The sequence below is a fragment of the Pseudoalteromonas sp. APC 3893 genome, from assembly GCF_030408095.1.
Taxonomy (GTDB): Bacteria; Pseudomonadota; Gammaproteobacteria; order Enterobacterales; family Alteromonadaceae; genus Pseudoalteromonas.
On sequence record NZ_JASDCD010000008.1, the window covers coordinates 57,672 to 173,014 of the forward strand.

At 39.5% G+C, this 115,343-nt stretch carries 97 protein-coding genes, 1 tRNA gene and 1 pseudogene (1 of these 99 only partly in view); 94 read left to right on the plus strand and 5 right to left on the minus strand.

Going from position 1 to position 115,343, the window contains the following annotated elements; translation table 11 throughout:
- The 10 genes from QMA12_RS11515 to QMA12_RS11560 form a co-directional block, all read left to right on the plus strand.
- On the plus strand, positions 1–994 hold the end of the coding sequence (locus QMA12_RS11515) for an ABC transporter permease subunit (RefSeq protein ID WP_087533357.1). Its footprint begins 1,241 nt before the window's first position; the window shows 994 of its 2,235 coding nt (coding positions 1,242–2,235); its start codon lies off the left edge, out of view; the stop codon is at positions 992–994.
- Between the two features lie 15 nt (positions 995–1,009).
- The gene (gene pstA / locus QMA12_RS11520; RefSeq protein WP_087533356.1) at positions 1,010–2,659 is read left to right on the plus strand and encodes a phosphate ABC transporter permease PstA; all 1,650 of its coding nucleotides are present in this window, start codon (positions 1,010–1,012) and stop codon (positions 2,657–2,659) included.
- Positions 2,660–2,678: 19 nt separating this feature from the next.
- Positions 2,679–3,506, plus strand: a complete 828-nt coding sequence (gene pstB / locus QMA12_RS11525; protein ID WP_290210317.1) for a phosphate ABC transporter ATP-binding protein PstB — start codon at positions 2,679–2,681, stop codon at positions 3,504–3,506.
- A gap of 54 nt (positions 3,507–3,560) precedes the next feature.
- Positions 3,561–4,262: a phosphate signaling complex protein PhoU gene (gene phoU / locus QMA12_RS11530; protein ID WP_087533354.1), complete on the plus strand. Its 702-nt coding sequence runs from the start codon at positions 3,561–3,563 to the stop codon at positions 4,260–4,262.
- Between the two features lie 171 nt (positions 4,263–4,433).
- Complete coding sequence (locus tag QMA12_RS11535) at positions 4,434–5,111, plus strand: TIGR00153 family protein (RefSeq protein WP_087533353.1); 678 nt, start codon at positions 4,434–4,436, stop codon at positions 5,109–5,111.
- 39 nt (positions 5,112–5,150) lie between these two features.
- Positions 5,151–6,419, plus strand: a complete 1,269-nt coding sequence (locus tag QMA12_RS11540; protein WP_087533352.1) for an inorganic phosphate transporter — start codon at positions 5,151–5,153, stop codon at positions 6,417–6,419.
- A 92-nt stretch (positions 6,420–6,511) separates the two neighbouring features.
- Positions 6,512–7,432, plus strand: a complete 921-nt coding sequence (locus QMA12_RS11545; RefSeq protein WP_087533351.1) for a hydrogen peroxide-inducible genes activator — start codon at positions 6,512–6,514, stop codon at positions 7,430–7,432.
- A gap of 112 nt (positions 7,433–7,544) precedes the next feature.
- Positions 7,545–8,087 carry an RNA polymerase sigma factor gene (locus QMA12_RS11550; RefSeq protein ID WP_087533350.1) on the plus strand — a complete coding sequence of 181 codons (543 nt, stop codon included), beginning with the start codon at positions 7,545–7,547 and terminating at the stop codon, positions 8,085–8,087.
- Positions 8,080–8,670, plus strand: coding sequence for a hypothetical protein (locus QMA12_RS11555; RefSeq protein ID WP_087533349.1), 591 nt, complete (start codon positions 8,080–8,082; stop codon positions 8,668–8,670). The genes QMA12_RS11550 and QMA12_RS11555 overlap by 8 nt, the downstream gene beginning before the upstream one ends.
- A 12-nt stretch (positions 8,671–8,682) precedes the next feature.
- The gene (locus QMA12_RS11560) at positions 8,683–9,594 is read left to right on the plus strand and encodes a hypothetical protein (RefSeq protein WP_087533348.1); all 912 of its coding nucleotides are present in this window, start codon (positions 8,683–8,685) and stop codon (positions 9,592–9,594) included.
- A 42-nt stretch (positions 9,595–9,636) separates the two neighbouring features.
- Here QMA12_RS11560 and QMA12_RS11565 read toward each other — a convergent pair whose 3' ends face one another.
- Positions 9,637–9,861 carry a hypothetical protein gene (locus QMA12_RS11565; RefSeq protein WP_087533347.1) on the minus strand — a complete coding sequence of 75 codons (225 nt, stop codon included), beginning with the start codon at positions 9,859–9,861 and terminating at the stop codon, positions 9,637–9,639.
- Positions 9,862–10,073: 212 nt separating this feature from the next.
- Complete coding sequence (locus QMA12_RS11570; RefSeq protein ID WP_087533346.1) at positions 10,074–12,590, minus strand: EAL domain-containing protein; 2,517 nt, start codon at positions 12,588–12,590, stop codon at positions 10,074–10,076.
- A 167-nt stretch (positions 12,591–12,757) separates the two neighbouring features.
- Between QMA12_RS11570 and queA the strand changes: the two genes are divergently transcribed.
- The 8 genes from queA to QMA12_RS11610 all read left to right on the plus strand — a co-directional run bounded on the left by queA (position 12,758) and on the right by QMA12_RS11610 (position 21,806).
- A complete protein-coding gene (gene queA, locus QMA12_RS11575) occupies positions 12,758–13,789 on the plus strand; it encodes a tRNA preQ1(34) S-adenosylmethionine ribosyltransferase-isomerase QueA (RefSeq protein ID WP_087533345.1) in 1,032 nt (343 codons plus the stop codon).
- A 186-nt stretch (positions 13,790–13,975) separates the two neighbouring features.
- Positions 13,976–15,103, plus strand: coding sequence for a tRNA guanosine(34) transglycosylase Tgt (gene tgt, locus QMA12_RS11580; protein WP_087533344.1), 1,128 nt, complete (start codon positions 13,976–13,978; stop codon positions 15,101–15,103).
- Between the two features lie 28 nt (positions 15,104–15,131).
- Positions 15,132–15,470 (plus strand): preprotein translocase subunit YajC, encoded by a 339-nt coding sequence (gene yajC / locus QMA12_RS11585; protein ID WP_087533343.1) that lies wholly within the window; start codon positions 15,132–15,134, stop codon positions 15,468–15,470.
- Between the two features lie 22 nt (positions 15,471–15,492).
- Positions 15,493–17,352 carry a protein translocase subunit SecD gene (secD, locus tag QMA12_RS11590; protein ID WP_290210318.1) on the plus strand — a complete coding sequence of 620 codons (1,860 nt, stop codon included), beginning with the start codon at positions 15,493–15,495 and terminating at the stop codon, positions 17,350–17,352.
- Between the two features lie 9 nt (positions 17,353–17,361).
- Positions 17,362–18,309 carry a protein translocase subunit SecF gene (secF, locus tag QMA12_RS11595; RefSeq protein ID WP_087533341.1) on the plus strand — a complete coding sequence of 316 codons (948 nt, stop codon included), beginning with the start codon at positions 17,362–17,364 and terminating at the stop codon, positions 18,307–18,309.
- 226 nt (positions 18,310–18,535) lie between these two features.
- Positions 18,536–19,066, plus strand: a complete 531-nt coding sequence (locus QMA12_RS11600) for a hypothetical protein (protein ID WP_290210319.1) — start codon at positions 18,536–18,538, stop codon at positions 19,064–19,066.
- Positions 19,067–19,134: 68 nt separating this feature from the next.
- A complete protein-coding gene (locus QMA12_RS11605) occupies positions 19,135–20,922 on the plus strand; it encodes a bifunctional diguanylate cyclase/phosphodiesterase (protein WP_290210320.1) in 1,788 nt (595 codons plus the stop codon).
- Positions 20,923–20,993: 71 nt separating this feature from the next.
- Entirely contained in the window at positions 20,994–21,806 is an 813-nt protein-coding gene (locus tag QMA12_RS11610) for a transporter substrate-binding domain-containing protein (protein WP_087533338.1), read from the plus strand.
- A 116-nt stretch (positions 21,807–21,922) separates the two neighbouring features.
- Here QMA12_RS11610 and uvrA read toward each other — a convergent pair whose 3' ends face one another.
- The gene (uvrA, locus tag QMA12_RS11615) at positions 21,923–24,742 is read right to left on the minus strand and encodes an excinuclease ABC subunit UvrA (RefSeq protein WP_290210321.1); all 2,820 of its coding nucleotides are present in this window, start codon (positions 24,740–24,742) and stop codon (positions 21,923–21,925) included.
- Between the two features lie 165 nt (positions 24,743–24,907).
- On the opposite strand from uvrA, the gene QMA12_RS11620 reads away from it, so the two are divergent.
- The 5 genes from QMA12_RS11620 (at position 24,908) to QMA12_RS11640 (ending at position 30,349) form a co-directional block, all read left to right on the plus strand.
- Positions 24,908–26,275 carry an MFS transporter gene (locus tag QMA12_RS11620; RefSeq protein ID WP_290210322.1) on the plus strand — a complete coding sequence of 456 codons (1,368 nt, stop codon included), beginning with the start codon at positions 24,908–24,910 and terminating at the stop codon, positions 26,273–26,275.
- 20 nt (positions 26,276–26,295) lie between these two features.
- The gene (gene ssb, locus QMA12_RS11625) at positions 26,296–27,027 is read left to right on the plus strand and encodes a single-stranded DNA-binding protein (RefSeq protein ID WP_290210323.1); all 732 of its coding nucleotides are present in this window, start codon (positions 26,296–26,298) and stop codon (positions 27,025–27,027) included.
- Between the two features lie 252 nt (positions 27,028–27,279).
- Positions 27,280–27,996 (plus strand): arsenical resistance protein ArsH, encoded by a 717-nt coding sequence (arsH, locus tag QMA12_RS11630; protein WP_087533334.1) that lies wholly within the window; start codon positions 27,280–27,282, stop codon positions 27,994–27,996.
- Positions 27,997–28,014: 18 nt separating this feature from the next.
- Complete coding sequence (locus QMA12_RS11635) at positions 28,015–28,440, plus strand: arsenate reductase family protein (RefSeq protein WP_087533333.1); 426 nt, start codon at positions 28,015–28,017, stop codon at positions 28,438–28,440.
- Positions 28,441–28,624: 184 nt separating this feature from the next.
- A complete protein-coding gene (locus QMA12_RS11640) occupies positions 28,625–30,349 on the plus strand; it encodes an EAL domain-containing protein (RefSeq protein WP_140394332.1) in 1,725 nt (574 codons plus the stop codon).
- An 81-nt stretch (positions 30,350–30,430) separates the two neighbouring features.
- Here QMA12_RS11640 and QMA12_RS11645 read toward each other — a convergent pair whose 3' ends face one another.
- Entirely contained in the window at positions 30,431–31,339 is a 909-nt protein-coding gene (locus QMA12_RS11645; RefSeq protein WP_087533331.1) for a pyridoxal-phosphate dependent enzyme, read from the minus strand.
- Positions 31,340–31,425: 86 nt separating this feature from the next.
- On the opposite strand from QMA12_RS11645, the gene QMA12_RS11650 reads away from it, so the two are divergent.
- The 36 genes from QMA12_RS11650 (at position 31,426) to nagP (ending at position 73,037) form a co-directional block, all read left to right on the plus strand.
- On the plus strand, positions 31,426–32,367 hold the full coding sequence (locus QMA12_RS11650; protein WP_087533330.1) for an MSHA biogenesis protein MshI: 942 nt from the start codon (positions 31,426–31,428) through the stop codon (positions 32,365–32,367).
- A complete protein-coding gene (locus QMA12_RS11655; protein WP_087533329.1) occupies positions 32,357–32,956 on the plus strand; it encodes a PilN domain-containing protein in 600 nt (199 codons plus the stop codon). The genes QMA12_RS11650 and QMA12_RS11655 overlap by 11 nt, the downstream gene beginning before the upstream one ends.
- Complete coding sequence (gene gspM / locus QMA12_RS11660; protein ID WP_087533328.1) at positions 32,953–33,636, plus strand: type II secretion system protein GspM; 684 nt, start codon at positions 32,953–32,955, stop codon at positions 33,634–33,636. Before QMA12_RS11655 ends, gspM begins: the two co-directional genes overlap by 4 nt.
- The gene (locus QMA12_RS11665) at positions 33,614–33,934 is read left to right on the plus strand and encodes an agglutinin biogenesis protein MshK (RefSeq protein WP_087533327.1); all 321 of its coding nucleotides are present in this window, start codon (positions 33,614–33,616) and stop codon (positions 33,932–33,934) included. The genes gspM and QMA12_RS11665 overlap by 23 nt, the downstream gene beginning before the upstream one ends.
- Positions 33,918–35,585: a pilus (MSHA type) biogenesis protein MshL gene (gene mshL / locus QMA12_RS11670; protein ID WP_087533326.1), complete on the plus strand. Its 1,668-nt coding sequence runs from the start codon at positions 33,918–33,920 to the stop codon at positions 35,583–35,585. Before QMA12_RS11665 ends, mshL begins: the two co-directional genes overlap by 17 nt.
- Before the next feature lie 2 nt (positions 35,586–35,587).
- A complete protein-coding gene (locus QMA12_RS11675) occupies positions 35,588–36,490 on the plus strand; it encodes an AAA family ATPase (RefSeq protein WP_087533325.1) in 903 nt (300 codons plus the stop codon).
- Entirely contained in the window at positions 36,487–37,557 is a 1,071-nt protein-coding gene (locus QMA12_RS11680) for a hypothetical protein (RefSeq protein ID WP_087533324.1), read from the plus strand. The genes QMA12_RS11675 and QMA12_RS11680 overlap by 4 nt, the downstream gene beginning before the upstream one ends.
- The gene (locus QMA12_RS11685) at positions 37,554–39,281 is read left to right on the plus strand and encodes a GspE/PulE family protein (RefSeq protein ID WP_087533323.1); all 1,728 of its coding nucleotides are present in this window, start codon (positions 37,554–37,556) and stop codon (positions 39,279–39,281) included. Before QMA12_RS11680 ends, QMA12_RS11685 begins: the two co-directional genes overlap by 4 nt.
- Positions 39,268–40,491, plus strand: a complete 1,224-nt coding sequence (locus QMA12_RS11690) for a type II secretion system F family protein (RefSeq protein ID WP_087533322.1) — start codon at positions 39,268–39,270, stop codon at positions 40,489–40,491. The genes QMA12_RS11685 and QMA12_RS11690 overlap by 14 nt, the downstream gene beginning before the upstream one ends.
- A 2-nt stretch (positions 40,492–40,493) precedes the next feature.
- Complete coding sequence (locus QMA12_RS11695) at positions 40,494–41,087, plus strand: prepilin-type N-terminal cleavage/methylation domain-containing protein (RefSeq protein WP_087533321.1); 594 nt, start codon at positions 40,494–40,496, stop codon at positions 41,085–41,087.
- 22 nt (positions 41,088–41,109) lie between these two features.
- Positions 41,110–41,643 carry a prepilin-type N-terminal cleavage/methylation domain-containing protein gene (locus tag QMA12_RS11700; RefSeq protein WP_087533320.1) on the plus strand — a complete coding sequence of 178 codons (534 nt, stop codon included), beginning with the start codon at positions 41,110–41,112 and terminating at the stop codon, positions 41,641–41,643.
- A 10-nt stretch (positions 41,644–41,653) separates the two neighbouring features.
- On the plus strand, positions 41,654–42,145 hold the full coding sequence (locus QMA12_RS11705) for a prepilin-type N-terminal cleavage/methylation domain-containing protein (protein WP_087533379.1): 492 nt from the start codon (positions 41,654–41,656) through the stop codon (positions 42,143–42,145).
- Positions 42,132–42,668, plus strand: coding sequence for a prepilin-type N-terminal cleavage/methylation domain-containing protein (locus QMA12_RS11710; protein ID WP_087533319.1), 537 nt, complete (start codon positions 42,132–42,134; stop codon positions 42,666–42,668). The genes QMA12_RS11705 and QMA12_RS11710 overlap by 14 nt, the downstream gene beginning before the upstream one ends.
- The gene (locus QMA12_RS11715) at positions 42,668–43,498 is read left to right on the plus strand and encodes a type II secretion system protein (protein WP_087533318.1); all 831 of its coding nucleotides are present in this window, start codon (positions 42,668–42,670) and stop codon (positions 43,496–43,498) included. Before QMA12_RS11710 ends, QMA12_RS11715 begins: the two co-directional genes overlap by 1 nt.
- On the plus strand, positions 43,488–43,982 hold the full coding sequence (locus tag QMA12_RS11720) for an agglutinin biogenesis protein MshP (RefSeq protein ID WP_087533317.1): 495 nt from the start codon (positions 43,488–43,490) through the stop codon (positions 43,980–43,982). The genes QMA12_RS11715 and QMA12_RS11720 overlap by 11 nt, the downstream gene beginning before the upstream one ends.
- Positions 43,979–47,725 carry an H-type lectin domain-containing protein gene (locus QMA12_RS11725; RefSeq protein WP_290210324.1) on the plus strand — a complete coding sequence of 1,249 codons (3,747 nt, stop codon included), beginning with the start codon at positions 43,979–43,981 and terminating at the stop codon, positions 47,723–47,725. Before QMA12_RS11720 ends, QMA12_RS11725 begins: the two co-directional genes overlap by 4 nt.
- 127 nt (positions 47,726–47,852) lie before the next feature.
- Entirely contained in the window at positions 47,853–49,862 is a 2,010-nt protein-coding gene (locus QMA12_RS11730; protein ID WP_087533315.1) for a formylglycine-generating enzyme family protein, read from the plus strand.
- Positions 49,863–49,998: 136 nt separating this feature from the next.
- Entirely contained in the window at positions 49,999–51,042 is a 1,044-nt protein-coding gene (locus QMA12_RS11735) for a rod shape-determining protein (protein WP_016709506.1), read from the plus strand.
- On the plus strand, positions 51,042–51,884 hold the full coding sequence (gene mreC / locus QMA12_RS11740) for a rod shape-determining protein MreC (protein WP_176372557.1): 843 nt from the start codon (positions 51,042–51,044) through the stop codon (positions 51,882–51,884). The genes QMA12_RS11735 and mreC overlap by 1 nt, the downstream gene beginning before the upstream one ends.
- Complete coding sequence (mreD, locus tag QMA12_RS11745) at positions 51,877–52,356, plus strand: rod shape-determining protein MreD (RefSeq protein ID WP_087533314.1); 480 nt, start codon at positions 51,877–51,879, stop codon at positions 52,354–52,356. Before mreC ends, mreD begins: the two co-directional genes overlap by 8 nt.
- Positions 52,356–52,916 (plus strand): Maf family protein, encoded by a 561-nt coding sequence (locus QMA12_RS11750; RefSeq protein ID WP_290210325.1) that lies wholly within the window; start codon positions 52,356–52,358, stop codon positions 52,914–52,916. The genes mreD and QMA12_RS11750 overlap by 1 nt, the downstream gene beginning before the upstream one ends.
- Before the next feature lie 9 nt (positions 52,917–52,925).
- Entirely contained in the window at positions 52,926–54,398 is a 1,473-nt protein-coding gene (gene rng / locus QMA12_RS11755; RefSeq protein ID WP_087533312.1) for a ribonuclease G, read from the plus strand.
- On the plus strand, positions 54,398–58,264 hold the full coding sequence (locus tag QMA12_RS11760; protein WP_290210326.1) for a YhdP family protein: 3,867 nt from the start codon (positions 54,398–54,400) through the stop codon (positions 58,262–58,264). Before rng ends, QMA12_RS11760 begins: the two co-directional genes overlap by 1 nt.
- Positions 58,261–59,094, plus strand: coding sequence for a carbon-nitrogen hydrolase family protein (locus tag QMA12_RS11765; protein ID WP_290210327.1), 834 nt, complete (start codon positions 58,261–58,263; stop codon positions 59,092–59,094). The genes QMA12_RS11760 and QMA12_RS11765 overlap by 4 nt, the downstream gene beginning before the upstream one ends.
- Positions 59,091–60,530 carry a metalloprotease TldD gene (gene tldD / locus QMA12_RS11770; protein WP_290210328.1) on the plus strand — a complete coding sequence of 480 codons (1,440 nt, stop codon included), beginning with the start codon at positions 59,091–59,093 and terminating at the stop codon, positions 60,528–60,530. Before QMA12_RS11765 ends, tldD begins: the two co-directional genes overlap by 4 nt.
- A 99-nt stretch (positions 60,531–60,629) precedes the next feature.
- A complete protein-coding gene (gene trmJ, locus QMA12_RS11775) occupies positions 60,630–61,352 on the plus strand; it encodes a tRNA (cytosine(32)/uridine(32)-2'-O)-methyltransferase TrmJ (RefSeq protein ID WP_087533308.1) in 723 nt (240 codons plus the stop codon).
- A gap of 299 nt (positions 61,353–61,651) precedes the next feature.
- Complete coding sequence (gene iscR / locus QMA12_RS11780; protein ID WP_290210329.1) at positions 61,652–62,143, plus strand: Fe-S cluster assembly transcriptional regulator IscR; 492 nt, start codon at positions 61,652–61,654, stop codon at positions 62,141–62,143.
- A gap of 22 nt (positions 62,144–62,165) precedes the next feature.
- Positions 62,166–63,383: an IscS subfamily cysteine desulfurase gene (locus tag QMA12_RS11785; RefSeq protein ID WP_087533306.1), complete on the plus strand. Its 1,218-nt coding sequence runs from the start codon at positions 62,166–62,168 to the stop codon at positions 63,381–63,383.
- Between the two features lie 40 nt (positions 63,384–63,423).
- Complete coding sequence (iscU, locus tag QMA12_RS11790; protein WP_087533305.1) at positions 63,424–63,807, plus strand: Fe-S cluster assembly scaffold IscU; 384 nt, start codon at positions 63,424–63,426, stop codon at positions 63,805–63,807.
- Positions 63,808–63,816: 9 nt separating this feature from the next.
- Complete coding sequence (gene iscA / locus QMA12_RS11795; protein ID WP_058560437.1) at positions 63,817–64,140, plus strand: iron-sulfur cluster assembly protein IscA; 324 nt, start codon at positions 63,817–63,819, stop codon at positions 64,138–64,140.
- Positions 64,141–64,215: 75 nt separating this feature from the next.
- A complete protein-coding gene (hscB, locus tag QMA12_RS11800; protein ID WP_290210330.1) occupies positions 64,216–64,743 on the plus strand; it encodes a co-chaperone HscB in 528 nt (175 codons plus the stop codon).
- A 49-nt stretch (positions 64,744–64,792) separates the two neighbouring features.
- A complete protein-coding gene (gene hscA / locus QMA12_RS11805; RefSeq protein WP_290210331.1) occupies positions 64,793–66,655 on the plus strand; it encodes a Fe-S protein assembly chaperone HscA in 1,863 nt (620 codons plus the stop codon).
- A 10-nt stretch (positions 66,656–66,665) separates the two neighbouring features.
- Positions 66,666–67,004 (plus strand): ISC system 2Fe-2S type ferredoxin, encoded by a 339-nt coding sequence (fdx, locus tag QMA12_RS11810; RefSeq protein WP_087533302.1) that lies wholly within the window; start codon positions 66,666–66,668, stop codon positions 67,002–67,004.
- A gap of 205 nt (positions 67,005–67,209) precedes the next feature.
- Positions 67,210–68,637, plus strand: coding sequence for an NAD-dependent succinate-semialdehyde dehydrogenase (locus tag QMA12_RS11815; protein ID WP_290210332.1), 1,428 nt, complete (start codon positions 67,210–67,212; stop codon positions 68,635–68,637).
- 216 nt (positions 68,638–68,853) lie between these two features.
- Positions 68,854–71,502, plus strand: coding sequence for a family 20 glycosylhydrolase (locus tag QMA12_RS11820; protein ID WP_290210333.1), 2,649 nt, complete (start codon positions 68,854–68,856; stop codon positions 71,500–71,502).
- A gap of 245 nt (positions 71,503–71,747) precedes the next feature.
- Positions 71,748–73,037, plus strand: a complete 1,290-nt coding sequence (gene nagP, locus QMA12_RS11825; RefSeq protein WP_290210350.1) for an N-acetylglucosamine MFS transporter NagP — start codon at positions 71,748–71,750, stop codon at positions 73,035–73,037.
- 434 nt (positions 73,038–73,471) lie between these two features.
- On the opposite strand, the gene QMA12_RS11830 is transcribed toward nagP, so the two are convergent.
- Positions 73,472–73,547, minus strand: a tRNA-His gene (locus QMA12_RS11830).
- A 281-nt stretch (positions 73,548–73,828) separates the two neighbouring features.
- Between QMA12_RS11830 and QMA12_RS11835 the strand changes: the two genes are divergently transcribed.
- The 35 genes and pseudogenes from QMA12_RS11835 to QMA12_RS12005 all read left to right on the plus strand — a co-directional run bounded on the left by QMA12_RS11835 (position 73,829) and on the right by QMA12_RS12005 (position 114,785).
- Positions 73,829–74,647, plus strand: a complete 819-nt coding sequence (locus tag QMA12_RS11835) for a mechanosensitive ion channel domain-containing protein (protein WP_087533298.1) — start codon at positions 73,829–73,831, stop codon at positions 74,645–74,647.
- An 87-nt stretch (positions 74,648–74,734) separates the two neighbouring features.
- The gene (locus QMA12_RS11840) at positions 74,735–75,505 is read left to right on the plus strand and encodes a DUF481 domain-containing protein (RefSeq protein ID WP_290210334.1); all 771 of its coding nucleotides are present in this window, start codon (positions 74,735–74,737) and stop codon (positions 75,503–75,505) included.
- A gap of 146 nt (positions 75,506–75,651) precedes the next feature.
- The gene (locus tag QMA12_RS11845) at positions 75,652–78,309 is read left to right on the plus strand and encodes an SLBB domain-containing protein (RefSeq protein WP_290210335.1); all 2,658 of its coding nucleotides are present in this window, start codon (positions 75,652–75,654) and stop codon (positions 78,307–78,309) included.
- A 17-nt stretch (positions 78,310–78,326) separates the two neighbouring features.
- Entirely contained in the window at positions 78,327–79,226 is a 900-nt protein-coding gene (locus tag QMA12_RS11850; protein ID WP_290210336.1) for a GNVR domain-containing protein, read from the plus strand.
- 18 nt (positions 79,227–79,244) lie between these two features.
- Positions 79,245–80,306: a UDP-N-acetylglucosamine--undecaprenyl-phosphate N-acetylglucosaminephosphotransferase gene (gene wecA / locus QMA12_RS11855; RefSeq protein ID WP_290210337.1), complete on the plus strand. Its 1,062-nt coding sequence runs from the start codon at positions 79,245–79,247 to the stop codon at positions 80,304–80,306.
- Entirely contained in the window at positions 80,307–81,494 is a 1,188-nt protein-coding gene (locus QMA12_RS11860) for a UDP-N-acetylglucosamine 4,6-dehydratase (RefSeq protein ID WP_290210338.1), read from the plus strand. It abuts the gene before it with no gap.
- A gap of 14 nt (positions 81,495–81,508) precedes the next feature.
- Positions 81,509–82,663: a LegC family aminotransferase gene (locus tag QMA12_RS11865; RefSeq protein WP_290210339.1), complete on the plus strand. Its 1,155-nt coding sequence runs from the start codon at positions 81,509–81,511 to the stop codon at positions 82,661–82,663.
- A gap of 4 nt (positions 82,664–82,667) precedes the next feature.
- Positions 82,668–83,816 (plus strand): UDP-N-acetylglucosamine 2-epimerase, encoded by a 1,149-nt coding sequence (gene neuC, locus QMA12_RS11870; RefSeq protein ID WP_290210340.1) that lies wholly within the window; start codon positions 82,668–82,670, stop codon positions 83,814–83,816.
- 7 nt (positions 83,817–83,823) lie between these two features.
- On the plus strand, positions 83,824–84,894 hold the full coding sequence (gene neuB, locus QMA12_RS11875) for an N-acetylneuraminate synthase (RefSeq protein ID WP_290210341.1): 1,071 nt from the start codon (positions 83,824–83,826) through the stop codon (positions 84,892–84,894).
- On the plus strand, positions 84,887–85,537 hold the full coding sequence (locus QMA12_RS11880) for a NeuD/PglB/VioB family sugar acetyltransferase (protein ID WP_290210342.1): 651 nt from the start codon (positions 84,887–84,889) through the stop codon (positions 85,535–85,537). The genes neuB and QMA12_RS11880 overlap by 8 nt, the downstream gene beginning before the upstream one ends.
- Positions 85,534–86,589: a nucleotidyltransferase family protein gene (locus QMA12_RS11885; RefSeq protein ID WP_290210343.1), complete on the plus strand. Its 1,056-nt coding sequence runs from the start codon at positions 85,534–85,536 to the stop codon at positions 86,587–86,589. The genes QMA12_RS11880 and QMA12_RS11885 overlap by 4 nt, the downstream gene beginning before the upstream one ends.
- Positions 86,586–87,278 (plus strand): acylneuraminate cytidylyltransferase family protein, encoded by a 693-nt coding sequence (locus QMA12_RS11890; protein ID WP_290210344.1) that lies wholly within the window; start codon positions 86,586–86,588, stop codon positions 87,276–87,278. The genes QMA12_RS11885 and QMA12_RS11890 overlap by 4 nt, the downstream gene beginning before the upstream one ends.
- Positions 87,279–87,281: 3 nt before the next feature.
- Entirely contained in the window at positions 87,282–88,484 is a 1,203-nt protein-coding gene (locus tag QMA12_RS11895; RefSeq protein ID WP_290210345.1) for a hypothetical protein, read from the plus strand.
- Positions 88,477–89,712: an oligosaccharide flippase family protein gene (locus QMA12_RS11900; RefSeq protein ID WP_290210346.1), complete on the plus strand. Its 1,236-nt coding sequence runs from the start codon at positions 88,477–88,479 to the stop codon at positions 89,710–89,712. Before QMA12_RS11895 ends, QMA12_RS11900 begins: the two co-directional genes overlap by 8 nt.
- Positions 89,705–90,742, plus strand: a complete 1,038-nt coding sequence (locus QMA12_RS11905; protein WP_290210347.1) for a glycosyltransferase family 52 — start codon at positions 89,705–89,707, stop codon at positions 90,740–90,742. Before QMA12_RS11900 ends, QMA12_RS11905 begins: the two co-directional genes overlap by 8 nt.
- Before the next feature lie 34 nt (positions 90,743–90,776).
- Positions 90,777–91,457 carry a WecB/TagA/CpsF family glycosyltransferase gene (locus tag QMA12_RS11910; RefSeq protein WP_290210348.1) on the plus strand — a complete coding sequence of 227 codons (681 nt, stop codon included), beginning with the start codon at positions 90,777–90,779 and terminating at the stop codon, positions 91,455–91,457.
- 112 nt (positions 91,458–91,569) lie between these two features.
- On the plus strand, positions 91,570–92,058 hold the full coding sequence (gene rfaH / locus QMA12_RS11915) for a transcription/translation regulatory transformer protein RfaH (protein ID WP_290210349.1): 489 nt from the start codon (positions 91,570–91,572) through the stop codon (positions 92,056–92,058).
- A 1,893-nt stretch (positions 92,059–93,951) separates the two neighbouring features.
- Entirely contained in the window at positions 93,952–94,296 is a 345-nt protein-coding gene (locus QMA12_RS11920) for a four helix bundle protein (RefSeq protein WP_290211342.1), read from the plus strand.
- A gap of 301 nt (positions 94,297–94,597) precedes the next feature.
- The gene (locus QMA12_RS11925; RefSeq protein WP_290211343.1) at positions 94,598–95,716 is read left to right on the plus strand and encodes a polysaccharide export protein; all 1,119 of its coding nucleotides are present in this window, start codon (positions 94,598–94,600) and stop codon (positions 95,714–95,716) included.
- Positions 95,717–95,725: 9 nt separating this feature from the next.
- Complete coding sequence (locus tag QMA12_RS11930; protein WP_290211344.1) at positions 95,726–96,160, plus strand: low molecular weight protein-tyrosine-phosphatase; 435 nt, start codon at positions 95,726–95,728, stop codon at positions 96,158–96,160.
- Positions 96,161–96,174: 14 nt separating this feature from the next.
- Positions 96,175–98,415, plus strand: coding sequence for a polysaccharide biosynthesis tyrosine autokinase (locus QMA12_RS11935; RefSeq protein ID WP_290211345.1), 2,241 nt, complete (start codon positions 96,175–96,177; stop codon positions 98,413–98,415).
- A gap of 590 nt (positions 98,416–99,005) precedes the next feature.
- On the plus strand, positions 99,006–100,316 hold the full coding sequence (locus QMA12_RS11940) for a flippase (RefSeq protein ID WP_290211346.1): 1,311 nt from the start codon (positions 99,006–99,008) through the stop codon (positions 100,314–100,316).
- Complete coding sequence (locus QMA12_RS11945) at positions 100,313–101,383, plus strand: nitroreductase family protein (RefSeq protein ID WP_290211347.1); 1,071 nt, start codon at positions 100,313–100,315, stop codon at positions 101,381–101,383. The genes QMA12_RS11940 and QMA12_RS11945 overlap by 4 nt, the downstream gene beginning before the upstream one ends.
- Positions 101,383–102,516 (plus strand): polysaccharide pyruvyl transferase family protein, encoded by a 1,134-nt coding sequence (locus tag QMA12_RS11950; RefSeq protein WP_290211362.1) that lies wholly within the window; start codon positions 101,383–101,385, stop codon positions 102,514–102,516. The genes QMA12_RS11945 and QMA12_RS11950 overlap by 1 nt, the downstream gene beginning before the upstream one ends.
- A 79-nt stretch (positions 102,517–102,595) precedes the next feature.
- On the plus strand, positions 102,596–103,381 hold the full coding sequence (locus QMA12_RS11955; RefSeq protein WP_290211348.1) for a glycosyltransferase family 2 protein: 786 nt from the start codon (positions 102,596–102,598) through the stop codon (positions 103,379–103,381).
- A gap of 6 nt (positions 103,382–103,387) precedes the next feature.
- A complete protein-coding gene (locus QMA12_RS11960) occupies positions 103,388–104,170 on the plus strand; it encodes a glycosyltransferase (RefSeq protein WP_290211349.1) in 783 nt (260 codons plus the stop codon).
- 1,127 nt (positions 104,171–105,297) lie between these two features.
- Positions 105,298–106,341, plus strand: coding sequence for a polysaccharide biosynthesis protein (locus QMA12_RS11965; RefSeq protein WP_290211351.1), 1,044 nt, complete (start codon positions 105,298–105,300; stop codon positions 106,339–106,341).
- Entirely contained in the window at positions 106,342–107,451 is a 1,110-nt protein-coding gene (locus QMA12_RS11970; RefSeq protein WP_290211352.1) for an NAD-dependent epimerase/dehydratase family protein, read from the plus strand.
- A 36-nt stretch (positions 107,452–107,487) separates the two neighbouring features.
- Positions 107,488–108,618, plus strand: a complete 1,131-nt coding sequence (gene wecB, locus QMA12_RS11975; protein ID WP_290211353.1) for a UDP-N-acetylglucosamine 2-epimerase (non-hydrolyzing) — start codon at positions 107,488–107,490, stop codon at positions 108,616–108,618.
- Complete coding sequence (locus QMA12_RS11980; RefSeq protein WP_290211354.1) at positions 108,603–109,826, plus strand: glycosyltransferase family 4 protein; 1,224 nt, start codon at positions 108,603–108,605, stop codon at positions 109,824–109,826. The genes wecB and QMA12_RS11980 overlap by 16 nt, the downstream gene beginning before the upstream one ends.
- On the plus strand, positions 109,823–110,758 hold the full coding sequence (locus tag QMA12_RS11985) for an SDR family oxidoreductase (RefSeq protein WP_290211355.1): 936 nt from the start codon (positions 109,823–109,825) through the stop codon (positions 110,756–110,758). The genes QMA12_RS11980 and QMA12_RS11985 overlap by 4 nt, the downstream gene beginning before the upstream one ends.
- A 15-nt stretch (positions 110,759–110,773) precedes the next feature.
- The gene (locus QMA12_RS11990) at positions 110,774–111,322 is read left to right on the plus strand and encodes a sugar transferase (RefSeq protein WP_290211356.1); all 549 of its coding nucleotides are present in this window, start codon (positions 110,774–110,776) and stop codon (positions 111,320–111,322) included.
- Positions 111,323–111,451: 129 nt separating this feature from the next.
- Positions 111,452–111,799, plus strand: coding sequence for a four helix bundle protein (locus QMA12_RS11995; RefSeq protein WP_290211357.1), 348 nt, complete (start codon positions 111,452–111,454; stop codon positions 111,797–111,799).
- Positions 111,800–111,996: 197 nt separating this feature from the next.
- Positions 111,997–113,946, plus strand: a pseudogene (locus tag QMA12_RS12000) (nucleoside-diphosphate sugar epimerase/dehydratase).
- 461 nt (positions 113,947–114,407) lie between these two features.
- Positions 114,408–114,785 (plus strand): GxxExxY protein, encoded by a 378-nt coding sequence (locus QMA12_RS12005; protein WP_290211358.1) that lies wholly within the window; start codon positions 114,408–114,410, stop codon positions 114,783–114,785.
- Positions 114,786–115,343 lie beyond the last annotated feature (558 nt).

A 115,343-nucleotide genomic window follows, 5' to 3' on the forward strand; every position in this document is an offset into this window, starting at 1 on the left:
AGGTTACCCTGAGCCAGGTTATATTTGGCAGTCAACCTCAGCCAGTGACGACTTTGAATCAAAATTCTCATTAGTGCCGATTTCATTCGGTACAATCAAAGCAGCTATGTATGCCATGTTGTTCGCTGTGCCGATTGCATTGTCAGCAGCAATTTATACTGCTTACTTTATGTCTGGTTCATTACGTAAGGTGGTTAAGCCAACAGTTGAAATCATGGAAGCATTACCAACAGTTATACTTGGTTTCTTAGCGGGTTTATGGCTTGCACCATTAATTGAAGAGCACCTACCTGCTATTGTCGGTTTGTTGGTTATGCTGCCATTGGGTATTTTAGGTACCGCTTACGGCTGGACTAAATTACCTTCGAGCATCCGTCATCGTATTCCTGAAGGCTCACATTCAATTTTATTAATCCCAGTGGTATTACTTATCGGTTGGCTAGCTTTTGCCATGAGTGGTGCAATTGAATTGTGGGTGTTTGATGGCAATGTACGTCAGTACTTAACCAATGAGCTTGGTATGACCTTTGACCAACGTAACTCATTGGTTGTGGGTATTGCAATGGGCTTTGCCGTTATCCCAACTATTTTCTCAATAGCAGAAGATGCGGTATTTAGCGTGCCAAAACATCTTTCGAATGGTTCGTTAGCTTTAGGTGCAACGCAATGGCAAACCTTAGTGAGTGTGGTGCTACTAACAGCCAGCCCAGGTATTTTCTCTGCTGTAATGATGGGCTTAGGTCGTGCGGTAGGTGAAACCATGATTGTACTTATGGCAACGGGTAATACGCCAATTATGGATTGGAGTATTTTCCAAGGTATGCGTACATTAGCCGCAAACATTGCAGTAGAAATGCCAGAGTCTGAAGTGGGTAGTTCTCACTATCGCATCTTGTTCTTAGCAGCATTTGTATTATTCATATTCACCTTTATTTTCAACACAGTAGCTGAGTTTGTTCGTCAGCAGCTGCGTGATAAATACAGCTCAATGTAAGTGGAGAGACACGACATGGTAAAGCAGTGGTTTAAGTCAGGTTCTCCTTGGATATGGATGACAGGTGGTGCAGTAAGTATCAGCTTAATCTCTGTATTAGGGTTATTAGCAATGATTGCTTGGAAAGGTTTAAGCTTTTTCTGGCCATCAGAAGTTGCGCAGTTTGAGTTAGATGGCTCAGTTGCAAAGCAAACTGTTATTGGTGAAATTTATGACCGTGAAATGGTGCCAAAGTCTCGCTTAGAGGCGATGGGTATTGATTTGTCAGGCTTTGACAAAGAGCATTTAGAGCGTTTATTGATTAAAACTGGTAACCGTGAATACGTTGATTTAGATTTTCGTTGGATTTTAGAAACAGACATAAAATCAAAATCTATGCCTGCGGACTTAGCAGTATTCGAACGTAGTAAAAACGGTAACTTCTACGGTTATGTTGAACAGGTGATAAAAGACGGGCAAGTCATCACTAATAATAAAACAGAGCTATTAGAAGAGCTTGTAGAACGCGCTGTTGAGTTAAACGAAGAAGCGCTTGATTTACAAAATGGTGATATTGGTCATATAAACTACGAGTTAGAGCGTATTCGTTTAAGAGAGAAATCTTATTTACTTGATGATGCATTAACAGACGAACGCGTGGCAGAGTTAGCACAAGAAAGGGCTGAACTTCGTGCTGAATATCTCGTGTTAGAGAAACAGTTGTTCGCATTACGTAATCAAGCAAAGCGTGACCAAGTCATGGTTAAAGATATGCGTGGTGAAGTGGTAACGATCCCGCTGTACCAAGTACTCGATTTTTGGCAACCAAATGATATGGGCTTCTTTGCAAAGCTAGGCCATTATTTTGTGCAATTGGGTAAGTTTGTTGCTGATGATCCTCGTGAAGCAAATACTGAGGGTGGGGTATTCCCCGCAATCTTTGGTACTGTTTTCATGGTAATGCTGATGGCGGTGATTGTGACTCCATTTGGTGTTATTGCCGCGATTTACCTTCATGAATACGCGTCTAAAAATGCCGTCACAAAAATGATTCGAATCGCGGTAATCAATTTAGCGGGTGTACCTTCGATTGTTTATGGTGTATTTGGTTTAGGTTTCTTTGTATACATGCTCGGTGGTAGCTTAGACCAATTGTTCTACCCTGAAGCGGCGCCAAGTCCTGTATTTGGTACCCCCGGTGTAATGTGGTCTGCATTAACCTTAGCTATTTTAACCTTACCGGTTGTTATTGTTTCAACGGAAGAAGGTTTATCACGTATTCCAAGTACCGTTCGTCATGGTTCGTTAGCTCTCGGAGCAACTAAAGCTGAGACGTTGTGGCGTATCATAGTGCCAATGGCAAGCCCAGCCATTATGACAGGTTTAATATTAGCCGTTGCTCGCGCAGCGGGTGAAGTAGCACCATTAATGTTGGTCGGTGTAGTTAAAATGGCACCTACATTACCACTTGATGGAAACTTCCCATATTTTCACTTAGATAGAAAGTTTATGCACTTAGGTTTTCATATATATGACGTAGGCTTCCAAAGCCCTAACGTTGAAGCGGCTCGTCCGCTAGTATACGCCACAGCATTCTTGTTAGTATCGGTGATTATTACATTGAATATCACAGCAATCGGCATACGTAATCATTTACGTGAAAAATTCAGATCGCTTGAGCATTAATTAGTAAAGGTAAAAAGACATGATTACAGTCGCTCCACAAGTTAACCAGTCAGGCAGTAGCTTGAAATTGGACTTAGAAAATTTAGCCTCTGAGCAAACGGCACTCGAGATCAAAGACTTAGATCTTTACTATGGTGATAAGCAAGCGCTAAGCTCAGTGAATATGAAAATCCCTAAAGGCCAAGTAACTGCCTTTATCGGGCCATCAGGTTGTGGTAAATCAACACTATTACGTTGTATTAACCGCATGAATGACTTAGTTGATATTTGTCGTATAGATGGTGAAATACTGCTACACGGACAAAATATATACGATAAAAGCGTTGACGTTGCAGCCCTTCGTCGTAATGTTGGTATGGTGTTTCAGCGTCCAAACCCATTTCCTAAATCAATTTACGAAAATGTGGTTTATGGCCTACGCTTACAAGGGATCAAAGAAAAACGTAAGCTAGATGAAGTTGTAGAGCAGTCACTTCGTGGTGCTGCATTATGGGATGAAGTTAAAGACAGACTTCATGACAGTGCATTTGGTTTATCAGGCGGTCAGCAACAACGTTTAGTGATTGCCCGTTCAATCGCGATTGAACCAGAAGTTTTGTTACTGGATGAACCAACGTCTGCACTTGATCCTATCTCTACGTTAGTTATTGAAGAATTGATAAACGATTTAAAAAATAAGTTTACCGTTGTGATTGTTACTCATAACATGCAACAAGCAGCACGTGTATCTGATCAAACAGCATTTATGTACATGGGTGAGTTAATTGAGTACGCAGATACCAATACTCTATTTACTACACCGAGCAAAAAGAAAACTGAAGACTATATTACAGGTCGTTACGGTTAAGGTAATTGCTACCGATTTTGCAGTGTTATTACGAATTTGATAAGAAGGTAAACAATGGAACACAATATTAATAAGCATATCTCAGGTCGCTTTAATCAAGAGCTTGAGAACGTACGTAACCATGTTTTAAGCATGGGAGGCTTAGTTGAGCAGCAGCTCAATAGTGCGCTAGATGCTGTCAGTAATGGTGATGCGGAGCTTGCGCGCAAAGTACGAGAAAATGATTATAAAGTAAACGCAATGGAAGTGAACATCGACGATGAGTGCACACGCATTATTGCTCGTCGTCAGCCTGCTGCGAGCGATTTACGTTTAGTCGTTGCGATAGCTAAAACCATTGCCGATCTTGAGCGGATTGGTGATGAAGCTGAACGTATTGCTAAAGTTGCGTTAGATTCGTTTACCAAAGATCAGCAAGATTTATTAGTGAACATTGAAAACATGGGGCGTCAGGTATCTAAAATGCTGCATGATGTATTAGATGCATTTGCGCGTATGGATGTACAGAAAGCATTTGAAGTTCACAAAGAAGATGCCAAGGTTGACCGTGAATATGAAGCGATCACACGTCAAATTATGACCTATATGATGGAAGACCCACGTTCAATCCCAAAAATTATGGATTTAGTGTGGTCTGTTCGTTCATTAGAGCGTATTGGCGATCGTTGTCAGAATATTGCTGAATACATCATCTATTTTGTTAACGGTAAAGATATTCGTCATACATCTCAAGAAGATATAGAAAAGTCATTATAAAAATGACTTTGATAATTTATTATTGAAAGCGGCTTTAGGTCGCTTTTTCTATGAGTGCTGTTATTAATATTGTATTCAGGGCGCAGTGAAGTAATAAAAAGCGTTCACAATCGTTGTGAATGCTGTAAAATTCACGCCGCAAAGCATACTAATTTGATTTAAGGGTCAGTTATGCCTACAAACGCATTTTTAGGGGTATTCGCAAAATCTCCTATCAAGCCAATGGAAGATCACATCAAAAAGGTACATCAAGCAAGTAAAGCTTTGATCCCTTTTTTCAATCACGTATTTAAAGAAGAATGGGCTCAAGCAGAAGAGATTCGCTTGAACATTCGCAATTTAGAGCGTGAAGCCGACGATATGAAACGAAATATACGTTTACAACTACCGCGTGGCTTATTCATGCCGGTAGAACGTACAGATCTGCTCGAACTCGTCACCCAACAAGATAAAATTGCTAATAAAGCAAAAGACATTGCTGGTCGTGTAATTGGTCGTGAGATGACCATCCCTAAAGAGATTCAAACTGATTTCTTAGCCTATCTAACTCGTTGTGTTGATGCAACTAAACAAGCATCCAATGCGATTAATGAGTTAGATGAGTTACTAGAGACCGGTTTTAAAGGTCGTGAAGTGACCTTAGTAGAGAAAATGCTAGTTGAATTGGATGCAATAGAACAAGACACGGATGATATGCAAATCAAAATTCGTCGCCAATTACGCGTCGTTGAAGATGATCTAAACCCAGTTGATGTAATGTTTTTATATAAAATCATTGAATGGGTTGGCGAGCTTGCTGATATTGCAGAGCGCGTAGGTTCACGTCTTGAGCTGATGTTAGCTCGTTAATTTACACTCAGTTCAATAACGAAAGATTAAGGTTACACAATGGATATCATTGCATCTTATGGCACGGTATTAATTTTAATTGCCGCAGCAGTCGGTTTTTTTATGGCTTATGGTATTGGCGCGAATGACGTTGCTAATGCTATGGGTACCTCAGTAGGTTCAAAAGCGTTAACTATCAAGCAAGCTATTTTTATTGCGATGATTTTTGAGTTTGCTGGGGCCTATCTCGCAGGCGGCGAGGTAACATCGACGATTCGTAAAGGTATTATCGATTCAACTCCATTCTTGGATATTCCAGAATTGATGGTGCTGGGTATGATCTCTGCTCTTTTTGCAGCAGGTAGTTGGCTACTTATTGCATCATTTTTAGGCTGGCCTGTTTCAACAACTCACTCAATCATTGGTGCAATTATTGGCTTTGCTCTTGTTGCAGTAGGCAGTGAAGCCATTCAATGGGGTAAAGTTGCAGGTATCGTAGGTAGTTGGATTGTCACCCCTGCTATCTCGGGCTTTATCGCTTACCTCATCTTTATGAGTGCGCAAAAACTGATTTTTGATACCGAAGCTCCACTTAAAAACGCTAAACGCTTTGTGCCTGTATATATGGGTCTAGCCGGTTTTATTATGTCTTTAGTGACTATTAAAAAAGGCTTAAAGCATATTGGTATTAATTTAGGTGCGGTTGAAGGTTATGCGTTTGCTATCGGTATTGCTGTAATCGTTGGTATTATTGGTAAAATTGCTATCTCTCGCTTAAAGATAGACCCACAAGCGGATAAAAAAATGCAGTTCAACAATGTTGAAAAAGTATTTGCTATCTTAATGGTATTAACCGCTTGTTGTATGGCATTTGCCCATGGTTCAAATGATGTAGCCAATGCAATTGGACCACTAGCTGCTGTTGTTAATATCGTTGAAAATAACGGTGAGATTGCTAAAAAAGCGGCCCTAGCTTGGTGGATATTACCATTAGGCGGCATCGGTATTGTGGCAGGCCTTGCTATTTTAGGTAAAAAAGTAATCAAAACTATTGGTGAAGGCATTACGCATTTAACGCCTAGCCGTGGTTTTGCTGCGGAACTTGCAGCAGCATCGACTGTTGTTATTGCATCAGGTACGGGCTTGCCTATCTCTACTACACAAACCTTAGTTGGTGCTGTGTTAGGTGTGGGTATGGCCCGTGGTATAGCTGCACTTAATATGGGTGTAGTAAGAAACATTGTGGTTTCTTGGGTAATAACATTGCCAGTTGGTGCAGGTCTTGCTATTGTTATTTTCTACATATTAAGAATTGCGTTCGGAGTCTAATTCCCGCAGCTTTTAAGTAGCACAGACTTTTAGCTTGAAAAGATCTCAATGCCCTAGGTATTGGGGTCTTTTTATTTGTAGGTAACAAAGTAATGACTAATTTACCCAGTATTAAACAGCTGCAATATTTATTGGCTGTGCATCAGCATCAACACTTTGGCCGTGCCGCCAGTGCTTGTTTTATCGGTCAGTCAACGTTAAGTAGTGCAATTCAAACTCTAGAAGAAACACTCGGTTGCCAGTTAATTGAGCGTGAAAATCGCAGCCTAATGTTTACTGCTATTGGCGAAGAAGTTGCTGAACGTGCCCGTAAAATCATTGACGATACACTAAGCGTTAAAGAGCTGACTAAAAGTCATTTAAACCCATTAAGTGGTAAATTAACGTTAGGGGTAATACCTACCATAGCAAGCTTTATAGCTGCGCCTTTATACCATTTTTGCCAGCAAAACTTTATCGAATTAGAACTGATACTGGTCGAAGATACCAGTGATCAGTTGCTAGATAAGTTAGAGCATGGCCATATAGATTTAGCACTACTTGCCTTACCCTATGATACCGATAAGTTTCATACCCAAGTATTGGCTCAAGATCATTTTAGTTTAGTGCATCACTCAGATTACAAACCAGCCGCAGGTATTGAAGACTTTAATTTATTACCAGATGCGAGTGTATTTTTATTAGAGCGTGAACATTGCATGACAGGGCACGCACTAAGCGCTTGTCATTTAAATCGTTCAAGTTGTATTAATCCCTTTGAAGCGGCAAGCCTGCATACGTTACTAAGCATGGTTGAACATCAGCTCGGCGTAACATTCCTACCACAAATGGCGATCAATGCAGGGATTCTTGCCAATAAAAATATGCTTGCAACACCATCAAAGGGTGATGCATACCGCGATATTGGAATATTGTGGCGTAAAACGACCGGTCGAATTCGAGATTTTAGATTGTTTAGCCAAGCGCTCGAGGAGTTTTTAAATAAGCAATGTCAAATGGGCAATGCCTCCTAGCCACAAATACTGAAAAAGCTCAATTTATTTGAGCTTTTTTGATCTCATTTCAAACTATTTATTTTCTCCCCTCGACTAATCTAATAAGTAAGTTAATTAAAAATTGAGAATTGTGTTTTTTCAATCACTAGAAACATTAATCGCAAAGGCACAACAAGGTAATAAACGTGCATGGCTTAAGCTGGTTAAACAGCATGAGAGCCAAGTTTATAACTATTGTTTGCGGATGCTGAGCAACCCTGATGATGCAATGGACTTAATGCAGGAAGTGTTTATTTCTGTGTACAAAAGTTTGCCAAAATTTCGCGGTGAATCAAGTTTTAACACCTGGGTATTTCAAATAGTGCACCGGCGTAGTGTTGAGTATTATCGGCGCCGTAAGCAGTTTCAGAGCCTTAATGAAGTGCCTGAACAGGTGTGTGAGCATAGCGAACTAGAGAATAATCAGTTAGTGCAAGTTGAGCATCAACAATTAAAAATAATGTTAAATAACTTACCGTGGGAGCAGCGTTTAGTGGTCGAGTTAAAGTTTTTTCAGCATTGCACTTTCGAAGAGATAGCTGAGCAGCTCGATATTTCCATAAATACCGCCAAGTCACGGTTATATAGTGCATTAGGCAAATTAAAAGTTCATTTGGAGGCCGTTGATGGCTAATTTAGAGTCGCTTTTTGAGCAATGGTTAGAAGGCAATGTTTTGAATGCTGCGCAATTACAGCAGCTTGAAAATGATCCTGAATATAGTGCGCTGATGAGCCAAGCACAAGTCTGGCAGCAGCATAGTAATGAATATAAAACGGTGCCAGTGCCACAGTGGGATCGCCAGTCGACCATGCTACAGTTCGCTTCTGTAAGCGTATTTAGTATGGCTGGGGTATGGGCTGTTGCGGCATCAGTTGTGGTTTGTTCGTTAATTTTTTTAGTGATGCCAAAACAACAGGCGCCAGAATTACTGAATCAGGTCGCTAAACAAACACAGTTATTAGAATCACAGCAAAAGCAAATAGACCAGTTACAGAAAGTTATAACTGCACAAAATGAGTTACAACAGCAACATATGTATCAACTAGCAAAAGAGGCAATAGCTACCGGACGGGTTGAGCGCCAGGAAGATCTTAATAATTTACTGACTTATTTCAAAACGCAGCGTGCTCAAGATCAAGCTTATCTACGGATGCAGTTAAACGATTTAGCCGAACAAGTTCAAGAGCAGCCATTGGCAGCTATCGCAAAAAATTAGGAGTAAATGAATATGAATAATAAACTGATTAGCGGCGTTATTATTGCCATGCTAGGTTGTACGAGTAGCAAGTTATTTGCACAAAGTCCGGATGATTTAGCTGCCATACAGCGAGAAGTTGGCATTATGGAGAACATTCTTAGCGCAGCATTAAAACAAGATACCGATAAAGCTGTGCGTGCTATAAAAGCTCATTATCTTGTTAAGCAAGGTGTTGTTTTTGAATTAGACATTAGAAGTTCGAACCGTTGGCAAAGTTTTTTTAGTAGCGTACCTAATGCGCCATTACCTCCTCTGCCTGAGATTGATTTTTCTGAAGTGAATATTGAGTTTATTAGCGACCATGCCCAAGCAATAAGCGAACATGCTGTTGAGTCATCCCGTAAAGCTTATCAACAAGCTATGGAAGTAATGAGAGAAGGGGCTGAACAAGTAAGAGAAGCAGCAGAACAAGAGCGTGATATAAGTCGTGAACTACGCGATTTAGAGCGTGAAAAGCGTGATCTTGAGTTTGCTAGCCGCCATGATAATAGCGCAGAAGCAAAAGAGTTAGCGCAACGCAAAAAGAGCCTTGAAAAAGAAATTGCAGCACTTGAAAAACAACAAGTAAAGCTCACTAAACAGCAACAGAAACTGCGTCAAGATATAACTGAAAAACAAGCAGAGCATGCCAAACAGCAAGCCGTAGAGCAACAAAAATTGCTCACCCAGGTTAATAACAGCATCAGTTTAACTTTGTGTGACTATGGCAGTGGGTTGCGTAACTTACCTAATGATGAGCATGTAAGTTTTGTGCTCAATGGTTTGGCTGATAACAGAAAAAGTATGATCAAAGTATTTAATAAGGCGGATATAAAAAAGTGTGTAATGGGCGATATTAAAGCTAATGACTTAGCCCTTAAAGCCATTAGCTATGAGTTCTAATACAACTTATTAAGAACGATCCCTGACCAACAAAGCAGCCTGTCATAAAGGCTGCTTTTCATTGTGTTCTTCATACTCAAACTGCTTATTGAATGGAGTAATATCCGGTAAAAACAATAAATACACCCATACCACTAGATTAAAGTAGGGTACTAAGCCTAGGCAAGTAAATGTAGTAACAGGGTAGCCTTTTAAACAAGCATAGCGGTAGCACTGATAAGTTATCCCTAAATTTACCAATAGCAGTAGTACGATCAATTGCGTCATAATTTAACTCCTTAAATTCGACAATACCACTAACAAAATGTTAATTGCTCAGTAGTATGTTCTAGCTAATTAGTGATGTCATGTGAATTTTTGTTTATCACAGTAAAAACAAGACATTTAACAACATCGTGTACAAAGTATAGATGAGTTACAGCTATATGGAAGTAAAAAATACGCAGAATTACGCAAGAAAGTATGTTTTTTGAGCTAGGTTATTGTTCGTAAAAAGTTTTGTTTTGAGATATTTTTTCAAGCTCATTTTTTATTTTTTCTACCGGTACAGGGCGTGAAATAAAGTAGCCTTGTCCGTAATCAACACCAATTTCTTTTAGTGCTAAAAATATCTCTTCATTTTCAACATATTCCGCTACAGAGCGCTTATCTAAAGAGCGGCTAATATCATTAATCGCTTTTACTAAGGCCAAATCGATAGGGTCATTAAGCATATCCCGAACAAACGAGCCATCAATTTTTACATGTTGCGCAGGGAGTTGTTTTAGATAATTAAAGGTGCTAAAGCCTGTACCAAAATCGTCAATTGAAAAGTGGCAGCCAAGACGGTTTAGTTTTTCAATCATGGCTCTTGTTGCAGCTAAATTGTTTATACTGGCAGATTCAGTTATTTCAAAAATCACCCGAGTTGCCGGTAAATTGAACTTCTCAAGGGTTGATTCAATATGGGGTAGTAACCGCTCATCTAAAAATGATTGAGCAGATAAGTTAATCGCAATTTGATTGAGCTCTGGATTAGCTGCGATAGCTGCAACAGCATTACGAATTACACATTGATCCATTAAGTAGGTGTCATTGAGTAATTCAAGAGAAGGTATAAATTGGTTTGGATATATCAATTCACCATCAAGCTTTAATCTCAGAAGTGTTTCAAAGTAGGCGACTTCACCTTTTTTGAAGTCCCAGATAGGTTGATAATGCAGTTCAACTTGATCCTGCTGAAGGGCTTGGCGGATGCTGTGGCCCCACTCTAGGCCAGCTTGTAATGTATTATGGCTGGCGTCGTCTTTAGAATAGCAATGAACCAAATTACGGCCTAAATTTTTGGCAATATATAAGGCGATATCAGCTTGCTTTAAACACTCACTCGGGTCGTGATTGGCTGCTGTTATTTGTGTTAAACCAATAGAGCAGCTAATTGAATAAATTTGTTCTTCCGATTTGAATTGATGGCCTTCAATTGCCATGCAGATGCTTTCAGCTACCAAATGAGCGTCTAACAAGTTTATGTTTTTTAAGATAACCGCAAACTCATCACCACCAATTCTACAAACAAGGTGTTCATCACTAATATTGGCTGTAAACAACTGAGCGACTTCTTTTAAAACAATATCACCTTGTTGATGGCCTTTGCTATCGTTGATAATTTTAAAGTGGTCTAAATCAATGTAAATCAGTGCATGTTCTACATCAGCAAAGGTATTGCTTGTTTGGCAAATACGATTTAATTGTTGATCAAAGTAATATCGGTTATGCAAGCCGGTTAAAGTGTCATGCAAAGCTAGGTGGCGTAATTGTAGCTCTGCTTGTTTACGCTCATGAATGTTATCAATGGTTGCAGTGATAGTAGTAGCGCTACTGCTATTTTTTATTAGTTGTAAGCGACACTCAACCCATATTGCACGGCCATCCTTATGGATGATCTGAATTTCAACTTTTTGTTGTTCTATACCATCTTGTAGTATCGTGCTGATTGTACTTAACAATTTTACTTTGCATTCATCAACACAAAAATCAGTGAGTGATTTAGTTAAAGTATGTTTTATGCCAAAGCCACTGAGTGACTCCCAAGCCGGATTAATAAAGCGGATAAGCCCTTGTTGATCGAACTCAAGCACGACGGTATTTAAGTGTAATAAAATACGCTGGTGCGCAGAAAACAGTTCTTTATAGCGGCTTTGGCTTTGACTTAATTGTTCAACCTTCTGTGCAAACTCAGCGTAACTTACCATAAAATCTTCACGGCGCGCGGCATGGTCGCACACTTTGCTCAAAAAAGACTGTTCGTAAGGGGCGCGTATAAAATCGGTAACACCAGAAAGAAGCAATTGCTCTGTGTAATCAGCATCATTCGTTTCAATAATGGTTACAATCGCTTGCTTAGAATTGTGTTGCAATATCTCTTTGACTAGCTCATTGGCAGGTCCTGCAAGATCTGCAGTTGCATCCAGCAACACAATAGAAAAGTCTTGCTGTAAATAAGTTGCTAATGCTTGTTTGTTGGTTGTAGCGCGATTACAAGCAAAATTTAGCGCCAAGGTTTGCTCAATTTCAGCCGCTTTGTCATCGTCAACTTCTACTAACAGTAAGTTTAAGCGACTACTCTTTTCTAAGTGTGTGGACAGTACATTGGCTAACACTTGTGGCAGCATATCTTGGCGTTCAAACGGCAGCACAGCATCAATACCATAACTACGGGCTGTTGTTTCAGCTATACGTTCACAATAAATAGGAGGAGTAAGTAGAATGGGCGTATTCTTTTTAGTTTTTAACAGCCCAGAGCGTATCATCCGAGAAAAGCGCCAGCCATCAATTTTACCCACATCGAGGCCAGTGATTACAACATCAACAGCTTGATGTTTTAAAATCTCTAACGCTTGTTGCGTGTCGCTAACTTCAATGAAAGTGAATACATTTAGTTTAGTAAGAGTTGACCTAATAGTCTGACGCTCAGTCACACTGGCGTTTAAAATCAGCAACTTTAGCTGCTTAGCCATGAAGTCATTACCTCTTATTAACCCATGCTTAATTCAATAGATTAGGATAATGCCATTTGTTCCTAATCACAAGCAAACATTCTGGCTATTTTATAACTGAGTTAGTTGAGCAAAGCGGCTGATACAGTTAAACTTGGCGCGACTTTTTTGATCTGGATATATTTAATATGCGCGTTGCTGACTTTAGCTTTGATCTCCCTGATGAATTGATTGCTCGTTTTCCAAAAGAGGATAGAACAAGCAGTCGTTTACTTACTTTAGATGGCCCATCAGGTGCACTTGAACACAAAGTATTTAGCGATATTTTAGCGCTAGTGAACGAAAATGATTTACTGGTCTTTAACAATACCAAAGTAATTCCAGCGCGTATGTATGGGCAAAAAGAGTCTGGCGGTAAAGTTGAAGTGTTAGTTGAACGTGTACTTGATGAGCACAGAGTACTTGCTCATGTGCGTGCAAGTAAATCACCCAAGGAGGGCACCACGCTGACACTTGAAGGTAAAGCGAAAGCAACCATGATTGGCCGCCAAGGGGAGTTGTTTGAACTAGAATTCACCGATAGCCAAAATGTATTAGAGATTTTAAACGATATTGGCCACATGCCACTACCGCCTTACATCGACCGCCCAGATACAGACGATGACCGTAAGCGTTACCAAACAGTGTATGGCGAAAAGCCTGGTGCAGTAGCTGCGCCCACAGCAGGACTCCATTTTGACGATATTTTAATGGCCGCGCTAAAAGAGAAAGGCGTTAACATGGCCTTTGTTACGTTACACGTAGGAGCAGGAACTTTTCAACCTGTACGTGTTGACTCTGTAGATGATCACATTATGCACTCGGAATACATTGAAGTGCCTGATGAAGTGGTTGCTTTGGTGGCTAAAGCAAAAGCAAATGGTGGACGAGTAATTGCAGTAGGTACCACGTCGGTTCGTTCTTTAGAATCTGCCGCAAAGATTCACGGCGGTGAACTCGCCAGTTACTTTGGTGATACTGATATCTTTATTTATCCGGGCTATCAGTTCAACGTAGTTGATGCCATGGTTACTAATTTTCACTTATCTGAATCAACACTTATTATGTTAGTGAGTGCTTTTTCTGGGCAAGATAACATCATGAGTGCGTATCAAACAGCGATAGAACAAAAGTACCGCTTTTTTAGTTATGGTGATGCAATGTTTTTGACCCGTAAGTAAATAAGACTCAGATGTAAGTAAAACCCTAGCTAAATGCTGGGGTTTTTTACTTTTAATCTGGGCTTTTATCCCAATTAATAGTAATGCCATAGTAACTAATGGTAGAATCGAGCGGTTAAATTATAGCTTGTTGGTGTTATTCACCGGCATCAGTAGTTGGACTGTTTTTCCGACATTGAGGACGATATGAAATTTGAATTAGACCGTACTGACGGTAAAGCGCGCCGCGGCCGCTTGATTTTTGACCGAGGTGTTGTAGAAACACCTGCATTTATGCCTGTTGGTACTTACGGTACTGTTAAAGGCATGACCCCAGATGAAGTTAAAGATACTGGCGCACAAATTTGCTTAGGGAATACCTTTCACCTAATGCTGCGCCCTGGTACTGAGATCATCAAACAGCATGGTGATTTACACGACTTTATGAACTGGGATCGTCCTATCCTAACTGATTCAGGCGGCTTCCAAGTGTTTAGTCTTGGTGCAATGCGTAAAATTTCTGAAGAAGGTGTATTGTTTAGCTCGCCAGTTAATGGTGAAAAAATCATGCTTTCTCCTGAAAAAGCGATGCAAGTACAGCGCGATTTAGGCTCAGACATCGTGATGATTTTTGACGAATGTACGCCATACCCAGCCACTGAAAAAGAAGCAAAAGATTCAATGGAGCTATCACTTCGTTGGGCTAAGCGTTCGAAAGAAGGCCATGGTGATAATCCATCAGCTTTATTTGGTATTATTCAAGGTGGTATGTACCCTGAGCTTCGCGCACAGTCGCAGCAAGGCCTTGAAGAAATAGGCTTTGATGGCTACGCGTTAGGTGGTTTATCTGTAGGTGAGCCAAAAAATGAGATGATCAACATTTTGGATCACTGCGCATATAAAATGCCAGAGAACAAACCACGTTACTTAATGGGCGTAGGTAAACCTGAAGACTTAGTTGAAGCGGTACGTCGTGGTATTGATATGTTTGACTGTGTTATGCCAACGCGAAATGCGCGTAATGGTCATTTATTTGTGACTGGCGGCATTGTTAAAATCCGTAACGCAGTACATAAGACAGACACTGGCCCACTTGATCCTGAGTGTGATTGTCATACATGTAAAAACTATTCTCGTGCATACTTACATCATCTTGATAAATGTAATGAAATTTTAGGTGCGCGACTAAACACAATCCATAACTTACGTTATTATCAGCGTGTGATGGAAGGCCTACGTAACGCAATAAGCGAAGGCAAATTAGATGAATTTGTTAATGATTTTTATGCTCGCCGTGGCCAAGAAGTGCCAGAGCTGGCAGATATAAACGATTAAATTTTATAAAAATTAAAGAGGAAGTGTTATGAGTTTATTTATTTCAAATGCCCACGCAAGTGCGGCTGGTGCAGCCCCAGCAGGTGGTGGTTACGAAATGCTAATCATGTTAGCTATTTTTGGTTTAGTGTTTTACTTTTTGATCTACCGCCCACAAGCTAAGCGTGTAAAAGAGCACAAAAGCTTAATGAGCTCGATGGCAAAAGGTGATGAGGTACTGACCCAAGGTGGTTTAGTGGGCAAAATTGTAAAAATCGCCGAAGACAAAGACTTCATCGTTATTGCATTAAACGATCAAACTGAAGTGACGGTACAAAAATCTGCGATTTCTGCAGTACTGCCTAAAGGCACAATGAAGTCGCTATAATTAGAATAATAAGGACAGGCACGTGTTAAACAAGTTTCCATTATGGAAGTATTTACTTGTTATCGCTGTGATAGCTATCGGCCTTTTATATGCTTCACCAAACCTGTATGGCCGCGATCCGGCCATACAGGTTTCTGGCGCAAAAGGTGCTGATGTTGAACTCAGTGTACTAGATACAGTAAATGGCATCCTCAAAGATAACAACGTAACAGTGAAATCTACAAAACTTGAAAGTGGACAAATTTTAGTTCGTTTCAAAAACGTAGAAGAGCAACTTAAAGCGCAAGATTTACTGCGTAATTCATTGGGCGAAGATTACATCTCAGCCATTAATATGGCCCCGGCGCAACCTCATTGGCTGAAGAGCCTTGGTGGTAATCCAATGAAGTTGGGCTTGGATTTAAGTGGCGGTGTTCACTTCACGATGGAAATCGACATGGTGACAGCCGTTGATAACGCGCTGGAACAGATGGAGCAAGACTATAAAAGTGACCTACGTGGTGAAAAGCTTCGTTATCGCTCAATTCGCCGTGTCGCTAATAGCGAACGTATGCGAGTTGAAATGCGCAGCGAAGAAGATAAAGATGCCGCTGAACGTTTTCTTCAGTCTCGCTACCCGTTACATACTTTCATAGATGACAGCTCAAACGATAACGCCTTTTATGCCAATCTTAGCGATTTAAAGCTTAAAGAAATTCGCGATTACGCTATCAAGCAAAACGAAACTATTATTCGTAACCGTATCAACCAAATTGGTGTTGCAGAGCCAAACGTACAGCGCCAAGGTGCTGAGCGTATTATCGTGCAATTACCTGGTGTACAAGATACAGCTCGCGCGAAAGAAATCCTCGGTGCAACAGCAACTCTTGAGTTTCGTGAAGTAGACGAAAATGCCGATCCAACAGCGGCAGCACAAGGGCGTATTCCTGCTGGCACAGAAATGATCATGAGCCGTGACGGTTACCCTGTAGTGCTTAAAAAGCGCATCATTCTTGAAGGTAGCCACATTACAGGTGCACAATCAGGTGCCGATGAATATCAACGTCCGCAAGTGAGTATTAGCCTTGATAGCAAAGGTGGCGCTAAAATGAATGCGTTCACTAAGCGTGCCATTGGTAAACGTATGGCAACGGTATTTATCGAATATAAGCCATCAGGTAAAAAAGATGCTAACGGTAAAGCGCTTCCACCAATTAAGGTTGAAGAAGTTATTAACGTCGCTACAATTCAGGCTCGCCTTGACCGATCATTTCGTATAACTGGGATTGATAACCCAGCTGAAGCCCATAACTTAAGCTTACTACTTCGTGCAGGTGCACTTGTTGCGCCAATTCAAATTGTTGAAGAGCGTACTGTAGGTCCAAGCTTAGGACAAGAAAATATCGAAGCGGGTATGACTGCCGTTGCTCTTGGCTTCTTATTTGTACTGATATTTATGCTAGTTTATTACAAAGGTTTTGGCATGGTGGCAAACATTGCGCTTGCAGCTAACTTAGTATTGATCATTGGTGTGATGTCGTTAATTCCAGGCGCTACACTAACGCTACCAGGTATTGCCGGTATTGTATTAACCGTCGGTATGGCAGTTGATGCCAATGTACTTATCTTTGAGCGTATTCGTGAAGAACTTGCTGATGGACGTAGTCCGCAACAAGCAGTTCATCATGGTTACGACAGTGCATTTAGTACTATTTTTGATGCAAATGTTACGACTTTAATTGCAGCTATTATCTTATTTGCTGTGGGTACCGGTCCAATTGCAGGCTTTGCCGTAACATTAGCGATTGGTATTTTGACTTCAATGTTTACAGCCATTGTTGGCACGCGTGCCGTGATCAACTTATTTATCGGTGGTAAACGTGTCGATAAGCTGTCAATTTAAGGAGCGATGATGCAAATTTTAAAATTAGGCGGCAGAACGTTAAAGTTCATGTCGTTACGAAAAGTTGCAATGGGTATCTCAACGCTACTTATTTTAGCTTCATTAGCTTCTATTTTTGTAAAGGGCTTAAACTTTGGTTTGGACTTTACTGGTGGTACGGCCGTTGAAGTAGGTTTTTCACAGCCAGCGGACTTAAAAAAAGTGCGTGCGGTCCTGGCTGAAAACAACTTTGCTGACGCATCGGTACAGTTATTTGGTTCTAGCCAAGAGATATTAGTGCGTTTAGCACCGCGTGGCGATGACGTAAAAGCTGAAGTAATTGGTAATCAAGTAATTGCAGCATTAAAACAAGCTGATGACAGTGTAGTAATGCGCCGTATTGAGTTTGTTGGCCCAAGTGTCGGTGAAGACTTAAAAGAGCAGGGTGGCCTAGCCATGTTAACTGCACTTATCTGTATCTTGATTTACGTTGCATTTCGTTTTGAGTGGCGTTTTGCCTTAGGTGCGGTTTCGGCACTTATGCATGACGTTATTATTACTTTAGGCTTGTTCTCAGTACTTGGTTTGGAGTTTGATTTAACCATTCTTGCTGCAATACTTGCAGTAATAGGCTATTCACTTAACGATACCATTGTTGTATCTGACCGTATTCGTGAGAACTTTCGTAAAGTTCGTATTGACGACACGATAGAGATTATCGATATCTCGCTTACGCAAACACTTAACCGTACATTGGTTACATCAATCACCACTATTTTGGTATTGATTGCACTATTTGTATGGGGCGGACAAACAATTCATGGCTTTGCCACTGCATTATTGTTTGGTGTTTTTATTGGTACGTATTCATCAATATATGTTGCCAGTGCGGTAGCCATTGCTATGGGTGTGAGTAAAGAAGACTTAATCCCTGAAGTGATTGAAAAAGAAGGTGCCGATTTAGATCCAATGCCTTAGATGTTGCTCTAAACAGCAGAACTAAATGTACTTTTAAAAACCGCTCTTTGAGCGGTTTTTTTATTGCAGGAACAAGCTTCAGCCGTAACTGTCTTTAAGCTTAGGGTTATGTGTAAAGCTTATCGGCGCTAAAGCGCTCTCCTACGAATTTAATTATTGCTGTTTCTAGAACGTGATTTTTCATATAATAAGCATTATTCTTCGTTTTCATACAAGTTACCACTTTATGCTTAAGTCACTTCTTCTCACCAGCCTTTTAATCATGCTTAGTGCATGTGGTGACAATACTGAATCTACACACTCTGAACAACTCGATGAGCCAGTGCAATTAACCTTACTTGAGCAATATCGTAATCAAGCAGTATATGTATTAGATATTATTAATATCAATAATGATGCGAATAAATTACAAAAAGAATCAGCGAAACTAGTGACACTGTCGCAATCATTATTGAAAGATCTCACTGTTGAGGTTCCGCAATGTACGAACTATTTAGTTAGCCTAAATGCTGCTGCCGCGGACATGACGAGTTTACCAGTTGAAAAAATTGCAAGTGATTACCTACGTGGTAAAAAGTTACCTAGCTTCGAACAACCCATTTGCTATCACATTAAAGAGCTACTTGTTCATGGAGCTATGGTGCAAGCTATTGCTGATAAAGGGCTTAACAACAGCGTAGAATATAAAACGGCTGAGCTTGATATGATTGAAGCCATAGCTCACTTTGAGCAAGTTGAAGCTGAGCTGGCGGATTAGACATATAACTGTCATACTTAGTTGCTACTTTAACCGCCTCTTAATAATAACTGTCGGTTTGGTGCTAGGTGAGTATTCAGCGAATTACATTAGAAAAAATATTACACAACAGTAATATAACAACCTTATTCCAACCGATTTTTGATATTTCTAATAAGCACATACTAGGTTATGAAGCATTAAGTCGTGGCCCTAAAAATAGCCTGCTAGAAATGCCGAGCGAGCTTTTTAGTGCAGCAATCAGTTATGATAAAATTTCAGAATTAGAGTTGTTATGTCGTTCAAAGGCGATTGAAAACTTTGTGAAATTAAAATTGCAGGGTAAATTGTTCTTAAATGTTAGCCCAAAAACACTCCTTGATCCATGTCATCCTAATGGTGAAACCTTACATCTTATTGAACACTTTGGCCTCATCGCAAGTCGGGTTGTTATTGAAGTAACCGAGCAAGAAAAAGTAGATGATGGCTTTTTATTATTAAAAACGATTGCGCACTACCGCAAACTTGGTTTCTCTATAGCGATTGATGACTTAGGGGCTGGTTACTCGGGTTTAAAGCAATGGTCTGAGTTGTGCCCTGACTTTGTAAAAATAGACCGTTACTTTATTGATCATTGCGATCAGAGTGTGGTGAAAAAAGAGTTTTTAAAATCGATTATCGAACTTGCCAAAGTGACTAATACAGAAGTCATTGCAGAGGGTATAGAGCGCATTGAAGAGCTTTATTTATTAGAAAGTTTAGGCATAGTAAATGCACAGGGGTTTTTACTCGAACGGCCGAGTAGAAAACCAAGTGCAGAATTTAAAAGCCCGCAAATAGAGCAGCTTAATTTCACACCTTTAAGTAATCAGTTTGAACAATCAATGGCGATCGGTTGGTTGGCCGTAGAGCAAGCCGCCATCGTCAGTGAAACACGTTGTAAAGATGCTCATAAAATATTTGAACAAGATAAAACAATAATCAGTATTGCCGTATTAAACGAGCAACAGCAGCCTGTAGGCTTATTACATAAAGACCAACTGACCGAAGTATTTGCCGCACCTTATGGACATGCACTTTATGATAAACAACCTGTCACGGCTTTAATGCATAAGCAGCCGTTAATTGTAGATGAAAACCAATTGCTTGATACGGTAAGCCAACAAATTACCGAAAACGACTTTGATATTCGACGCCATATTATAATTACGCGCGAAGAACAATATTTAGGTTTGGCACCATTGCGCGATATTTTAAAGCACATTACCGATGAAAAAATTCGTCATGCGCAGCATGCAAATCCACTGACTATGTTACCGGGTAATGTGGCAATAAATGAAGCTATCGAACACCGCTTACGCGGTAAAAATGGTTTCTCTCTTGCGTATATAGACTTAAATCACTTTAAGCAATTTAATGACCTGTATGGTTATGCCAGCGGCGATAGTGTGATCAAGCTATTAGCTGATGTCACTGTAAAGGCCTGTACTAATATCCCTAGTTTTGTTGGTCATATAGGAGGGGATGACTTTATGGTGGTATTTGACAGTGATGAAGCCACTCTCGTGTGTAATTACATAATTAATGATTTTGAAGCCAAAGCTCGTGCATTTTTTACTCCTGAGCATATCGCCAGTGGTGGCTATTGGGCAAGTAATCGTGAAGGGCAAAAGCAGTTTGTGCCATTACTCACCTTATCAATAGGTCTAGTAGAGCCTGATTTAGCTCTATGTAACAACAGTCACCAAGTGGCTGCGCTTGCAACTGATGCTAAAAAAGAAGCAAAACGATACCGAGAAAGTCATTTATTTGTTTGTAAGCGACGAAGCCCTGCACCTGCCGTGGTTAGGCTTAATCTGGATAAACACGCTTTATAACTTTATAACTTTATACTTGAGTAATTACTCACCAGCGTGTAGTTTAGAAAAAACACTCTTTATTAGCCCAAATGAAACGAGCCTTTTTTTATTTGCCCATACACGCGGTATTGTTTTATTGCGCTACGCTGACTGCACAAACCATTAATGTAGCCCAAGAGCCGAGAGCACAATATAAGCGTGATGAATACTTAAGCATCTTGTTAGAGCAAGCCCTTATAGCGGCACAATACCCTGCTAAAATTAACCACGTTATTGTACATCCACATCAACAACGCACTTTGATTAGCTTAGAAGATAATAATGTCGATTTATACTGGAGTATGACCAGCCCAGAACGAGAAACCTTGGCTATAGCAATAAAGATCCCACTATATCGCGGTTATATTGGTAAACGCGCGCTCGTAACTAATCGCCAGCTGCTACCATTATTTGAAAAAATAAGCACTATTGAACAACTCGAACAACTAAGCGCAGCTCAAGGGCATGATTGGCCAGATACAAAAATATTGGCTCATAACGGGTTAACCGTCAGGCCATTTGCGAACTACGAAGCAATGTTTGCTTTGACAGCCAAAGGTAAAATAGAGTACTTCCCGCGTTCATTTATAGAAGTAACGTCTGAGCTTAATGAGGTTGATAATCCTGACTTAGCGATTGTGCCTAACCTGTTTATTAGTTATCCAGCTGCATTTTATTATTTTGTATCAAAAGAAAAGCCCGAGCTCGCCAATGCGATTGAAAAAGGGTTGCTTAAAATGGAGCAAAACGGGGCGTTTAGTCAATTATTTGATAGTTACTTTTTAGAGGACTTAAAATCATTGCCCTACCAAGTAGATAAAGCAACAGAGCTTAAGTTAATAAATCCATACTTTGAAAATTAAATACTTTATATAAGGCGTGCTTTATAAGGCTTAAAGCTGTGCTTTTTGCTTTATCAGCCTATTTGCACGCCATTTTGCTACTTTAAAGTATCGTAACATTCCTTGTCCTTTATTGTTTAAAGTAGAGCTTTTAAATAATGCCCGGTATGTGAACGCTCACACTCAGCGACTTCTTCAGGTGTGCCTGCGATTAATATTTCACCGCCGCCAGCACCGCCTTCAGGGCCTAAATCAACAATCCAGTCTGCGGTTTTTATCACATCAAGGTTGTGCTCAATCACCACAATAGTATTACCGTGGTCACGTAAGCGATGCAGTACAACTAATAGCTGCTCGATGTCAGCAAAGTGCAAGCCTGTAGTTGGTTCATCAAGAATGTACAGAGTTTTACCGGTATCGCGCTTAGACAGCTCACGAGCCAGTTTAACACGCTGTGCTTCACCACCTGAGAGTGTTGTAGCGGCTTGACCTAAGCGAATATAAGAGAGTCCTACATCCATTAAGGTTTTTAGCTTGCGTGCAATTGCTGGGATTTTATCAAAATAGTCATGGGCATCTTCAACCGTCATTTCGAGCACTTGGTGAATATTCTTACCTTTGTACTGTACTTCTAAGGTTTCACGGTTATAGCGTTGACCTTTACATACATCACAGGGTACATAAACATCAGGTAAAAAGTGCATTTCTACTTTGATAACACCATCGCCTTGGCAGGCTTCACAGCGACCACCTTTAACATTAAAGCTAAAGCGGCCAACTTTATAGCCTCGAGAGCGAGCTTCTTGAGTACCGGCAAATAGTTCACGAATACCGGTAAATATACCGGTATAGGTCGCAGGGTTTGAGCGTGGTGTGCGGCCAATGGGGCTTTGATCAATATCGATTACTTTATCAAAGTGTTCAAGCCCTTTAATTTCTTTATAAGGAGCGGCTTCTGCGGTGGTTGCACCATTTAGCTCGGTGTGTGCTAATTTGAATAAGGTATCGTTAATGAGGGTTGACTTACCTGAGCCAGACACCCCAGTAATACAGGTCATCAAGCCAAATGGAATCTGCAAGTCGACATTTTTAAGGTTATTACCTGTAGCGCCAAATAACTCAAGCCATTTATCATTGATCAGATGGCGCTCTTTAGGTACTTCAATTTTGCGCTTGCCAGATAAGAACTGCCCAGTGACAGATTTTTCGCTGGCTAAAATGTCATCACGCGTACCTTCAGCAATGACATAACCACCGTGCACACCAGCACCAGGGCCAATATCAATGATATGGTCGGCGGCGCGTATTGCGTCTTCATCATGCTCTACCACTATAACGGTATTGCCTAAGTCGCGTAGATGAATCAGTGTTTGTAATAAGCGGTCGTTATCACGTTGATGCAGGCCAATAGATGGCTCATCAAGCACGTACATAACACCAACTAAGCCTGCGCCAATTTGGCTCGCTAGGCGAATACGCTGCGCTTCACCGCCAGAGAGGGTGTCAGCGCTGCGCTCTAATGATAGATAGTTCAAACCAACGTTAATCAAAAATGATAAACGATCGCGAATTTCTTTTAGTATTTTTTCTGCTATTTGGCCTCGTTGTCCAGTTAAAGTAAGCTCTTCGAAAAAGTCCATCGCTTCGCCAATACTCATTGACGTAATATCAGGTAAGTTTGTTTGGCCGATAAACACACTACGTGCTTCTTGGCGTAATCGTGAGCCTTTACAGCTTGGGCAAGCTTGGCTGGTTTGATATTTTGCCAGTTCTTCACGAACAGAATTAGATTCAGTTTCGCGGTAACGGCGATTCATATTATTGAGCACACCTTCAAACTCGTGGTTACGAGTAATTAAGTCACCTCGGTCATTGCGGTAATTAAAGGCAATTTTAGTACTGCCAGAGCCTTCTAAAATAACTTTTTTAGCGTCGTTACTGAGCTCTTGAAAAGGTACTTCTAAATCAAATTTATAATGATCAGCAACGGCTTGTAGCATTTGGAAATAGTAAAAACTGCGCTTGTCCCAGCCTTTAATAGCACCACCAGATAAACTAAGCTCTGGGTTTTGAATAACGCGGTTTGGGTCAAAATACTGCCTAACACCTAAACCATCACAGCTTTGACATGCGCCTGCAGGGTTGTTGAATGAGAATAAACGAGGCTCAAGTTCGGTCATAGCGTAGCCACATGTCGGGCAGGCAAAGTTTGCTGATAGCAATAACTCTTCGCTGCCGTCATTATCCATTGAAGCAATTGTTGCAACACCAGACGACAACTCAAGGGCTGTTTCAAATGATTCAGCTAAGCGCTGCTGTATACCATCTTTGACTTTAAAACGGTCGACCACAACTTCAATGGTGTGCTTTTTATGTAGTTCTAAGGTTGGTGGATCAGATAAGTCACACACTTCACCATCAATACGGGCGCGAATATAGCCTTGGCTTGCTAACTGTTCGAGTAACTTTACATGCTCGCCTTTGCGTTCTTTTACTACCGGAGCAAGCATCATCAGCTTACTGCCTTCTTCAAAGGCCAAAACAGTATCAACCATTTGGCTTACAGTTTGCGCTGCAAGCGGTAAGTTATGGGTAGGGCAGCGAGGCTCACCAACACGAGCAAATAATAAACGCAGGTAATCGTAAATTTCGGTAATGGTTCCTACAGTAGAGCGAGGGTTATGTGAGGTAGATTTTTGCTCTATGGAGATTGCAGGTGAAAGACCTTCGATGTGATCAACATCGGGTTTTTCCATTAATGATAAAAACTGTCTGGCGTAAGCAGATAAAGATTCTACATACCGACGTTGCCCTTCTGCATATAAGGTATCAAATGCTAAAGACGATTTACCAGAACCAGATAGGCCAGTGATAACAATTAACTTATCACGGGGAATGGTTAGGCTGATGTCTTTTAAATTGTGCGTGCGGGCGCCTCGGACTTCAATGTTTTCCATGCTATCTCGTTTCATTACCAAATGTATTTACTGAGTATCTCATAATACGCAACAAGATTAATCCTTGATCAATGAAAAAATCATCGCTTTAGGACGATTATTTCTTATTAAGCTTGTGGTAGAATCCCTGCTCGAATTTTAATAGACAGCAAGAACACGCGAATCATGACAGCTTCTTCACTCAACTCTCGAGAAAAACGCGCCGCAGTATCACTGGCCAGCGTGTTTGCATTTCGTATGCTTGGCCTTTTTATGCTGATGCCGGTACTTGCTATTTATGGGCAAGAGCTTTCAGGCTTTTCACCACTGTGGATAGGTATCGCGATTGGTGCTTATGGTTTAACGCAAGCTGTATTGCAAATTCCTATGGGCTGGTTGTCAGATAAAATAGGCCGGAAAAAGGTTATTATTGGTGGTTTGAGTGTATTTGCTTTAGGCTCGGTGATTGCTGCCACGGCAGATTCAATGCAAATGGTCACGCTAGGCCGTGCTTTACAAGGTATGGGAGCGATAGCCAGTTCTTTACTTGCTTTTGCTTCTGACTTGAGCCGTGATGAACAAAGACCTAAAGTGATGGCAGTGATTGGTATGAGTATCGGCATGAGCTTTGCCTTTGCGATGTTACTCGGACCGATGGTTGCCGCTTCTTGGGGTATTGCGGGAATTTTTTGGTTAACAGCTGCATTGGCAATTGTAGGTATTTTTATTGTATTGTTTTTGGTGCCTAAAGCCGTTAATAAAGCTCCTAAAGGCGATACATTAGCAAGCTTTACCGATATTAAAAAATTGCTGAAGCACCCACAGCTTGCACGTTTAGATTTAGGTGTGATGTTACTGCACTTAACGCTGACCACTATTTTTGTTGCATTACCAGGACAACTCATCGCCAAAGGTTTGGTCGCAGAGGCACATTGGCAAGTGTATATTCCGGTATTAATATTAGCGTTTTTATTGATGGCACCAGTTATGATTATCGCCATTCGTAAAGAAAAAGAAAAACACGCTTTTCTTGGCTCAATTGGTGTATTAGCGCTGAGCATGATAGCACTGGCAGCTGGTGTCGATTCTGTGATCGGTATGGCGCTTTGTATGCTTGCATATTTTGTTGCTTTTAACTTTTTAGAAGCCACAATGCCAGCGCTTGTCTCACGCTTAGCACCAGCTAATCAAAAAGGTTCAGCGATGGGCGTGTTTTCATCGGGGCAATTTTTTGGTGCATTTTTAGGTGGTATTTTAGGGGGTTACGTTGCGCAATCAACAACCCCGCAAGCAGTGTTTGCCGCAGCCGCACTTGTTGGGGTAATATGGCTTATCCTTGCGTGGCAAATGCAAGTCCCGCCTAGAAGTAAAATGATTAGCTTAATGACAGAATTAAGTTCAGAGCAGCAAGCACAAGCGCTTGCCTCTAAATTGGTTGCTTTACCCGGTATATTAGAAGCAACTGTAGTATGCGAAGAAAATCGCAGCTATTTAAAGATTAATGATAAAGAATTTGACCTAGACCAAGCCCGTAAAGTGGCTGGTTTGAGCTAACGTAAATAGGAGAAAGGTCCATGGCACGCGGTGTTAATAAAGTAATCTTGGTTGGTAATTTAGGTCAAGATCCAGAAGTACGTTATATGCCTAATGGCAATGGCGTAGCAAACATTACTTTAGCTACTTCAGATAGCTACAAAGATAAAAACACCGGCCAAATGGTCGATAAAACTGAATGGCATCGCGTGGTGTTTTTTGGCAAATTAGCTGAAATCGTGGGTGAATACTGCCGTAAAGGTTCACAAATTTACGTAGAAGGTAAACTGCAAACACGTAAATGGACTGATCAACAAGGCCAAGAAAAATACACCACAGAAATAGTTGTAGATGGCTTTACTGGTCAAATGCAAATGTTGGGTGCTCGTGGTGGCGACCAACAAGGTGGTGGCTACCAAGGCGGTCAACAATCTCAAGGTGGTCAATCACAAGGCGGTTACGGCCAGCAGCAAAACGCACCACAACAAGGTGGCGGTTACGGTCAACAGCAAAGTGCACCGCAACAAAGTGGTGGTTACGGCCAACAGCAGAGTGCACCACAGCAAGCACCAGCTGCACGCCAACAACCAGCAGCTGCACCGCAGCAGAATAACCAATACCAATCAGGCGGCGGTTATAACCAGCAGCAAAGCAGCAATGCCAATGCTCCGCAGCAAGGTGGTTTTGCTCCTAAACCGCAAAATGCACCACAAGGCGGCGCATCAAACCCAATGGAACCACCAATTGACTTTGATGACGATATCCCGTTCTGAGGAATACAAAAATAAAATGTTGATAAACATTCAAAGGCCGCTTTTTAGCGGCCTTTTTGATTCTAAATATTAAATAACCAGATCTCAGGTTAAATACTCTATTTGCTTGTACTCGTTACTTCTATTTTTAAACGCGATTATGGAGGGGCACTTGCCCTACCTGTATCAAATAAGTTTGACTTGGAAAACTTTACATGTAAAATTCCATATATTCAGAATTTCATATGTGCGGATCGCTAGGAGCCAAAACCAATGACAGAAAAAATTGAATTACCAAATATCGACAAAGAGCAAAGTAAAGTACCAAGTATTGCTGACTTTAACGTTAACCTTTCAGCACATAAACCAAAGATTTTGTTGCTGTATGGGTCTTTAAGAGAGCGCTCATACAGTAAGTTAGTTATTGAAGAGAGTGCGCGACTACTCACGCATTTTGGCGCCGAAGTTAAAATCTTTGATCCACAAGGCTTACCGCAAACCGACAGTGAGGATGAGTCACATCCTAAAGTGCAAGAGCTACGAGAATTAATGCTTTGGTCTGAAGGGCAAGTGTGGTGCTCGCCTGAGCGCCATGGCTCTATGACAAGTGTATTTAAAAATCAAATCGATTGGGTACCATTAAGCTTAGGCGGTGTTAGACCTACGCAAGGAAAAACATTAGCTGTGCTTCAAGTATGTGGTGGCTCTCAGTCTTTTAATGTTGTAAATCAATTACGTGTTTTAGGCCGTTGGATGCGTATGGTCACTATTCCTAACCAATCATCTGTGCCAAAAGCATATTTAGAGTTTGACGATAATGGCCGTATGAAGCCGTCTTCTTTTTATAATCGCATTGTTGATGTGATGGAAGAGTTAATGAAGTTCACTTTGTTACTACGGGATCAGAAAGACTACTTTGTTGATAGATACTCTGAGCGAGTGGAGTCAGCGGAGCAAGTGAGTGAACGTGTAAACCAACGTTCTATTTAAATTGATCAGGAGTTGAGCATGGTTGTTATTCATCATAATCCGGATTGTGGCACGTCGAGGAATGTATTACAGCTGATTAAGGCCTCAGGGTATGAACCTACTGTAATTGAGTATTTAAAATCCGGCTGGACTAAGCCACAGCTCCTCGCCTTATTTGCTGCGGCAAATTTAACCCCCAAGACAGCCCTTAGAGTGACTAAGTCACCGGCCAAAGAGTTGGGGTTATTAAATGAAAATGTATCTGATGAACAAATTTTTGAAGCAATGCTGAAGTACCCTGTTTTAGTCAATAGACCCATTGTGTGTACAGCTAAGGGGGTTAAATTAGCGCGTCAGAGTGAAACGGTATTAACACTATTAGATAAGTGGCCGTTAGGCCCGTTTCATAAAGAAGATGGTGAGATGATTTTAGATGAAAATGGCAATCTTATTAAGCCGCAATAGTCAGTCGTTTTCTTTTGACAAATTAGGTAAAGAAAAAATAAAACCTTATAGTGGCTTAGGTAATTAAAAATACGATAGTTTTATTTACTATCGTTATCGGTAACATTTAAAGTGAGCGCTAAGCCTTGTGTTTATTGAGATCTTGAACAACACTTTACCTATTCTAACTAACTCTGTGCGTGCTATGGCAATTAAATCAAAGAATGTGCGTATGCATATGCTGAGTGTTTATGTTGGTGTTTGTCTATTGCTGCTTGGTATTTTTAACCTTTTGCTAGGTGAGGTGCTACATCAAAAAGTTCACGTTACAGGCACTGAGCTTGCTAAACAAATTTACAGTCTCAAGTTAGATCTAATTATTGATAGAGATATTATTTCTGCTTTGGCAAGTGCGCGTGGTTTTATGTTAGAGCCAGATGAAGCCCCTACTCATTTTTCAGCTTTAATGAATAAAGAAAGTGAAGTATTTAATTATAAATCAACCAGTCTAAAGCTTTATCATTGGCCTTCTTGGGTGGTTGAAAGCTATTTATTTATCTTATTAAACCTTGTTGTTGTAGGTGCCGCCGTGTGGGGGTACCGTTGGTGGATTTTGTTAGTGAAGCGCTACGAAAAAAATGCTTTTAAGAACCCAAAAAAAGAACACGTGTATCAGCCTTTAATTACTCATAACTCACATCCACAGAGCAAGGTGCCAGTAGACAAGGCGCCTGTAACACAAAATGCTAAAGAAGATGCAATGAGCAAGTTGTATTGTTTACATCAAAATAAACAGAGTTTTTTTGCTTTATTTTATTGGTCCTATCCTTTTCCCGAAAGTATTGATTTAGAAAGCCACTTTAAGCTAGTTTTAACTAAAGGGTTTATTGAGTTACCACAAGTGTCGGTGAAGTTACTTGGCTCGGGAGGAGTGGCAATTACTTTACAGGGCATATCGTTATCAGAGATAGACCAATATACACAAAAGCTCCATCAAACTATTTATCAGGCGTCGTTAGTTTACCGTGGTGATTTGTCTCGCAAAGATATTAAAGTAGGCGTTTGTAATTACCGTACAGGTGCTGATCAAGCAATTGTTTATCAGTTAACAAAATCGGCCCTTGAGCAAGCCAAGCAAAGCCCTTGGCAGCATGTGCATAGACTGCCGTTTAACCATACTTATGCCGAGGTATTAAAAAACAGTGATGAGGTGTTACCAGAGTACATCACCAAGAAAAGGTTTATGTTATTTTTTCAGCCATTATTTGAGCTTGATACTGGTGAGATGCTACAGCATGAAGCGCTAATTCGGATTCGCCATAAATCGCTAGGCTTGTTATCGGCAAAGCAGTTTATTCCATATCTAAAAACCAACAACGAAGTTATGCAATTGGATATTGCCGTTATTGAGCATGTAATCGCTTTACTAAAAAGCGAACCGAGCTCTTTAATTGTGAGTATCAACTTGCATGCTTTTAATTGGTATAGTGTAAACTTTTGGCAATGGTTTAAAGGTAAAGTAGGGGCATTTAATAGGGCGGATAAACTGCAGTTTGAAATATCAGCAGATGACTTTTACACGCAGCAACATAAATTATCTTTGGCGATTAGTCAGATAAAATCAATTAATGGAGCAATTGTAGTTGATAACGTGATGAGTATTGATAAGTTAACTTTTCTAGCTGAGTTTAAGCTAGTAAAAGGAATAAAGCTTGGTTATGAGGTAATTCATGGTATTGATAAGAGCCTGAAGCAACAAAAAATTGTACGTCAAATTGTAATAAAGAGCAGTAAGCTAAATCTACCTGTATATGGAGTAGGCGTTGAAACCCAGCAAGAACTTAAAACGTTACAAATGCTAGGAATTACTGCTGCTCAAGGGTTTTATTTTACAGAGCCACTGCAAGAGTTTACTCAGGTAACATCTTGAACTAAATAACCTGAACTCTGGTTAAGAGATGTACTAATGTATTGATATTAAATCACAAATATATTTATTAGTCTCCAGAGTTCAGGTTAATTGCCGATAACGTAATCCATCTAACCCCTGTAATCCACCGGTGTGAATTGCCGTAATTTTACTTCCCGCAGGAAAATAATCAGCTTTGATTAACTGCCATAATGCGAACATCATTTTACCAGAATAGATAGGCTCTAATGGTAGTTGATGTTGAGCTTGCATTGTTTGACAAAAGTGCCAAAGCTCCGGGGAGAACTTACCATAACCACCCCCGTGATGATTACATAATAATTGCCAGTTATTTTGTGTACGAGCGCGCATACTCAATGCTTTAATCTCGTCAATGAGATAATCAGCCTGCTTTAAGACGGCGATGCCGATTACGTGAATGTGTGGTTTAGCTCCTTCAATTAGTCCTGCTAATGTACCACCACTGCCGGTGGGACAAATAATATAATCAGACTCAGGTAATGATTGGGCAAGTTCTTTACAGCCTTGCAAAGCAGCATGATTTGTTCCGCCCTCTGGCAATAGGTAGGCATTTGGAAAGCGTTGCTGTAATTGTGCTAAATACTCTTCATTGTGGCGTTTTTTATATTCAATGCGTGTTATCGGATATAGCTGCATACCGCACTGCTTAGCAAACTTAATGGTGGGGTTGTTTAAATCAAGCTCAGGCCCGCGAATAATGCCGTGGGATTTAAAATTAAAGTGTTTTCCGGCTGCTGCACAGGCATGTATGTGATTTGAAAAAGCCCCGCCAAACGTCACTAATTCGTGTTTTTTTTGTGCTTGCATCTCAACTAAATTGTACTTGAGTTTTCGCCACTTATTACCACTAATGAGTGGGTGTAGCAGATCGTCACGCTTTATGCGTAACGAAATATTTCTTTTTTTTAACTCGAAGCTATCTATTTGTTGTATAAGGCTATTTTCATCAATGCTGAGGCCGATATGCATAAAGTACCTTTTAAATTAGATTGAAACTTGCAGGCTCGTAAAAATATACGATACTTTAAAAATCGACAATTAATATAAGTAGCTATATGAAAAAGAAGATTTTTTCATTGTTTCCTTGGTTGCAACAAGGGTTAGAGCCTAATTGTGTAATAGGGATAGCTACATATGCAAAAACAGTAAATGCTGTCAGCTTAAAGCGATTGCAGGGGCGTTGGCAAATAGATAAAACCCACAGTGTTACAGTTACAGAGCGAGGGGATTATACAAAAGCAATTACAGATTGTACAAACGAAGTGAGTAAACTTAGTTGCGCCATTAATTTCGTGATACCTCACCACTATTATCAAATTGTACAAATGGAAAAACCGAACCTAACAGATGACGAAATAGTGCAATCCTTACCATGGACAGCTAAAGACGTTGTTAATATTGCGCCCGAGAATATCATCGCTGATTTTATTGATTACCCCATCTCATTACCAATGCAAGTACGTAAGATGAATGTGTTTATTACCGATAAAACACAGATACAGCCGTTTATTAACAGCTTTGCAAATACTAATGCAGTGTTACGCTCAATGACTTCAGAAGAAATGGTACTACTCACTTTATTTGGTAAAGATAAAGATGCGCATATGCTGGTGGTACAGCATATTGAACATGAGCCGAGAATATTAATCATTTGTGACGGTAAGCTTGTATTGGCGAGGCGGCTAAATGGCTTTATAGGCATTACTGAAAAAGATCAAAACACTGCTTTTATAGATGCTTTAGGGTTAGAGATACAGCGTTCGATGGATTTTTTCGAAAGTCAGCTCAAGCAGCCTCCTATTCGCAGTATTCAGCTGCAATGCGACGATTTATCTTCTTTAACACTTAGAGCTGAGCTTGCCGAGCTGTTACAAGTTAAGGTTATTGATTTTAAACCAAACCTTGCCTTATCAGAGGGCTTAGATAGTCAGTTTTTCTATGCCTTAGCTGCAGCTATATCTATGGCTGAAAGTAAAGAGCCGCGCAATGAAGAATAGAATCAATTTCTACCAAAAATCATTGCGCCCTCGTCGTGACTTAATGCCATTACAAAGTGTATTAGCCTTGTGGGGCATCGCATTATTTGTGATAGCCATTAGTTGGGGGGGGTTTGCATTATCAGTTCACTTTAACCAAATAGAGGCTCAGCAAAGTGAATTAACATTAAATGAAATTAGTAACCAGCTACAAGCTGTGAAAGCTAAATTAGATGAAAAACAAAATAAGGATCAGTTTGTTAAGCAGTTAAAAATGATTGAGCAAGAGATTGCTCATAAACAACAAGTATTTGGTTATTTGGAGGCTGCACAAACCTTATCTAGCATGGACTATAGCCAAATAATGCTTGATTTAGCGCGTTATCATGTGGCGGATATTTGGTTAACTCAAGTAACGTTTTCTGAGCAAACAGTGACTTTAAAAGGGCAATCAAGTCAATCGGCTCAGTTACCTGTTTGGCTAAGTAGTTTAAAGCAGTCAAGGTATTTTGCAGGTAAGGAGTTCTCAGTTTTAGAGTTTGAAGATAAAGACGGCTTAAGTGAATTTAATGTGGCCACTGAGGTTGCCGCTAAGGAGGATCAGCCATGAAAACTGAAAACTCCTCTTCTCGCAATTGGCCGTTATGGGTGAAGTATCAAACACGTTTTGCTGTACTGCAAATAAGAGAAAAGCTGGCTATTTTATTTGCAGGGTTATTTATTATTTTATATTTAGGCTATCTTTTTATTGTTGAGCCAATACAAATTCAAACAAATAAACAGCACCAAGCTAACACTCAAGCACAACAAAAAATAACTCAAAATAGAACACAATTAGCGATGTTGGAGCAAGCTCTAAATAATGATTACACAAAAGAATTACGCTCACAAATAGTACAAGCCAAGAGTGAACTTGCACTTACAGATGAAAAGTTGAGCCAATTTAGCAAAGGCTTTGTCAGCGCTGAACGGGTTCCTAATATGTTGCAGCAGCTATTAAAAGAAAGTACCGAGGTTAAGGTTGTTAGTTTTAAAGTGTTAGAGCCTAAAGCTGTCGATGTTACTAAGGTTGGTGCAAACGAAGCTAAAACACTGTTTTTTGAACATCAAATGGTGCTCACATTACAGGGACAGTATTTTAACTTGCAACAATATTTAGCATCGCTAAAACAAAGTAAAGAAAAACTCTTAATCCAGCGCTTTGACTATCAAGTAGAGGATTATCCTCGGGCGCAATTAATCATACATATAGCAACGGTGAGCGCGAATGAAAAATTTATTGCTCTTTAGTGTGCTTGGGTTATTTGTTTGCTCAGCAGACGTGGTTGCGCAGCAGTTGGCCGATCCAACTAGGCCACAAAATTTGCTCGCTACTAGCGTAGTTAAAAATCAGCAAAGTAGTCTCAAGCTGCAATCAATAATTAAAAGGTCAGGCCGCTATAAAGCGATTATTTCAGGACAGATTTATACCGTAGGCGATCAAATAAATGACTATAAAGTGCTAACCATAAGCTCTAAGCAAGTTGTGTTAGCGAATGACAATAAGCAAATAAAATTAGATTTATATGATTATGAAATTAAAAATTAAATTACCTAGTCAGCTGACTATTTTATTGCTGTTACCTATCTACCTTGGTGGTTGCCATAGTTTTGCTCCAGGTAAAGAAATAAAGCCCCATATAGAGCAAGAGCTCACCGCTCAGCCTGAGCAGCAAACTACAGTAGCCCCACTGACAGTGCCAGATGAAGTTACACAAAGCTTATTGTCGTCATTTGATAGCGAACAAAGCCTTAATACAGAGCTGGCAGTTAAGCGTTTTGAAGTGGCTGCAAATGAAGTTGAAGTGCGAGCTTTTTTTACCGGCCTAACAGATGATACGCCCTACAGTGTCGCTATACACCCAGAGGTAGCTGGCAGCATTAGTCTTACATTAAAAAATGTTACCTTTGATGAGGTAATAAATGTAATTAAACGTATGTATCCACTCGATATTGTTCACGAAGGGCGAGTTGTTCAGGTGTTACCTGCAAAAATGCGCACTGAAACAATACCCGTTAACTATTTAATGATGAAGCGCAGTGGTCAGTCTACGGTGAGTGTTGTAGCGGGCGGCGTAAGCCAAATGGCTGATAATAATAGCTCAAGCCAAAGCACTGCTTCAAATAATTACAGTAATAACAATCAGCAAGATGGAGAGTTTGGTAATAATCAAAATATTGAACTTAACGGTTCGCGGATTCAAACCACTAACAGTAATGATTTTTGGAAAGATCTAGAGCTGGCTTTAAAATCTCTTATTGGCAGCGGTGATGGGCGTTATGTTATTGCCAGCCCACAAGCAAGCTTAGTAACGGTTAATGCATTACCAAGTGAAATAATGCAGCTAAAGGACTTTTTAAGGCAAACCCAAGAAAACTTACAACGGCAAGTAATTTTAGAAGCCAAAATAGTCGAAGTCACGCTTAAAGATGAATATCAGCAAGGTGTTAATTGGAACGAAATAGCGGGTTCAATTGGCAGTACAAGCCTGTCGTTTGCGACCACAGCAGCTGGGCAAATTAGTAATAGTATCACTGCCGCTTTAGGTGGTGTATCAAACTTAGTCATTAATAACGCAGACTTTACTGGAGTGATTAGCTTATTAGAAACTCAGGGCGATGTGCAGATGCTCTCAAACCCTCGAGTGACTGCAACTAACAACCAAAAAGCGGTCATTAAAGTAGGTCAAGATGAGTACTTTGTTACCAATGTTTCAAGTACCACAGTGACAGGGAATGCAACCACAACAACCCCTGAAATTGACCTAACCCCTTTCTTTTCAGGGATTGCGCTTGATGTAACCCCACAAATAGATAAATACGGTTCGGTGATCTTACATGTTCACCCCTCAGTCACTCAAACTGAAGAGCAACAAAAGGTTATTACTCTTAATAATGATGAGTTTATTTTACCGTTAGCACAAAGCAACATTAGGGAATCAGACACGGTAATTCGTGCTCAAAGCGGTGAAATAGTTGTGATTGGTGGCTTGATGCAGACGATAACCACCGATGAAGAGTCTAAAACGCCAGTATTAGGTGATATTCCCTTATTTGGTAATTTATTTAAAAGTATTAGTAAACGCCAAGAAAAGAAAGAGCTCGTTATATTGCTAAAGCCAACGGTTGTAATGCCAGATACTTGGAAAAAACAACAAACACGCAGCCGCCAATTACTTAATACTTGGTATGAGAACTAGCTATGTATTTGAGCTTCTTTAATTTAAGTGAAATGCCTTTCACCTTAACCCCTAACACCGAGTTTTTTTGTGCGCTTGCGCCACATAATGAAGCCATGCAGGTGCTTATTACTGCACTTGAAATGGGAGAGGGGTTTATTAAGGTAACTGGAGAGGTTGGCACAGGTAAAACTTTATTGTGCCGTAAATTACTTAATCAAATAGAGCACGATTACACAGTTGCCTATTTACCCAACTCATATTTAAGCCCCGATGAGCTACGCTGGGCGCTTGCTGTAGAGCTTGGTATGGACGTTGATAAACAGTTAGATCAGCAGGCGCTTAGCCAGCTGATAAATCATCATTTATTAGCACTACAAAAAGAAGGCAAAAAAGTTGTTTTACTGATAGATGAAGCGCAAAGCCTAAGTTGGGATGCTCTTGAAGCGCTTCGTCTATTTACCAATATTGAAACTGAAAGCGAAAAGCTGATTCAAGTGGTGCTATTTGGTCAGCCTGAATTAGACGAAAAACTAGCGCATACAAGGGTTCGCCAATTACGTCAGCGTATTAGCTTCTCTTACCAGTTAAGGCCAATGACCACTGGCGAAGTTATTTATTATATTAATCATCGGTTACAAATTGCGGGCTTTAAAGGTGCACCGCTATTTACCAAGCAACTAGGCTTAAAAATAGCACAAGCAAGTCGTGGTATTCCTCGGTTAGTGAATATCCTATGCCATAAAACTTTGCTACAAGCTTACGGTGAAGGGCTCACTGAAGTAAGTAGCCGACACATAAAGCTTGCGGTAAAAGACACCGAAGATTGCACGGTGAATAATTATATCAATGGTTGGAATGTTGCAGTGGTGAGTGTTTCGGCGCTTGCCATAATGATGATTTGGGCTTGGAGGCAATGGCTATGAGCGTCATTAATTCTATGCTTAAAAATATTGAGCAGCGACAGCCAACAACTTCGTTAAATGGGCAAGATACTGTTGTAGTTGAACCTGTGTATGACTCACATGGCTTTATTAAAAAGCTACTAATAATCACCATCGCCTTGTTAGTGGTTGTATTGAGCTATATTTATTTACCTACAGCAAGTGATGATGCTGCCGCTCAATTACCAGAACGAATAGATGTAGTTACTAAAGCTCAAAGCTCAAAAGAGACTGAGCAAAATAACACGCCTGTGTTAATCAATGCTCCTGTGGTGAGTAACTCTGATGTAATTAAACCAGTTGCTAAAGTAGAGCCCATTATTGAAGAAGTAGTGACGGTAAAAACGGACACTAAAGAGCCGGTTGTAGCTGAAAAACCTATGGTTGCAGCTGTCGCTATCGAGCCAAGTAAAGTACCTACCGCCAATAAAGAAAGTAGTTTTCAGGTTAAAAAGGTGACTCAGCAACGTACCGAGCAACAGCAAATTGCTGAGTTACTGCGTCAAGCTAAGCAAGCCCTTGAATTTGGTTTATATCAGGAAGGCATAGATGATTTAAGCCAAATTCTTAATCGAGATAAAGGGAATATAGCAGCAAGAAGTCTACTGGCAGCGACTTATTTTCAGCAGCAAGATATTTTATCCGCGCAAAGTATTTTAGAGCATGGCATTGCGTTTGACTCGCAGGTACTCGAGTGGCGTGTACTGCTTAGTAAAATTTATATTACTCGTAAGCAATATTCAGTTGTACAACAATTATTAAGCGATGACTTCGATAGCCAAGGAGATTCGCAATATTGGGCGCTTAAAGGCACTGCTGCGCAGCAATTGGGGGATCATACACGTGCATTAGTTTGCTTTGAGCAACTCACACAACTACAACCTCAGCAAGGCAAATGGTGGTTAGCCATGGCAACCTCTAAAGATGCACAAGGAGATTACCTCTCGGCGAAACGCTATTACTTAGCTGCTATCGAAGTGGGTAACTTAAACCCCGCTGTGCTTAAGCATGCAGAGCAGCGATTACAGGCCTTAGGAGGTGTGTCATGAGACCCAGTCTACGTCTAAGGTTAGGTGATTTGTTAGTTGAAGAGCATATGATCACTGAAGCGCAATTAAGTGAAGCGCTAAACGTTCAAGCTGCAACTGGCCGTAAGCTCGGTGCGACGCTAATTGCCCTGGAGTTTATTAGTGAGCCACAATTGCTAAGGTTTTTAGCTCAGCAGTTAAAAGTTCCCTTTTTAGATATTTCGCAACGTAAAATCTCGCCAGAAGTATCTAAGTTGCTTTCTGAGGTAATGGCACGCCGTTATAGAGCGTTGGTTATAGAAGACAATGGTGACTCAGTCCTTGTGGGCATGAGTGATCCAGCCGACTTAAGAGGACTTGATCAACTCGCGCCAATTTTAGCGCCTAAGCGAATTGATTTAGCCGTGGTGCAAGAAAGCCAGATCATGGCGGCTTTCGATAATGTGTATAGAAGAACTGAAGAAATAACCAGCTTTGCCGAGCAGCTACATGAAGAGTATGAAGATGTAGAAGAATTTGACTTAAATTCGTTAGGTGATGAATCCTCTGATGCTACTGTAGTGAAGCTATTACAATCGATTTTTGAAGATGCGGTTCAGGTCAGGGCGTCAGATATACATATTGAACCAGATGAAGGGTTGTTACGAATTCGTCAGCGTGTTGATGGGGTATTACAAGAGCATGTTCTCAATCAAGTTAAAATAGCATCAGCATTAGTTTTACGACTTAAATTGATGTCTGGCTTAGATATTTCAGAAAAGCGCTTACCGCAAGATGGCCGTTTTAACATTAAAGTGCACACTCATAGCATTGATGTTCGTTTGTCTACTATGCCGGTTCAATATGGTGAATCGGTTGTTATGCGGCTATTAGATCAATCTGCTGGGTTGTTATCATTAGATGAAACCGGTATGCCAGCGGCGCTGCTAAAACGGTTTCGCTCAATATTAAAACGCCCTCATGGCATGATTTTAGTTACTGGGCCAACAGGGTCCGGTAAAACAACTACTTTATATGGTGCATTGAGTGAGCTAAACCAGCCAGAAAATAAAATTATTACAGTAGAAGATCCGGTGGAGTATCGCATTGGCCGGATAAACCAAGTTCAAATCAAAAATAAAATAGGGCTTAGTTTTGCCAGTATTTTAAGAACCGCACTACGCCAAGATCCTGACATTCTAATGGTGGGGGAAATGCGTGATAAAGAGACGGTTGATATAGGTTTACGAGGCGCGTTAACAGGGCATTTAGTTCTTTCAACTCTGCATACTAATGACGCAATAACCAGTGCTATGCGGTTAATTGATATGGGAGCACCTGCATATTTAGTTGCCAGCTCACTAAGAGCCATTATTGCTCAGCGTTTAGTTAGGCGGGTATGTCAAAACTGCAAGCATACATATACACCCGATGCTCAAGAGGCTAGTTGGTTAAAGTATTTAAATGTTGATGTAGACAATACTGAGTTTTTTTATGGCAAGGGGTGTACCGCGTGTAATCACTCTGGTTACAAGGGTCGGGTGGGTGTTTTTGAGTTACTCGAGATGGATGAGGCTATGATGGAATGTCTTCGTCAAAATGATACTCAAGGTTTTGCTAGGGCGGCTAAAGATAACCCTTACTTTGCACCGTTATCCACAATGGCTTTAGAGTATGCCAAGCAAGGGCTCACTACTTTAGATGAAGTATTTAAAGTGGCTGAATATATTCCTGAAATGGTTGGAGGTGATGATGCACCTTTATAACTATCAAGCTAAAGACCAAAAAGGGGTCTTGATTAAGGGGCAACTAGAAGCCGCCAGCCAAGCTGGAGTCGCTGATAGTTTATTGAGACGCCAGTTTATCCCTATATCTATTACCCAGATAGACCGTGAAGGTGACATCAGCTTACCGCTAGGCCAGCTATTTAAAGAGAAGATCGACCTTGACGATATGATTATGTTTTCACGGCAAATGTATTCGTTGCTCAAAGCGGGTATACCGATAATTCGTGCCATGGTGGGATTAGCTGATACCACACAAAATAAAGAGTTTAAGTTGGTTTTAACAGACATAATCAAACAACTAGAGCAAGGACGAGATCTTTCTAGTGCCATGACTATGCACAACAAAGTATTTAGCAGATTAACTATCGCAATGGTATTGGTCGGTGAAGGCTCTGGGCGCTTAGAAGATGCTTTTCATCAACTTGCTAGTTATTTTGAGAAAGAGCAAGAAACCCGCAAACGTATAAAAGCGGCAATGCGTTATCCAACTTTTGTTATTGCTGCATTATTAGTTGCTATGGTGATTTTAAATATATTTGTGATCCCGGTGTTTGCCACCATGTTTGCAAAATTTGATGCTGAGTTACCCTTAATGACCCAGATTTTGGTGGCAACAAGCTACTTCTTCGTTAATTACTGGTGGCTTTTATTACTAATATTGGTTGGCAGTGTGATCGCTTGGCGCCGATACCTAGCAACAGAAGTTGGTTTATATAATTGGGACCACTACAAATTAAAAATACCTATAGTGGGAAACATTATTCATCGCTCATTACTTGCAAGGTACAGCCAAAGTTTAGCTATGGTATTGCGCTCAGGGGTGCCGATGACAACGGGGTTATCTTTAACCGCAAAAGCCGTTGATAACACCTATATGGAACGTGCAATTTTAAATATTCGTCAAGATATTGAAAAAGGCGACAGCTTACTCAGAGCTTCTAAAAGCAGCGATTTATTCTCCCAGTTAGTGCTGCAAATGGTCGCTGTAGGTGAAGAAACAGGGCGAGTTGATGAGCTTTTACAAGAAGCCGCAGATTATTATGAGCGAGAAGTTGATTACGATTTACGCAGTTTAACCGCCAAAATAGAGCCTATTTTAACGGTGATAGTTGCAGTTATGGTGCTAATTCTCGCGCTCGGTATTTTTATGCCGATGTGGAACATGATGTCAGCGATCAAAGGTGGTTAACAATGCTTGGTAAAACACACCATCAGGCAGGCTTTTCTCTTTTGGAACTTGTACTTGTGGTTATTTTACTGGCTATCGTAATGAGTATTGCTGTACCGCAGTTTTTAGATATTAAGGAGCGAGCTCACCGTTCAAATATTGATACCGTTGCTGGTGGTTTTGCCAGTGCTGTAGGTTTAATTCGAGGACAGTGGGAACTGGACGCGAGGCCATCTGGAAGTGATGTTTCGCAGTTTGTAACGCATATAAATTATGGAGGTGTGGTAGTTGGTGTTGATGGTCGTTTTGGTACGCCAACGAGTGATGAAACAGAGCAAGAGAACACGCAGGCATTAGCGATGAGTAGTACCAAATGCCAACAGGTGTTGAATGTAATTTTACAAGATGCACCAAGAAGTACCCTAAGTAGTGACGCGTCAGTAGTTGAAGATACAATGTTTTTAGTGAGGTATAACGCAGATAAGCTGCAATGTATTTACTATTTAACTCATTCTTTAGATGCGAAAAATATTCCAACTGATGGTGAACCACATGTTGGCACCAGTGGATTTTCGTATTTTCCTGTAACAGGCAAAGTACAGATTTTTAAATCTTAAGTAATAACAAAGAGGCTTACTTATGAAAACGCAATCAATGAACAGTAACGTAGTGAATAAACAAGCAGGTTTTACTTTAGTAGAACTGATAATCGTAATCGTCATTTTAGGTATTTTGGCTGTTGTAGCCGCCCCTCGCTTTTTGAATCTGCAGGGAGATGCTAATGCATCAACACTTGAGGGCGTTCAAGGCTCTATTCGCAGTGGGATGAATATAGTCAATGGTAAAGCGATAATCGCAAGCGTGCAAAACTACGCATATGACGACGCAAATGTAACCCCAGAAGTGGAAGGTGTTGCACTTCATTATGGTTACCCTGTTGGTACCATTGAAGCATTTGAGAAATTCTTAGATATTGATTTTGCAGATGTAACTGATGTTGCTTCAAATGTAAATGGCGCTGATTTTAATCTGGTCGATGGTGATAGTGAAACCACAATAGTTACTATCTTTCCTAATAGTTATGTTGTGACCGACAATTGCCGTGTTGAATACACACCAGCAACGGATAAAGACACTCCACCAGTAGTAAATATCTTATTGGATGGTTGTTAATTCATTAACAATGAAATATACGTGTAAGCAACGATTGCGTGGCTTTACTTTGGTTGAATTGATTATCACCTTAGTTATTTTGGGTATCCTGTCGGTAACGGCAGGGCCCAAGTTTCTAGGGAGTTCAACGGAAGATTCTTATGCATATCGCGACCGGGTATTAGCAGTGCTAAGAACAGCGCAGTTACAAGCAATGCAAGATACTGGGCTTACGAGTTGTCATAAATTGTACATAACAGCGACCTTAATTGCAGGGCCGTCACCGGATACCTGCACAGGTGGTGCTGATGGAAATAATCCAGAAGATTCAGTAGTAGCGATTAAAACAAAGCGCAGTGACTTTGTTTTTACTGCATTGGACGATCAAGGTGGGCAATTTACGCAGATCAATTTTGATCCTTTAGGGCGAAGTGATCAAAGCTGCAATGGCACTTGTCGCATTGATATATCCCTTGCCGGAGTGTGTATCAGTGGTGAAGGACTTATATATGCGTGCCCATAATAATGGGTTTACCTTAATTGAATTGATTATCAGTATTGTCATTTTTGCCATTGCACTGACGATAATTACGGGCTTAATTGCACCTCAAGCGAGACAAAGCGCAGATCCTATCATACAGCTGCGGGCAAATGAGTTAGGGCAATCATTAATGAATGAAATTTTGGCCAAATCGTTTGATGAGCACAGCGAGCGTGCTCCGCCATTTAGGCGTTGCTCTGAAAGTTCATTAGGTGCCAAAGACTGCACAAAATCAGCGAAGTTAGGCTCAGACAAAGATGAAACACGCACCACTTATGATGATGTTGACGATTATATTGCACTGAGTAATCTGCCTATAACAAATAGTTTGGGTGAAGTACTTAACCAATATCAAGGTTTTAATGTGGTCGTTACAGTTACGTATGACAGTGACTTTAATAGTGTAACGGTAAACGATGGTGTACTTGCAAAGCGTGTCACGGTAATTGTAAGTAGCCCTAATGGTGAAGAGTACGGATTTAGCGCATATAAGGGTAATTATTGATGAGTAAATACCTAAAGCAGTCGGCATTTACGTTAATAGAACTCCTACTTGTAATGGTTATTTTGGGCATTCTTGCTGTTACTTCTTTTGCTTTTATTAACTCAGGGTTTAATATTTACAGTCAGGGGGTGGAGCGCCAAGAAGCCGTTGCACAAGCACGTTTTATGTTAACTCGTTTAGCAAAAGAGCTGCGCCATGCGATGCCTAACTCTTTACGTTTAAGCTGTGAAAATAATTGTGGTTTGAGCCAATGCCTTGAGTTTACGCCCTTTCAATCGGCTACCCATTACACTGGTTACTTACCTAACACTGCTCCCTTTATTGTTACGGCAGTCGATTTTGAATTAAATGATTCAGCTCAACCAAGTATTGGCGATTGGGCCAGTATTTATCCATTAGATCCGACAGAAGTCTACGACGTAAGTAATAATAAACGTCTGCAATTAACTAATTTCGTATCATCAGCAAGCAGCGAGTTAGATCAATGGCAATTTGCTCAAGCATTTGCACAAGAGTCACCAGCAAAACGAATTTATTTACTGGCGACGCCAGTTAGCTTTTGTGTAGAAGGCACACAGTTATACCGTTATCAAGATTATGGCTTTCGCAACGCCCAACTAGATGCCGTTGAGTTGCAAAGCACCAGCGCAGTAAAACGAGATCTTTTAGCGCTCCATATAGGTAATAACCTAGCAAGTAATGCTTTTTTTAGATTAAGTGACACAGCATTAACTCGTAATGCAGTACTGAATATTCACGCGTTCATGGCGTTTAATGATAACGAAGCCATGATGTTTAATCATGAGGTGCATATTCCTAATGTACCTTAGTTCACGAGTTAAAAAAGCAGTAATTAATAAAGCATATCAAGGTGGGAACCTACTGATTGTCACTTTGGTGATCATCGTTGTACTGCTAGTACTTGGCTTAGCATTGGTTAGAATTTTATCGGCATCTTCGCAGCAAAATGTGATCGAGTATTTTGGTTCTCGCGCCTATTTAGCAGCGCAAAGTGGTTTAGAAAGCGGGCTAACTGAAATATTTCCACTTAATAGTCCAGCGTTAAACTGCGCAGCAGTAACTACATCCCCTGTTTTTCAAACTCAGTATTTAGAAAACTGCACAGTAACAATAGCATGTCAGCAATACTTAAATGTACCCGATATCAGCAATAGTACGGGGGCGGTGAATATTTTTTATTTAAAAAGCAGTGCCACATGTTCACCAAGCAGTTGTGCTATCGGCGAGTCATGCCGTAAAGACTATTGGCAAACACAACGGACAGTGAGTGTGGGAGCGAAGACGCTACCATGAGGTATACATTACTAATTTTCATCTCTATATTGCTTTTTAGTGCTTCTAGCATTGCTGTAGTGCCTAAAATTGAAGGCCGTTTTATTGAGTTGCAAGATACCTATGTTTCGCCGATTTGGACCAAGATCAATTTTCAGCAACAATACGATACACCACCTGCAGTATTTATGTTGTCGACCAATCAAGGAGGAAACCCTGCGATTGTGCGCATTCGTAATGTAACGACAACAGGGTTCGAAGCGCTCCCTCTAGAGCCTACAGGGGAAGATGGTGAGCATATTACTATGGGAGCACATTATTTAGCGGTCGAATACGGTGTTCATGAGTTTCCTGATGGCACAATAATGGAGGTCGGCAGTACAGATATCCAATTAGAGATTCAATATGGTCCTAAATCTAACTACGTTTTGCCTAAAAGTTATCAGGCAATAAATTTTGCTCAACCCTTTGCCGTTAGGCCAAACTTTTTTCACTCTCTACAAACCATTAATAGCTTGGACAGCAATCCACCTACAGATGCATTACGGCCATTTTTAACGATTGCAGTCGAAACTAACTCGTTAACAACTTCGGGGGTTAATATTGCCCTAGAAGCCTCAGAAACAAGAAGTGGCTTAATAAATAGTGAAAAAGTGGCTTATTTAGTTGTTGAGCCTGGCAACAATCGTACATTTGTTGATGATAATCAGGTCGAAGTTTTATGGGAGAGCTTTTTTACTGGTTACAATGTTGATGGTTGGAGTGACGGTTGTAACTATTTTAATTTCTCAAATAATTTTGCTACCAAACCATTGGTTGTCGCAAGTAAAAATAGCCGAGTGGGTGAAGATGGTGGTTGGCTACGGAGCTGCAATTTGACTCGCAAAAGATTAGGTATTGTGGTCGATGAAGACCGTGATGGAGATAATGAGCGTAGGCACCCAGACGAAGAAGCCTCTATCTTAGCTATGACCAGTACGTTTGTATCAAATGGTGATATTCTAAGTTGTGACACATTATTTCCAGGCGCGATTGCAACATATAACAATGGCCAGATTCAGTTAGTCCAAGGAGTGACTGTCACCGATAACAACGCGAATGTGCTTACGACCACAAACTATATTTCAACGGCATTAACTAATATCCCTCTTTGTAATGGTCAGCCTTGTGCTGCAAAAGGTGACAATGCGTTAACTGCAGGGCAAGCTTCGCAAGTACCAACAGTGGCCAATGATGGCTCATCGGGTAGTGCAATACCTACAACACTCGGTGGTGACTACTTTTTTGATGAGTTACAAATGACCATGATTGCGCCTGAGTATAGAGTAACTGCACCCACACGTATTTTTTTACAAAATTCTACTACGTTACTGTCGACGTCATTTTTAACAGTGGCGAATACTAAAATTACAATAGAAAATGGGGCGTATTTAGCGATTTATGTAGATGGTGCGGTGTCGATTGGTGCCGCAGTCGATTTTTCAGCTTTTTTAGTCGCCACGGGAGAAGTTCGCATAGCGCAAGAGGTAAACTATACTGGCATGATCACTTCAGGTACTGAAATTATTGCAGAAGAAAGCTCGTCATTTACTGGTACTGCAGTGCCAAATAACATTCCAGGTTTTTGTGGTATTAATACCCCAGTTTTATTGGATCATTACCGATTATCAATGAGTGATAATAAAGGCCTTACCTGCGCAGCTAAAGAACTTACGCTGACTGCTTGTGCTAATGATGCATGCGATATAATTTATGATGAAGTATCCACTTTAGATTTATCACCAGATAATAATACTCAACAAAGCTGGGTGACGGGGGAGGTGATAACTTTTACTGGCATTACAGATTTACAGTTTGCTAAGCGTACTACAGGGCAAGTGCAGTTTGGCTATAACGTGGCAGACCCATCAGCGCCGCTACGTTGTTATATTGGTGGTACAAATGTGGGCTTAGGTGGTTGTAAGGTTACTTTTTCAGACGCTGGGTTTATTTTTACCAATGAAACTAATAACAACACATCAATTTTAAATCAATTATCAGGTAAACCGTCAAACACCGGGTTCAATGCATCGCAACTATCAATCCAAGCCGTGAAAACCAATACCACAACGGGCGTATGTGAAGCAGCTTTCCCTGCTGGTGGAGAAGTTGCTATAGATTTAGCCTATAGCTGCAGTGCAGGCTCTACGTGCATCGATAATCTTGCCCTAACAAATAACAGCACAACCCATAGCATAGGCCAAAGTTATCAAACAGTGCCTTTAAAGTTTGATAGTGACTCAAAAGCACCTATTGTTATTAACTATCCGGATGCTGGTAAACTAAGTTTAAATGCAAAATTAAATTTAGTGCTAGACCCAGTAACTAACTTATCGGTAAATCTAACGGGTAGCTCAAATGAGTTTGTGGTTAAGCCATTTGGTTTAGCTATGAGCTTTCCTGATGCTGGAGCAAATGCTTACGCTGATGATGCTAGTGGCAGTTTATTTAAACTCACAGGGGAGTCATTTTCCTTAAAAATGAACGCCGTGCAGTGGCTTGATAACCAAGACACCAATAATGATGGCTACCCAGACGATTACAGTGCAATTTCAAGTAATCCAATCGCTAAGCACTTTATAGGTGAGCAACCTGATGTACAACCGAGCATTTACTTGCCAACGGCAGGAGTGCTGGGAACATTACAAGAAGAGAACTTAGTTGCGTTTGCAGATACTGGTAGCTTCAGTGAATCGGTATCGAGTTATAGCTACGACCAAGTCGGTATTATTGATTTAACTGCAGGGCTCAAAGGTGGCGATTATTTTGGTGCTGGCGATGTGCGAGGTGCGATTACTCGTGTTGGCCGCTTTGCGCCCTCGCAATATGCAGTACAAAATATTCAAGCCAGTGCACAGTGCACCCGCTATGGCAGTAATGGCACTTATATGAATGAGCCATTTACTTTAGGGTTTACTGTTCAGGCGCTTAATCAAAATAATCAAGTGATGAAAAACTATATCGGCGGATTTGTTAATTCAGCGGTAAGCATCAATGCAGAAAACAGTGAAGTAGGTAATTATATATCGGGTAATAGTTTAACCCCTAGACTACAAAATTTAGAGACTAGTCTATGGGGGAGTACGTCAGCCTTAGCAGGACTTTTCACTATAAGTGATAACGATACTGTATTAGCGCGGCGCGGCTTTAATGATCCAGATGGCCCATTTGAAAGTGTAAATTTGATGACAACAGTGACAGGAATTGAAGGCGCAGTCTTACTCGGCGCTGATGATAACCCCACTTTAGCAACTGACTGTGCGCTAAGTAATAGCTGTAATAGTGTGGTACTTAATGATACGCCTATTAGTTTTCGCTTTGGCCGTTTAGTGCTGGGTGATAATGCAGGCTCTGATTTAGACAATTTACTGGTGCCTATGCAAGCGCAGTATTTTAATGGCAGTGAGTTTGTACTTGATACTAATAATAATTGCACTGTGTTTGAGCACCCACAAATAACACAAGTATCTCCTGCCACGCCTGAGCTCAGTTACATATATGGTAATGACATAAGTGGTCAGCTTGAACAAGGTGTTTACCCAGCGAGTAATGGTGTTTATGCAGAGCCTAAAGGTCCGGGTATTTTTACCCTTGAGTACGATACAGAAAATTGGCTTGAGTGGGATTGGCAAGGTGATGGCAGCCAACTAAATCCACAAGGAATTTTACAATTTGGCCGTTTTAGAGGAAATGATCGTGTTATTTACTGGCGTGAGGTACGGTAATAGTTGTAAACTCAGATAATTTTTGAACAAAGCTTGTGTTTTGTGTTGCAAGTACATAGCATAAGAGTTTAATTATTAAAAAAATAAATAATGACCAAATAATTGCCGCTTTTTGGGAATGGAATATATGCGAATTGCTCCTTTATCTCTGTTAATTTCAGCAAGTTTGTTTGCATCAAGTGCATTTGCACAAGATACAGCAACGGTTTCTGGAATTGAATCTGAGATCAGTATTAAACAAGCTGAATACGATAACTCTACACAAATACTTGAAAAACATTTAAAAGAAGAAAGCCAGTTACAGAGCCAACTTGATTTATTACGTACACGTTCAACAGAGCTAGACAAAGAAAAAAACCAAGCTCTTGATGCGATGAACGAAATGTATCGTCGTTTAATCGACGACCCCACTATTGATATCAGTACTGCGCAAGCACGGTATCAGCAAGCTGTTGTGGATCATAAACAAAATAAAGATGATATCGCGATGCAGTTAGCGGCAATTGCATCTCATCGAAAAGACATTGAGCAAATTCGTGTAGCTAAACACACTCAGTTAAATACCTTAGAAAGCTTAAAAGAGCAGTTAACAACCGCTCGCGTAGAACGCTTGCGCAATGAATTTACCCGTGAAGGCACGCTTGAAGTAAACCATACAATTAATTGTAAGCGTACAGAAACCCTTGCAGCGTGTGAGCAACGAGGCCAGCAAATGGGCTTACAAAAGGCGACAAAACGCTTTGTAGACCAAATTTTTGCTAACTTAACAGAAGAGCGTTTAGTTGAGCCAAAGCGTAATATGGCTGGTGCTCAAGTGCAAATTTTAAGTAGCCATGTCGTGAACAGTGCGTTCAGTGGCCAAGGTAACTATAACGTAAACCTTAGTGTAACAATGCGTGGCGATGTAAATAGCAGTCGTTTATGTAACTTACTAAGTGTAGATAATCGTTACTGTTCAGAATATGGCACGCCGCTAAGTACTCCTTATCAAGCCAGTTACGGTACTACCTTCTCTGATAGTCAGTTAACATTCAGCGATAGCAGGGATAATAGCACAGTCGCTGTGTCGCGCATGAGTGAACAACCAGTGCAAGACTATTCTGTTAAATCAACGGCAATGGTTAATCCATTAGTTGTTGATAACAATAAAAACAAAATGGTTGAGTTAACATTGCGCTCAAACGTGTACGACGATGAAGTATTTATTGATGGTGTGAGCTTTGGAGCTACTCGCTTAGCGACAACCTTACCAAGTGGCATTCATGATATTGAAGTGCGTAAACAAGGTTATCAACCTTACCGAGTGCGAATTGATTTGCGAAAGGCGCAGACTATTAACGCCAAGTTGGTAAAAAAGCCTGAGTCGATTGCTGCACCGACAAACACCCGAGAGCAAAGTATAAAGCCTGTTGGTAATGCATCTGGCGCTGCAGTTGTTGTTATTCCAGCTGGTACATTTGAAATGGGTGATATTAACGGTAATGGTCTTGCGAATGAGCGCCCTGTGGTTGAAAAAACCATTGCCAACTCGTTTGCAATGCAAAGTAAAGAGGTCACTGTTGGCGCATACCAACAATTTGTGACAAATACAGGTTATCAAACTGAAGCCGAGAAAAATCGCGGTTGTGCTTATTATTTAAATGGCGAGCCAGTGTGGGAAGCTAATTTAAATTGGCGTAACCCAGGATTTGAGCAAGGTAATGATTTCCCTGCTGTATGTTTAACTTATAATGACGCCAAAGCGTATGCAGATTGGTTGTCAGGTCAAACCGGTCAGCGATATCGTTTACCCAATGAAGTTGAGTGGGAGTACGCTGCTCGTGCAGGAACCAAAACTGAATACCCTTGGGGCAATGAGATAGGTAAAAATTTAGCGAATTGTGGTTGGTGTGGTAGCGAATGGTCAAATCAAAGCGCAGCCCCAACAGGTACATTTGCACCCAATGCGTTTGGGCTTTACGACACAGTAGGAAATGTATGGGAATGGACTCATAAATCGGCTGACCAGTCAGATGTTACTGTTCGAGGTGGTGCATGGAATTTTGCTCCTAGCTTAGCTCGCGCATCAACGCGTTTGATTTTAGCGCCTGATTTTCGTGCAAACTACATAGGTTTTCGTTTAGTACGCGAACGATAAATATTTAAAAGGAAGCTTAGCTTCCTTTTTTAGCTAATTTACATAGGTAGTTGTGCTTTATATTGCTGATCTAGCTCAGCGTGATAAAGTGACAAGCAGCTAACATAAGAACGTTTTTCAAAGGTCATCCAGCCTCATGTTTAAGAAACTCCGTGGTATTTTTTCAAACGATCTATCGATCGACTTGGGTACAGCCAATACCCTAATTTATGTCAAAGATGAAGGCATAGTCCTCAATGAACCATCAGTAGTCGCAATTCGTCAAGAGCGTGCTGGTGGCCCTAAAAGTGTCGCCTCTGTAGGCACCGAAGCTAAGCAAATGCTAGGTCGTACGCCAGGTAATATTAAAGCAATCAGGCCAATGAAAGATGGTGTAATTGCTGATTTTTACGTTACCGAAAAAATGCTTCAACACTTTATCAAACAAGTACATAACAATAACTTTATGCGTCCGAGCCCGCGTGTACTAATTTGTGTTCCATGTGGTGCAACACAAGTTGAAAAGCGTGCTATTCGTGAATCAGCCATGGGTGCCGGTGCGCGTGAGGTTTATCTAATTGAGGAGCCTATGGCTGCCGCTATTGGTGCGGGGTTACCTGTATCAGAAGCAACAGGCTCTATGGTTGTTGATATTGGTGGTGGTACAACTGAAGTGGCAATTATCTCACTTAACGGTGTTGTGTACTCTTCATCAGTACGTATTGGTGGTGATAAATTTGATGAAGCCATTATTAACTATGTGCGCCGTAATTTTGGAAGCTTAATTGGTGAAGCCACAGCTGAAAACATCAAGCATCAAATTGGCTCTGCATTTAAAACTGATGAACCCATTGAAATTGAAGTGCGTGGCCGAAACCTTGCTGAAGGTGTACCGCGTTCATTCACATTGAATTCCCATGAAATCTTAGAAGCCTTACAAGAGCCATTAATGGGCATTGTTAGTGCGGTTATGGTTGCATTAGAGCAATCACCTCCAGAGCTTGCCTCAGACATCTCTGCTAAAGGTATGGTGCTAACAGGCGGCGGTGCGTTACTAAAAGATTTAGATCGCTTATTAATGGAAGAAACCGGCATTCCGGTTGTGGTTGCTGATGATCCATTAACCTGTGTTGCACGTGGCGGCGGTAAAGCACTTGAAATGATTGATATGCACGGTGGTGACGTATTTAGTTACGACTAATGAAGTTAATGTTTGGACGTGCCATTTCTTTGCAACTGCGACTCTTTGTCGCAGTGCTTTTGAGTATCGTATTGATTGTTGGGGATAGGTATACTCAAGGTGGCACAACCGTCCGTACCAGTTTAAATACCCTTGTTAGCCCGTTAATCTACCTTGCAAACCTCCCTTACGAAGTGTTTAGTCTGGGTGCTAAAAGCCTACATACTCGAGAACAATTACTTCGTGAAAATGAAGCATTAAAGCAAAAGCAATTAATGCAAAGTGAGCAGTTACAGCAATATCAGTTCCTAGATAAAGAAAACCAGAAACTGCGTGCATTATTAGGCTCATCTGCTAAGCAGCCTAACCGCAAAATTATTGCGCAAGTACTGTCTGTACATTCAAATCCTTATAGCCACCAAGTGGTGATCAATCGCGGTGCCATTGATGGCCTCAGCGAAGGACAAGCGGTCATCGATGAAATGGGTGTCGTTGGACAATTAACTAAAGTGGGCTCAACTACCTCACGAGTCTTGCTGATGACCGACACCACACATGCAACCCCCGTACGTATTTTACGTAACGATGTGCGCACTGTGGTTGAAGGTGTTGGTAAAATCAATTTAGTAAAGCTTTCTCATGTGCCTCATAGCTTAGACGTGCGCTACGGCGATATTCTTGTTACGTCTGGCTTAGGTGGGACATTTCCTGAAGGCTACCCTGTTGCTGTAGTGACTGAAATTAATCGTGATGAAGGGCGTCCATTTGCACAAGTGTATGCAGAACCTATCGCTTTGTTAGATCGCATTCGTTTATTAGTCATCTTGTGGCGCAATAAACAGGAAAGTATATCAGATGAATAGTCGCTATAGCTTATTGATTGCTTTGAGCATATTTTTTGCCTTGATCATGGCATTGATGCCACTGCCATTTTCATTCGAACCGTTTCGCCCTGATTGGGTTTTATTGGTTTTAATGTATTGGTCATTAGCAGTACCACACAGGCTTAATATTGGCATTGCCTGGGTGGTAGGGTTGATTATCGACTTAGCCTCAGGCTCGCCGCTTGGCGTAAACTCACTGACTTTTTCGATTTGTATTTTTATTACTGCAAGTAACTTTCAAAAAATACGTAATTTCTCACTGTGGCAGCAAGCAATTTTGGTTGGCTTGTTTTTAACCTTTTATCACTTAATGCAATTTTGGTTAAATCACTTTTTAATGGATGTTTACTTTAACCCGCAGTATTTATGGCCTGTTGTTACAGGTACGCTTAGCTGGCCTTGGGTATTTTTATTACTACGTAAATATCGTCGTCATTTCAGGATTAGATAATGCAAAACGCCATTTATTTAGCGTCAGCTTCGCCACGTCGCAAAGAGCTTTTAACTCAGCTCGGTATCGAGTTTTCGCAATTTAGTGTTGATGCTGATGAAACCCAATTAGAAAATGAAACGCCGCTTGTTTACGTTGAACGCTTAGCACGCTTAAAAGCACAAAGTGGGGTGGCAATGGGCTATCACGATCGTCCTGTACTAGGGAGCGATACTGTGGTCGTTATTGACAACCAAGCACTTGGAAAACCAACAGATAAAGCTGATTTCATCGCAACATTAAAGCGCTTATCAGGGCGTACTCACCAAGTACTTACCGCTATTGCGTTTGCCAGTTCTAATAAAGTAATGAGTCAGGTTGTGACAACCGATGTTACATTCAAAACACTTACCGATGCAGAGTTAGACGCTTATTGGCTAAGTGGTGAGCCGCAAGATAAAGCGGGTGGATATGGTATTCAAGGCTTAGGAGGCCGATTTGTAACACATATTTCAGGTAGCTATTTTGCAGTTGTCGGCTTACCTTTATATGAGTGTGAAAAATTATTAAGTGAATTTTAAGTAGGTAACATGAGTATAGAATTACTAATTAACGTCACCCCGAGTGAAAGCCGTGTTGCCTTGATTGAAAACGGTGTATTACAAGAAATACAACTCGAGCGAATTGGCAACCTAGGTATCGTAGGGAATATATATCTAGGTAAAATCAGCCGCGTACTGCCAGGTATGCAAGCCGCTTTTGTGGATATTGGTTTAGACAAAGCCGCCTTTTTACATGCATCAGATATTGTTAATAGTGCCTCAATTGTTGAGGGAGTTGACGAGCAACCAATCAAAAAAGTGCAAGACATTCGTGAGCTGGTGCGCCAAGGTCAATATATTATGGTGCAAGTGGTTAAAGACCCCTTAGGTACTAAAGGCGCGCGTTTAACTACAGATATTACGATTCCGTCTCGCTACTTAGTGTTTATGCCTGATGCAACGCATGTGGGCGTAAGCCAACGTATCGAGACAGAGGAAGAACGTACCCGATTAAAAAATATCGTTGCCGACTACTCAGATGACGATGGTAGCTTTATTGTACGTACCGCCGCAGAAGGTGCCAGCGAAGCTGAATTGCGACACGACGCCGCATTCTTAAAAAAGCTGTGGGAAAAAATCGTTAGCAAGCGTAAAAAAACCAGCAAAGAAAGTATTCTACACGAAGATCTAACTCTGGCATTTCGTACCCTACGTGATTACGTAGGCGAAGACATGGAGCGTATCCGTGTTGACTCGAAATTAACTTACCATGAGCTAAAAGAGTTTACCGAAGAGTTTGTACCTATTCTTGCCGGCGCATTAGAGTATTACCCTGGTGAGCGACCTATTTTTGACTTGTTTGATGTTGAGAATGAAATTCAAAAAGCGTTACACCGTAAGGTTGAACTTAAATCGGGTGGATACCTGATCATTGACCAAACGGAAGCCATGACCACGGTTGATGTAAACACTGGCGCGTTTGTTGGACACCGTAATTTAGAAGAAACCATTTTTAACACCAATGTCGAGGCGACATCAGCCATTGCTAGACAGCTTAGACTGCGTAACTTGGGTGGCATTATTATTATCGACTTTATTGATATGATTAGTGAAGATCATAAACGCCGAGTGTTACATTCACTTGAATCAGCTCTAGGGAAGGATCGCGCTAAGTCAAATATTAATGGCTTATCCGCATTAGGCCTAGTTGAAATGACCCGCAAGCGAACTCGTGAAAGTTTAGAACATATACTGTGTGATGTGTGTCCTGCATGTTCTGGGCGCGGCTCGCAAAAAACTGTCGAAACCGTCTGTTACGAAATCCTTCGAGAAATTGTACGAGTAAACCGTGCTTACGCTGCGGATAAATTTATGGTGTACGCAGCCCCAGCAGTAAGTGAAGCATTGATCAACGATGAGTATCATAACTTAGCCGAGCTTGAATTATTTATTGGTAAACAAGTAAGTATTCAAACTGAAAGCCTATACAGCCAAGAGCAATTTGATGTGGTTATGATGTAATGAAAGCAAAAACGGTCTGTTTTTTTTGCTTAAGAAAGTTATGGCAGGTGTGCGCCATAACTTTAGTGTTGTTGGCCGTTATTGTATCCGTTTTAAAGTATACCTTACCTTACGCTAATGATTATAAAGGTGATCTTGAAGGTTACTTATATAATAAATTTGCCGTAAACCTTTCCATTGGTGCTATCTCTGCAAGTTGGCAGGGCAAAGGCCCCGCCATTGTTATGGAAGAAATCTCTTTTGAAGATAACAGCACCTCACCCATTGCGCTGACGATTGCTAAAGCGAGTTTAGAATTGAACTTGTGGGAGAGCATCAAAACTCGACAGCTAAAATCTAACTACTTCGTGATTAATGGCTTTCATGCTGATGTAGATTTACCTAGCATGTTAAATTCAGCTGAAGGTGAAGTTTCATTTGAGCAAAAAGAGCTTATCGAAGGACTGTTCTTAGGTGAGACCGGGCACTTTGCTGTTGAAAACAGTAGTCTTAATTTTTTACTTGGTGATGGTAAAGAACACCGTTTAATCCTAGAAAATATAGTCTGGCAAAACTCTCCTGAGCAGCACAGTGGTAGCGGTACTTTAGCTTTACCGGGTATTTCTGTCGGCACATTCGATGCACGCCTCGCTTTGACAGGTGCAACATTAGAGTCAACCGCGGGTGATATTTACGTGCAAGCCAGCGATGTAGATGTATCTAAATGGTTAGCGCAATACAGTAATAAAGAAAAGCATGAGCTAAAATCAGACCTTAATTTAGAGTCTTGGTTGAGTATCGATCACGGCTTGATCACTGATGTTAAAGTTAAGTGGCTACCGAGTCATATAAACTGGCTACAAGGCGAAAAACAGCAGCCTCATCAAATAAGCTTAAGCGAGGGTGGCTTTCAGTTATACCCATGGCAACAGGGCTGGCGCTTAAAAAGTACAGGTTTGGCTATCAGTAATGAACAACACAGTTGGCCTGATTTTCAATTTGAAGCTCAATTAGATACACAAAAAAAACAACTTTGGTTAAGCCAGCTAGATTTTGACTTAGTAAATCAGCTCGCACAGCTGAGCAGTTTTACTGAACTTGAGCCATTGATTACTCGCCAACCGAATGGTCAGGTTGAGCAAGCTTATGTGCAATATACTGCCAACACAGACTGGCAGTTATGGTTTAGCGCGCAAAAAGTTGGCTGGCTTGCAAAGCAAGGCATACCAGGGGCACAAGCGCTGCGAGTCGAAGGAATTATAAATCAGCAAAGTGGGCGAGTGAGTTTATTTGGTGAAAATAATCAGCTACTAACGGCTGATACATTTACTCAACCGATTAAATATAATCAACTTAATTTAGATATAGACTTAGCAAATACCCCGCAAGGCTGGCAGATCAGCAGCGACAATTTATGGTTAGATAACGATGAAGTGACTCTAGCGGCTGAAATGAAAGTAAGCTTAGGCGATTCCCCACGATTTGATCTATATGCCGAAGCGTTTGCCCCCGACGCTAGTATTGCTAGTCATTACTTTCCATTACCTGTAATGAGTGAAAACTTGGTTGACTACTTAACAGGTGCCATTAAAGGGGGAGAGCTCACACAGGCACAAGTTTTGTTTTCTGGCCCCGTAACAGGGTTTCCTTTTGCGGATAATTCAGGGCAATTTGAAGTACTTGCTCAAGTAGATAATGCTAATTATCAATTTGCTCCAAATTGGCCTGCGGTTATGCAGGGAAGTGCTAAGCTGCACTTTGAAAACGAACGCATGGATATTTACACACAGCAAGGTAACTTAGTTAACTTAGCTGTAGATGATGCTGTGCATGTAAGTATTGCTGATTTAATGAATGCTGACGCTCTAAGGGTAAATATTAAAAAACGTGCTGCAGCACAAAAATTACTGCCATTTTTTCAAGCCACGCCGCTTGCTGAGCCGCTTGCGAATGTATTTACTGTAATTCAAGGTCAGGGTAATGCCAAAGCGGATATCGAATTAATTGTGAACCTTACCGAATTAGATGTGAATGCAAAAGGGGTGGTTTCTCTTAATGAAATGCCAGTTTTCATCGCTCAACCAGGGTTACAACTGGAAAATGTAACCGGGCAGCTATATTTTAATGATGATCATATAGAATTAAAAGATGCAAAAGCTCAGTGGTTAGGAATGCCCATCGCGTTTGACTTTGATGGTAAAAGTATTGGCCAAACATACCGTGGAGATATTGATATTAAAGCTCAACTTGATGCTGATACTTTAATTTCACATGGTCAAGGCCTGTTAAAAAACTACCTGTACGGTGACACCGAAGTGGCTATTAAGCTTGCACTGAATTTTTTACCAGATGGCTTTAATTATAGCGCGAATATTAGCTCGCAGCTGATTGGTTTAACAAGTGAACTGCCTATACCGTTTGGTAAATCAGCGCAGCAACCATGGCCACTGATGGCGCAGGTTCAAGGCGATGATATATCTAATTTGATTACCGCGAGTATCAATGAACAACTTTACTTTAATGGCATTTTGGCAAACGAAAACGGCAAAATGACGAATGCCCACTTAATTTTAGGTGAGCAAGATTTAGGGTTAAACCGAGAAGATTTAACCGTTTCCATTAATCTGGATGAGACTCCTTTATTACCCTGGCTTGGGCTAATTGAGCAAATTATTACAATTAACCAAGTTGAATCGCAGAGCGAAGGGGTGTTACCCCCATTAAAAGAAGTGGTTGGGCAGATTAATCAGCTTTCAATCGATGACATTGTATTTAATGACTTTGAAATGCGTTTAGCGCCTTCACAAAATGAACTCGATTTACGGTTAAATGCAAAAGAGCTTCGCTCTCAAATTACCATTCCGCTGGCACACTCTAGCCGACCTATTCAAATTAATAGTGACTATTTACGAGTAAACTTTAAGCCTGAGCAACCCGTTGCTAAAAGTGAAGCACAGGTTCAGCAAACTGCTGAAGATTTAAGTTGGTTGAACACCTTACCTGCAATTGAATTTGAGTGCGGAGATTGCAAAGTAGCAACGTATCAACTCGATAAAGTAAGTGCTTCTCTTTACGGCGATGGTCAAAAATTAACGATATCAGAATTAGTTGTTGATAAGGGTGAACATATTTTACGCGCGAAAGGGCTGTGGGAAAATGGTCTAACTCAGTTAAACGGCCATATGCATAGTGATGATATCGGCGAGTTATTTGATGAATTTGATATTACCACCACAGTTAAAGATTCCACAGCCGAAATAAATTTTGACTTAGCTTGGCAAGCAGCTCCCTATCAGTTTGATATCCCCAGCCTTGCGGGTAATTTAGCATGGGATTTAGGGGATGGTCACCTAGCTGAAATTAGCGATGGCGGCGCCCGTGTATTCTCATTACTTAGCTTGGATTCATTAGTACGCAAGCTCAAACTTGATTTTAGAGATGTATTCTCGAAAGGGTTTTTCTACAATAATTTTCAAGGTACCATGCAGCTTGATAAAGGCATAGCCTACACCCAAGACACTAAAATGGATGGGGTACCAGCAGATCTCACTATTAAAGGTCACACCAATTTAAACACAATGGAAATTAACTATGATTTAGCCGTGGCACCGCAAGTTACCTCGAGTATTCCGGTGATTGTGGCATGGATGGTTAATCCCGTTACTGGATTGGCGGCGTTAGCAATAGATAAAGTAATTCACTCAGCTCGTGTTATTTCAGAGATTAACTTTAAAGTGACCGGCAGCATGAGCGACCCTGTGGTACAAGAAGTTGATCGTAAGAGCCGAGAAGTAACAATTCCTCAGGCGGCACAAAACCAGCCACAAACGCCATCACAACATAAAGAATTAAACCTCAAAGATGCAGCGGCCACAGCAACACAATGAATGATTCACAGCCATCAGGCACCATTATCGCGGTACAAATGTGCTCAGGAATTAACCCTGAGCAAAACTTACAACAGCTTGAGCAACAATTAAGCCAGCTACCAAGTACTCGACCACTGTTAGTCTGTTTACCTGAAAGTTTTTTAATTTTTGCAAAACATGGCAAAGATGCTTTAGTTATTGCTCAGCAAAGTGCTGAGTACCAGGCTAAATTGGCTAGATTGTGCAGCAAGTATGACATTTGGTTGGCTGCTGGCACAATGCCAATAGCGACTAGCGATGATAAATATTTAGCAGCTTCCTTGTTATTCAATAATCACGCAGAGGTGGTTGCGCAATATAACAAAATGCATTTATTTGATGTAGATGTCGCTGATGGAACGGGGGCATATAGAGAGTCGAACTTTACCCAAGCAGGTAATGATGTGGTGGTAGTTGATTCGCCATTTGGTAAAATAGGCCTCACAGTGTGTTATGATTTACGCTTTAGTGGCTTATTTAGTGCATTACAGCGCCAAGGCGCAGAAGTTATTTTGGTACCCAGTGCATTTACCACGGTGACCGGAAAAGCGCATTGGCAACCTCTGTTAACAGCAAGGGCAATAGAAACCCAAAGTTATGTTATTGCTGCAGCACAAGCTGGGCAGCATGAAAATGGGCGTGCAACTTACGGCCACAGTTTAATTATTTCTCCTTGGGGCAACGTCCTGAGTGAACTTAAAAATGGCACAGGGTTTATTGGCTGTCAGCCAGAACTCCTTGCATTACACGCCATTAGACGAGATATGCCAGTGCAATCTCACCAACGATTTAGAGAGCATTTATTATGAACACGGTTGAACAGCATTTATTACACGACAGCCAGCTAAATCGAGAAGAACTCGAAAAAACGCTTAGCTTTATCCATCAACATCAAGTTGATTACGCAGATCTGTATTTTCAATCAAGTCACCATGAATCATGGGTATTAGAAGATGGCTTGGTAAAAGAAGGCTCATATAATGTTGAACGTGGCGTAGGTGTACGTGCCGTGAGTGGTGAGAAAACAGGCTTTTCATACTCAGATGCGATAAACCTTGAAGCACTCAATAAAGCAGCCACAGCGGCACGTAGCATTGCTGACGCTGGCGAAAATAAAGCTGTTCAAGTGTTTAGTGATACTTCAGCAAAACAACAGTACGCACCGCATCAACCAATTCAAAGCATGACTGATAACGACAAAGTAAGCTTATTACGTGAGCTGGAAAACTATATTCGTGAATTGGCACCTGATGCTGAGCAAGTGATCAGTTCAATGTCGGCGGTGTATGAAGAAGTATTAATCGCTGCAAGCGATGGCACATTTGCAACAGATATTCGCCCATTAATTCGCTTAAACTGTTCAGTTTTACTTGAAAAAAATGGCCGTCGTGAACGGGGCGGTGCCGGTGGCGGTGCACGCTTAGATTACGGTTACTTTAAAGAATTAGATAATGGCAAACCACGTTGGATGGGATTCGCAGAAGAAGCAGTGCGTCAAGCAAGGGTAAATCTTGAAGCTATTGATGCGCCAGCTGGGACAATGGAAGTTGTATTAGGTGCAGGCTGGCCCGGTGTACTGCTACACGAAGCGGTAGGACATGGTTTAGAAGGCGATTTTAATCGCAAAGGCGCTTCAGCATTTAGCGGTAAAGTAGGCGAAAAAGTGGCTTCAGAGCTATGTACAGTAGTTGATGATGGCACTATTGCCGATCGTCGTGGTTCACTGAATGTTGATGATGAAGGCACACCCGCGGCTTACAATGTGCTTATCGAAAACGGTATTCTAAAAGGCTATATGCAAGATAAAATGAATGCCCGTTTGATGGGGGTCAACCCAACAGGTAATGCACGCCGTGAATCGTACGCGCACTTACCTATGCCACGTATGACTAATACTTATATGTTAGGTGGTGAGCATAGCCAAGCAGATATTATCAGCACTGTTAAAAAAGGTATTTTTGCGCCCAACTTTGGTGGCGGCCAAGTTGATATCACATCAGGTAAGTTCGTATTTAGCGCATCAGAAGCGTATTTAATCGAAAATGGTAAAATTACTCAGCCAATCAAAGGCGCAACATTAATTGGTAACGGCCCAGAGGTTATGCAACAAATCTCGATGGTCGGCAACGATCTTGCACTGGACAAAGGTGTGGGTGTGTGCGGTAAAGATGGTCAAAGCGTACCTGTAGGTGTTGGTCAACCAAGCCTTAAAATTGATAATTTAACCGTGGGTGGCACTGCTTAAGTTTAACGTGCAAGGAAGCCTTTTAGGCTTCCTATATATTGCCGGTCTAGTTGTGCTACAATTCCTGCCAATTTTTTGTATAAGTTAAGTAACATCGCAATGATCTTAGATGACATCCGTATTGTTTTAGTAAACACCTCGCATGCAGGTAATATTGGTTCTGCAGCACGTGCAATGAAAACCATGGGCTTATCAAAGCTTTACTTGGTTGATCCAGCATGTGAAGTTGATAGTCATGCCAGTGCATTGGCAGCGGGTGCGACCGATGTACTAGGTAATGCGGTGATTGTTGACACCGTTGCGGATGCCATTGCCGATTGTGCACTAACTATTGGCACCAGTGCGCGTTCACGTACTTTGTCTTGGCCTATGGTTGAGCCGCGTGAATGTGGTGAAAAACTTGTTGATGAAGCACTAAATGGTCCTGTCGCGTTAGTGTTTGGTCGTGAAAATAGCGGGCTAACTAACGAAGAACTACAGCTTTGTAATTACCATGTATGTATTCCTGCTAACCCAGAGTACAGCTCGCTAAACTTAGCGATGGCAGTGCAAACGCTATGTTATGAAACGCGCATGGCGTTTTTAAATCACCAGCCTAAAAAGGTTGAAGAAGACGAAGCGGTATACCCAAGCTCAAAACAAACCGAGTTGTTCTACGACCACCTAGAAGAAACACTGCATAATACCGGTTTTATTATTAAACAGCACCCAGGTCTCGTTATGACCAAGCTGCGCCGTTTATTTAACCGCGCACGCCCTGAAGATGCAGAAATGAATATTTTACGCGGGATTCTAACGTCAATAAACAAGTCTATAAAATAAGCGAAAGTTATAAGCTAATACTTGACTAAATTACTCAGGTAATTACAATGAACACAATACTTGACCAAAAAGGTCGGGTATTGAACTGAGTTAAGAAGATAAAGGCGCTAGGAAGACAAAGGTTCTAGGAAAAAACCAGAACACCTTAACAGTCAAGTAAATGACTCAATACTGTATTGTAGAACCTAGAACCTAGAACCTAGAACCTAGAACCTAGAACCTAGAACCTTGTCTTCATAATAATACTTGACTATTTTACTCTGGTAATTAAAATTTGCACTCTTTTGTGCGGGGGCTCCATGAAGTTAACATCAAAAGGCAGATATGCCGTTACAGCTATGCTCGATGTTGCACTACATGCAAATGTAGGTGCCGTACCCCTTGCCGATATTTCAGAACGACAAGAAATTTCTTTGTCATACCTTGAGCAATTATTTGCCCGTTTACGTAAAAATGGTTTAGTAAGCTCAGTGCGTGGTCCAGGTGGGGGTTATTTACTTGGTCGCGACTCAAGCACAATTTCAGTCGGCGACGTAATAAACGCCGTTGATGAATCAGTCGATGCAACGCGCTGTCACGGCGCAACAGGCGGATGTCAAAGTGGCATGCGTTGTTTGACCCACACATTATGGTCAGACTTAAGCACGCGGATTGAAGACTTTTTAAATGGTATTACCCTTGCTGAATTGGTTGAGAAATCCGACGTTAAAGAAGTCGCTTCTCGCCAAGATAACAGCGTTAATAATGCAATTAAGCAATTGGAAAATATTCAAGTAAGCTGTCAACTATAAGTTGGCGCCAGCGGAGATAGAAATGAAGTTACCGATTTATTTAGATTACGCAGCAACCACGCCAGTTGACGAGCGTGTTGCAAAAGAAATGATGCAATGCCTAACAATGGATGGCAATTTTGGTAACCCTGCATCACGTTCACACCGTTTTGGTTGGCAAGCTGAAGAAGCGATTGATCAGGCGCGTACTGATATTGCTGATCTCATTAACGCAGATCCACGTGAAATCGTTTTCACGTCGGGCGCGACAGAATCAAACAACCTTGCAATTAAAGGTGCAGCACAGTTTTATAAAAAGAAAGGTAAGCATGTAATTACCGCTAAAACTGAGCACAAAGCCGTAATCGATACGTGTCGTGAGCTTGAGCGTCAAGGTTTTGAAGTAACCTATATGGACGTTGAAGAAAACGGCCTACTGGATCTTAAAAAGCTTGAACAAACAATGCGTGAAGACACCGTATTAGTTAGCATCATGCACGTGAATAACGAGCTAGGTGTGATTCAAGACATCGCGACAATTGGTGAAATGTGCCGCGAACGTAAAATCATGTTCCATGTTGATGCAGCGCAAAGCGCAGGTAAAGTATTAATCGACATTCAACAGCTTAAAGTTGATTTTATGTCGTTCTCAGCACACAAAGTATATGGCCCTAAAGGTATTGGCGCACTTTACGTACGTCGTAAACCACGTGCTCGCCTTGAAGCGCAAATGCACGGTGGTGGTCATGAACGTGGTATGCGTTCTGGTACTTTAGCAACACACCAGTTAGTTGGTATGGGTGCTGCATTTAGAATTGCAAAACAAGATTTTGAAAAAGATCATGCTCACATCAGTGCGCTACGTAAGCGTTTAATTGATGGCATTATGGCTGATATGGATGAAGTGTACTTCAATGGCGCACAAGACCAATCAGTACCAGGAATTGTTAACATCAGCTTTAACTTTGTTGAAGGTGAATCGTTATTAATGGCTGTTAAAGATATTGCTGTATCATCAGGTTCTGCCTGTACATCAGCAAGCTTAGAGCCTTCTTATGTATTACGTGCGCTTGGCCGCAATGACGAACTAGCACACAGCTCAATTCGTTTCAGTATTGGCCGTTTTACCACCGAAGAAGAGATTGATTATACCGTCAATTTAATGAAAAACTCTATCGGTCGCTTACGTGAGATGTCTCCTTTATGGGAAATGCATCAAGAAGGTGTTGATTTAGATTCAGTTGAGTGGGCACATCATTAATTGATGGGCACACCCACTAGCAGGTAGTGAGGATAGTATTATGGCGTATAGTGATAAAGTAATTGATCATGTTGAAAACCCACGTAACGTAGGTGTTTTAGACAAAAACGATCCATCAGTAGCAACCGGTATGGTTGGCGCACCAGCATGTGGTGACGTAATGAAGCTGCAAATTAAAGTATCTGATACCGGCGTTATTGAAGATGCTAAATTTAAAACATATGGTTGTGGTAGTGCTATTGCGTCTTCATCACTTGTAACAGAGTGGGTGAAAGGCAAAACATTAGACGAAGCTGCAACGATTAAAAACACTGATATCAGTGCTGAGCTTGAGTTACCGCCAGTGAAAATTCACTGTTCGATTTTAGCGGAAGACGCTATTCAAGCAGCAATTGCTGATTACAAAAGTAAACAAGCGAAGTAAGAGATAACCATGGCAGTGACATTGACAGATGCGGCAGCAAACCGCGTAGAATCATTTTTAGCAAATCGCGGTAAAGGCCTAGGCCTGCGCGTTGGCATTAAAACGACGGGCTGTTCAGGTCTTGCTTATGTTCTTGAGTTTGTAGACGATTTATCTGAAGGCGACGAAGTATTTGAATCCCAAGGGGTAAAAGTAATCGTTGATGCTAAAAGCTTAGTATACATTGATGGTACAGAGCTTGATTACACTAAAGAAGGTTTGAATGAAGGGTTTAAGTTTATTAACCCGAATCAAGCTGATGAGTGTGGTTGTGGCGAAAGCTTCACAGTTTAATCGCTCATTGCAATTGTATTCTTAAGCCCTGCACCTGTAGGGCTTTGTTCTATCTGAAATTTATATGGTTTGATAATGCGCTATTTTGAGTTGTTTGCAATACCTGTTGATTACCAAATTGATTTGGCAACAGTCAATAAAAACTACCTAGAGCTACAACGTGCCGTTCACCCTGATCGCCACGCAAATAGCAGCAGTCGCGACAAATTATTAGCGGTGCAAAATGCTGCTGAAATTAACGATGCGCTACAAACACTTAAGCACCCGGTAAAACGTGCCGAATATATGCTAAGTGAGCTCGGTGTTGATATTCGTGCTGAACAGCAAACCTTGCAAGACCCGCTATTCTTAATGCAACAAATGGAACTACGTGAAGAGCTTGAAGAGTTAAGCTCAAGTAGTGACCCCGATGCAGCCATTGCACAGTTTGAGCAGCAAATAAAACAACTCGATAGCCAATACAGTGCACAACTTGCAGCACAACTAGCAAGTGATGATGAGCAGCAGTGGCAGCTAGCGGCAGATAACATTCGTAAGCTTAAGTTTGTTTATAAATTACGTGATGAACTAGAACGCATTGAAGACAGTTTATTCGACGATTAATTTTTTAACTTACTGATTAAAGTAAGTAAAAGCGAGTTAAAAGAGCATTATGGCATTATTGCAAATTGCTGAGCCGGGGCAGAGCGCGGCACCACATGAACATAAGTTAGCCATAGGTATCGACCTTGGTACAACCAACTCATTAGTCGCGACGGTACAAAGCGGCGAAGCACGCACATTAACCGATGTTAGTGGCGCTGCTATGTTGCCATCAGTTGTGCGTTATCAGGCTGATAATGTGACAGTCGGTGAGCAAGCAGCGCAAGCAGCCACTCAAGATCCAGCAAATACTCTGATCTCTGTTAAGCGCTTTTTAGGTAAAACCCAAACAGAAATACAACAAAGCTACGGTCAATTACCTTATGACTTTTGCGAGCATGATGGTGCGCTAGCAATCACTACAGCAGCAGGTAATATCAGCCCAATCACCGCATCAAGTGATATTTTAAAAGCACTTAAACAACGTGCAGAAGAAAGCTTTGCTGGGCAAGATATTCTAGGTGCTGTGATCACAGTGCCAGCCTATTTTGATGACGCACAGCGCCAAAGCACGAAAGATGCAGCAGAGCTTGCTGGCATCAATGTACTGCGCTTACTAAATGAGCCAACAGCAGCGGCTGTTGCATACGGTTTAGATTCGGGTCAAGAAGGCATTATTGCTGTTTATGACTTAGGTGGCGGTACCTTTGATATTTCTATACTGCGTTTAAACCAAGGTGTATTTGAGGTGTTGGCTACTGGTGGTGATTCAAGCCTAGGTGGCGATGATTTTGATTCATTATTAGTGGATCACTTTAAGCGTGAAACCGGCGTAATGAACTTATCGCCTTCGGTACTTCGTTTATTCATCAATAAAGCCAAAGCGTGTAAAGAGGCATTGAGCCAATATGCAAAAGTGAACGTTGGCCTTGAGTTTGACGACGAAAAATACATGGTTGAAGTTACTCGCGAAAAGTTTGATGAGCTAGCAATGACGCTAGTGAAAAAAACACTGCGTTCATGTCGTCGTGCAGTAAAAGATGCTGGCATTGAAAATGATGAAGTATTACAGGTGGTAATGGTAGGTGGCTCGACTCGTATGCCGATTGTACGCAGCCAAGTAGCAGAGTTTTTTAATAAAGAGCCATTAACATCGATTGACCCTGATCGCGTTGTTGCCTTAGGTGCAGCATTACAAGCCGACGTGTTGGTAGGTAATAAGCCTGATTCAGATATGTTATTGCTTGATGTACTACCGTTGTCGCTCGGTCTTGAGACTATGGGCGGTTTAGTTGAGAAAATTATTCCACGTAACACCACGATCCCAGTTGCACGTGCACAAGAATTCACAACGTTTAAAGACGGCCAAACAGCCATGTCATTGCATGTGCTACAAGGCGAGCGTGAGCTTGTTGATGATTGTCGTTCATTAGCTAAATTTAGCTTAAAAGGGATACCTGCAATGGCAGCCGGTGCTGCGCATATTCGGGTCACCTTTAAAGTGGATGCCGATGGTTTACTGAGTGTGTCTGCAATGGAGAAATCAACCGGTGTTCAAGCTGATATTCAAGTCAAACCGTCTTTTGGTTTATCAGACGACCAAGTAGCGAATATGCTAAAAGAGTCAATGACAAATGCAAAAGACGATATGCAAGCGCGCATGCTTAAAGAGCAGCAAGTCGAAGCGCTACGTGTAATTGAAGCGCTTGAAGCATCACTGGCTACAGATAGTCAATTGCTTGATGAAGCTGAACTGAGTAACCTAAAAGCAGAAATTGCAGAACTTGCTGTTATTCGTGAATCAGCCGTTGAGCCAAGTGATATTAAAGCAGCCATTGAAAAAGTGGATAACGCCAGTAGCGTATTCGCTGAGAGAAGAATGGATGCATCGATTAAAAAAGCACTGCAAGGGCAGTCAGTAGACAACGTTTAAAGAGGTTAGAATGCCACAAATTATTTTTCTTCCCCATCCGGAATTATGTCCTGACGGCGCCGCAATCGAAGCACCAACAGGTGAAACAGTTTTAGATGTTGCTTTAAAAAACGGTATTAGTATTCCACACGCCTGTGAAAAATCATGTGCGTGTACTACTTGCCACTTAGTTATTCGTGAAGGTTTTGACTCACTAGATGAAAGTGACGAACTAGAAGATGACATGCTAGATAAAGCGTGGGGCTTAGAGTCTGAGTCACGCCTTGGCTGCCAAGCAATCATTAAAGATGAAGATCTTGTGGTTGAAATACCTAAGTACAATCTCAATATCGTTAATGAAGAGCATTGATTTAAAGTGTAGCTGTAAGATAAGAGCTATAAGCTTTAAAGAAAACACCGCGCTCAATGTGAACGCGGTGTTTTTGTTCGTAGCAGCGACTTTACGTCGCGTTTTTATGTCTCGTCTCTTTGCATTGCGACTTTATGTCGCGTTTTTACATTAAACGCGGAGTAAATCCGCTGCTACAGGTTCAACCCTATTTCGGAGGTGTATTTTGAGTGATCTTATTTTTTCAGACTCGTTTATAAACGGTGAGTTTTATAAAACCGATTCGCGATTTAGCGTAGATGATCCTGCTACCGAAAAAAGTATCGTAGAAGTCAGTGATATTGACGAGCAAGGTGTTAAGAACGCCATTGCTGCTGCAAAAGGCGCATTTGTAAAATTAAAAGCGACTAATGCTACATCGCGTAGCGCAACCTTAATGCGTTGGTATGAATTAGTCATAGAGCACAAGCAAACCCTTGCCGAGTTGATGACCAAAGAGCAGGGTAAGCCACTCAAAGAATCTCTCGGTGAAGTAGAATATGGTGCTGGCTTTATTAAATGGTTTGCCGAGCAAGCTAAACGTAGTTATGGCGATGTGATCCCACCAACAGACAATCAACACCGCTTAACTAGCTTTAAGCAACCAATTGGAGTTGTGGCCGGTATTACACCTTGGAACTTCCCTATAGCCATGGTGACTCGTAAAGTAGCCCCAGCTTATGCCTCAGGCTGTAGTTTTGTATTAAAACCATCAGAACATACCCCGCTTTGTGCGCTTGCACTGGCTTATTTAGCTGATCAGGCAGGTTTTGAAAAAGGGGCATTTAATGTATTGGTATCTGAGAACGCGAAAATGGTTGGTGAATTGTTAACAGAATCTGAGCTTGTTCGTAAGTTCACGTTTACCGGTTCAACCGGTGTAGGTAAGCAATTACTATCGCAATGCGCTTCCACAATTAAGCGTACATCGATGGAGCTTGGTGGTAATGCGCCGTTTATTATTTTTGATAATGCTGATTTAGATGAAGCCGTTACCGGTTTAATGGGCGCTAAATTTAGAAACGCAGGGCAAACCTGTGTGGCTGCAAACCGCATTTTTGTGCAGCGCAGCGTGTTAGGTGAAGTCGTTAAAAAGTTAAATGAAAAAGTAGGTTTGTTAAAAGTTGCTAATGGTTTTGAAGACGATAGCGATATTGGCCCGTTGATTTATGCTAAAGCCAAACAAAAAGTTCAAGAGCTGCTCAACGATGCTAAACAAAAAGGCGCAACTCAAATAAATGATGTCAAAGAATTAGGTGGTAACTTTCAAGCACCCGTTATTTTAACTGGCGTTACCCCTGAAATGGACATTTACCATCAAGAAGTATTTGGTCCAGTAGTTAGCATTATTGCTTTTGATGAAGAAGCCGAAGTTCTCGCTCTGGCTAACGACGTACCATACGGCCTTGCTGCTTATTTTTATAGCCAAGATATAAAACAAATCTACCGCGTAAGCGAGGCACTAGAGTACGGTATGGTAGGTATTAATGAAGGGCTGATCTCAAACCCCGTTGCTCCTTTTGGCGGTGTAAAACAATCAGGCCTCGGGCGAGAAGGTGGCCACCAAGGACTAGACGAATACCTAGAAGAAAAATATGTGTGTATGAAAATATAAAGCCAGAAGCTTTAAGCCGTCAATTTCAGATATAACTAAAAACCGTACTTGACTAAACACAAGTACGGTTTTTAATTTTTAGCTGATAGCTTTTATTTCAATTAATGATAGCGCTGTCATTTTAGTTTTTATATGATGGGGAGGAGTAAATAAATAATAATAAGAGATTATGCGGGGGGAAATGCGTAGTCTTAGGGTATAAACGAGGAGAGAGTAATGGATTTTAAAAAGCACGCTTTGGCAGGTTTAATCGCTGCTATGCCGCTTCTGGCGCAAGCGCAATTATCACAAAGTGAGGTCAATAATTTTGCAAAACAAACCACACTAACATTTGCGGTTGTCGACAACTTTCAAAATAAAGATTCAGGGTTTTTAGGCAAAATTACCCTAAATAACCAATCAGATGTTGCACTTCCTGCTGGTGAAAGTGATTGGCAGCTTTATATTCACTCTGTTCGTAAAATTAATACCGAGCATGTTGTTGGTTTAAACATTGAACACGTAAATGGTGACTTACACCGTATTGTACCAACCAAAGACTTTAAAGGTTTAGCCGCAGGTAAAAGCTTAGATATCGAGTTTGATGCCCAAGTGTGGATAGTCGCTTATACCGACTTTATGCCTCGTGCATTTTTTGTTTCAGGTGACAATAACCCCGCTATTTTTGCCAACACCGATAGCGAAGATATGAGTCAATTTGTTGCTCCGTTTGAGCGCGAAAATCAGCTGCGTCGTTACAACGACCCTAAAGATCGCACTGTATTGATCACACCACAAGTACGTTATGAGCGTAATCAGGCCGCGATTATTAAAGTATCAAAAAAAGATGCGCTTAAGCGTATTATTCCAAAACCGCAAAACATTGAATTTAATCGTGGTGTGGCCAAGCTTGATAACAGCTGGCAAATTCGTTTTCAAGGGCAGTTAAAAAGTGAAGTTATGGTTTTCATGCAAGACCTGCAAGATGACTATGGTTTAACACTTAAAGCACAGCCTGATCATATTAAAGCGAATAAAGAAAAGCTGATCAGCCTTACTGTAAACCCAAATCTTGCGGATGGTAAAAGCGAAAGCTATACCCTCGAAATTGACGACGACCGTATTGATATCGTCGGCAGTGATAATGCAGGTGTATTCTACGCCATGCAAAGTTTACTTAATTTAATCCCTGCCAACAGCAAAGGCGCTATTGAAGTGCCACAGTTAGAGCTTGAAGATAGCCCTCGATATGGCTGGCGTGGTATGCACTACGATAATGGCCGTAACTACCACGGTAAAGAGGCAATGTTCAAACTTGTTGAACAAATGGCTCGCTATAAAATGAATAAGCTACACTGGCACTTTTCAGAAGACGAAGGCTGGCGATTAGAGATCCCAGGCCTACCTGAATTAACAGATATTGGTGGCTATCGCTGTTTTGATTTGCAAGAACGTGAATGTCTATTAACGCAGCTCGGTACTGGGCCATTTAAATCTGGCTCAGGTAATGGCTATCTTACCCGCAGTGAATTTATTGAGCTGTTAAAGTTCGCCAAAGATCGCCATATTCAGATCATCCCTGAAATTGAAGGCCCAGGCCATGCGCGTGCATCTATAAAAGCAATGGAAGCGCGCTACCATAAGCTCAGTGATGAAGCTAAAAACGCGGCTAAAAACAATTTAGTCAATACCAAGCAAACAGGCAAAGAAGTCCAACAAGTTGATATCAGTGTGGCAACACAGTATTTATTGAGTGATCCAAACGATACTTCAGTTTATATGACGGTACAGAACTACAAAGATAACTCAATGAATGTGTGTATGGACTCGACCTATGCATTTTTAGATAAAGTAACATATGAACTGCAGCAAATGTATCGTGAAGCGGGTGTTCAGCTTACTAATTTGCACTTTGGTGGTGATGAAGTTGGCGCAGGCTCTTGGGTTGACTCACCAATCTGCCAAGCCATGTTTGCTGATCCTAATAACGGCGTGGCCGGAGCTGCTGACTTAAAACCTTACTTTACTCAGCGTGTAGCTAAACTACTAGAAAAACGTGGCATTTCACCAGGCGCCTGGGAAGACGGCTTAATGTACGACCGCACCAACCCATTTAAACGTGATGAATTTCCAAATAAAACCTTTACCGCAAATGTATGGGACAACATTTGGGAATGGGGCGTTGCAGATAGAGCATACCGTTTAGCAAATGCCGGTTATCAAGTTATTCTATCTCACGGTACGCATTTGTATTTTGATCACCCGTACGAAGCACACCCAGAAGAACGCGGCTACTACTGGGCAACACGTTTTACTGATACAGCAAAAACATTTAATTATATGCCCGATGATGTGTACGCCAATGCTGATTACACCCGTACCCGCGAGCCAATTGATAATTTAGAAGCACTTGTTGGCCGCCCATTACCACAACTTGAAAAGCCTGAGAATATTTTAGGTATGCAAGGTCAGGTTTGGTCTGAGACTATTCGTACCGAAGAGCAAGTTCTTGCAATGATCTTCCCGCGTATTTTATCAGTCGCAGAGCGTGCTTGGCATAAAGCATCATGGGAAGGCGAGCAAGTTAATACAAAAGCGCGCGCAGAAGATTGGTCACAATTTGCCGCAGCGGTAGGTATAAAAGAGCTTACTAAGCTTGCAAGTTCTGATGTAAGTATAAATTTACCCGTCCCTGGTGGGGTAATTGAAAATGGTAAATTACATGTTAATACACCATTTGCTTATTTAGATGTTGAGTATAGTTTAGACAATGGCAACACTTGGCAGCTTTATACAGCTCCGATCAGTGTTTCTGAAAACCAAGCTATTGCTCTGCGTAGCCGCTTGAACGAACAAATTAACAGCAGAATTACTCATATAAATTAATGTATTATAAATGATAATGAAAATGAAAGGGCCTTTAGGCCCTTTTTTTCGTTAGTTGTAAAATAAATCGTTACTAGTAATATGCCTGTAATTAAAGTAAAGTTTTATGGCAGCGCTGTCATTTTTGTTAGGGTAATGTTATAAACTACCCACTAGAATCAAGCTATGTGAAAGTAAATCTAGTTAAGATACTTACTAAAAATATAGATAACTATAACGAAAGCACACAACAAGAAGAATGTTTTATGGAAGCCACCGTGTCAAATAAGCAAAGTAATTTTATACCCATGGCCATCGTTGCCACTCTATTTTTTATACTCGGTTTTGCAACCTGGTTAAATGGCTCATTAATGCCTTACTTAAAACAAGTATTGCAGCTTAGCCCGTTCCAAGCATCGCTGATTTTATTCTCTTTCTATATTGCAGTAACTTTTACCGCAGTGCCATCAGCAATGATCATCCGTAAGGTAGGCTATAAAAATGGTATGGCGCTGGGTATGGCCACCATGATGGTCGCTGGCTTACTGTTTATCCCTGCGGCTAAAACTCAAGTGTTTGCGCTGTTTTTATTTGCTCAGTTAGTTATGGGGGCTGGTCAAACCTTATTACAAACGGCGGTTAACCCGTATGTTGTGCGTATTGGGCCAGAAGAGTCGGCTGCAGCGCGTGTAAGTGTGATGGGCATTTTAAATAAAGGTGCGGGTGTTATTGCACCTATTGTATTTACTGCACTGATATTAAGTGACTTTACAGGCTCTGTAGGTAAAGAGTTAACACAGCCAGAAATTGATGCAATGGCAAATAGCCTAATCTATCCGTATTTAGGCATGGCATTATTTATTGGCGCGCTAGGCTTTGCGGTAACAAAAATGCCACTGCCTGAGCTACTTGATGACGAAGAACAAGATGAAAAAGGCCAAGTGAAAGCGGCACTGGCACATCCAAGTTTAGCATTGGGTGTTGTTGCATTATTTGTATACGTTGCCGTAGAGGTTATCGCAGGTGATACAATAGGAACGTTTGCACTATCGCTAGGTGTTGAAAAATACAGCGTTATGACTTCATACACCATGGCGTGTATGGTACTGGGGTATATTATTGGTATTGCGCTTATCCCACGCGTTATATCGCAGCAAGCAGCATTAAGTTCTTCTGCGATACTAGGTAGCGTGTTAACCCTAGCCGTGGTATTTAGTGATTCAAGCTCCGTGGTTGTTGCAAACGCATTAGGTTTAGAAGTGCAATTACCTGATACACTATTGATGATAGCTGTGTTAGGATTTGCCAATGCAATTGTTTGGCCTGCGGTATGGCCGCTAGCGTTATCTGGTTTAGGTAAATTAACCAGCGTAGGTTCAGGGTTATTAGTGATGGGTATTGCCGGTGGTGCATTTGGTCCATTATTTTGGGGTCTCGCCAGTGGTGGTGTAGATTCAGCTGATGCCCAGCAAGCTGCCTATATTGTTATGTTACCTTGTTATTTGTTTATCCTTTTTTATGCTATAAAAGGGCATAAAATGAAAAGCTGGAAATGATCGAGCTGAAAGTTAAAAGGGTAAAGTTGCAAGAAACAAGGTTAAAGGTTCAAGTTAAACCCTTTAGAACCTAGAACCTAATTTTTGAAAAGAATTTCTACATGTAGAAATAATCCCGTGTGTAATGCCACCGAAAGGTGGCATTTTTTTGTCTTGTCGGAACAGGCTTTAGCCGTGATTGCGTTTAATGTTTGGATTTGCGGTATATGTAAAACCAATCGGCGCTAAAGCCTCTCCTACGATAATTAAAGGTGCTAGGTTCTAGGGGAGTGACTGGGTTCTAGGTGTATTCATAGCCAGAAGCCATTGCACGCAACCCGTGGCTTTTCTTTGTAGGAACAGGTTCAGCCGTGATTGTTTAATATCTGGATTTGCTATGTAAAAATTGAAATGGGATATTAAAAAAGATACAAAATTAAAGAGAAAGGAAAGAATGGGGCGATTGACGGGGCTTGAACCCGCGACAACCGGAATCACAATCCGGGGCTCTACCAACTGAGCTACAACCGCCACAACACACCTTGTTTGGTGTGGCGCGGATAATACATAACTTTATAAATGTTGTGAAGGGGAAAAGGCAAAAAAAACTAAAAAAGTTTTTTAAATTGCGTAGTCCGCCCAAAAAACACACTTTAATGCTATGTTCATATTAGTTAAATAGACTTACGGCCCTCAGAAATTTCGTATTTAATAGAGTGTTTGATATATAAGTCTATAAATTTATAAAATAATACTTTTAAATGAGATATAATTTAAGCTACAAACGGCTTAATACCACATCAGGAGTGAATATGGATACAATCATTAATTGGATAAACGAGAATTCAGGTTTAATTTTACATTACGGCATACAAGCTGTAATTGCATTGGTAATCTTTTTACTTGGTGGTCGTATCGCAAAATTTTGTGCAGGACTAACAGAAAAAGCATTCGCTAAAAAGAACGTTGATAGAGCGGTTGGCTCTTTTGTATCTAGTATTGTTTATGCCATCGTATTTATGGCAACGATCCTGATGGCGCTATCGCAAATCGGCATTGAGACTACATCATTTATTGCAATTCTTGGTGCAGCTGGTTTAGCTGTTGGTTTAGCATTACAAGGTTCTTTATCAAACTTTGCATCTGGTGTTTTAATTATCCTTCTTCGTCCATTTAAATCTGGCGACTTTATTGAAGCCGGTGGCAAAATGGGCAGTGTTGATAAAATTGAGATCTTCTCTACTGAATTACGCACACCAGACAATAAAGTAATTATTATGCCTAACTCATCTATTATGTCAGGTCCAATTGTTAACTTTTCTCGTGAAAAAACACGTCGCATCGATTTAGTAATTGGTGTTGGCTATGATGCAGATCTGCGTGAAGCAAAAGCAGTATTGAAATCTGTATTAGATAAAGAATCTCGCTTACTTAAAGACCCTGCTTATACAGTAGCCGTTAACGAATTAGGCGATTCAAGTGTGAACTTTGTAGTGCGCCCTTGGGTTAACGCAGCTGATTACTGGCCAACGTATTTCGATTTAATGGAAAACATTAAAATCGCACTTGATGATGCAAATATTAATATTCCATTCCCACAAATGGATGTGCATTTTCACAAGCAAGATTAATATCTAAAACATTTTAAACTAAAAGGTGGTTAAACCACCTTTTAGTGCATTCTAATTTAACTCAAAGTAGCAAAGGTTATTTTTTAAATGAAATTAAAGCTTTTATCAATTTTAGTTGCAGCAACCGCTTCAACTAACGCATTCGCAGAAGAAACTCAAACATGGGATATTACTAGTGAGCTAGGTGCAATTATCACTAGCGGTAACACTGAAACAACTACTTTAAAAGGTGGTATCAAAGCGTTACATAACCTAGAAAACTGGAACAATGAATACAAAATCGACGGGCTTTATAAAGAAGACGAAGTAGAAAATTCTGACGGCGCTAAAGAAACTCAGCGTACTAACGAAAAGTATTCTTTATCTGCCCAAGGTAACTACAAATTAAATGAAGAGCACTCTCATTTATATATTTACGGCTCATATGTGTCAGATTACTTTGGTGCATACCGTAACGAAGCAGTAATTTCAGCTGGTTACGGCAGACGCTTACTTGACCGCTCTGATATGTGGTTGAACGCTGAAATTGGTCCAGGTTACAAATATTTTGAATTCCCTGAAGGCAGCGTTGATGAAGATGGCATTCCAAATGCAGGTGAGTCTGACAGTGAAATCATTGCGTTAGGTAAACTTGATTATAATTGGCAGATTTCTGATAACGCAAAGTTTACGCAACTAGTTGCAGTTGAGTATGGTGATACTAACACTAAAACTCGCTCTGAAACGGCATTACTTGCAAAAATCAACGGCTCATTACAAATGAAAGTTGCGTACAATATTACGCATAACTCAGACGTTGCTGATGACAAAGAAAATACAGATACTGAAACGTCATTGACATTGGTTTACAGTTTTTAACACATTTAATAACTATAATGACATTTAACTGTAATAAAGGGGCTTAGGTCCCTTTTTTATTTGTACTGAAATAATGTAGAATAGCCAATCTTTTGGCTGTTGAACTCGGGATGCACCTACTTGTGATGTTTTTTAAACAACTTTTAATGACTTTGTTATTTTTTAGCACTGTAACTGCTTGGGCTTTCACGCCAAGTGCGGCGCAAATTGAGCAATTTAAAAAACTACCAAAAGCCCAACAAGAAGCTTTAGCAAAGCAGTATGGTGTCGACTTATCCACAATTACCGGATCTAGTGCTCAGCAAACCAGTACCGAGGAGCAACCTACAATTCAGCCTCGCGCCAAGGGTGAAGAAGAAACACTGACCGACGAAGAGCGCTTTAAACCAAAAACTGACACCGTTGAACCTTTCGGTTATCAGCTATTCGCAGGCGAGCCAACTTCATTCATGCCAAATGAGAACGCAGCAGTGCCAGACACCTATTTAATAGGGCGAGGTGATCAGCTAAATATTAATTTTTATGGTAAAGAAAGTGAAGAGCATGTTGTAACGGTTGACCGTGAAGGACGCATTAGCATACCAAATTTAAGCCCAGTACAAGTTGCTGGATTAACTTTTGCCGAAGTAAAAGAACTAATAAAAGCAAAAGTAGAGCAAGAAATAATAGGCATAAAAGCATTTGTCTCTGTTGGTCAGCTGCGTAGCATTCGTATATTAGTTTTGGGTGAAGCCTACAAGCCTGGCAGCTATAGCGTTTCATCTCTTACTACCGTTTCACATGCTTTATTTGTTAGTGGTGGGGTATCTGACATTGCCTCATTACGTAATATTCAAGTAAAACGAGCGGGTAAAGTTGTCGCTAATTTTGACCTCTATGATTTATTGATTAAAGGCGATAGCAGCAACGATATTATTTTAAAGCCGGGCGACGTGGTATTTGTTCCGTCGGTAGGAGCTCAAGTTGCGGTAGAAGGTCTTGTTAAACGCCCTGCTATTTTTGAACTCAAAGAGGGTGAAACCGCTGAAGACCTATTGAGCATGGCTGGCGGATTAAAACCTGAAGCCTATGCTAGTAAAGCTGTAGTCGAGCGCTATAGTGATTACAATACGAAGGAAATTCTTTCATTTGATTTTACCGCTAAAAATATAAATTATGTGCCAAAAGATGGCGATCGCCTTCGTTTTAACCCAATCAGCTTACAGTATCAAAACTCAATCAGTGTAATAGGCGCTGTTGCTCGTCCGGGTCACTACCAATGGCATCAAGGTAAGCGTATTTCTGATGTATTTAAATCGGTACGTGGCGATTTACTCCCTCAAGCTGATTTAAGCTACGGTTTACTGATCCGAGAGATCAATATTGCAGGCGATATTGAGGTATATCAATTTGATGTAGCGCAGGCCATTGTTAAAGCCGCGAAACACGATTTAGCATTACAGGCCAACGACAAACTATTAGTATTTAGCCGCTTTGAAGAAAAAGAAGCAGAAGAGCTAGCTTTAAAAAATATGGCGCTAACTGAGCAGCAGCAACAACAGCAAATTAAAGCTCAACAATGGCATGCCTATCAAAAACAAGAATTCGAAAGATACATAGGGGTGCTAGAAGATGAAGACCCGTTCATAAAAGCACAAGAAGAAGCCAATCTCACAATTGCGCAATTAGCAAAACAGCGTAAAGCCGAGGAGCAAGGTGAAGACGAGCTTGCTCCTGAAGATTACGCTATCTTTAGCCGCTATAATTTATTACATCCAATCAAAGCAAAGTTAAAACAGCAAGCTTCAGTGCAAAAAGCCATGCAGCTGGTTGAAGTTAACGGTCATGTAAACTACCCCGGTGTGTATCCGCTTACTGTTGGCGCTGAAGTAAACGAACTTATAATTGCGGCAGGTGGTTTACTTGAATCAGCCTACACGGAGCAAGCTGAAATTACACATGTAGTAGCAGGTGACTCATCAAAAGTTGAACATTTTAAGTTTAACCTACAAAAAGCAATGTTAGGCGATAGCGCTAATAATCGAGCTTTGCGTAGTAAAGACAGTTTAAATGTTTTCTCAATTCCTAATTGGCAAGAAAATGTAAAAGTTGAGCTTAAAGGGGAGGTTAAGTTTCCAGGTGTTTATACTATACGTCGCGGTGAGACATTAACTAACTTGTTAGAGCGTGCTGGCGGCTTTTCAGAATTTGCAGAAGAAAATGCAGCAATATTTACCCGAGAGTCGATTCGGGTTCAGGAGCAAAGGCAATTAGCTAAATTATCTGAAGAGTTACGCCGTGATATCGCACAAAAAAGTTTTGAAAACTCTGTAGGTGGTACATCGCTTTCCTACGATGAAATGAACAAACTGCTTATTGACTTGGCTGATGTCGAGGCTGTAGGGCGTTTAGTAATAGACTTACCTCTTATTGTAGCAAATAAGCAAAAGCTAGTTTTACAAGATGGTGACACTCTTTATGTGCCGAGTAAGCGTGACTCAATCAGTGTAATTGGGGAAGTTAATTACTCAACTTCACATTTATATAAACCAGGGGTTGGAGTTGAAGACTACATAGCACTCAGTGGTGGCTTAAAAGTACGCGCAGACGATGAACGGATTTATATTATCAAAGCTAACGGATCAGTAAAAATACCGGATGCAGGTAGTTGGTTCGCAGTAAGTGATTCGCAGCTTTTAGAAGCTGGAGACACTATTGTAGTGCCGTTGGACTCAGGTTATATGGATAACTTAACTCTGTGGAGTACTGCAACGCAGATCGTTTATCAACTTGGTGTAGCAGTCGCTGCGATTAGTAGTATTTAAATAGCAGGTTAATTTAAATGGTTAATAAATCTCATGAAATAACTGTGGGTGATTTTTGTAAAAGGTTATTCAGCGACAAGTGGTTGGTAGTCTTAATTACAGGGCTAGTATCTATTGCGTTTGTAATATTGGCACTTTATCTGCCCAATAAATATAAGTCAGATGTATTGCTAATGCCTATAGTTGAACAGGATACTAATTTAGCAGGTTTAGGTTCTCAATTAGGCGGCCTAGCGTCGATGGCTGGTATTAACCTTGGCGGGCAATCAGATAAAACAGATCTTGCGATTGCGACATTAAAAAGCAGAACTTTTTTAATGAATTTTATTAATGAGAATAAACTAAAAGTAGAGCTGCTTGGTGTTAAAAGTTGGGATTATGCAACTAACCAATATATCTATGACGATGAAGTATACGATCGTGTCAATAATAAGTGGGTACGTGAAAGTTCAACTATTAAGCAGGCTGAACCAAGTTTACTCGAAGCATATATTTACTTTATGGAAGAATTATTAGAAGTAGATAAAGATAAAGAGACTGGATTTGTAAGGATCACAATTAAGCATGTTTCAGCTCAATTTGCTGAGCGAGTTGTAACCCAATTAATTATAAGTATTGATGAAAAGTTACGGGCGGATGCAGCCAACGAAACAGAAAGAAGTATCGAGTTTTTAAAAGAAGCGATTAAAGAATCTGATAATTCTGATCTAAAGATCTTATTGTATAATCTAATAGAGCAAGAAGTACAAAAGAAGATGCTTACAAAGGTTAAAGAAAACTATGCATTTAAAGTCATAGATAAAGCGGTAATTGCTGAAGAAAAGTATTCTCCTAGAAGGGCTCTATTATGTATTTTTGGTTTTATTTTAGGGGGCATAATAAGTTGTATCGTTGTCTTCATCCGAGCTTTAAGGTAACTAAAGGTTTTAGATATCATGTATAGTCCTGTTTTAGTTGCACTTGCGTCTACGTACATCAGCATATTATTCCTTAACTCATTCGCAGTGAAACTAGGTTTGGTAGATCGACCTTGCACAAGAAAGTTACATAAAGGTGAAGTTCCCCTTGTTGGCGGTATGTCAGTTTTCTTTGGTGTTTTAGCCTCTTTAATCTTATGCTCTGATTTAAATCAAGTGGTAATATTATTTATTATTTCTGCTGGGATTATAGTATTTATAGGTGTACTTGATGATAAGTATGATCTAAGCGTTCGCTCTCGCTTGATAGGACAATTTTTAGTTGGGTCAATTTTAATTTTTGCTTTAGGTGATTACATAACTAATCTAGGGGACTTATTTTCCCTAGGCCAAATAAATATTAAGCAGTTTGGTGTCGTATTTACTCTCATTGCAATTTTAGCTGCTATAAATGCCTACAATATGATCGACGGGATTGATGGGCTGTTAGGTGCTTTGGCGATAGTGTCATTTACGGGAATAGCTGTTTTAGGTTATGAAAATATGCACTTTTCTAGTTATGTTTCAATTATATTTATTGCATCATTACTACCTTTCTTCTTGGCTAACTTAGGTGTATACCCATTTAAAAAGCTAAAAATTTTTATGGGGGATGCCGGCTCAATGCTTATAGGCTTAGCTATTATTTGGGCGCTAGTCTATTCAAGTCAGAAAACATCTCTTGGTGAGCCTATATTCAGGCCTGTTTTTGCTCTTTACGTCGTTGCAATTCCATTGATGGATATGGTTGCAATTATGTTTAGAAGGATAAGTAAAGGTCAATCACCATTTAAGCCTGATAGAGATCATATTCACCATATTTTTATGAGAGCTGGTTTTTCTTCTCGCCAAGCTTTAGCTTTTATTACTTTTTCTGCCCTATTTATATTGTCTATTGGCATTTATGGCGAAGTAACTAAAATGAAAGAGCTTTATTTGTTAATCATTATAGCAAGTCTATTTTTACTTTACGTATTTGTCATAAAACGAGCTTGGACCGTAATTAAATTTTTTAAGCTTATTCAAAAGGGGATTAAATAGATGGAAATATTAAAGCTAATTGGTCGTGAAAAACTGCTCTTCATAGATGATATAATTAAAGCTGAAAAAGTATTGTCAGAAAAAGTTTCCAAATCTCGTTTTCTAGTACTCGGTGGTGCAGGATCTATTGGTCAAGCTGTCACCAAAGAAATTTTCAAACGTAATCCTAAAAAACTACATGTTGTTGATATTAGCGAAAATAACATGGTTGAGCTAGTTCGAGATATTCGTAGTTCGTTTGGTTATATAAATGGTGATTTTCAAACGTTTGCGTTAGATATAGGGTCTATTGAGTACGATGCATTTATTAAAGCTGATGGGCAATATGACTATGTTTTAAATTTGTCAGCCTTAAAACATGTCCGCAGTGAAAAAGACCCATACACATTAATGCGAATGATTGATGTAAATGTATTTAATACAGATAAAACAATACAACAATCGATCGACGCGGGTGTCAAAAAGTATTTCTGTGTCTCTACAGATAAAGCAGCTAACCCTGTCAATATGATGGGTGCATCAAAGCGTATCATGGAAATGTTTTTAATGCGCAAGAGCGAGCAGATTTCAATATCTACAGCGCGATTTGCAAACGTTGCCTTTTCAGATGGTTCATTGTTACATGGTTTCAATCAGCGTATAGAGAAAAGACAACCCATCGTCGCTCCAAATGACATTAAACGCTATTTTGTGATTCCACAGGAATCAGGTGAGTTATGCTTAATGTCGTGTATTTTTGGTGAAAACCGCGATATTTTCTTTCCCAAGCTGAGTGAATCACTGCACTTAATAACGTTTGCTGATATTGCTGTCAAGTACCTCGCTGAAAAAGGTTACGAACCTCATTTATGTACAAGTGAAGATGAAGCTCGAGAATTAGTTAAGACATTACCTGCGCAAGGAAAGTGGCCATGTTTGTTTACGAGCAGTGATACAACGGGTGAAAAAGACTTTGAAGAATTCTTCACCGATCATGAAACGCTAGACATGGATAGATTCGAAAATCTTGGCATCATTAAAAATGAAGCGCAATACAATGCTGAATTACTATCAGTGTTTGAACAGACTATTTCAGAGTTAAAAGCTGACAGAGCTTGGACAAAAGAGCAAATTGTTCAATTGTTTTTCGCCATGCTCCCCGACTTTGGTCATAAAGAAACAGGCAAGTACTTAGACAGTAAAATGTAAGAGAGCTATTGAATATGACAAAGCAGTTGATTTCATTTATAAAAGAACTCTATGAAACAAATGAATTTATTCCATTACATGCGCCCACATTTACGGGTAATGAGCAGCAGTATGTAGCTCAGACTATCAATAGCACATTTGTATCTAGTGTCGGTAAATTTGTTGACGATTTTGAAGCACATATTGAAAGTTACACAGCTACAGCTAAAGCTGTTGCTACGGTAAATGGTACTGCAGCATTACATGCCGCACTATATATGGCTGGCGTTAAAGCAAATGATATTGTGATTACTCAAGCACTAACATTTGTTGCAACTTGCAATGCATTACATCATATGGGGGCTCACCCTGCTTTTGTGGATGTCTCTCCAATTAGTTTAGGGCTATGTCCGAAGGCTTTAGAGCTATTTTTAGATGAATACGCCGTATTAACAGAAACGGGGCCTGTTCATAAAGTTACAAAGCAGCGTATTAAAGCGGTTGTTCCAATGCATACATTTGGCCATCCAGTGGAACTTGATGAGCTTATCGCAATATGTGAAAAGTGGAAAATTAGCTTAGTTGAAGATGCCGCGGAAAGCTTAGGATCTTTTTATAAAGGTCAGCATACAGGTACTTTTGGGGATTATGGCGCTATAAGCTTTAATGGTAATAAGATTATTACTACCGGTGGCGGTGGTATGGTGCTGTGTAAAACTTTAGATGCAGGTAAACACACCAAGCATGTCACTACAACGGCAAAAGTTCCACATCCTTATGAGTTTTATCATGATGAAGCGGGTTTTAACTACCGTATGCCAAATTTAAATGCAGCATTAGGGTGTGCGCAAATGGAAAGTTTACCTGCTTTTATTGAAAATAAGCGCAGCCTCGCATCATTGTATAGCGATTTTTTTAATAATTCAGATTATAAATTTGTTACAGAGCCAACTTATGCGAAATCAAATTACTGGTTAAATGCTATCATTTGTCCAGACCAAAAATCTCGCGAAACATTACTAAAAGATACCAATTCGAACGGTGTTATGGCCAGACCAATCTGGCAATTGATGCATCGCTTACCGATGTTTAAAAATGCGCTACGAGGCGATCTTTCTTATTCTGAATTTATTGAAGGTCATTTGATTAACATTCCAAGCTCACCAATCAAAAGTTTTGGTGGAGTATAGATTTATGAAAATAGCCGTTTTTACAGGTACTCGCGCTGAGTATGGTTTGCTTTTTTGGCTTTTAAAAGATATCAAGAATGATCCTGAACTAACTTTACAGTTATTAGTATCAGGTATGCATTTGTCTTCTGAATTTGGCGAAACTTATAAGCAAATAGAGCAAGATGGATTCACTATTGATGAAAAAATAGAAATTCTACTTTCTTCTGATACGGCTGTAGGCACCGCAAAAAGTATGGGATTAGGAGTGCTTGGTTTTGCTGATGCATTAAACCGGTTAAAGCCTGATGCTCTCGTAATTTTAGGCGATAGATTTGAAGCATTGGCAGCAGCACAAACGGCTATGATTTTACGTATTCCCATTCTTCACCTACATGGTGGTGAAATAACGGAAGGCGCCTATGATGATGCAATCCGCCATGCTATTACCAAGTTGAGTTACTTACATGGTACATCAACAAAAGAATATCAACAGCGTGTAATTCAATTAGGGGAACAACCTGAACGAGTAAGAAATATCGGTGCGATAGGGCTAGACCACTTAAAACGTGGCGAATTCATGACAGTCGATGAAATTGCTAATTCTTTAAACTTCCGTCTTAGTCAGCCGTATTTTTTAGTTACTTATCATCCAGTTACTTTAGGTGATGAGCAACCAGAACAAAGCTTTAATGCCTTACTTGAAGCCTTAAATGAATTTCCAGAGCATCAGGTTATACTAACTTACCCTAATGCAGATGATGGTGGTCGTCGTATAATACCTCTCCTGGAAAAGTACGCTGAGCAGCAGCCAAGAAGAGTGTGTGCAATTCCATCGCTTGGTCAAAAGCGCTATTTAAGTGCAGTGAAACATGCTGCTGCAGTTATTGGTAATTCTTCAAGCGGTGTAATTGAGGTGCCGTCATTTAATGTACCAACAGTAAATATAGGCGTTAGGCAAAAAGGGCGTTTAGCGGCTAAAAGTGTATTGCATTGCAACGCTACAAAAACAGCAATTGAAGCCGCTATAACCAGCGCTCTTCAAGGTGACTATAAAGTCGCGGGTGAAGATATAATAAACCCTTATGGTGCAGGTAATGCAAGTGAGCAGGCCATTACAATGCTTAAAACCCTACACTTCGAGCCAACTAAGTCTTTTTACGATTTAAAGTGAGTACACTATGACCCTAATTATTGCAGAAGCTGGTGTTAATCATAACGGCAGTGACGAATTAGCCTTTTCACTTGTTGATGCAGCCCATAAAGCGGGTGCAGATATCGTCAAGTTTCAAACATTTAAAGCCAAGAATTTAGTTACAGAAGATGCCCAGCAGGCTGAGTATCAAATAACGAATAGTGGCCAAAAAGAATCTCAATTCTCAATGCTAAAACGGCTTGAGTTAAGTTATGAATCTCATCACAAACTAGTTAAATATTGTAATGACCTCGGTATTGAGTTTTTATCAACAGCTTTTGACTCAGAAAGCCTTTCATTTTTAGTTGATGACTTAGGTATTACACGGTTAAAACTGCCATCAGGTGAGATCACAAACGCTCCTTTAGTGCTAGAACATGCTCGAACAGGGTGCGACCTTATTGTTTCAACGGGTATGGCTACATTATCAGAAATAGAGCAAGTGTTATCGGTGATCGCATTTGGATATTTAAATAAGCATGGCAACCCGACCGATGAACAACTACAAGCCGCTTACTTTAGTGAAGAAGGCAAAAAACTACTTAATGAAAAAGTAACACTTTTGCATTGCACTACAGAATATCCTGCGCCTTTCGACGATATAAATCTAAACGCAATGGATACAATGAAAAACGCATTTAAATTAGCCGTTGGGTATTCAGATCACAGTGAAGGCATAATTGTCCCAGTAGCTGCAGTAGCTAAAGGTGCTGTATTAATAGAAAAACACTTTACTGTTGATAAAACATTGCCAGGGCCCGACCATAAAGCTTCATTAGATCCTAAAGAGTTAAAAGCAATGGTTGATGGTATTCGAACCGTTGAGAAAGTTTTGGGTGATGGTATAAAAGGCCCGCGACCTTCAGAGGTGAAGAATAAAAGTGTTGCCCGTAAAAGCCTTGTAGCGGCATCTACGATTGCAATAGGTGAGTTATTTAGTGAAGATAACGTATCGGTAAAACGTCCTGGAAATGGTATTAAGCCAATTAAATATTGGAGTTACTTAAACAAACCAAGTCGTAAAAGCTACCAAGTAGGCGATTTAATCGATGAATAGCCCCAAGTACCTAATAATAGGTGGTGGTGGTCATGCCGCCGCTCTTGCTGATATTCTACTACAGCAAAAAAAACCTTTATTGGGTATTGTTGCGCCTACAGTTCTAGCAGGAAACAAGATTTTTAGTAATATAAATCATTATTTAAATGATGACGATATTTTAAATTTTTCAGTAGATAATGTGCTATTAGTAAACGGTATTGGTGCAATGCCACGACAAACGCTAAGAGAAAAAATTTATACACGTTTTAGCGAGTTGGGCTATACATTTGCAACAGTCATTGCGGACTCTGCGTTAGTCTCAGATTATGCGGTATTGGCTAAAGGTGTACAAATTATGAATAACGCAGTAATTAATATTGGCTGTGAAATCGGTGAAAATACGATAGTAAATACGTCTGTAACCGTTGACCATGATTGCACTATTGGCGCTCATAGCCACCTAGCGCCCGGTACTACGTTAAGCGGACAAGTTAAAGTCGAAAGTAATGTACACATAGCAACAGGTAGTAGTGTAATTAATAATGTAAGTATTGGCAGTAATTCAGTTGTTGGGGTTGGGGCTAATATTACTAAATCAGTACCAAAAAACTCTATAGCATATGGTGTACGTGCAAAGATTAAAGAGCTAGGTGATTTATGATAAAAAATTGGCAAAAAGTAATTGTTTCCCCTACCACAACTATCCGTGAAGTGCTTGAAATTATAGATAAAGAAGCACTTCGTGTAGCTATTGTAGTACTTGGTTGCGACACACTTGTAGGCATCGTTACTGACGGTGATATCCGTCGTGGAATTTTACAGGGTATTGAATTATCAGCCCCAGTCAGCACAATAATGAATAATAATCCAACAAGTGCTAACGTTTCTTTAAGTAGTGTTGAATTAAAAACACTAATGCAAGAGCGTAAGATATTATCTCTCCCGATTGTTGATGACTCAGGAAAGTTAGTTGGTTTAAAAACGTTGTACGATACGTTGGTTGTTGATAAGCGTGAAAACCCTGTTTTTATTATGGCAGGAGGCTTTGGTACCCGATTGAGACCACTTACAGATCACTGCCCCAAACCAATGCTCAAAGTGGGTGGTAAGCCCATGTTAGAAACCCTTATTAATAATTTTAAAAATTATGGTTTTTATAAATTTTTTATTTCTACGCATTATTTGCCAGAAGTGATAATGAATCATTTTGGCGATGGTAGTAACTTCGGTATTGAAATTACGTATATCCATGAAACAACGCCTTTAGGTACCGGAGGGGCGTTATCACTCTTGCCTAAATCTCTGCCTAAAGAACCACTAATAATGATAAATGGCGATATTTTAACAAATGTGGACTTTGCCAAAGTTCTCGATTTTCATGTGAAACAGCACAGTGATGCAACCATGTGTGTGCGTGACTATGAGATAAAAGTACCATTTGGTGTGATTGAAGGTACTGGCCATGAAATTACTAATATTGTGGAAAAGCCAACATACAGGTATTTCGTAAATGCTGGTATTTATGTGATTTCTAACCATATTATCGAGTCATTACCTAATAATGAGCATTTAGATATGCCAACACTGTTTGAGCAAAAACAAAAGGTGGGTTGTAAAACACTAAAGTTTCCGATTCATGAATATTGGCTAGATGTTGGGCGCCACGATGATTTTAATAAAGCACAGTCAGATATTTATGAGCTAGGAATATGAAGCCAAAAGTTTTAGCTGTAGTACCAGCAAGAGCAGGTAGTAAAAGGCTACCTAAAAAAAATACTAAATTATTAAATGGCTTACCACTAATTGCTCACACTCTTGAAGCAATTAAACACTCAACTTTTGTTACAACGACAATGGTCACTTCAGATTGCCCAGAAGTTTTAAGTATTAGTGAACAATATAGTAATACCTACAGTTTAAAGCGTCCTGCGGAACTTTCCTCTGATACGGCTTCTTCAATTGATGTGCTTATCCACGCTGTTGAACACTCAAAGCAGTTTGGTGAATTCGATGTTGTATGCTTATTACAACCAACATCACCGTTGCGTACTTCGTTTGATATTGACAAAGCAATAACTCTATATATAGAAAAACGGGCAAAAGGTGTTGTCTCTATGACTGAGTGTGAGCACTCCCCACTTTGGTCTACACCTTTGGGAGGTGAGGGAGATTTTAATAAGTTTATAAGCAAGCTATCAAATACTCGTTCCCAAGATTTACCTAATTACTACCGATTAAATGGCGCAATTTATTTAATTGAAAAAAATACGCTATTAAAAGAAAACAAACTATTTTTAGACCAAGACTACTACCCGTATATTATGGATACTGAAAATTCTGTTGATATCGACAACTATCTAGATTTTCTAGTTGCTGAAACCATCATAAAGTTAAAAAAATAGCTCATGGCTACTCAACACAAACTACTAGAGCGCATTTTAAACCTTAAGTTAAATGCATACATACTACTGTATTTATCGTTAATGGCGGTAATGTTTGGGTTTGATGGTGTTCTTAAGGTTTTAAAGCCTAATTACACGGAAACGGGAAGCTTTAATTTTTTTATTGGTTTTCTCATCCTCAGTTTACATAGCTTTTTATATTTAAAAAGTTACTACCTCAATTTTTCAAATCCGATAAAGCCTCAAGAAATTTATAGTATTGCATTTGGACTGGTGTTATCAGTGATTCTTTTAGGTTATAGCTTGGGGTATTTTGAGCTAGGTAAAATTATCCGAGATATATTTTATAGTTTCTATTTTATTGTTATTTTTTACGTTATTTATTACTTTAAAAAAACAGAAAAACTGAAATTTAATACTATTTTAAAACTTAGTTTTTTTATTTACTTTGTAGTTTTTAACTTCTTAGCAGTTGTTCTAGGTAATTTTGACCATGAAGACAGGTTCACAGGAATGCAGTTAGCCGCTTCTATCTATGGTGGAACTGCATGTTTAATGTTAATTACATTACTCGAAAGTGACTTAGGGAAATTCAATAAAGTATTTTATTTTAGTATAGGTGTTACTTTTTTACTTCTCTCAGGAACTAGAGGGGCTGTATTATCATTAATCGTTTATTTTGCTTTTAGTTTGTACCGTACATTTGGTAAAAACAAAGTTTTGCAAACCATTATATTGATGTTAGTACTTAGTATTGTTGGTATTATTGTTTTAAAAATAGACCAGATAACAGCTGCAATGTCAGCACTTTCTTCTTTGCGATTTGCATCAACAGCAGATTTAGAAGGAGGGTCTTTAGGTACGAGGCTGACTTGGTACATGATGATTTTAGTTGACCTATATGATCGTTCATTAATTGGGGGGTTCGGTGGTGGTGCCGCAGAAAAGTTAACGGGCCATATTACTCATTTTGACTTACTTCGCTTCTGGTATGATTATAGTATCTTTTTTATAGTAGTGCAGTTAATGCTATTTATATATATGATAAAAGCAATAAGCCCCAATTGGCTTTTAATCTTTTTATACTTATTTGCACAATATTTACTTTTTTCATTGCATAATATTTTTCAAGCGCCCACTATGCTGTTGACCTTTGCTTTATCATTGGTCGTGTTAGCGTCAAAAAATAAAAACAAATATGAATAAAATCAAAGGCCCGCTAGCTCTCGCTTTTAGCGAAAGCTTAACAAAATTGATTGGCTTAATGCTGTTGCCAGTCATTACAGATGCATTAACACTTGAAGAGTTTGGCATCTATGCACTATTTTTAATTAATTATATATTTTTTTCAACTTTATACATTGCAATATTAAACAACTTTATCCTTGTAGGCTACTTTACTCGCCAGTATCGTATTGTATACGAAGTTAAGTCTGCTATGGCTTTTAACACATTGTTTTTTATTGTGTTATCAATTCTGTTTTTTTCTATATCAAGTGTTTACAATTTTGATGAATACTTTTATGTATTTTTTATATCTAGTTTGTCATGTATTATTGCTCAACCATCTCAGGTTTATCTCACCTTTAAACAGTGTCAGCAAAAATATATATCTTATGCGAAATTTAGTTTAACGTTTGTTTTTTGTTATGTCGTATTGGCTTTATTAGCTTACTATTTAAATGTCTCAAGCTGGCAAGGTTATGCTTTGTTGGTTTTATCGAGCCATCTATTTCAAACACTTTTGCTGCTTTTTATAGATGCGAGTAACGTACGCCTTATCTACTTTTCTAAGATGAGCTCATCTAAACGCTACATAAAACACTTTAAAGCTTTAATAGGTAACTCTTTATTTGGATGGGCTAGGGTAAATGTTGATAAGTATTTAATTATTACCATACTGGGTACTACGGTCATGGCAACTTATTCGTTAGGCTTTCAATTAGGGGCTGTGATTGGCTTATTGAATACAATATTAATAAAGCTATTAAATCCAATTTTGTTTGCATCGTTTAAGAGTCAGGTAAATGCAAAAGCAAGGAAGTTAACTATTATTGTTATTGCTTGTTTTGCAGTTGTGAGTCTGAGTTATACTTTGCTATTACCTTTTATTGTGAATGTCTTTTTTCCAGCAGCTTACGAGTCATCAATACAAATAGCGCAACTGGTGAGTGTGGGATACTGCTTACAGGTTATGGTTTCAGTAGTTGGGGCTGTTTTATTTTACGAAAAACGCAATTACCTGATTTCAGCTTTATCAATGGCTTCATTTACATTTTTATTAGTTGGGTTAATGATTTTATATAGCTTAAATTTATTTTCAGCATATTATGTAGCACTTTTCTTTGTTGGGTCTTGGTGCTTCCATTTAATTCTAACTTTATTTTTTGCTTTGAAAGAGCCAAAATTTATAGGTTTTATAAAAAATGCATAAAAACATTTTTGTTGTTAATACTCAGCTTCACTTATTACTCGCGCAATCAATTATTTCTGTTGAGCGGCTTCGTAACTGTATTTTAATAAGTTATGGGAAAGATAAGATGCATTCCTCTTTATTATTGGATCATAGTTTATGGAGTGATTTATATGAGCTACCAGCTATAGATAAAAAGGCCGCATACAGCTACATAAAAAAGATCAAACATTTAAAAAAATTGAATAACAGTTTTTTATTCTGGGGTAATGATTATCAACTAGAAAATCAAGTGGTTGCTCATATAATAAAGCCTGAAAAGATTTATCTGTTTGATGATGGTTTAGCCAGTTATATGGATAACATTAGAAAAGTCACCTTGCAAAAAAAGTTAGCTATGAAGCTATTTTCAAACTTACTGCTAGGCGGGGCCTTGAAAAACGTTACCGGAATTGGGCATTATCGTGTAGATGGTCGGTATTGTTTAAGTAAAGAGTTAGCGAAGTATGCAAACCAAGCAAAAGAAATTCACTTATCTTTTTCAGCCAAAGTTATTAATGAGGTAAGGAGTGCAGTTGCAGAGCAACCTATCCGCAAGCCTGCAGCACTACTTCTAACTCAGCCAATAACAGAGTATAACGCCTTATCAAAAGCTGACGAAGACGCTCACCTAATTAGATTAGCAAAAGAAGCCGATAGACTCGAGGTTGAAACGCTTGTAGTAAAGTACCACCCTGGAGAGACTAAAAAGAGAAGCTTGGAGCGGCTAGATTTAATTAAAAGAAACACTCAAGCAAGTGTGCTTGTAATTGAGCGAATAAATAACTTACCAATTGAAGTAATAATAAGTGACCAGCAAGATAATCCGTTTAAGTTCGCATTATCCGTTTACAGTACCGCTATACTAACGTTAAAGCTATTGCGTAGTGACTTGAATTGCATAAGTTCTTTGTCAAAAGCCGATGTAGAAAAAAGTGAGGCATTTTTCCAGCTTTTTGAGTTATTTAGAAAATTTAAAATTAAAGAGGTAAATAGTGAAAGAGTCGTTTAAGCAGTTAGACTCCAAGGTTAGCTCAAAGGAGCAGTTGAATACATTGCTAAAGATTAATGGGAATAAAAAGTTTACTTTAACTACCTTTGTAAATCCTTTTTCATACAATGTACTTTGTGCTGAGCCCAGCCTAGTTCAAGCTATGGATATAATATTATCAGATGGCTCTTTACATAAAACCCTTCATAATCTGTTTCACGAAAATAAGGTTGATCGAGTTAGTTTTGATTTTTCATCTATTGCTTCAGAAGTTTTAGCTCAGGCTGCTGAAAGACAAGCAAAGGTAGTACTTATAGGTGCCAAGCCTGGGCTCGTAGATATTGCAAAGAGTAACTTTGAAAAAATGTACCCAGGGTTGAATGTTGTTTATACACACCATGGTTATTTTGAAAACGAGCAGCATAGAGAGCAAGTAATTAATCAGGCAGATCAATGCAAGCCAGAGATAGTAATTGTAGGTATGGGAACGCCATATCAAGAGCACTTTTTAGTTGAATATAGTCAAAAAGCAAATAACGCATGCCAACTTTTTACATGCGGTGGGTTTATTGAGCAATCTTCCATTAAAGCAGATTACTATCACCCTTTAATAAAAAAATTAGGTTTAAGGTGGTTACAACGAGCTATTATGCATAGCCACGTTCGCAACAGGCTAATCCGTGACTATCCAATATTCGTTCTAAAATACTGTTACACACACGTCAGGCGTAAATAGTTTTCAAGTTATTTTATGTAGACAGTACCCCAAATAAATGCGTATAATCTCGACTCTCAGATTGCAGGTGTAAGCAATCGAAGTTAGAGAAGTCAGTATTTTAGGGATTGATATGGATAGTTGGTACTTATTATTTTGTAAACCTCGTCAGGAAGCACGAGCGAAAATTAATTTACAAAACCAAGGGATTGAGGCTTTTTTTCCTCTTCTAAAAACAGAAAAACTCGTTAAAGGTCGTCGTACTGTTAAAGAGTCTGCGTTATTCCCAAACTATTTATTCGTTCGTTTGAATTCACAAAACTGTAACTTTTCTGCGGTAAAAAATACCCGTGGCATCAGTGGTTTTGTGTCGTATGGTGCGTCATATCAAATAGTACCTGAACAGTTGATCAGCGAATTACAAAACTTTGAACCAAATTTAAATACCAACGACCTGCCAAATGCGGGTGATTTGGTGTACCTAAATAACGGTTCATTCAAAGATGTACAAGCAATATTTAAAGAGCCAGACGGCGACATGCGCAGTATATTACTAATTAATCTACTAAACCAAAAAATAGAAGTAACAGTAGATAATAAAGATATAAGAAAAGTAGGTTAAAGGTAAAAGGGTAAAGGCGAAAGGTTAAAGGTACTAGGAAGAGAAAGGTTATAGGCCCTAGGGAAGTGACTAGCGCCTATGCTTTAAACGTAGGAGCAGGCTTTAGCCGCGAAAGTGATATATTCACAAAGAGGTTAAGAGACGCTGCGCTTAAGAGATGCACAGGAAGGCGTTAGAGAAGCAACATATTTATTTGTCTTCTCATTTCCACTCATTATCTTCTCTTTGTGCAAAGGTGATTTACGTAGGAGCAGGCTTTAGCCGCGAAAGTGCTAAAGTGATATATTCATAAAGAGGTTAAGAGGCGCTGCGCTGATGAGGTGCAAGCGAAGGAACTAGGTTCTAGGAAAGAGATTAGGAGCTATGGAAGTGAAATATATTTTTATCTTCTCATTTACTCTCATTTACTTCTCTTTGTGCAAAAATGGTTTTAGCGAAAGACTTTGACCTTGCACCTTAAAACTTAAAGTTAATCAGTACGTAGGAACTGCAACCTAGGGGCGGAAGCGTGTCCGAAGGACTAGACAAGCAAATAGTTTTGCTTTCAAGCTGGAGCGAGAGGAGCTCTGCGACGAACTGGAACGTGAAGCGTGTCCGAAGGACTAGACAAGCAAAATTTTTAAGTGATTTATTCACAAAGAGGTTAAGAGGCGCTGCGCTGATGAGGTGCAAGCGAAGGAACTAGGTTCTAGGAAAGAGACTAGGAGTTAGGGAAGTGAAATATATTTTTGTCTTCTCATTTACGCTCATTATCTTCTCTTTGTGCAAAGGTGATTTACGTAGGAGCAGGCTTTAGCCGCGAAAGTGATATATTCACAAAGAGGTTAAGAGACGCTGCGCTTAAGAGGTCAAGGTAAGGAACTAGGTTCTAGGAAAGAGACTAGGAGTTAGGGAAGTGAAATATATTTTTGTCTTCTCATTTCCACTCATTTACTTCTCTTTGTGCAAAGATGCTTTTCGTAGGAGCAGGCTTTAGCCGCGAAAGTGCGAAAGTGATATATTCACAAAGAGGTTAAGAGGCGCTGCGCTTAAGAGGTCAAAGTAAGGAACTAGGTTCTAGAAAAGAGACTAGGAGCTAGGGAAGTAAAATATATTTTTTCTTCTCATTTACCCTCATTGTTTACTCTTTGTGCACAGGTGGTTTTCGTAGGAGTAGGCTTTAGCCACTAAAGTGTTAAGTGATATATTCACAAAGAGGTTAAGAGACGCTGCGCTTAAGAGGTCAGGAGAATGAGCTTGGTTCTAGAGAAGTAAAATATATTTTTGTCTTCTCATTCCCACTCATTCCCACTCATTCACTTCTCTTTGTGCAAAATGGTCTTCGTAGTAGCAGGCTTTAGCCACTAAAGTGTTAAGTGATATATTTACAAAGATATTAAGAGACGCTGCGCTTCAGAGATGCACAGGAAGGCGTTAGAGAAGTAACATATTTATTTGTCTTCTCATTTTCTCTCATTCACTTCTCTTTGTGCAAAATAGGTGTTTTGTAAGGTATGGATTTTGGCCTTTAATCTTGCACCTTAAAACTTAAAGTTAATCAGTACGTAGGAACTGCAACCTAGGGGCGGAAGCGTGCCCGAAGGGCTAGACAAGCAAATAGTTTTGCTTTCAAGCTGGAGCGAGAGGAGCTCTGCGACGAACTGGAACGTGAAGCGTGCCCGAAGGGCTAGACAAGCAAATAGTTTTGCTTTCAAGCTGGAGCGAGAGGAGCTCTGCGACGAACTGGAACGTGAAGCGTGCCCGAAGGGCTAGACAAGCAAATAGTTTTGCTTTCAAATGATGGCTACAGGCTACAGGCTACAGGCTACAGGCTACAGGCTACAGGCTACGGGCTACGGGCTACGTTAGGATAGCTCAATAGCATAAACATCATAATCATCCGAAGGATTGGCAATGAGATATGAAAATTTAGAAGTATGGAAAAGGTCATTTAAACTAAGTTTATCAATATATAAAACATTTGAGTCTTTACGCGATTACGGTTTAAGAGATCAAATGCGACGATGTGCCGTCTCAGTCCCAAGTAATATCGCAGAGGGGATGGAAAGAGACTTTGAAAAAGAAAAAGCCCGCTTTTTAGGTATTGCTAAAGGCTCGATTGGTGAATTAAAAACACAGGTCATGATTTCATTTGAATTAGGTTATATACGTTATGAGCAATCTAAATTTATACTTGAAGAGTGTGAAATAATTGGAAATATGCTTGGCAAGTTAATAAAAACCATTAAAAATGCTTGATAAGCACGAAGCACGAAGCACGAAGCACGAAGCACGAAGCACGAAGCACGAAGCACGAAGCACGAAGCACGAAGCACGAAGCACGAAGCACGAAGCACGAAGCACGAAGCACGAAGCACGAAGCACGAAAACGGAACCTTTTAACTAAATTTACAAAAAAATTACTCGCTTGCTTGTTTACTGTACAACCAACCTTGCACAGTAAACAGAGCCATGCTTTAATTAGCCAGCGAAAATATAACAGCACATATCAATAACTAAGCTGAAAGTTTTAGAATTTTATAATATTTGGGAATATACAATGGCGCTAAGCTGTAAAACACTTGTGGCATCACTTACCTTGCTCACAATGACAGGTTGTACAATCATCCCCGGTAGCCATTTCGAAGGAATCGAATCGGGTGAACAAACAAAAAACCTTGAGCAAGACCTTGAAAAGGTCAATATCCAAATAATTGACTCCTCGTTGATTTATCAACAAAAACAAACCGCTAAAAAAGCTAAACCACCTTCGAGCCTTGATGGCATTGATACCAGCGATTATCAATACAAACTAGGTGTGGGTGACGTACTTACTATTGGCGTTTGGGATCACCCAGAGCTAACAATACCCGCTGCTGTACAGCGTACCGCTGAGTTTGACGGCTTTCGCGTGCAAGCCGACGGCACCATTACCTATGCGTATGCACCAAATATTCAAGCGGCAGGTAAAACCGTACAAGAGGTTCACACTGAACTTGTAAAACGCCTAAGCCGTGTGATTGAAGACCCACAAATCGACATAAAAGTGGTTGGGTTCAGAAGCCAAAAAGCTTATGTAACTGGCGAAGTAACAAAGCCTGGTGTTTACCCAGTAACTGAAACTCCACTGACTTTAATTGATGCACTAAACCAAGCCGGTGGTTTAACCGATGCAGCCGACTGGCGCACGGTGACTTTTACCCGTGGCGACAAAACAGAAGTCATTAAACTTGATGACTTTTATGCGCATGGTGATATTTCACAAAATCGTTTATTACAACATGGCGATATAGTTCACGTTAGCCGTAATGACCTACAAAACGTATTTGTATTAGGTGATGTAAAACGTGCCGGCTCTGTTGGTATTAACCGTTACGGTTTAAACCTAGCCGAAGCGCTAACAAACTCTGGTGGCTTAAACGAAAACACTGCTGACGCTAATGGCGTATTTGTATTACGTAAACGTGACTTGCAACGCGATGGCGTAATAGCCGATGTTTACCAGTTACATGCTAAAAATGTAGCAGCACTAGTGTTAGCTGAGCAGTTTGAATTACAGCCACACGATATTGTGTATGTAACCTCTGCCCCACTTGCACGTTGGAACCGTGTAATAAGCTTATTACTACCGTCTATCGCGACAGTTGATTCTATCGACGATTTAGCTGCAACTAACTAAAGGAATGCGATGTTTGACTCTATCTTAGTGGTGTGTGCGGGTAATATTTGCCGCAGCCCGACTGCAGAGTACGTACTGAAAAGTAAGCTTGAAGGTAAAAATATTAAAGTGTCATCAGCCGGGTTAACCGCACTTGAAGGTAAACCGGCTGATGCAACGGCAAAACAAATTGCTGCACCATACGGGATAAATATGGATGCACACCAAGGTCGCCAACTTAACTCGAGCCTAGTGGCACAAAATAGTGTGATTTTAGTGATGGAACAACGCCATTTAACTGATTTGTGCAGCCGCTACCCTGAGGCCCGTGGTAAAACGTTTTTACTTGGTAAATGGTTAGGCGATAAAGAAATTCCCGACCCTTACAGGCAAAGCCTTGAAGCATTTGAACACGTATATGAACTAATCGATAGCGCCTGTAGCGCTTGGCAAAAGTATTTATAAGGATAGGCTAGTACATGAATGCTCAGCCCACTGCAATAGCAGCAAATAAGCAAAACCGCACACCAGATCAAAACCCAAGCCAAGAGATTGACTTAATGGCGCTATTAGGCGCATTGCTCGATCGTAAATATTTTATCATTGCAATAACAGCTGTGTTTATGTTTGTCGGTGTAGTATACGCCGTATTCTCTACCCCAATATACCAAGCTACAGCGATGATCCAAGTTGAAGATAGCAGTGGCTCAGTACCAGGGTTTGATGACATGGCCGGCATGTTTGAAAGCACCTCTGCTGCGGTGACCGAAATCGAACTACTAAAATCACGCTCTATCATAGGTGAGGCAGTTGATACCCTAAAGCTTGATATAATTGCTGAGCCTAAACTATTCCCATTTATAGGTGGCCGTGCGTTTCGTAAATTTACCCCTATGAGTGAGGGCGATTTAGCTGAACCGAGCTTTGGTGCAACCTCCTACGCTTGGGGCGGTGAAAGCATTGATGTATTTAGATTTGATGTACCAAAATCTGCCATTGGTGCTGGTTTTACTCTACAAGCGCAAGAGAATAATAGCCTTGTGTTATTAAACGGTGAAGGTGAACAGGTTTTAGCCGGTAAAGTAGGGCAAGAACTCACAAACGGTAAATTTAACCTAACGGTACGTAGTTTAAATGCTCGCGCTGGCACTGAGTTTATTATTAGCCGCAAAGACCGTTTAAACACTATTTTAGACTTACAAGCAGCTATTTCAGCCAGTGAAAAAGGCAAAGACTCAGGCATTATTAACTTAAGCTTGCAAAGTGCGCAGCCTCATTACGCTGAAAAAGTACTTGATAAAGTAGCGGCTATTTATGTGCGCCGTAATGTTGAGCGTAACAGTGCTGAAGCACAAAAGTCCCTTGAGTTTTTAGAGGTGCAACTCCCTGAAATAAAAAAACAACTTGAATACGCAGAAGAGCGCTTTAACGACTACCAAATACAGCGTCAGTCAATAAATATTACCCTTGAAACTCAAGGCGTGCTTGAGCAAGTAGTTAAGCTTGAAACTAAACTACAAGAGCTCGAACTAAAACGCCTTGAGCTAAGCCGTAAGTTTAAAAAAGATCACCCCACTTACCAAGGTATTATTGAACAAATAGCAGCTGTTAACGAGCAAAAGCAACAGCTAGTAGGTGAAGTAGGTAACTTGCCAGAGACTCAACAAGAACTGCTGCGGTTAAAACGCGATGTTGAAGTAAGCAACCAGATTTATACGTTACTACTTAGCAAAACCCAAGAACTCGACATAGTACGTGCCGGCACTGTAGGTAATGTACGTATTATTGACTACGCTGAAGTCAATACCTCAAAGCCAGTGAAACCTAAAAAAGCCTTAATTGTGGTAATGGCGACTATGCTTGGCGGCATGCTTGCCGTCGCCATTGTACTAGTGCAAAAAGCCATGCATAAAGGCGTTGAAGATCCTAATGAGATTGAGGCAATTGGCTTGCCTGTTTACGCCAGCGTACCCTACTCGGATTACCAAGAAAAACTCACCGGGTTTGGTAAAGCCCGTAAAGGTAATAATAAAGCTATATCAATATTAGCCCTTGATAACCCAGCCGATTTATCAATTGAGGCTTTGCGCAGCTTACGTACTAGCTTGCACTTTGCGATGATGGAAGCTAAAAATAACCTAATTGCTATTTCGGGCCCAAGCCCTGGCGTAGGTAAATCATTTGTATCAGTAAATTTAGCCGCAGTATTGGCGCAAAGCGGTAAAAAAGTACTGATCATCGATGCCGATATGCGCAAAGGCTACTTACAAACTCAATTCGGTATAGAATGGGGTGATGGCTTAAGTGATTATTTATCGGGCCGTTTAAATATTAAACAAGTAACTAAGCCAACCCAAGTTGAAGGCTTAAGTGTAATTACCCGTGGTCAAATACCGCCGAACCCGTCTGAATTACTAATGCATAGTAATTTTAGCAAGTTAGTGGAAGAGGTAAGTACTGAGTACGATTTAGTAATCATAGATACGCCACCTATTTTAGCTGTAACCGATCCGGCAATAGTCAGTGCCCACACCGGCACTACGTTACTAGTAACCCGCTTTGGCCAAAACCACTTGCGTGAAATAGAACTCACCCGTAACCGTTTTGAACAAAACGGCACAGATGTTAAAGGCGTCGTGTTCAACGGTGTGGTTAAAAAAGCCAGCAATGCATACGGTTATTATGGTTACTACAATTATGAATACAAATCTGATGTTTAGTATTAACTTTGCCGCAATATTATTTATATCGGAATGATTATAAATTATATTGTCAAAGGTAATATTATAGTAGATACGTATAAATATATAACTAGCTGTCTTGATATTTTATATAGAATTCATGTTTGGTGAAGGCCGAGATAAATAATGAAAGCTAAACTTATAAGTCACGATAGCTCTAAATAATAGTATGCTGCATTACGAAGTAGTCGTGGTTTGTAAAGTCAAATTTGACCTTTAAAAATGCGAGGTGACTATTAAGGTTGTTTCTAAGGATTTATCGATATATAGCAGGGTGATAACTTGTTTTTATCAAATGTTCTTCTAAGATACATTACAATATTCTTCTTTAAATTACCTTAAATGTAATATGTACTTGTTTATATTTTAGAGTTTATCCCAAAGAAAGGTAATAAAGGCTTATTTCTTTTTCCTCAGTTTTTGGGTTTTTAATAGGGAAGGGAATGATGAAATCTTTCAGTGTTGTTTTGTTTAAGTTTATATAGCTGGGTAATTAATACTTGAGTTTGATTCTAGTGTTTATTAGTGAAAATAATGTTAAATTATATTAAAAATAAATGAGTGTTAATTTGTTAGGCTTGAAATCTACATCTATATCGACAAAAAAAGCAATTAATAATATTGTTTGGTTATTTGGTGAGAAAGTTTTAACTATGGTGTTGGCTCTGGCTATATCCGTAATATTAGCCCGCTACCTAGAAGTATCAGATTTTGGTAAATTCAACTACTTACTGTCAGTAATTTTGATTCTTATGCCTTTTTCAGCTCTAGGGCTAAATGCAATCATAGTAAGGGAGTTGGTCAATAGTAAAAAAGAAAGTAATGTTATAGTCGGTACCGCACTAATATTAAGAGTGGCGGGTGGTATAATAAGTACCTTATTGGTTGTAGCACTTATTCAATTGTTAGATGTAGAGCTTTTAATACCCGAACAATGGATAGTTCTAGGTGCGATAGGTAGCAGTTTCTCATCATTATATATTGTTGATTTCTATTTCCAATCAATAGTTAAGTCTAAGTATGTTGTACAGGTTAGGGTAGTTGTTCTTATCGTTAGTTCATTCGCTAAACTGGTTGGCGTTTATTATAATGTCAAGTTGGAATACTTCTTGTGGGTGATTGTTTTTGAACCGATAATAACAGGGGGGTTATTATGCCTTTATTTTATTTGGTTTAAAAAATGGTCTTTTAAATTAAAATTTGAATTTAGCTATGCTAAAGAGCTTTTATCTCAATCTAAGTGGTTAATATTGTCAGGGGTTATGTCTATTGTATGTTTGAAAATCGATCAAATTATGATAGGGGAAATGTTAAATGGGGAAGAGTTAGGCATATATTCTGTTGCTGTGCGGTTATCTGAAGTCTGGTATTTTTTCCCTACCGCAATTGTAGCTTCATTTTTCCCTAAATTACTGAATAGTAGATCTGATTCAATCTTATATGAGAAAAACTTACAACAATTATGTGATTATTTATTTTGGTTAGGAATAACCCTAGCTCTTGTAATAACAATGTTATCTTCGTTAATTATAAAAGTACTGTATGGTGATAACTATACAGCTTCATCGGAAATACTCAATATACATATATGGTCAGGAGTATTTATATTCATTAGAGCATTGCTGAGCAAGTGGTTAATAGCTGAAGGCCTACTTAGCTTTTCACTTGTTTCGCATGGCGCGGCAGCAGTTATGAATATACTATTAAACTACTTCTTGATCCCTAGTTTTGGTATAACTGGAGCCGCTTGGGCAACTCTAATATCTTATGCAATATCTGGCTATTTAATTTTATGGTTTCATTGTAAAACGAGACCAATGGCTGAAATTATGACCAAAACAACAACTTTTCCATATCGGGTTTTAAAAAAGAAATTATGAAAAATGAACTTAAAAAAATAATTCCAATTAGTTTAATAACTAAGTGCAGAGTGTTGTTTGAAAAAACAGATCACTATATTATCTATCTTTTTTCTAAAACAAGACTTTCCTCTTCAATTTATTATTTGTTATTTAATCATAACTTTAAAAGAGAGCAGCAATCTGTACTTAAAGGAAGATTAAAATATTACCAGTCATTGAAGCATATCGAAGAAAGTAACGTTTTATTACGTAGGAATATCCATCGACTAGAAAAAGGTTTGATAATGGAACCTAGGCGGGATGTCTTTGGTAAAGCTTTTATTGAAGAGACCGTTGATGCTTTCTCACTTACTATTGAACAAAATAAGTTTAAAGGTTATGAAGGTGTTTGGTTTAATGATGTTTTGTCTAAGTACTTTAATGTTGTTGGCTCAGATACAGACATAGATAAAGCTCGCAAAAAGTATAATGAAGTATGTAGAGACTATAATCTAGTTAGTAAAGGGGAATCTATACCTTATAAATATCAGGAGATAGAAAAATCTGATATTACATTCAACCAATTAGAAGCTTTATTTAAACAGAGACGTTCAGTACGTTGGTATCAAGATAAACCAGTTGATATTTCATTAATAAATAAGGCTGTTAACATTGCAACACAAGCTCCCTCAGCTTGTAATAGACAGCCTTTTCAATTTCATACTTTAGTTGATAAAGAAAAAGTTAAAATGGTAGCAGATTGTGCCATGGGAACAGCAGGATTTTCACATAACTTACAAATGATTATAGCAGTCGTAGGCGACTTATCTGCTTATCCTTCAGAAAGAGATAGGCACGTCATTTACATTGATGGTTCATTAGTAACAATGCAATTAATGTTAGCTCTGGAAACTTTGGGTTTAAATTCCTGTGCTATAAATTGGCCTGATATCGAATCAAGAGAAAAAAAATTAGATAAATTATTAGGCTTAGGACTAGAAGAACGTACAGTTATGCTAATGGCTGTTGGTTATGCTTCGAATGTCGGTGGCATTCCATATTCACAGAAAAAAGATAGCTCACAATTAGTTAAGGTAATGAAGTGATGATTATAGAAGTTATAGGTATTGGCTCTCCAAATAAAGGTGCTGAATTAATGTTAATGTCAATACAACAAAAGATATTATCAAAATATCCGGATGCTAAGTTTGTTGTTGAACCATCAACAGAGTTTTTGTCTCGTTCAAATAATAATGTTTATCAAAAATTCTGGTTTACATTAAGAGGTTATCAATTAGGTGGGGTTGGTTTTTTGATTCCAAGAAAACTGAGAGAGAAATTTGGTATTATACTTGATTCCGAAATTGATATAATACTGGATGCTTCTGGTTTTGCTTATGGGGATCAATGGGGCAGTAAAAAGCTTAAAAATAGAGTTACTAAGTATCTCCCAAAATGGAATAAAAGTGGGAAAAAGATAATCTTTTTGCCTCAAGCCTTTGGTCCCTTCGAGCAAGCTGGTTTTAAAACTGAACTTCAAAAAATAGATAAATATGCTGAACTTATTTTTGCAAGAGATAAAAGCTCGTTTAACTATTTAGATAAGTTTATCTCAAAAAATAAAAATATACTGCGACTATCCTCTGATTATACAAACCTTTGTCTGGGTAAATTACCAAGCAACCTTTTAGATAGAACACTAGATGTATGTTTTATACCGAATGCAAAAATGATTGAAATGAATCAAAATAAGACCTTAGAAAGTTATGCAAACTCGTTTGCTAACATGATTAATTTTACAATTAAGCAAGGTAGAATACCTTTTTTACTTTTGCATGAAGGTAAAAAAGATCTAGATTTGGCGTTATTAATAAATCGCTTATTAGATAAGCCTGTTGATTTGTTGGAGTATAGTGATCCTTTAGAAATTAAAGGTATTATAGGTAAGTCAAATATAGTGGTTAGCTCTCGGTTTCATGGTCTTGTGAGTGGCTTGAGCCAGTCTAAACCATGTATTGCAACTGGTTGGAGTCATAAATATGAAATGCTAATGACAGATTATGAATGTGAAGAGTTCCTTGTTGATGAAGAAAGTTCAGTTGCATTAGAGAAACTTGAAAAACTATTTGATGAAAATGTGTATTCTACAGTACAAGAGAAAATATCAAAAAACAGTATTATTGAAAAACAAAAATCAGAATCTATGTGGACACAAGTTTTTAATGAGATTGATAGCTGAAGTTATTATATTACAGTGCAATTAAAAAGTTGAAATGGCATAATGTATCTATTCATATAATAATTTTTATGAGGTAATTATGGTAAGTGTAATTATTCCACATCGGAATTCATTCGATTCATTAGAGAAATTAATTTTAAGTATAGATAAAAGTAATACTCAAATTATTATAGTGGATGATAATAGTGAAGATAAAGATAGATTATATAATATAAGTTTGAAATATCCATTCTGCACTTTTATTCGAAATAAAGTATGTAAAGGAGCTGGCTTTTGCCGGAATAAAGGTCTTGAACTAGCCTCACATGATTGGATTTTGTTTGCTGATGCAGATGATTACTTCTGTTCTGGTGCATTTGATGTTTTCAATGAGTATTTAGAAACTGAATATGATGTGGTCTATTTTAATGTTACTAGTTACAATGTGCTATTAAATAAGAGGGGCGATAGGCATAAAGTATACTCTAACTTGGTAGATAATGAAGATAAGGACATTATTTACCAGCACTATGTCCCTTGGGGAAAATTAATAAAAAGAGAGCTAATAGATAAAAATAAAATTTTCTTTGATGAGACATTTGTTTCGAATGATATGATGTTTTCTTTGTTTTTAGGGTTAAGAGCAAAACTGATAAATTTCGATAAGCGTATCTTATATACTGTAACTGAGTCAGCTAACTCATTAACTAAAGTTATTAATAAAGATACTATGCTTAGTCGATTTCTTATTTCAAAAAAACATAACGAAGTTTTGAAGAAAAATGGAGTTTACAATTATAAAATCAACTTGTTGAAGTACTTTTATTATTCAAGATCCTTAGGGTACAAATTTTTATTTAAGTTGTTATATTATTATGTTAAGTGATTACACATGTCTAAATTAATATCTATAATTATACCTACATTCAATCGTTCAGAAAGACTTTCGAATCTTTTAGCTTTGATTGTAAGTGAAGATATAATAAATGAGTTGAATATTGTAGTTGTAGATGATTTCAGCACCGAATTTCATCGAAAAGCTTTGGAAAAATTAAAAACAAAATATCCTAATGTTATTTTTGAATTTAATAAAATGAATCGCGGGGCATGTTATAGTAGGAATGTGGGTATAAAAAAAGCTAACTCTGATTGGTATTGGTTTTTTGATGATGACGATTTGATTGATGCAGTTTCAATAAATAAAGTAATTACAAGGATTAAGAGTTCAGAGCTAGAAAAATTAATATTTCTCTCTTCTATTAATATAGGCAGCAGCTATAGCGAAAAAATAATACCTAACGGAAAGGCTATAGATAAACAGTTTTATAATACAGGACATGAAGTTAACACCTCTTGTGTATTATTTTCTAAAGAATTATTAGGGATAATACAATGTTGGGATGAATCTCTAGTTGCTGGACAGGATACTGATATATTTCTTCGTGCAAGTATGCAAGTAAAAAATGCTACGGTATTTGAAAATGTTTTTGTTTCGTTCATTAATCATGAAGGTGAGAGGATAACTAAAAACCCATGGAAACAAATGAAAGGTAAGATTCAATTTATAAAAAAACATCATAAAAACATTTCTTGTAAAAGGTTATTTTATTACGTTATTACAACAGTATTCTTTGTGCCATATTTAAAAAAAATATTTTGTAGATTCCTCAAATAAAGGTCTATTTATCTTGGTTTATTTTCTTTTTTTTATAGTGTTCTTTAGAATTGCATTCATACATCCCTTGCTTTCTTTTTGTTATATTGTAGGCTTGGCTGGTGCTGGGGTTAGTTTAACACAGCATGGCAATTCTAGACTTTTATTAAAATCTTTTAATTCTAAGTATATATTTTTTTTATTATTTATTCTTTTATATTCCCTTATAGTTGATTTATGTACGATGAATCTGTTCAATAATCTGAATTCATCATTTTCTGTTCGTACGATAACAATTATATTGGGCTCAATTCTTTCTGCGTACTTTATTGTTTGTTTTTTTAATGTTAATAGTAAGTGTTTTTTATATAAAATAATAAAATGGGTCTTTATTCTACAACTATTCTTTTGGCTTGCTACATTTTTTTCACCCAGCTTTAAATCATTCATTTATTATATCAATGGGATGTCAGGCTCATCCAATTTAAATGATTTTAATGCCTTGGTTAGAGGTTTTGGATATTCGACAGAAATTAACTATACTACTCCCATATTAATGGTTGTTCTTTGCATTTTTTACATTAGAAATATTAAATTAAGTTTTGTGACAGTTTTGACTCAAATAATAAACTCTAACTTGGCTTCAATTGGTTTGATTTTGTCGTTTATGCTATCTAAAGTTAATTTTCTAATTAAGCTTTTATCAATCACCCTATTCTTTTTGTTCATACTAGTCTTGGGTGCAGAGTTTTTTCCTAGGTTTTATGATGAATTTGTTAACGGTGATGGTTTAAGGACTATTAATATTTTACTTGAATCACACCTTACTATAACTAACACTTACCTATACGAACATATCTTCGGAAGTTTTAGATATCTTTTTCATGGATCTGATGTTTATCGAAGTGATATTGGTTGGATTATATTATACAACTATGGAGGTATCGCCTTTACCTTTCTAGTTGTTGGGTATTTTGTTAATCTTATATGTCTTTCGTTCAAGTCTAAGAGAGAACGTTTGCTTTTCTTTATTTTGTTTTTAATATTAAATACCAAAGGTTTAGTATTAGGTGTTAACTCCTTTGTTTTTATATTGCATGTTTTTTTGTTTTCTAATGTATTAATCCGTGAAAAAGTTAGGAGTTAAAATGTCAATTTTTCAGAATAAGATTTTATTGATCTCTGGTGGTACAGGATCTTTTGGTAATGCAGTTCTACATCGCTTCTTAGAAACTGATATAAAAGAAATTCGTATATTTTCTCGTGATGAGAAGAAACAAGATGATATGCGCAAAGCGTTTAACAATGAAAAGCTAAAATTTTACATTGGTGATGTTCGTGATCCTCAAAGTATCTCTACTGCAATGCGTGGTGTTGATTACGTGTTTCATGCTGCAGCTCTAAAGCAGGTGCCGTCATGTGAATTTTATCCATTAGAAGCAGTAAAGACTAATGTTTTAGGCACTGAAAATGTACTTGAATCGGCAATTTTTCATGGCGTTAGCCGCGTTGTGTGTTTAAGCACCGATAAGGCCGTTTATCCTATTAATGCTATGGGAATTTCTAAGGCAATGATGGAAAAAGTGATTGTTGCTAAAAGTCGTAATTTAGAAGGCACAAATACCGTAATTTCAGGTACTCGTTATGGTAATGTAATGGCATCGCGTGGCTCGGTTATTCCGTTATTTATCCGTCAAGTTATCGAAAATACACCAATTACTTTAACAGACCCATCAATGACTCGCTTTATGATGACATTAGACGATGCTGTTGATTTGGTTCTTCATGCCTTTGAACATGGTGAGAATGGTGATATTTTTGTACAAAAAGCACCTGCAGCAACCATTGAAGTACTAACACAAGCTATTCTTGAGATGGTTAGTAAGCCAGAACACAAAGTAAATATAATTGGCACTCGTCATGGCGAAAAGCTGTTTGAAGCTCTATGTAGCCGTGAAGAGATGTTTGTAGCTCAAGATCAAGGCGACTATTACCGTATACCAGCGGATAACCGTGATTTAAATTATGCACAATATACAGACGAAGGCGATAAAGATTTGTCTACTATTGAAGACTATAACTCCCATAATACGGAGCGCTTAGATGTTGAAGGGATGAAGCAGCTACTGCGTAAACTTGACTTCATGCGTGATATTGAAGCAGGTAAATTAATAGTACCAGAAGGTGTGTAAATGAATATTTTAGTAACTGGTGCTAATGGTTTTATTGGTCGAAACTTATGTGTGCATTTAAAAGAAGCAGGGTTTGACAATGTTGAAAAAATCACCCGCGATGATGACGACATAAGTATTGATGAAAAAGTAAAAAATGCTGATTTTATATATCATTTAGCCGGTATAAATAGACCTAAAAATGATGATGAGTTTAAACAAGGCAATACAGATTTAACTCAAAAAATAGTAAATACACTTGTTAACAATAAGCGTAGTACGCCAATTTTACTTACGTCATCAATTCAAGCGGAATTAAATAATCCTTATGGGGTAAGTAAAGCTGGCGCAGAGTCGGCTATTGCAGCCTACAGAGAGAAAATAGGTAGTGCTGCTTATATTTACAGATTACCGAATGTTTTTGGTAAGTGGTGTAGGCCTAATTATAATTCTGCAGTGGCTACCTTTTGTTATAACACAATAAACGACTTACCAATTACTGTACATAATGCTGATGCACCCCTTAGTCTTGTTTATATAGATGATGTTTGCCATGAGTTTGTTAGTTTACTAACCAATACGCCTTCAGAGCCAAAAGAATATAGTCAAGTGGAGGCAGTTTACAAAACTACAGTAGGTAAGGTTGTTAGCTTATTGAATGAGTTTAAACAAAGCCGCACCTCTTTAATAACTAACAAGGTAGGCGTTGGTTTTGAGCGCGCGCTTTATTCTACTTATTTAAGCTATTTTAAGCCTGAGCAATTTACTTACGATGTACCGAGTTACACTGACGAACGTGGCTCATTTAGCGAAATGCTTAAAACAACTGATTCTGGTCAGTTTTCATTTTTTACAGCACACCCAGGGATAACTCGCGGTGGGCATTATCATCATTCGAAAAATGAAAAGTTTTTAGTGTTAAAGGGTGAAGCTCGATTTAAATTTAAACAGATTGCTACTGGTGAAGAGTACGAGGTTAATACTTCAGAAGCTGTTCGTACAATAGTAGAAACAGTACCAGGTTGGACTCACGATATAACAAATGTTGGCTCAGAGGAGTTGATAGTTATGCTTTGGGCAAATGAAATATTTGACAGAGACAAACCAGACACTGTTGCAATGCCTTTATAAAGCTGTTTTTTAAATTTCAGATTTTAAGTGAGCAAAATGAAAAAGTTAAAAGTAATGTCAGTTGTGGGAACACGACCAGAAATAATTCGTTTATCTCGAGTGCTAGCTAAGCTTGATGAGCACTGTGAACATATATTAGTTCATACAGGTCAAAATTATGATTTTGAGCTTAATGAAGTTTTTTTTAACGATTTAGGTGTTAGAAAACCAGACTATTTTTTAAATGCTGCTGGTAAAAATGCAGCTGAAACAATTGGCCAAGTAATCATTAAAGTTGATGAAGTACTTGAAGAGGTTATGCCCGAGGCCATGCTTGTATTAGGTGATACAAATTCGTGTATATCAGCTATACCAGCAAAGCGCCGTAAGGTTCCTATATTCCACATGGAAGCTGGTAATCGTTGTTTTGATCAACGAGTCCCTGAAGAAACTAATCGTAAAATAGTCGATCATACTGCTGATATTAACCTTACTTACAGCACTATTGCGAGAGACTATTTGTTAGCTGAAGGAATTCCTGCTGATCGTATTATAAAAACAGGCAGCCCGATGTTTGAAGTGCTGACACATTATATGCCTCAAATTGATTCATCAAATGTATTAAAAGAGCTTGAGCTTAAAAAAGGCCAGTTTTTTGTAGTAAGTGCTCACCGAGAAGAAAACGTTGATTCTCCAAAGCAGCTTATAAACTTGGCAAATACGCTTAATGCAGTTGCTGAGTATTATGATATGCCAGTAATAATTTCGACCCACCCGCGCACAAGAAACAGAATAGAAGCACAAGGAATTGAGTTTCATAAAAATATTAGGTTATTAAAACCGTTAGGTTTTCATGATTATAATAACTTACAAAAAAATGCTAAGGCTGTACTTTCTGATAGTGGGACCATTAACGAAGAGTCTTCAATAATGAATTTTCCTGCATTGAATCTCCGTGAAGCGCATGAGCGACCTGAAGGAATGGAGGAAGCTTCGGTAATGATGGTTGGTTTAGGTGTAGATCGTGTAATGCAAGGCTTGCAAATACTGGAGTCGCAACCAGTGGGTGAACAACGATTATTGCGCCAAGTGTACGATTATAGTATGCCAAATGTAGCTGATAAGGTGGTTAGAATTATTCATTCTTATACTGACTATGTTAATCGCGTGGTTTGGAAAAAATATTAATGCGTATAGCACTTCTACCAGATGATTACTTACCTAGTAGTACTTTAGTGCATGCTAAAATGTTTCATGAACTTGCCCATGAGTTTATGAAACAGGGCCATGATGTAGTTGTTATTACGCCTGGGTTACCCGAACAGAATAAAAAGTTAATAATTGAGGTTGTTGATGGGGTGACCGTTTGGCGGTTTCGCGCAGGATTACGCCGTGGTGTTGGTAAGTTTAAGCGAGCAATAAACGAAAGCTTACTTTCATTTCATGCTTGGGGGGCAATTAAGGGCGAGGTTAACAAAGCTCCATTTGATTTATGTGTAAATTATTCGCCTACGATTTTTTTCGGAAATTTAACGGCTAAATTTAGGCGTAAATACGATACCTATATTTACTTAGTTCTCAGAGATTTATTCCCGCAGTGGGTAATCGATGAGGGTATGATTAAAAAGGATTCTTTAATTGCTAAGTTTTTTCGCTATTTTGAGCACTTAAATTATAAGTCTTCAAACAAAATTGGCTTAATGTCTAAAGCTAATATAGATTATTTTTCTTCCATTAACCCTCAATATAAAAATACAGAAGTACTTTTAAATTGGGCTAGTTTAGTACCGTCTAAATTTGAGAACTATTCGATAGATGTGAGAGAGGAGCACAATCTTACAGATAAGGTGATTTTTTTTTACGGTGGAAATATTGGTCACGCTCAAGATATGGCTAATTTACTTCGACTAGCTGAGAGATTGAAATGTATACCTGAAGCGCATTTTTTATTTGTTGGTCAAGGTGATGAATTTGAGCTAATAAATAGATTGAAAACTGAGCTGAAATTAAACAATGTAACAATATTACCTTCGGTTAACCAATCTCAATATAAAGAAATTCTAACCCAAGTTGATATTGGTTTGTTTTCTCTGGCAAAAACCCATCAAGCGCATAATTTCCCTGGTAAACTTTTAGGTTACATGGTTCAGTCATTGCCTATATTAGGCAGTGTCAATGCAGGCAATGATTTGATTGGTTATATTAATGACTCTGTATCAGGGTTTGCTTTTATTAATGGTAATGATGATGATCTATCGAGAGGAGCAATTGAGCTTTTGAAAAATCTTGAAGTACGCAGGCAAATGGGATTAAATTCATACGAGCTTTTGAAACAGAATTTTTCTGTCGAGCAGGCCGCGCGAAAAATTATTTTAGCGATGGAAGAGCAGCATTGAAAATATTAATCACTGGTTACTCAGGTTTTGTCGGTAATAATTTAGCTGAGCAATTGCAAGGCAATTATCAATTAAACCTACTCGGAAGAAAGCAGTCTAATCTTGGAAATGTTTTTACGCATAATTTGGACTTGAGTTCACTTTATAACGAGGCGCTTGTAAAAGTTGATGTTGTTGTGCATTGCGCTGCAAGGGTTCATATTATGGACGATGACGCTACAGACCCTTTAGCTGAATTTAGAGCTATAAATACTGATGGCACCCTAAATTTAGCTAAGCAAGCGGCTAAAGCAGGTGTTAAACGTTTTATTTTTGTTAGTTCTATAAAAGTTAATGGTGAAAGCACTACAAGTAAAAGCCCTTATACAGTATTAGATATTCCTAAACCTGAAGACCCCTACGGAATATCTAAAGCTGAAGCTGAGCAGCAATTATTAGAGCTTGGGAAGCAAACGGGGATGGAAATTGTGATAATTAGACCTCCGTTGGTCTACGGTGAAGGTGTAAAAGCCAATTTTGCTTCGCTTATGCGCTTTGTTGGCAAAGGTTTACCATTGCCTTTTAGATCGATAAGCAATAACAAGCGTAGTTTAGTATCAGTTTATAACTTAGTTGATTTAATTAAAGTCTGTATTGTGCACCCTAAAGCGGCTAATCAAGTGTTTTTAGCTAGTGATGATCATGATTTATCAACATCTGAAATGGTAGCATTAATGGCAAAAGTACAAGGTAAAAAAAACCTAGCTTTGCCAATGCCAGTTTGGTGTTTTAAATTAGCAGGTAAGTTACTTAATAAAAGTGATGTAATTGACAGATTAACTGGTTCATTGCAGTTAGATATTAGTCATACAAAAAATACCCTTGACTGGAAACCGCCATACTCAGTTGAACATGGTTTTAAACTAGCAGCTAAAAAACCTTCAACAAAATAATTAATGGATTTATAAATGATACGTTTACTCGATTTTTTGTTTTCACTTTTTGGTTTGCTATTTGCGTCACCATTTTTAGTGATTTTATACATTATTGGCTTGTTTGATACCGGCTCACCTATTTTTACCCAAGAACGTGTTGGCCGTAATAAAAAACCATTTACACTGGTCAAATTTAGAACCATGACTGTTGATACCGCATCTGTCGCAAGCCACTTAGCAAGTACCGCTTCGATCACTCCTTTTGGTGGTTTTTTACGTAAAACTAAGCTTGATGAACTCCCGCAACTTTGGAATGTGTTAAAAGGCGAAATGAGCCTAGTAGGCCCTCGCCCTGGTTTATTTAACCAAGAAGATCTAACCCAAGCACGTGAGGCTAAAAACGTATTTGCTGTACGTCCAGGCATCACCGGCCTTGCTCAAGTGAATGAAATTGATATGTCGACTCCTGAATTACTTGCCAAAACAGACCGTGAGATGATCGACACGTTAACTATCGGAAACTATTTTAAATATATATTAATGACAGTAACCGGAAGTGGTAGTGGGGACCGGGTTAAGTAAAAGGTTCTAGGGAAGAGCTAAGTTTCGAGCCGTCAGCCGTCAGCCGTCAGCCGTCAGATCACAGAGGTTATTTGCTTTTTAAATGTTTTGTACCTATAAGGTTTTAAAACACTTTAAAAAGAGCAAGCAATGAATTTCGAAAAGTTAGAAGTATGGAAGCGCGCCGCACGATTGAGTGCTGATGTATATAAAAAGACAGCATACCTTAAAGATTTTGGTTTTAGGGATCAATTAACACGCTCCAGCCTATCAGTGCCTAGTAATATAGCGGAGGGGATGACTCGTGAAAGCAATAAAGAGCGGCTTAGATTTTTAGACATATCTAGATCTTCTTTAGCGGAAGCTAGAACACAGATTTATATTGGTATAGACATTAGTTATATAGATAAAAATATAGGCGCCCAGTGGATAAATGAAACCATTGAGTTATCAAAAATGTTGACAACCCTAAAGTCAAAAATAAAATTTGATAGCTGATAGCTGATAGCTGATAGCTGATAGCTGATAGATGATAGCTGATAGCTGATAGCTGATAGCTGATAGCTGATAGCTGATAGCTGATAGCTCCTAGCTCCTCCGCTTTTTATAAGCTATAATTCATAAAATTTTAACAATTAAAGAGCTAGAATAGTTTTTTTAATTTTGAATCAACGGTACAAAAAAAGGAACTTGTTGTGGATAGTTTTATCCGGTCTATTTTAAATGCTCCGCGGGCTAAAAAGCGTGCGATAACCTTATTTATTGATGCGCTGTTTATTGCAGCCGCGTTTTGGTTAGCGCTTATTGTTAGGTTAGATAGTTTAGCGCCATTTTATGAGGTAGATAATTGGCTGCTACTTGCCTTACTGATACCTACAGGGTTATACGCTTTTATAAATTTAGGTTTATATCGTGCTGTACTTAGATACATGAATTCACAAGCTTTGTGGGCAATTGTACTTGGTACTTTTATTACCACGGTTGCCTTAGTGCTGCTTTCGTTTTTTGTTGGTATTACAATACCCCGCACAATGCCATTTATTTTTGCCTGGTTATGTTTATTAACTGTGGGTGGTTCACGTATTTTAGTGCGTGCCATGATAGGTAAAATGGCTACGGCTAATAAAGAGTCGGTTATTATTTATGGGGCAGGTTCTGCTGGTAGGCAACTTGCTACCGCATTATGTGCAGGGCCTGAGTATTATGTACGCGCATTTATAGATGATGACGAAACAAAGCAAGGCTCTATAATTCAAGGTATACCGGTAATTAGTTTTAAAGGTATTTACGACCTTATTAATAAAGGTAAAGCGACTAAGGTACTGTTGGCTTTGCCTAGTGCCAGTCGCTCCCGTCGTAAAGAAGTGTTAGCCCAGCTTGAACCGCTCAGCATTAAAGTACTTTCAATCCCAGGTATGGCAGATGTGGTTGAGGGTAAAGCTAAGCTCTCTGAATTTAGAGATGTCGAAATTGAAGATTTACTAGGCCGTGACCCAGTTACGCCGAAACCTGAGCTAATGAAAGCGAATATTGCTGATAAAATAGTAATGGTAACTGGCGCTGGCGGGTCTATAGGCTCAGAGCTTTGTAGGCAAATAGTTAAACAAAAGCCAAGTAAACTAGTGTTGTTTGAAATCTCAGAGTTTGGTTTATATTCAATCGAAAAAGAGCTCAATGAGTTTATAGTTAGTAATCAGCTTGATATAGAGCTAGTGCCTATTATGGGCTCGGTATAGCGTATAAACCGGATTGAAACCGTAATGGTTGCCTTTGGTGTGCAAACCGTTTATCACGCTGCAGCATATAAACATGTGCCATTAGTTGAGCATAACGTGGTAGAGGGGGTGCGTAATAATGTGTTTGGTACATACTATGCTGCAAAAGCGGCTGTTAATGCCGGGGTTGAAACCTTTGTATTAATATCTACTGACAAAGCGGTACGCCCAACTAATGTAATGGGTGCAACTAAGCGTATGGCAGAGCTTGTATTGCAGGGCCTTGCTCAAAATAAAGGGGTTAAGCACCGCACCCGTTTTTGTATGGTGCGTTTTGGTAATGTGTTGGGCTCATCTGGCTCGGTGGTGCCTTTATTCAGAAGGCAAATACAAGAAGGCGGGCCAATAACGCTAACTCACCCAGACATCACCCGTTTTTTTATGACCATACCTGAAGCTGCACAGCTTGTTATTCAAGCAGGGTCAATGGGTAAAGGTGGCGATGTATTTGTGCTCGATATGGGCGAATCGGTCAAAATAAAAGATTTAGCATCAAAAATGGTGCGCCTATCTGGTTTAGAAATTAAAGATGAAAACAACCCCCATGGTGATATTACAATAAAGTGCACCGGTCTTCGCCCTGGTGAAAAACTATATGAAGAGTTACTTATTGGCGATAACGTGGGTGAAACAACCCATGAGCGCATAATGACCGCGAGCGAAGTTATGCTACCGTTTGCTGAGTTAAATGTATTTTTAGAAGCGTTAGATATTGCGTGCCATAACTTTGACCACGAAACAATTCGCCAGTTATTACTTGATGCACCAACAGGTTTTAACCCAACTGATGGTATTTGTGATTTGGTATGGAATGCTAAAAAGCTATTACCAGATGACGGTAAGCAAAAAGTAGTGAATATTAAGAGTTAAAGAGTAAAGGTTAGAAGTGATAGGCGCTAGGAAAGTGACTAGGAGCTAGGTTAAAGGTTTTTCATAGCTCACAGCCCGTGGCTTACTTCTCTTGGTGCAAATAGATCTTTTAAAGTGATTATTCACAAAGAGGTAAAGAGACGCTGCGCTTATGAGGAAGTGACTAGGAGCTAGGTTGTATTCATAGCCCGCAGCTCCTTGTACAAAGCCCATGGCTTTCCTCATTTTGTTCTCATTCACTTCTCTTTGTGCAAATAGGTTTTAAGTAACTTATTCACAAAGAGTTTAAGAGGCGCTGCGCTTATGAGGGATAGAAAAGGTTCTAGGAAAGTGACGAGGGGCTAGGTGTATTAATAGCCCGCAGCTCCTTGTACAAAGCCGATGGCTTTCCTCATTTTGTTCTCATTCACTTCTCTTTGTGCAAAAATGTTTTAAGTAATTTATCCATAAAGAGGATAAGTATGGATACTAATCATCTCACACAAAAAGTTATTGGATGCGCAATTGAAGTGCATAAACAATTAGGCCCAGGTTTATTAGAATCTAGTTATGAGTCTTGCCTTTTGTATGAGCTGGAACAAAGTGGTTTTATTGTTGAAGCACAAGTTTCACTACCAATTCACTATAAGGGTCTTGAGATCGAAGCAGGCTATAGATTGGATTTATTAATACCCGGTAAATTAATAATCGAGTTAAAGTCAGTTGATAAGTTATTAGCAGTTCATTCAGCGCAAACTTTGACGTATATGAAGTTGTCAAAAATCAATGCTGGTCTGTTGATAAACTTTAATACAACTAAGCTTATTGATGGAGTAAAGCGGCTTAACTTAAGTGTCTGAAATAAATTGAGTAACTATGTCTTCTCATTTGCGCTCATTCACTTCTCTTTGTGCATATAGATCTTTTAAAGTGATATATTCACAAAGAGGTTGTGAGGCGCTGCGCTGAAGAGGTGAAAGGGTAAAGGTGCTAGGTTGAAGGTTTTTCAAAGCCCGCAGCCAATGGCTTTTCTCATTTTTTTCTCATTCTCTTCTCTTTGTGCGAATAGATCTTTTAAAGTGATATATTTACAAAGAGGTTAAGAGGCGCTGCGCTGATGAGGAAAAAGATACTAGGTTCTAGGGAAGTGACTAGGAGCTAGGTGTATTCATGGTGCACCGACTGCAGCTCGTTGCACAAAGCCCATATTTTTCTCATTTTGTTCTCATTCACTTCTCTTTGTGCAAAATTGTTTTAAGTGATTTATTCACAAAGAGGTTAAGAGGCGCTGCGCTTATGAGGTGAAAGGACCTAGGAAAGAAATTAGATGCTCGTTAGTAGAGTGAAATATTTATCTTCTCATTTTATTCTCATTCACTTCTCTTTGTGAAAAAGAGCACTAAACTGTCTGATAAGCT

What these genes read in the sequence shown, in the direction of transcription:
- QMA12_RS11965 (WP_290211351.1), top strand. Translation starts at nt 105,298, where the DNA reads ATGTCAATTTTTCAGAATAAGATTTTATTGATCTCTGGTGGTACAGGA.
- QMA12_RS11640 (WP_140394332.1), top strand. Translation starts at nt 28,625, where the DNA reads ATGGCAATTAAATCAAAGAATGTGCGTATGCATATGCTGAGTGTTTAT.
- mshL (WP_087533326.1), top strand. Translation starts at nt 33,918, where the DNA reads ATGAAATTAAAAATTAAATTACCTAGTCAGCTGACTATTTTATTGCTG.
- QMA12_RS11835 (WP_087533298.1), top strand. Translation starts at nt 73,829, where the DNA reads ATGGATACAATCATTAATTGGATAAACGAGAATTCAGGTTTAATTTTA.
- tldD (WP_290210328.1), top strand. Translation starts at nt 59,091, where the DNA reads ATGAACACGGTTGAACAGCATTTATTACACGACAGCCAGCTAAATCGA.
- QMA12_RS11540 (WP_087533352.1), top strand. Translation starts at nt 5,151, where the DNA reads ATGGATATCATTGCATCTTATGGCACGGTATTAATTTTAATTGCCGCA.
- QMA12_RS11715 (WP_087533318.1), top strand. Translation starts at nt 42,668, where the DNA reads ATGAGTAAATACCTAAAGCAGTCGGCATTTACGTTAATAGAACTCCTA.
- QMA12_RS11950 (WP_290211362.1), top strand. Translation starts at nt 101,383, where the DNA reads ATGATTATAGAAGTTATAGGTATTGGCTCTCCAAATAAAGGTGCTGAA.
- QMA12_RS11885 (WP_290210343.1), top strand. Translation starts at nt 85,534, where the DNA reads ATGATAAAAAATTGGCAAAAAGTAATTGTTTCCCCTACCACAACTATC.
- queA (WP_087533345.1), top strand. Translation starts at nt 12,758, where the DNA reads ATGCGCGTTGCTGACTTTAGCTTTGATCTCCCTGATGAATTGATTGCT.
- QMA12_RS11610 (WP_087533338.1), top strand. Translation starts at nt 20,994, where the DNA reads ATGAAACGAGCCTTTTTTTATTTGCCCATACACGCGGTATTGTTTTAT.
- trmJ (WP_087533308.1), top strand. Translation starts at nt 60,630, where the DNA reads ATGATCTTAGATGACATCCGTATTGTTTTAGTAAACACCTCGCATGCA.
- QMA12_RS11565 (WP_087533347.1), bottom strand. Translation starts at nt 9,861, where the DNA reads ATGACGCAATTGATCGTACTACTGCTATTGGTAAATTTAGGGATAACT.
- QMA12_RS11650 (WP_087533330.1), top strand. Translation starts at nt 31,426, where the DNA reads ATGAAAAAGAAGATTTTTTCATTGTTTCCTTGGTTGCAACAAGGGTTA.
- phoU (WP_087533354.1), top strand. Translation starts at nt 3,561, where the DNA reads ATGGAACACAATATTAATAAGCATATCTCAGGTCGCTTTAATCAAGAG.
- hscB (WP_290210330.1), top strand. Translation starts at nt 64,216, where the DNA reads ATGCGCTATTTTGAGTTGTTTGCAATACCTGTTGATTACCAAATTGAT.
- QMA12_RS11845 (WP_290210335.1), top strand. Translation starts at nt 75,652, where the DNA reads ATGACTTTGTTATTTTTTAGCACTGTAACTGCTTGGGCTTTCACGCCA.
- QMA12_RS12005 (WP_290211358.1), top strand. Translation starts at nt 114,408, where the DNA reads ATGGATACTAATCATCTCACACAAAAAGTTATTGGATGCGCAATTGAA.
- QMA12_RS11735 (WP_016709506.1), top strand. Translation starts at nt 49,999, where the DNA reads ATGTTTAAGAAACTCCGTGGTATTTTTTCAAACGATCTATCGATCGAC.
- QMA12_RS11880 (WP_290210342.1), top strand. Translation starts at nt 84,887, where the DNA reads ATGAATAGCCCCAAGTACCTAATAATAGGTGGTGGTGGTCATGCCGCC.
- QMA12_RS11710 (WP_087533319.1), top strand. Translation starts at nt 42,132, where the DNA reads ATGCGTGCCCATAATAATGGGTTTACCTTAATTGAATTGATTATCAGT.
- QMA12_RS11560 (WP_087533348.1), top strand. Translation starts at nt 8,683, where the DNA reads ATGAATAATAAACTGATTAGCGGCGTTATTATTGCCATGCTAGGTTGT.
- tgt (WP_087533344.1), top strand. Translation starts at nt 13,976, where the DNA reads ATGAAATTTGAATTAGACCGTACTGACGGTAAAGCGCGCCGCGGCCGC.
- QMA12_RS11655 (WP_087533329.1), top strand. Translation starts at nt 32,357, where the DNA reads ATGAAGAATAGAATCAATTTCTACCAAAAATCATTGCGCCCTCGTCGT.
- secF (WP_087533341.1), top strand. Translation starts at nt 17,362, where the DNA reads ATGCAAATTTTAAAATTAGGCGGCAGAACGTTAAAGTTCATGTCGTTA.
- QMA12_RS11930 (WP_290211344.1), top strand. Translation starts at nt 95,726, where the DNA reads ATGTTTGACTCTATCTTAGTGGTGTGTGCGGGTAATATTTGCCGCAGC.
- nagP (WP_290210350.1), top strand. Translation starts at nt 71,748, where the DNA reads ATGGAAGCCACCGTGTCAAATAAGCAAAGTAATTTTATACCCATGGCC.
- QMA12_RS11675 (WP_087533325.1), top strand. Translation starts at nt 35,588, where the DNA reads ATGTATTTGAGCTTCTTTAATTTAAGTGAAATGCCTTTCACCTTAACC.
- QMA12_RS11720 (WP_087533317.1), top strand. Translation starts at nt 43,488, where the DNA reads ATGTACCTTAGTTCACGAGTTAAAAAAGCAGTAATTAATAAAGCATAT.
- pstA (WP_087533356.1), top strand. Translation starts at nt 1,010, where the DNA reads ATGGTAAAGCAGTGGTTTAAGTCAGGTTCTCCTTGGATATGGATGACA.
- QMA12_RS11665 (WP_087533327.1), top strand. Translation starts at nt 33,614, where the DNA reads ATGAAAAATTTATTGCTCTTTAGTGTGCTTGGGTTATTTGTTTGCTCA.
- QMA12_RS11840 (WP_290210334.1), top strand. Translation starts at nt 74,735, where the DNA reads ATGAAATTAAAGCTTTTATCAATTTTAGTTGCAGCAACCGCTTCAACT.
- QMA12_RS11760 (WP_290210326.1), top strand. Translation starts at nt 54,398, where the DNA reads ATGAAAGCAAAAACGGTCTGTTTTTTTTGCTTAAGAAAGTTATGGCAG.
- QMA12_RS11730 (WP_087533315.1), top strand. Translation starts at nt 47,853, where the DNA reads ATGCGAATTGCTCCTTTATCTCTGTTAATTTCAGCAAGTTTGTTTGCA.
- yajC (WP_087533343.1), top strand. Translation starts at nt 15,132, where the DNA reads ATGAGTTTATTTATTTCAAATGCCCACGCAAGTGCGGCTGGTGCAGCC.
- QMA12_RS11860 (WP_290210338.1), top strand. Translation starts at nt 80,307, where the DNA reads ATGGAAATATTAAAGCTAATTGGTCGTGAAAAACTGCTCTTCATAGAT.
- QMA12_RS11935 (WP_290211345.1), top strand. Translation starts at nt 96,175, where the DNA reads ATGAATGCTCAGCCCACTGCAATAGCAGCAAATAAGCAAAACCGCACA.
- QMA12_RS11570 (WP_087533346.1), bottom strand. Translation starts at nt 12,590, where the DNA reads ATGGCTAAGCAGCTAAAGTTGCTGATTTTAAACGCCAGTGTGACTGAG.
- QMA12_RS11925 (WP_290211343.1), top strand. Translation starts at nt 94,598, where the DNA reads ATGGCGCTAAGCTGTAAAACACTTGTGGCATCACTTACCTTGCTCACA.
- iscU (WP_087533305.1), top strand. Translation starts at nt 63,424, where the DNA reads ATGGCGTATAGTGATAAAGTAATTGATCATGTTGAAAACCCACGTAAC.
- QMA12_RS11970 (WP_290211352.1), top strand. Translation starts at nt 106,342, where the DNA reads ATGAATATTTTAGTAACTGGTGCTAATGGTTTTATTGGTCGAAACTTA.
- QMA12_RS11895 (WP_290210345.1), top strand. Translation starts at nt 87,282, where the DNA reads ATGGCTACTCAACACAAACTACTAGAGCGCATTTTAAACCTTAAGTTA.
- hscA (WP_290210331.1), top strand. Translation starts at nt 64,793, where the DNA reads ATGGCATTATTGCAAATTGCTGAGCCGGGGCAGAGCGCGGCACCACAT.
- neuB (WP_290210341.1), top strand. Translation starts at nt 83,824, where the DNA reads ATGACCCTAATTATTGCAGAAGCTGGTGTTAATCATAACGGCAGTGAC.
- QMA12_RS11890 (WP_290210344.1), top strand. Translation starts at nt 86,586, where the DNA reads ATGAAGCCAAAAGTTTTAGCTGTAGTACCAGCAAGAGCAGGTAGTAAA.
- wecA (WP_290210337.1), top strand. Translation starts at nt 79,245, where the DNA reads ATGTATAGTCCTGTTTTAGTTGCACTTGCGTCTACGTACATCAGCATA.
- ssb (WP_290210323.1), top strand. Translation starts at nt 26,296, where the DNA reads ATGGCACGCGGTGTTAATAAAGTAATCTTGGTTGGTAATTTAGGTCAA.
- QMA12_RS11645 (WP_087533331.1), bottom strand. Translation starts at nt 31,339, where the DNA reads ATGCATATCGGCCTCAGCATTGATGAAAATAGCCTTATACAACAAATA.
- QMA12_RS11690 (WP_087533322.1), top strand. Translation starts at nt 39,268, where the DNA reads ATGCACCTTTATAACTATCAAGCTAAAGACCAAAAAGGGGTCTTGATT.
- QMA12_RS11635 (WP_087533333.1), top strand. Translation starts at nt 28,015, where the DNA reads ATGGTTGTTATTCATCATAATCCGGATTGTGGCACGTCGAGGAATGTA.
- QMA12_RS11765 (WP_290210327.1), top strand. Translation starts at nt 58,261, where the DNA reads ATGAATGATTCACAGCCATCAGGCACCATTATCGCGGTACAAATGTGC.
- QMA12_RS11700 (WP_087533320.1), top strand. Translation starts at nt 41,110, where the DNA reads ATGAAAACGCAATCAATGAACAGTAACGTAGTGAATAAACAAGCAGGT.
- QMA12_RS11725 (WP_290210324.1), top strand. Translation starts at nt 43,979, where the DNA reads ATGAGGTATACATTACTAATTTTCATCTCTATATTGCTTTTTAGTGCT.
- QMA12_RS11695 (WP_087533321.1), top strand. Translation starts at nt 40,494, where the DNA reads ATGCTTGGTAAAACACACCATCAGGCAGGCTTTTCTCTTTTGGAACTT.
- QMA12_RS11785 (WP_087533306.1), top strand. Translation starts at nt 62,166, where the DNA reads ATGAAGTTACCGATTTATTTAGATTACGCAGCAACCACGCCAGTTGAC.
- QMA12_RS11705 (WP_087533379.1), top strand. Translation starts at nt 41,654, where the DNA reads ATGAAATATACGTGTAAGCAACGATTGCGTGGCTTTACTTTGGTTGAA.
- QMA12_RS11945 (WP_290211347.1), top strand. Translation starts at nt 100,313, where the DNA reads ATGAAAAATGAACTTAAAAAAATAATTCCAATTAGTTTAATAACTAAG.
- QMA12_RS11750 (WP_290210325.1), top strand. Translation starts at nt 52,356, where the DNA reads ATGCAAAACGCCATTTATTTAGCGTCAGCTTCGCCACGTCGCAAAGAG.
- uvrA (WP_290210321.1), bottom strand. Translation starts at nt 24,742, where the DNA reads ATGGAAAACATTGAAGTCCGAGGCGCCCGCACGCACAATTTAAAAGAC.
- QMA12_RS11535 (WP_087533353.1), top strand. Translation starts at nt 4,434, where the DNA reads ATGCCTACAAACGCATTTTTAGGGGTATTCGCAAAATCTCCTATCAAG.
- QMA12_RS11620 (WP_290210322.1), top strand. Translation starts at nt 24,908, where the DNA reads ATGACAGCTTCTTCACTCAACTCTCGAGAAAAACGCGCCGCAGTATCA.
- QMA12_RS11600 (WP_290210319.1), top strand. Translation starts at nt 18,536, where the DNA reads ATGCTTAAGTCACTTCTTCTCACCAGCCTTTTAATCATGCTTAGTGCA.
- QMA12_RS11905 (WP_290210347.1), top strand. Translation starts at nt 89,705, where the DNA reads ATGCATAAAAACATTTTTGTTGTTAATACTCAGCTTCACTTATTACTC.
- wecB (WP_290211353.1), top strand. Translation starts at nt 107,488, where the DNA reads ATGAAAAAGTTAAAAGTAATGTCAGTTGTGGGAACACGACCAGAAATA.
- QMA12_RS11990 (WP_290211356.1), top strand. Translation starts at nt 110,774, where the DNA reads ATGATACGTTTACTCGATTTTTTGTTTTCACTTTTTGGTTTGCTATTT.
- iscR (WP_290210329.1), top strand. Translation starts at nt 61,652, where the DNA reads ATGAAGTTAACATCAAAAGGCAGATATGCCGTTACAGCTATGCTCGAT.
- QMA12_RS11680 (WP_087533324.1), top strand. Translation starts at nt 36,487, where the DNA reads ATGAGCGTCATTAATTCTATGCTTAAAAATATTGAGCAGCGACAGCCA.
- fdx (WP_087533302.1), top strand. Translation starts at nt 66,666, where the DNA reads ATGCCACAAATTATTTTTCTTCCCCATCCGGAATTATGTCCTGACGGC.
- rfaH (WP_290210349.1), top strand. Translation starts at nt 91,570, where the DNA reads ATGGATAGTTGGTACTTATTATTTTGTAAACCTCGTCAGGAAGCACGA.
- rng (WP_087533312.1), top strand. Translation starts at nt 52,926, where the DNA reads ATGAGTATAGAATTACTAATTAACGTCACCCCGAGTGAAAGCCGTGTT.
- mreC (WP_176372557.1), top strand. Translation starts at nt 51,042, where the DNA reads ATGAAGTTAATGTTTGGACGTGCCATTTCTTTGCAACTGCGACTCTTT.
- QMA12_RS11865 (WP_290210339.1), top strand. Translation starts at nt 81,509, where the DNA reads ATGACAAAGCAGTTGATTTCATTTATAAAAGAACTCTATGAAACAAAT.
- QMA12_RS11960 (WP_290211349.1), top strand. Translation starts at nt 103,388, where the DNA reads ATGTCTAAATTAATATCTATAATTATACCTACATTCAATCGTTCAGAA.
- neuC (WP_290210340.1), top strand. Translation starts at nt 82,668, where the DNA reads ATGAAAATAGCCGTTTTTACAGGTACTCGCGCTGAGTATGGTTTGCTT.
- pstB (WP_290210317.1), top strand. Translation starts at nt 2,679, where the DNA reads ATGATTACAGTCGCTCCACAAGTTAACCAGTCAGGCAGTAGCTTGAAA.
- QMA12_RS11920 (WP_290211342.1), top strand. Translation starts at nt 93,952, where the DNA reads ATGAGATATGAAAATTTAGAAGTATGGAAAAGGTCATTTAAACTAAGT.
- arsH (WP_087533334.1), top strand. Translation starts at nt 27,280, where the DNA reads ATGACAGAAAAAATTGAATTACCAAATATCGACAAAGAGCAAAGTAAA.
- QMA12_RS11820 (WP_290210333.1), top strand. Translation starts at nt 68,854, where the DNA reads ATGGATTTTAAAAAGCACGCTTTGGCAGGTTTAATCGCTGCTATGCCG.
- iscA (WP_058560437.1), top strand. Translation starts at nt 63,817, where the DNA reads ATGGCAGTGACATTGACAGATGCGGCAGCAAACCGCGTAGAATCATTT.
- QMA12_RS11555 (WP_087533349.1), top strand. Translation starts at nt 8,080, where the DNA reads ATGGCTAATTTAGAGTCGCTTTTTGAGCAATGGTTAGAAGGCAATGTT.
- gspM (WP_087533328.1), top strand. Translation starts at nt 32,953, where the DNA reads ATGAAAACTGAAAACTCCTCTTCTCGCAATTGGCCGTTATGGGTGAAG.
- QMA12_RS11900 (WP_290210346.1), top strand. Translation starts at nt 88,477, where the DNA reads ATGAATAAAATCAAAGGCCCGCTAGCTCTCGCTTTTAGCGAAAGCTTA.
- QMA12_RS11955 (WP_290211348.1), top strand. Translation starts at nt 102,596, where the DNA reads ATGGTAAGTGTAATTATTCCACATCGGAATTCATTCGATTCATTAGAG.
- QMA12_RS11995 (WP_290211357.1), top strand. Translation starts at nt 111,452, where the DNA reads ATGAATTTCGAAAAGTTAGAAGTATGGAAGCGCGCCGCACGATTGAGT.
- QMA12_RS11850 (WP_290210336.1), top strand. Translation starts at nt 78,327, where the DNA reads ATGGTTAATAAATCTCATGAAATAACTGTGGGTGATTTTTGTAAAAGG.
- mreD (WP_087533314.1), top strand. Translation starts at nt 51,877, where the DNA reads ATGAATAGTCGCTATAGCTTATTGATTGCTTTGAGCATATTTTTTGCC.
- QMA12_RS11685 (WP_087533323.1), top strand. Translation starts at nt 37,554, where the DNA reads ATGAGACCCAGTCTACGTCTAAGGTTAGGTGATTTGTTAGTTGAAGAG.
- QMA12_RS11545 (WP_087533351.1), top strand. Translation starts at nt 6,512, where the DNA reads ATGACTAATTTACCCAGTATTAAACAGCTGCAATATTTATTGGCTGTG.